General features: G+C 38.9%; 95 protein-coding genes, 5 tRNA genes and 1 riboswitch (2 of these 101 only partly in view). Of the genes, 44 read left to right on the forward strand and 56 right to left on the reverse strand.

Annotated elements, in window-relative coordinates; genetic code table 11:
- Together G7B18_RS04555 and G7B18_RS04560 are read right to left on the reverse strand one after the other, a co-directional pair.
- On the reverse strand, nt 1–449 hold the 5' portion of the coding sequence (locus tag G7B18_RS04555) for a S9 family peptidase (protein ID WP_164108143.1). It extends 1,678 nt beyond the left edge of the window; 449 of the gene's 2,127 nt are visible here — the first part of the coding sequence; its start codon is at nt 447–449; its stop codon lies off the left edge, out of view.
- Between the two features lie 199 nt (nt 450–648).
- Complete coding sequence (locus G7B18_RS04560) at nt 649–987, reverse strand: DUF3276 family protein (protein WP_164108142.1); 339 nt, start codon at nt 985–987, stop codon at nt 649–651.
- Nucleotides 988–1,234: 247 nt separating this feature from the next.
- Between G7B18_RS04560 and G7B18_RS04565 the strand changes: the two genes are divergently transcribed.
- From G7B18_RS04565 to purH, 6 genes are all read left to right on the forward strand, one after another.
- On the forward strand, nt 1,235–2,122 hold the full coding sequence (locus G7B18_RS04565) for a LiaF transmembrane domain-containing protein (protein ID WP_240452769.1): 888 nt from the start codon (nt 1,235–1,237) through the stop codon (nt 2,120–2,122).
- A 22-nt stretch (nt 2,123–2,144) separates the two neighbouring features.
- Nucleotides 2,145–3,179 (forward strand): sensor histidine kinase, encoded by a 1,035-nt coding sequence (locus G7B18_RS04570; RefSeq protein ID WP_164108141.1) that lies wholly within the window; start codon nt 2,145–2,147, stop codon nt 3,177–3,179.
- The gene (locus G7B18_RS04575) at nt 3,172–3,909 is read left to right on the forward strand and encodes a LytR/AlgR family response regulator transcription factor (RefSeq protein ID WP_164108140.1); all 738 of its coding nucleotides are present in this window, start codon (nt 3,172–3,174) and stop codon (nt 3,907–3,909) included. Before G7B18_RS04570 ends, G7B18_RS04575 begins: the two co-directional genes overlap by 8 nt.
- 25 nt (nt 3,910–3,934) lie before the next feature.
- Nucleotides 3,935–5,365: a serine hydrolase domain-containing protein gene (locus G7B18_RS04580; protein ID WP_164122131.1), complete on the forward strand. Its 1,431-nt coding sequence runs from the start codon at nt 3,935–3,937 to the stop codon at nt 5,363–5,365.
- Between the two features lie 134 nt (nt 5,366–5,499).
- Nucleotides 5,500–6,075, forward strand: a complete 576-nt coding sequence (gene purN / locus G7B18_RS04585) for a phosphoribosylglycinamide formyltransferase (RefSeq protein WP_164108138.1) — start codon at nt 5,500–5,502, stop codon at nt 6,073–6,075.
- A 230-nt stretch (nt 6,076–6,305) separates the two neighbouring features.
- A complete protein-coding gene (gene purH, locus G7B18_RS04590; protein ID WP_164108137.1) occupies nt 6,306–7,832 on the forward strand; it encodes a bifunctional phosphoribosylaminoimidazolecarboxamide formyltransferase/IMP cyclohydrolase in 1,527 nt (508 codons plus the stop codon).
- Nucleotides 7,833–7,885: 53 nt separating this feature from the next.
- Here purH and G7B18_RS04595 read toward each other — a convergent pair whose 3' ends face one another.
- The 4 genes from G7B18_RS04595 to recQ all read right to left on the reverse strand — a co-directional run bounded on the left by G7B18_RS04595 (nt 7,886) and on the right by recQ (nt 14,251).
- Nucleotides 7,886–9,229, reverse strand: a complete 1,344-nt coding sequence (locus G7B18_RS04595; RefSeq protein WP_164122132.1) for a Na+/H+ antiporter NhaC family protein — start codon at nt 9,227–9,229, stop codon at nt 7,886–7,888.
- A 341-nt stretch (nt 9,230–9,570) separates the two neighbouring features.
- Nucleotides 9,571–11,049 (reverse strand): alanine/glycine:cation symporter family protein, encoded by a 1,479-nt coding sequence (locus tag G7B18_RS04600; RefSeq protein ID WP_164122133.1) that lies wholly within the window; start codon nt 11,047–11,049, stop codon nt 9,571–9,573.
- A 181-nt stretch (nt 11,050–11,230) separates the two neighbouring features.
- Complete coding sequence (gene kdsA / locus G7B18_RS04605) at nt 11,231–12,046, reverse strand: 3-deoxy-8-phosphooctulonate synthase (protein ID WP_164108134.1); 816 nt, start codon at nt 12,044–12,046, stop codon at nt 11,231–11,233.
- Between the two features lie 15 nt (nt 12,047–12,061).
- Nucleotides 12,062–14,251: a DNA helicase RecQ gene (gene recQ / locus G7B18_RS04610; RefSeq protein ID WP_164108133.1), complete on the reverse strand. Its 2,190-nt coding sequence runs from the start codon at nt 14,249–14,251 to the stop codon at nt 12,062–12,064.
- Nucleotides 14,252–14,343: 92 nt separating this feature from the next.
- On the opposite strand from recQ, the gene G7B18_RS04615 reads away from it, so the two are divergent.
- From G7B18_RS04615 to G7B18_RS04625, 3 genes are all read left to right on the forward strand, one after another.
- Nucleotides 14,344–15,309 (forward strand): SIS domain-containing protein, encoded by a 966-nt coding sequence (locus tag G7B18_RS04615; RefSeq protein WP_164108132.1) that lies wholly within the window; start codon nt 14,344–14,346, stop codon nt 15,307–15,309.
- Nucleotides 15,310–15,557: 248 nt separating this feature from the next.
- Nucleotides 15,558–15,932, forward strand: coding sequence for a DUF1573 domain-containing protein (locus tag G7B18_RS04620; RefSeq protein ID WP_164108131.1), 375 nt, complete (start codon nt 15,558–15,560; stop codon nt 15,930–15,932).
- 116 nt (nt 15,933–16,048) lie between these two features.
- On the forward strand, nt 16,049–17,251 hold the full coding sequence (locus G7B18_RS04625; RefSeq protein WP_164108130.1) for a pyridoxal phosphate-dependent aminotransferase: 1,203 nt from the start codon (nt 16,049–16,051) through the stop codon (nt 17,249–17,251).
- Between the two features lie 49 nt (nt 17,252–17,300).
- Here G7B18_RS04625 and G7B18_RS04630 read toward each other — a convergent pair whose 3' ends face one another.
- Nucleotides 17,301–18,377 (reverse strand): SGNH/GDSL hydrolase family protein, encoded by a 1,077-nt coding sequence (locus G7B18_RS04630; protein ID WP_164108129.1) that lies wholly within the window; start codon nt 18,375–18,377, stop codon nt 17,301–17,303.
- A 60-nt stretch (nt 18,378–18,437) separates the two neighbouring features.
- Between G7B18_RS04630 and G7B18_RS04635 the strand changes: the two genes are divergently transcribed.
- Genes G7B18_RS04635 through G7B18_RS04645 form a run of 3 tightly spaced genes read left to right on the forward strand, consistent with a single transcriptional unit; the run spans nt 18,438 to nt 22,249 of the window.
- A complete protein-coding gene (locus G7B18_RS04635) occupies nt 18,438–19,805 on the forward strand; it encodes an exonuclease domain-containing protein (protein ID WP_164108128.1) in 1,368 nt (455 codons plus the stop codon).
- 52 nt (nt 19,806–19,857) lie between these two features.
- Nucleotides 19,858–20,583, forward strand: a complete 726-nt coding sequence (locus G7B18_RS04640; RefSeq protein WP_164122134.1) for an SIMPL domain-containing protein — start codon at nt 19,858–19,860, stop codon at nt 20,581–20,583.
- 34 nt (nt 20,584–20,617) lie between these two features.
- Nucleotides 20,618–22,249: an ABC-F family ATP-binding cassette domain-containing protein gene (locus G7B18_RS04645; RefSeq protein WP_079641785.1), complete on the forward strand. Its 1,632-nt coding sequence runs from the start codon at nt 20,618–20,620 to the stop codon at nt 22,247–22,249.
- A gap of 31 nt (nt 22,250–22,280) precedes the next feature.
- Here G7B18_RS04645 and G7B18_RS04650 read toward each other — a convergent pair whose 3' ends face one another.
- From G7B18_RS04650 to dnaE, 3 genes are all read right to left on the reverse strand, one after another.
- A complete protein-coding gene (locus G7B18_RS04650; RefSeq protein WP_164108126.1) occupies nt 22,281–23,144 on the reverse strand; it encodes a pirin family protein in 864 nt (287 codons plus the stop codon).
- A gap of 137 nt (nt 23,145–23,281) precedes the next feature.
- Nucleotides 23,282–23,599, reverse strand: coding sequence for a thioredoxin (gene trxA / locus G7B18_RS04655; RefSeq protein ID WP_079641789.1), 318 nt, complete (start codon nt 23,597–23,599; stop codon nt 23,282–23,284).
- Between the two features lie 90 nt (nt 23,600–23,689).
- A complete protein-coding gene (dnaE, locus tag G7B18_RS04660; RefSeq protein WP_164108125.1) occupies nt 23,690–28,108 on the reverse strand; it encodes a DNA polymerase III subunit alpha in 4,419 nt (1,472 codons plus the stop codon).
- A gap of 165 nt (nt 28,109–28,273) precedes the next feature.
- Between dnaE and G7B18_RS04665 the strand changes: the two genes are divergently transcribed.
- A complete protein-coding gene (locus G7B18_RS04665; RefSeq protein WP_164108124.1) occupies nt 28,274–28,525 on the forward strand; it encodes a PLDc N-terminal domain-containing protein in 252 nt (83 codons plus the stop codon).
- Between the two features lie 47 nt (nt 28,526–28,572).
- Here the strand turns inward: G7B18_RS04665 and G7B18_RS04670 are convergent, their stop codons facing one another.
- Nucleotides 28,573–29,085 (reverse strand): OmpA family protein, encoded by a 513-nt coding sequence (locus G7B18_RS04670; RefSeq protein WP_164108123.1) that lies wholly within the window; start codon nt 29,083–29,085, stop codon nt 28,573–28,575.
- 58 nt (nt 29,086–29,143) lie between these two features.
- Nucleotides 29,144–31,351: a glucoamylase family protein gene (locus G7B18_RS04675; protein WP_164108122.1), complete on the reverse strand. Its 2,208-nt coding sequence runs from the start codon at nt 31,349–31,351 to the stop codon at nt 29,144–29,146.
- A gap of 275 nt (nt 31,352–31,626) precedes the next feature.
- Here G7B18_RS04675 and G7B18_RS04680 point away from each other — a divergent pair.
- The 3 genes from G7B18_RS04680 (at nt 31,627) to G7B18_RS04690 (ending at nt 32,319) form a co-directional block, all read left to right on the forward strand.
- Nucleotides 31,627–31,699 (forward strand) — tRNA-Gly (locus tag G7B18_RS04680).
- A gap of 5 nt (nt 31,700–31,704) precedes the next feature.
- A tRNA-Leu gene (locus G7B18_RS04685) sits at nt 31,705–31,789 on the forward strand.
- 329 nt (nt 31,790–32,118) lie between these two features.
- Nucleotides 32,119–32,319, forward strand: a complete 201-nt coding sequence (locus G7B18_RS04690) for a hypothetical protein (RefSeq protein WP_164108121.1) — start codon at nt 32,119–32,121, stop codon at nt 32,317–32,319.
- Here the strand turns inward: G7B18_RS04690 and G7B18_RS04695 are convergent.
- Together G7B18_RS04695 and eno are read right to left on the reverse strand one after the other, a co-directional pair.
- A complete protein-coding gene (locus G7B18_RS04695; RefSeq protein ID WP_164108120.1) occupies nt 32,309–32,608 on the reverse strand; it encodes an FtsB family cell division protein in 300 nt (99 codons plus the stop codon). The two genes, G7B18_RS04690 and G7B18_RS04695, sit on opposite strands and share 11 nt — an antisense overlap.
- 110 nt (nt 32,609–32,718) lie before the next feature.
- Nucleotides 32,719–34,017 (reverse strand): phosphopyruvate hydratase, encoded by a 1,299-nt coding sequence (eno, locus tag G7B18_RS04700; RefSeq protein WP_164108119.1) that lies wholly within the window; start codon nt 34,015–34,017, stop codon nt 32,719–32,721.
- A 315-nt stretch (nt 34,018–34,332) separates the two neighbouring features.
- Here eno and G7B18_RS04705 point away from each other — a divergent pair, with 315 nt between their 5' ends.
- Nucleotides 34,333–35,637, forward strand: a complete 1,305-nt coding sequence (locus tag G7B18_RS04705; protein WP_164108118.1) for a DEAD/DEAH box helicase — start codon at nt 34,333–34,335, stop codon at nt 35,635–35,637.
- Here the strand turns inward: G7B18_RS04705 and coaD are convergent.
- Genes coaD through G7B18_RS04720 form a run of 3 tightly spaced genes read right to left on the reverse strand, consistent with a single transcriptional unit; the run spans nt 35,627 to nt 37,427 of the window.
- Nucleotides 35,627–36,100 carry a pantetheine-phosphate adenylyltransferase gene (gene coaD / locus G7B18_RS04710; RefSeq protein ID WP_164122135.1) on the reverse strand — a complete coding sequence of 158 codons (474 nt, stop codon included), beginning with the start codon at nt 36,098–36,100 and terminating at the stop codon, nt 35,627–35,629. The genes G7B18_RS04705 and coaD overlap by 11 nt on opposite strands.
- Before the next feature lie 5 nt (nt 36,101–36,105).
- Nucleotides 36,106–36,642 (reverse strand): RsmD family RNA methyltransferase, encoded by a 537-nt coding sequence (locus G7B18_RS04715; RefSeq protein ID WP_164108116.1) that lies wholly within the window; start codon nt 36,640–36,642, stop codon nt 36,106–36,108.
- Nucleotides 36,633–37,427 carry a DUF3822 family protein gene (locus tag G7B18_RS04720; RefSeq protein WP_164108115.1) on the reverse strand — a complete coding sequence of 265 codons (795 nt, stop codon included), beginning with the start codon at nt 37,425–37,427 and terminating at the stop codon, nt 36,633–36,635. Before G7B18_RS04720 ends, G7B18_RS04715 begins: the two co-directional genes overlap by 10 nt.
- Nucleotides 37,428–37,519: 92 nt before the next feature.
- On the opposite strand from G7B18_RS04720, the gene G7B18_RS04725 reads away from it, so the two are divergent.
- The 3 genes from G7B18_RS04725 to G7B18_RS04735 all read left to right on the forward strand — a co-directional run bounded on the left by G7B18_RS04725 (nt 37,520) and on the right by G7B18_RS04735 (nt 42,067).
- Nucleotides 37,520–38,938 carry an ATP-dependent RecD-like DNA helicase gene (locus G7B18_RS04725; RefSeq protein ID WP_164108114.1) on the forward strand — a complete coding sequence of 473 codons (1,419 nt, stop codon included), beginning with the start codon at nt 37,520–37,522 and terminating at the stop codon, nt 38,936–38,938.
- Between the two features lie 86 nt (nt 38,939–39,024).
- Nucleotides 39,025–41,511, forward strand: a complete 2,487-nt coding sequence (locus tag G7B18_RS04730; protein ID WP_164108113.1) for a S9 family peptidase — start codon at nt 39,025–39,027, stop codon at nt 41,509–41,511.
- A 4-nt stretch (nt 41,512–41,515) separates the two neighbouring features.
- Nucleotides 41,516–42,067 (forward strand): hypothetical protein, encoded by a 552-nt coding sequence (locus tag G7B18_RS04735; RefSeq protein ID WP_164108112.1) that lies wholly within the window; start codon nt 41,516–41,518, stop codon nt 42,065–42,067.
- Nucleotides 42,068–42,142: 75 nt separating this feature from the next.
- On the opposite strand, the gene G7B18_RS04740 is transcribed toward G7B18_RS04735, so the two are convergent.
- The 13 genes from G7B18_RS04740 to G7B18_RS04800 all read right to left on the reverse strand — a co-directional run bounded on the left by G7B18_RS04740 (nt 42,143) and on the right by G7B18_RS04800 (nt 57,194).
- The gene (locus G7B18_RS04740) at nt 42,143–42,928 is read right to left on the reverse strand and encodes a hypothetical protein (RefSeq protein ID WP_164122136.1); all 786 of its coding nucleotides are present in this window, start codon (nt 42,926–42,928) and stop codon (nt 42,143–42,145) included.
- Between the two features lie 21 nt (nt 42,929–42,949).
- The gene (gene ruvB / locus G7B18_RS04745) at nt 42,950–43,972 is read right to left on the reverse strand and encodes a Holliday junction branch migration DNA helicase RuvB (RefSeq protein ID WP_164108110.1); all 1,023 of its coding nucleotides are present in this window, start codon (nt 43,970–43,972) and stop codon (nt 42,950–42,952) included.
- Complete coding sequence (locus tag G7B18_RS04750) at nt 43,972–44,697, reverse strand: polyprenol monophosphomannose synthase (protein WP_164108109.1); 726 nt, start codon at nt 44,695–44,697, stop codon at nt 43,972–43,974. Before G7B18_RS04750 ends, ruvB begins: the two co-directional genes overlap by 1 nt.
- 64 nt (nt 44,698–44,761) lie before the next feature.
- The gene (locus tag G7B18_RS04755) at nt 44,762–46,294 is read right to left on the reverse strand and encodes a peptide MFS transporter (RefSeq protein WP_164108108.1); all 1,533 of its coding nucleotides are present in this window, start codon (nt 46,292–46,294) and stop codon (nt 44,762–44,764) included.
- Nucleotides 46,295–46,348: 54 nt separating this feature from the next.
- The gene (locus G7B18_RS04760; protein ID WP_164108107.1) at nt 46,349–48,142 is read right to left on the reverse strand and encodes a peptide MFS transporter; all 1,794 of its coding nucleotides are present in this window, start codon (nt 48,140–48,142) and stop codon (nt 46,349–46,351) included.
- Between the two features lie 129 nt (nt 48,143–48,271).
- Nucleotides 48,272–49,834: a peptide MFS transporter gene (locus G7B18_RS04765; RefSeq protein ID WP_164108106.1), complete on the reverse strand. Its 1,563-nt coding sequence runs from the start codon at nt 49,832–49,834 to the stop codon at nt 48,272–48,274.
- Nucleotides 49,835–49,927: 93 nt separating this feature from the next.
- A complete protein-coding gene (locus G7B18_RS04770) occupies nt 49,928–50,809 on the reverse strand; it encodes a hypothetical protein (RefSeq protein WP_164108105.1) in 882 nt (293 codons plus the stop codon).
- Nucleotides 50,810–50,812: 3 nt separating this feature from the next.
- The gene (locus G7B18_RS04775) at nt 50,813–51,691 is read right to left on the reverse strand and encodes a sugar phosphate isomerase/epimerase family protein (RefSeq protein ID WP_164122137.1); all 879 of its coding nucleotides are present in this window, start codon (nt 51,689–51,691) and stop codon (nt 50,813–50,815) included.
- A 30-nt stretch (nt 51,692–51,721) separates the two neighbouring features.
- Nucleotides 51,722–52,456, reverse strand: coding sequence for a (Fe-S)-binding protein (locus G7B18_RS04780; protein WP_164122138.1), 735 nt, complete (start codon nt 52,454–52,456; stop codon nt 51,722–51,724).
- Nucleotides 52,449–53,771 (reverse strand): MFS transporter, encoded by a 1,323-nt coding sequence (locus G7B18_RS04785; RefSeq protein ID WP_164108102.1) that lies wholly within the window; start codon nt 53,769–53,771, stop codon nt 52,449–52,451. Before G7B18_RS04785 ends, G7B18_RS04780 begins: the two co-directional genes overlap by 8 nt.
- 42 nt (nt 53,772–53,813) lie before the next feature.
- A complete protein-coding gene (locus tag G7B18_RS04790; protein WP_164108101.1) occupies nt 53,814–55,133 on the reverse strand; it encodes a D-alanyl-D-alanine carboxypeptidase in 1,320 nt (439 codons plus the stop codon).
- A gap of 120 nt (nt 55,134–55,253) precedes the next feature.
- A complete protein-coding gene (locus tag G7B18_RS04795; protein ID WP_164108100.1) occupies nt 55,254–56,696 on the reverse strand; it encodes a dicarboxylate/amino acid:cation symporter in 1,443 nt (480 codons plus the stop codon).
- Nucleotides 56,697–56,843: 147 nt separating this feature from the next.
- Nucleotides 56,844–57,194, reverse strand: a complete 351-nt coding sequence (locus G7B18_RS04800) for a 4Fe-4S dicluster domain-containing protein (RefSeq protein WP_164108099.1) — start codon at nt 57,192–57,194, stop codon at nt 56,844–56,846.
- A gap of 165 nt (nt 57,195–57,359) precedes the next feature.
- Between G7B18_RS04800 and G7B18_RS04805 the strand changes: the two genes are divergently transcribed.
- From G7B18_RS04805 to dnaJ, 5 genes are all read left to right on the forward strand, one after another.
- The gene (locus G7B18_RS04805; RefSeq protein WP_164108098.1) at nt 57,360–58,373 is read left to right on the forward strand and encodes an acyl-CoA reductase; all 1,014 of its coding nucleotides are present in this window, start codon (nt 57,360–57,362) and stop codon (nt 58,371–58,373) included.
- A 36-nt stretch (nt 58,374–58,409) separates the two neighbouring features.
- Nucleotides 58,410–58,613: a fructose-6-phosphate aldolase gene (locus tag G7B18_RS04810; RefSeq protein ID WP_079641839.1), complete on the forward strand. Its 204-nt coding sequence runs from the start codon at nt 58,410–58,412 to the stop codon at nt 58,611–58,613.
- 2 nt (nt 58,614–58,615) lie between these two features.
- Nucleotides 58,616–59,296 carry a cell division ATP-binding protein FtsE gene (locus G7B18_RS04815; RefSeq protein ID WP_079641841.1) on the forward strand — a complete coding sequence of 227 codons (681 nt, stop codon included), beginning with the start codon at nt 58,616–58,618 and terminating at the stop codon, nt 59,294–59,296.
- 138 nt (nt 59,297–59,434) lie between these two features.
- Nucleotides 59,435–59,962, forward strand: coding sequence for a nucleotide exchange factor GrpE (locus G7B18_RS04820; protein WP_370626275.1), 528 nt, complete (start codon nt 59,435–59,437; stop codon nt 59,960–59,962).
- Nucleotides 59,963–59,977: 15 nt separating this feature from the next.
- A complete protein-coding gene (gene dnaJ, locus G7B18_RS04825; RefSeq protein WP_164108097.1) occupies nt 59,978–61,120 on the forward strand; it encodes a molecular chaperone DnaJ in 1,143 nt (380 codons plus the stop codon).
- A gap of 33 nt (nt 61,121–61,153) precedes the next feature.
- Here the strand turns inward: dnaJ and G7B18_RS04830 are convergent, their stop codons facing one another.
- From G7B18_RS04830 to pdxH, 4 genes are all read right to left on the reverse strand, one after another.
- Complete coding sequence (locus G7B18_RS04830) at nt 61,154–62,533, reverse strand: PDZ domain-containing protein (protein ID WP_164122139.1); 1,380 nt, start codon at nt 62,531–62,533, stop codon at nt 61,154–61,156.
- Nucleotides 62,534–62,722: 189 nt separating this feature from the next.
- Nucleotides 62,723–63,916 (reverse strand): NADH-quinone oxidoreductase subunit D, encoded by a 1,194-nt coding sequence (locus G7B18_RS04835; protein WP_164108095.1) that lies wholly within the window; start codon nt 63,914–63,916, stop codon nt 62,723–62,725.
- A 5-nt stretch (nt 63,917–63,921) separates the two neighbouring features.
- On the reverse strand, nt 63,922–64,413 hold the full coding sequence (locus G7B18_RS04840; protein WP_164122140.1) for an NADH-quinone oxidoreductase subunit C: 492 nt from the start codon (nt 64,411–64,413) through the stop codon (nt 63,922–63,924).
- Nucleotides 64,410–65,063, reverse strand: a complete 654-nt coding sequence (gene pdxH / locus G7B18_RS04845; RefSeq protein ID WP_164122141.1) for a pyridoxamine 5'-phosphate oxidase — start codon at nt 65,061–65,063, stop codon at nt 64,410–64,412. Before pdxH ends, G7B18_RS04840 begins: the two co-directional genes overlap by 4 nt.
- 217 nt (nt 65,064–65,280) lie before the next feature.
- Here pdxH and G7B18_RS04850 point away from each other — a divergent pair, with 217 nt between their 5' ends.
- A complete protein-coding gene (locus tag G7B18_RS04850; RefSeq protein ID WP_164108092.1) occupies nt 65,281–65,844 on the forward strand; it encodes a YqgE/AlgH family protein in 564 nt (187 codons plus the stop codon).
- A gap of 53 nt (nt 65,845–65,897) precedes the next feature.
- Here the strand turns inward: G7B18_RS04850 and G7B18_RS04855 are convergent.
- Together G7B18_RS04855 and htpG are read right to left on the reverse strand one after the other, a co-directional pair.
- Nucleotides 65,898–65,971: transfer RNA gene (locus tag G7B18_RS04855), tRNA-His, on the reverse strand.
- 114 nt (nt 65,972–66,085) lie between these two features.
- Nucleotides 66,086–67,972: a molecular chaperone HtpG gene (gene htpG, locus G7B18_RS04860; protein ID WP_164108091.1), complete on the reverse strand. Its 1,887-nt coding sequence runs from the start codon at nt 67,970–67,972 to the stop codon at nt 66,086–66,088.
- Between the two features lie 407 nt (nt 67,973–68,379).
- Nucleotides 68,380–68,473, forward strand: a riboswitch (SAM-I-IV-variant riboswitch).
- A gap of 67 nt (nt 68,474–68,540) precedes the next feature.
- Here htpG and G7B18_RS04865 point away from each other — a divergent pair.
- Entirely contained in the window at nt 68,541–68,819 is a 279-nt protein-coding gene (locus G7B18_RS04865) for a 5-oxoprolinase (protein ID WP_164108090.1), read from the forward strand.
- A 34-nt stretch (nt 68,820–68,853) separates the two neighbouring features.
- On the opposite strand, the gene G7B18_RS04870 is transcribed toward G7B18_RS04865, so the two are convergent.
- A complete protein-coding gene (locus tag G7B18_RS04870; RefSeq protein ID WP_164108089.1) occupies nt 68,854–69,972 on the reverse strand; it encodes a DUF2891 domain-containing protein in 1,119 nt (372 codons plus the stop codon).
- Between the two features lie 67 nt (nt 69,973–70,039).
- Here G7B18_RS04870 and G7B18_RS04875 point away from each other — a divergent pair, with 67 nt between their 5' ends.
- Both G7B18_RS04875 and G7B18_RS04880 read left to right on the forward strand, forming a co-directional pair.
- The gene (locus G7B18_RS04875; RefSeq protein ID WP_164122142.1) at nt 70,040–70,711 is read left to right on the forward strand and encodes a DUF937 domain-containing protein; all 672 of its coding nucleotides are present in this window, start codon (nt 70,040–70,042) and stop codon (nt 70,709–70,711) included.
- Between the two features lie 187 nt (nt 70,712–70,898).
- Nucleotides 70,899–72,107 carry an MFS transporter gene (locus G7B18_RS04880; protein WP_240452770.1) on the forward strand — a complete coding sequence of 403 codons (1,209 nt, stop codon included), beginning with the start codon at nt 70,899–70,901 and terminating at the stop codon, nt 72,105–72,107.
- 64 nt (nt 72,108–72,171) lie between these two features.
- On the opposite strand, the gene G7B18_RS04885 is transcribed toward G7B18_RS04880, so the two are convergent.
- The 8 genes from G7B18_RS04885 to G7B18_RS04920 all read right to left on the reverse strand — a co-directional run bounded on the left by G7B18_RS04885 (nt 72,172) and on the right by G7B18_RS04920 (nt 81,461).
- Complete coding sequence (locus G7B18_RS04885; RefSeq protein ID WP_164122143.1) at nt 72,172–73,350, reverse strand: NAD(P)/FAD-dependent oxidoreductase; 1,179 nt, start codon at nt 73,348–73,350, stop codon at nt 72,172–72,174.
- Nucleotides 73,351–73,364: 14 nt separating this feature from the next.
- On the reverse strand, nt 73,365–74,867 hold the full coding sequence (locus tag G7B18_RS04890) for a M14 family zinc carboxypeptidase (RefSeq protein ID WP_240452771.1): 1,503 nt from the start codon (nt 74,865–74,867) through the stop codon (nt 73,365–73,367).
- Nucleotides 74,868–74,953: 86 nt separating this feature from the next.
- A complete protein-coding gene (locus tag G7B18_RS04895; RefSeq protein WP_164108086.1) occupies nt 74,954–76,000 on the reverse strand; it encodes an LD-carboxypeptidase in 1,047 nt (348 codons plus the stop codon).
- A 126-nt stretch (nt 76,001–76,126) separates the two neighbouring features.
- Nucleotides 76,127–77,461 (reverse strand): dihydroorotase, encoded by a 1,335-nt coding sequence (locus tag G7B18_RS04900; protein ID WP_164108085.1) that lies wholly within the window; start codon nt 77,459–77,461, stop codon nt 76,127–76,129.
- Nucleotides 77,462–77,526: 65 nt separating this feature from the next.
- Nucleotides 77,527–78,213, reverse strand: coding sequence for an ATP-binding cassette domain-containing protein (locus G7B18_RS04905; protein ID WP_164108084.1), 687 nt, complete (start codon nt 78,211–78,213; stop codon nt 77,527–77,529).
- Nucleotides 78,204–78,539 carry a hypothetical protein gene (locus G7B18_RS04910; protein ID WP_164108083.1) on the reverse strand — a complete coding sequence of 112 codons (336 nt, stop codon included), beginning with the start codon at nt 78,537–78,539 and terminating at the stop codon, nt 78,204–78,206. The genes G7B18_RS04905 and G7B18_RS04910 overlap by 10 nt, the downstream gene beginning before the upstream one ends.
- A gap of 74 nt (nt 78,540–78,613) precedes the next feature.
- Nucleotides 78,614–80,452: a UbiD family decarboxylase gene (locus G7B18_RS04915; protein WP_164122144.1), complete on the reverse strand. Its 1,839-nt coding sequence runs from the start codon at nt 80,450–80,452 to the stop codon at nt 78,614–78,616.
- Between the two features lie 148 nt (nt 80,453–80,600).
- A complete protein-coding gene (locus G7B18_RS04920; RefSeq protein WP_205601699.1) occupies nt 80,601–81,461 on the reverse strand; it encodes a hypothetical protein in 861 nt (286 codons plus the stop codon).
- Nucleotides 81,462–81,704: 243 nt separating this feature from the next.
- Between G7B18_RS04920 and G7B18_RS04925 the strand changes: the two genes are divergently transcribed.
- The 4 genes from G7B18_RS04925 to G7B18_RS04940 all read left to right on the forward strand — a co-directional run bounded on the left by G7B18_RS04925 (nt 81,705) and on the right by G7B18_RS04940 (nt 88,172).
- Nucleotides 81,705–82,892 (forward strand): deoxyribodipyrimidine photo-lyase, encoded by a 1,188-nt coding sequence (locus tag G7B18_RS04925; RefSeq protein ID WP_164122145.1) that lies wholly within the window; start codon nt 81,705–81,707, stop codon nt 82,890–82,892.
- Between the two features lie 152 nt (nt 82,893–83,044).
- Nucleotides 83,045–85,783 (forward strand): 2-oxoglutarate dehydrogenase E1 component, encoded by a 2,739-nt coding sequence (locus tag G7B18_RS04930; protein WP_164108079.1) that lies wholly within the window; start codon nt 83,045–83,047, stop codon nt 85,781–85,783.
- A 68-nt stretch (nt 85,784–85,851) separates the two neighbouring features.
- Entirely contained in the window at nt 85,852–87,084 is a 1,233-nt protein-coding gene (odhB, locus tag G7B18_RS04935) for a 2-oxoglutarate dehydrogenase complex dihydrolipoyllysine-residue succinyltransferase (RefSeq protein WP_164108078.1), read from the forward strand.
- Between the two features lie 68 nt (nt 87,085–87,152).
- Nucleotides 87,153–88,172, forward strand: a complete 1,020-nt coding sequence (locus tag G7B18_RS04940) for a hypothetical protein (protein WP_240452772.1) — start codon at nt 87,153–87,155, stop codon at nt 88,170–88,172.
- Nucleotides 88,173–88,414: 242 nt separating this feature from the next.
- On the opposite strand, the gene G7B18_RS04945 is transcribed toward G7B18_RS04940, so the two are convergent.
- Both G7B18_RS04945 and G7B18_RS04950 read right to left on the reverse strand, forming a co-directional pair.
- Nucleotides 88,415–90,349, reverse strand: coding sequence for an LTA synthase family protein (locus G7B18_RS04945; RefSeq protein ID WP_164108077.1), 1,935 nt, complete (start codon nt 90,347–90,349; stop codon nt 88,415–88,417).
- 10 nt (nt 90,350–90,359) lie between these two features.
- Complete coding sequence (locus G7B18_RS04950) at nt 90,360–92,240, reverse strand: LTA synthase family protein (protein WP_164108076.1); 1,881 nt, start codon at nt 92,238–92,240, stop codon at nt 90,360–90,362.
- Nucleotides 92,241–92,412: 172 nt separating this feature from the next.
- On the opposite strand from G7B18_RS04950, the gene G7B18_RS04955 reads away from it, so the two are divergent.
- The 4 genes from G7B18_RS04955 (at nt 92,413) to G7B18_RS04970 (ending at nt 99,714) form a co-directional block, all read left to right on the forward strand.
- Entirely contained in the window at nt 92,413–95,031 is a 2,619-nt protein-coding gene (locus G7B18_RS04955; RefSeq protein ID WP_164122146.1) for a valine--tRNA ligase, read from the forward strand.
- 122 nt (nt 95,032–95,153) lie between these two features.
- Nucleotides 95,154–96,035, forward strand: coding sequence for a hypothetical protein (locus G7B18_RS04960; protein ID WP_164108074.1), 882 nt, complete (start codon nt 95,154–95,156; stop codon nt 96,033–96,035).
- Between the two features lie 63 nt (nt 96,036–96,098).
- Nucleotides 96,099–96,848, forward strand: a complete 750-nt coding sequence (locus G7B18_RS04965) for an isocitrate lyase/phosphoenolpyruvate mutase family protein (RefSeq protein WP_164122147.1) — start codon at nt 96,099–96,101, stop codon at nt 96,846–96,848.
- A 310-nt stretch (nt 96,849–97,158) separates the two neighbouring features.
- Nucleotides 97,159–99,714 carry a DUF5686 and carboxypeptidase-like regulatory domain-containing protein gene (locus G7B18_RS04970; protein WP_164108072.1) on the forward strand — a complete coding sequence of 852 codons (2,556 nt, stop codon included), beginning with the start codon at nt 97,159–97,161 and terminating at the stop codon, nt 99,712–99,714.
- Between the two features lie 39 nt (nt 99,715–99,753).
- On the opposite strand, the gene G7B18_RS04975 is transcribed toward G7B18_RS04970, so the two are convergent.
- The 4 genes from G7B18_RS04975 to G7B18_RS04990 form a co-directional block, all read right to left on the reverse strand.
- Complete coding sequence (locus tag G7B18_RS04975) at nt 99,754–100,020, reverse strand: hypothetical protein (protein ID WP_164108071.1); 267 nt, start codon at nt 100,018–100,020, stop codon at nt 99,754–99,756.
- Between the two features lie 109 nt (nt 100,021–100,129).
- Nucleotides 100,130–100,741 carry a hypothetical protein gene (locus tag G7B18_RS04980; RefSeq protein WP_164108070.1) on the reverse strand — a complete coding sequence of 204 codons (612 nt, stop codon included), beginning with the start codon at nt 100,739–100,741 and terminating at the stop codon, nt 100,130–100,132.
- 6 nt (nt 100,742–100,747) lie between these two features.
- Complete coding sequence (locus G7B18_RS04985) at nt 100,748–101,344, reverse strand: DUF502 domain-containing protein (RefSeq protein WP_164108069.1); 597 nt, start codon at nt 101,342–101,344, stop codon at nt 100,748–100,750.
- Nucleotides 101,345–101,346: 2 nt separating this feature from the next.
- A complete protein-coding gene (locus G7B18_RS04990) occupies nt 101,347–103,779 on the reverse strand; it encodes a bifunctional UDP-N-acetylmuramoyl-tripeptide:D-alanyl-D-alanine ligase/alanine racemase (protein WP_164108068.1) in 2,433 nt (810 codons plus the stop codon).
- Between the two features lie 128 nt (nt 103,780–103,907).
- On the opposite strand from G7B18_RS04990, the gene G7B18_RS04995 reads away from it, so the two are divergent.
- From G7B18_RS04995 to G7B18_RS05005, 3 genes are all read left to right on the forward strand, one after another.
- On the forward strand, nt 103,908–104,384 hold the full coding sequence (locus G7B18_RS04995) for a regulatory protein RecX (protein WP_164122148.1): 477 nt from the start codon (nt 103,908–103,910) through the stop codon (nt 104,382–104,384).
- A 71-nt stretch (nt 104,385–104,455) separates the two neighbouring features.
- Nucleotides 104,456–104,528: transfer RNA gene (locus G7B18_RS05000), tRNA-Gly, on the forward strand.
- A gap of 5 nt (nt 104,529–104,533) precedes the next feature.
- Nucleotides 104,534–104,618 (forward strand) — tRNA-Leu (locus G7B18_RS05005).
- Between the two features lie 109 nt (nt 104,619–104,727).
- Here G7B18_RS05005 and G7B18_RS05010 read toward each other — a convergent pair.
- From G7B18_RS05010 to G7B18_RS05025, 4 genes are all read right to left on the reverse strand, one after another.
- The gene (locus G7B18_RS05010) at nt 104,728–105,357 is read right to left on the reverse strand and encodes a YceI family protein (RefSeq protein WP_164108066.1); all 630 of its coding nucleotides are present in this window, start codon (nt 105,355–105,357) and stop codon (nt 104,728–104,730) included.
- A 103-nt stretch (nt 105,358–105,460) separates the two neighbouring features.
- Nucleotides 105,461–106,786, reverse strand: coding sequence for a UDP-N-acetylglucosamine 1-carboxyvinyltransferase (gene murA / locus G7B18_RS05015; RefSeq protein WP_164108065.1), 1,326 nt, complete (start codon nt 106,784–106,786; stop codon nt 105,461–105,463).
- A gap of 264 nt (nt 106,787–107,050) precedes the next feature.
- Complete coding sequence (locus G7B18_RS05020) at nt 107,051–107,809, reverse strand: DUF4290 domain-containing protein (protein WP_164122149.1); 759 nt, start codon at nt 107,807–107,809, stop codon at nt 107,051–107,053.
- A 57-nt stretch (nt 107,810–107,866) separates the two neighbouring features.
- On the reverse strand, nt 107,867–110,137 hold the full coding sequence (locus G7B18_RS05025) for an ATP-dependent helicase (RefSeq protein WP_164122150.1): 2,271 nt from the start codon (nt 110,135–110,137) through the stop codon (nt 107,867–107,869).
- Between the two features lie 123 nt (nt 110,138–110,260).
- Here G7B18_RS05025 and G7B18_RS05030 point away from each other — a divergent pair, with 123 nt between their 5' ends.
- Entirely contained in the window at nt 110,261–110,944 is a 684-nt protein-coding gene (locus G7B18_RS05030) for a M15 family metallopeptidase (RefSeq protein WP_164122151.1), read from the forward strand.
- Between the two features lie 9 nt (nt 110,945–110,953).
- On the opposite strand, the gene dnaB is transcribed toward G7B18_RS05030, so the two are convergent.
- Nucleotides 110,954–112,543, reverse strand: a complete 1,590-nt coding sequence (gene dnaB, locus G7B18_RS05035) for a replicative DNA helicase (protein ID WP_164108062.1) — start codon at nt 112,541–112,543, stop codon at nt 110,954–110,956.
- Nucleotides 112,544–113,104: 561 nt separating this feature from the next.
- Here dnaB and ubiE point away from each other — a divergent pair.
- The 3 genes in view from ubiE to G7B18_RS05050 are tightly spaced (at most 52 nt apart) and all read left to right on the forward strand, a layout consistent with a single transcriptional unit that may run on beyond the window.
- Complete coding sequence (gene ubiE / locus G7B18_RS05040) at nt 113,105–113,845, forward strand: bifunctional demethylmenaquinone methyltransferase/2-methoxy-6-polyprenyl-1,4-benzoquinol methylase UbiE (protein WP_164108061.1); 741 nt, start codon at nt 113,105–113,107, stop codon at nt 113,843–113,845.
- A gap of 11 nt (nt 113,846–113,856) precedes the next feature.
- Complete coding sequence (locus tag G7B18_RS05045) at nt 113,857–114,726, forward strand: PorT (RefSeq protein ID WP_164108060.1); 870 nt, start codon at nt 113,857–113,859, stop codon at nt 114,724–114,726.
- Between the two features lie 52 nt (nt 114,727–114,778).
- Nucleotides 114,779–115,343, forward strand: partial view of an SDR family NAD(P)-dependent oxidoreductase gene (locus G7B18_RS05050; protein ID WP_164108059.1) — the 5' portion only. The gene runs 197 nt beyond the window's last position; 565 of the gene's 762 nt are visible here — the first part of the coding sequence; the start codon lies at nt 114,779–114,781; the stop codon falls past the right edge of the window.

The raw sequence follows: 115,343 nt of genomic DNA on the forward strand, positions 1-115,343 counted from the left end.
TTGGTGTATTGAAGCTCCTTGCCATCTTCAACACTGACACTAAACAGGTTGCTGGCTCTGGTAAACGCAATACGTTTACCATCTGGTGATAACGTTGGATTTTGTTCTTCTTTATCAGGCGAATTAGTTATCCTTTTTGCTTCTTCCTGACCATATTTAATATAAATATCCTTTTCTTTCACAAAAACCTGTATATCGCTACTGGGTAGCGGCGTATATAACTCCCTTTTGCCAGACTTAACATTCACCTTATAAGTTTTTCTGTCAGACTGATCCAACTCGAGATAGTTTTCTTTATCAGCCCAACCGATATAACCATTAATAGCTTTGGTAACCGTATACCCTCGTCCCCAAGACTCATCGAAACTCAAACGCTTGGTCTGTCCTTCGACTGGTTGTTGTAGAACCAAAAAAGACAAAGCAAAAAAAACACTAAACAACTTGTTCATAACTTATTTAAAAAAATATTCACGAAAATATAAAAAGACCTATTTGCTTCCGTAAAGATTATTGCAACATATTTACCACGAATATACACTATTCAGTAGCGAACATAGAAAATCCACCTATCTTTTTCATCGTGCATATAATACAGAAAAAAGCCACTTTCATTAAAGTGGCTCACTATAACCTTTGAAAAGCTTTTGATTAGAATGAGTAATTATTCTTCTCTACAAACTCTTCATTACCTTCGTATGCAGAATCATCTTGACTAGGCTCGTATCTCTTCTCAACAACTTCTTGATTTGATTTGATGTACTCTACAACATCCGTAAGTCCTTCTGCAAATTTCTCAAAATCTTCTTTATATAAGAATATCTTGTGCTTGATAAACTGACCATCTTCAAAACGCTTCTTGCTCTCAGTGATAGTCACATAGTAATCATTTGATCGCGTAGCCTTTACATCAAAAAAATAAGTACGTTTTCCAGCTCTCACCTTTTTTGAAAATACTTCTTCACGCTCTTTGTTTTCAAAATCTCCCATTAGTCTAGTTAAGTATTTAAGTTTAAATCCTATTTTTTAATTCCATAAATATATAATAATTAATTTTAAACATCCAAATTTTATTGAAAAAATATGTATTTTTCACACATTATTTTAATTCCCGTAAGAAGTGTGTTATTTTCACCGACTAAATGAAGCCATTTACCGAACAAGAGAAATCATATACCTAATAGCAATACAGCTATATGTATGAAGTGAGTACTTTTGGGATATAAATAATATTGAAATGGAAACAACAGACAACATGAAACAGAAGCCAGTACTACCACCAAATAATAATAAAAGTTCAACTACAGTTGGGGCCATAATCATATTGTTCGGTCTCTTTCTTCTATTGAAAAACTTAGACTTCGGCTATCTATTCCCTAGATGGATATTTGGGTGGCAAATGATCTTGATTATTATTGGGCTTGTAATAGGTGTGAATTCGAAGTTTCAAAAAAAATCCTCTCTTATTCTTATCACCATCGGTGGAGTATTCCTGCTGAGAGAAATGCTAGATTTTAATCCAGGAAAAATATTGATTCCTGCCGTAGCAATAATACTAGGTGTTTACATAATTAATAGAAATCGTAAAGTTCCTGAGATACCAATGACTCCTCCTGACAACACACCTCAACATCCCACAGATGAATTTGATTGGGACAAAAGAGTTATTGACGTTATAGAACAACATTCTTCTCATGAAACGCCACATGCCAATACGCAGAATTTCAATGACGAAAACACATATCATGATCAAAGGGCCCCTAAAGGGAGTGCCTTTTACTACGCGGAGAATTATTTAAAAATAGACTCTATATTTGGAAGTGCAAAAAAAATAGTACTGTCAAAAAACTTTCTAGGGGGTACGATGACAAATATTTTCGGCAGTACCGAAGTTAATTTGCTACAGGCAGATCTCAATCAGCCTGCGGTCATTGATGTCTTTCAATTGTTTGGTAGCACTAAAATTATTGTTCCTCCGCACTGGACTGTATCGCCTTCCGTCTCATCTATTATGGGCGAAAGTGATGATAGACGTGTGATCATCAACCATCCGTTTGATGAAAATAAAAAACTTTTCATTACCGGTACTTCTATATTCGGAAGTTTAACAATAAAAAATAGCTAAACGCTAATCTATGTCCTCAACTATGTTTAAACTAAAGTCAAAAAACATGCTGATGCACATCAGTGCCTGGACTATTTTTGTACTCTACTTTCTAGCGTCTTACTTTCTGTTGTGGTGGGAGTTTCATCCCCTTAAAGTCAATCCTGTAGAACCTGCCATCGGAGCTTTATCCATCACAGCATGCTGCTATTTGATATTCAGCTCCATGCAGTTTTACATGCCAAAAAAAAACCAATATATTAAGATTACAGTTATCTGTATTATATTGACTATATTGAGTTTAGGTATATCGCTTTTTTCATCAACCCGATTTTTTGACAACCCGTCTATCAATCACTATTACGAACGTCTTCCCTACCGTTTTATAATAAACTTCCTTCTATTAATGTGTGTGATGATCATAAATATTTTTTGGAATATTCAAGAAGAGTATCATGAAAACAAAAAAAGAAAGGAAGAATCTGAAAAACTGGTACGGGACGCTGAATTATACAATTTGAGACAACAGCTTCAACCTCATTTTCTTTTCAACAGTTTGAACTCAATTATTGCATTGATTACTGTAAAACCTGATCTGGCAAAAAAGATGACATTCCAACTATCTGATTTCTTAAGAGGAACTTTGAGAAAAGACGACAAACAGCTTATACAATTGACTGATGAGATCAAACATCTGGAACTCTATCTAGAAATTGAAAAAGTAAGATTTGGTCATCGACTCAATACGACTTTTATATATCCAGAAGAAGTATTAACAGCCAAGGTACCAAGTATGATTGTTCAACCACTAATGGAGAATGCTATCAAACATGGATTATACAATGTGACAGGAGATGTTTTAATAGAAACAATTATCAGTATGGAACCGCACATGTTGACCATTGAAATTACAAATCCATACGATTCCGACCAATTTTATAATTCAAAAGGAACAGGCTTCGGCCTAACCAGTATACAACGACGACTGTTCTTAATTTATGGTAGAACAGACTTATTAAGCATTAGAAAAAAAGAAAACCAATTTACAGCAACCATTAAAATACCTCAACATGATTAAAGCAATTGTAATTGATGACGAACCTCTAGCACGCATGATCGTGCAAGGATATTTAGAAAACGAAGGTGATATTCAGGTTGTAGCAGAATGCGGCGATGGCTTTGAAGGAGCCAAAGCAATACACCAACACAAACCCGACCTGGTTTTTCTGGATATTCAAATGCCCAAATTGACGGGATTCGAAATGCTAGAGATTGTAGATGACATGCCACATGTTGTATTCACCACTGCTTTTGAAGAGTTTGCCATAAAAGCCTTTGAGAAATCTGCAGTCGACTATTTACTGAAACCTATATCCGAAGATAGATTTAAACAGGCTATACAAAAATTCAGAAATATTCACGGATCAAATCAAGCACAAAAAGCAATAAAAAATCTCCAAGAAGAAGTCGAAGAAGATGTGTTGGAGCGCATAGTAGTAAAAAATGGAACACAAATCAAGTTGATCCCTGTTCAACAGGTAATATATCTGGAAGCCTATGACGATTACGTCAAAATCCACACTAAAGAAGGTATGTTCTTAAAGAACAAAACAATGTCTTCCTTCGAAAAACAATTGGACGCGAAACAATTTGTGCGAGTACACCGATCTTTCATTATCAAAGTAGATCAGTTAGCTAAGATTGAACCGATGGAAAAAGAAAGCTATAGAGGTATGCTCTTAAATGGGGACAAAGTTAACATCAGTAAATCAGGCTACGCACGCTTAAAACAAACAATTGGATTATAACTTCCTGTTTTTGTAGATTTGTAGCATGATCAAAAATGCAATATACGCGCTTATTACTTTATTCTATGTATCTTCTGTATATCCCCAGTCTCCTGTAGAAAAGAGTAATAGACTAGTGTACAATAGAATAGAATATTTCTTTAACACGCAGCAAACTGATTCTATCTATGCGATGGCTAGTCTTGATTTTAAAAAAAATATTCCAGTTAAAGATCTGGAAATAGCACTACAATACTTTTACAGTTTTGGACAGATCAAAGAAGTAATTCCAGCAACATTTAACAATGGTATAGCCGGTTATAATCTGACTATAGGCAAAAAGAAAGCCTCTCTCTTTCTAAAAACAGATAGTACGTTCCATTTTGACCTATTTAAGATTCAGGATCAAGAGATAGTGATAGAAAAAAAGGAAAATGTAAAATCAATTGTCCTTAAAACGAATCCACTGGATGAGTTTATTGATTCAATAGCGAAAACATATATTGAACAAAAAAATGCCCAGGCACTAGCTATTGGTATAATCCACAGGGGAAAAATCAACACCTTTTACTATGGTGAGACTGTTAAAGGTGACTCCCTTTCTATCCCTAAAGAGAATACACTCTTCGAAATAGGTTCGATTACAAAAGTCTTCACCGCATCACTATTGGCTAATCTGGTGGAAAATCAGGTCATAACACTAGACGACAGCATTACCAAATTCCTGCCAGACTCTTTAACGCAAAACCCTAACCTACATAAGATTACCTTTAAACACCTGGCTAATCACACTTCAGGACTTCCTAGATTAGCAGCGAATCTGGATAAAACGCCAAAATTCTCGATGCTCGATCCTTATGCGAGCTATGGCCGTAAAGAGCTATTTTCCTATTTAAAAAATATAAAACCCGAAAGCGATCCAGGTGATAAATTTGAGTATAGTAATACGGGCTTTGCGCTACTGGGTGAATTGATTTCCTTGATTACAAAAAAGACCTATAGTCAATACTTAACAGAAATCATCACGCAACCATTGGGAATGGCCAATACAGTGGAAAAGGTGAATTTGAAAACGCAGCATGCGGCCAAAGTTTACAACAGCACAGGTGTTGAAGTGCCTATGTGGCAATGGCAGGCTTATGCCTCAACAGGGGCTTTAAAATCAACAATCACCGATATGTTGCGTTTTGCTCAGGCACAATTCAAAATGCCGGAAAGCAAACTAGAACAAGCTCTTGCTCTTACCAGACAATTCACCTATTATCTGCCTCCTTCAACAGATATTGGGTTGGCTTGGCATATGAATATGACAAATGATGTGATACAATACTGGCACAACGGGGGAACAGGAGGTAGCTCATCATTCTTTGCGCTAATCCCAGATGAGAAATCTGCAGTTATTGTTTTGTCCAATTCAGCTCTTTCTGTGGATCAGATAAGTGCACAGATTATAAGTAAAGTGATAAACACAAAATAGTCTTGCTTTTTATATGTTTTTACCCCTGTTATATCCAGTTTTTTAAAGGCAAGAATCGTAAAGACCAAGATTTTTAGCTAAGTTTGGGGTATTACAAAATAAGAGCTCCATTACGTAAAAGAACAATTTATTCAATGAAAAAGAGAATAGCTATTTTTGCTTCCGGTTCAGGTTCTAATGCGCAAAAAATCATGGAACACTTCAAGTATTCTGATGATGCGGAAGTCGCGTTAGTATTAAGTAACAATCCTGATGCCTATGTATTGCAGCGGGCGGACAACTTTGAAATCCCATCACATGTTTTTGACAGACATGACTTTTATCAAACCGATGAAGTTGTTTCTCTCCTAAAAAGATTAGAGATCGACTTGGTGGTATTAGCTGGATTTTTATGGTTGATTCCCCAAAATCTTCTAAGTGCCTTTCCCAACAAAATTATCAATATACACCCAAGTCTCCTTCCTAAACATGGAGGAAAGGGGATGTATGGTGATCGTGTTCACAATGCTGTCCTCCTATCCGGAGATGATGAACATGGTATCACAATACATTTTGTGAATGAAAATTTTGATGAAGGGGAAATTATTTATCAAGGCCGTTTCAAGGTTGAAAAGGGGGATACACTAGAGATTCTGAAATTTAACGGACAACAACTCGAACATCTCCACTACCCTAAAGTAATAGAAAACCTTATAAAAAAGTACAATTAAAACTAATCGGGCCAAGCTTTCTCTAGTGAAGAAGTTTGGCCCGATTAGCTTTCATACGTATTGTTAAGACAACAGTTTTCGTTTTTACACGAATTTAAAACATAGCAATAGGGATTAAATACAGAATTTTGTAACTTTGCAACTTTAAATAAAAACTTTCATACACCACTTAGGAACAGGCAAAAAAGTTCTTGATGGCAATAAAACACTGACACTTTCAGAAAAAAATAATGAATCATCCTGTTAAGATTAAAAATGCATTGGTTTCAGTCTATTACAAAGACAACCTTGCCCCCCTTATCCAACTTTTAAACAAATACGGAGTTACTTTCTACTCTACAGGCGGTACGGAAGCCTTTATCCGTGATTTAGGAATTGGAGTAGAACGTGTTGAAGATTTAACGAGCTACCCTTCTATACTTGGAGGCCGAGTTAAGACATTACATCCAAAAATATTTGGTGGTATCTTATCCCGCCGTCCATTAGAAGATGACAAGAAACAACTCGAACAATTCGAAATTCCCGAAATCGACTTGGTAATTGTCGATTTATACCCTTTTGAAGAAACGGTAGCTTCAGGTGCAGCTGATGAAGATATTATCGAAAAAATCGATATTGGGGGAATATCTCTAATTCGCGCTGCAGCAAAAAATTTCAACGATGTTGTCATCATCTCCTCCAAAAATGACTATAAAGAATTAGAAGATATTTTAGCAAATCAAGAAGGGACAACTACACTAGAACAACGCAAATCATTTGCTAAGCGTGCCTTTAATACATCTTCGCATTATGACACGGCAATATTCAACTATTTCAACCAAACTGAACCTCTAGAAGTATTCAAGCAGTCTGAGCAAAAGGCTCAAGTATTACGTTACGGAGAGAATCCTCATCAAAAAGGCGTATTCTTTGGTAATCTTGATGCCATGTTTGACAAATTGAACGGGAAAGAGCTTTCTTATAACAATTTGGTTGACGTTGATGCGGCTGTCGCGATCATCGATGAATTTCAAGAACCTACATTTGCTATTTTAAAGCACACAAATGCGTGTGGAGTTGCTTCCCGTCCCACAGTGAAACAGGCGTGGATCGCTGCTTTGGCCTGTGATCCGGTATCAGCTTTTGGTGGCGTATTGATTACAAACGGTACAGTTGATGGCGAAACAGCGAAAGAAATAAACAACTTGTTTTTCGAAGTGCTCATCGCTCCTTCGTATACAGAAGAAGCTATAGCAATACTAACAGAAAAGAAAAACCGCATCATCTTAGTACGTAAACAGGTTGAATTACCAACACAACAGTTCAAAACTTTGCTAAATGGAGTAATCCAGCAAGATAAAGACAACACTGTCGAAGGTCCAGGACAAATGACAGCTGTTACGACTGTTGTACCTACATCAACTCAATTAGAGGATCTGTTTTTTGCTAACAAAATTGTAAAGCATACTAAATCAAATACGATAGTCTTTGCCAAAAATGGCACATTAATAACTTCAGGGGTTGGACAGACTTCTCGTGTTGACGCATTAAAACAAGCCATCGAAAAAGCTAATGCTTTTGGATTTGACTTAAAAGGTTCATCTATGGCATCCGATGCTTTCTTCCCTTTTCCGGATTGCGTAGAAATAGCGTCGGAAGCGGGCATTGTAGCCGTATTGCAACCAGGCGGATCAATCAAAGATCAACTATCTATTGACATGGCTAATGAAAAAGGAATAGCAATGGTAACCACTGGTGTTAGACATTTCAAACATTAATCATCAAGATATAGAATTCATAAAAAAGGAGCTTATAAGCTCCTTTTTTACGTTTAATTGGCGATATCACCTTTTGTTCGTTTAGAAAAAATAATAAATAGCAGTGTTGCAATGCCTGTGAAAAATGGGTAGTATAAATATTGAATCAGTTCAAACGGTGACAAAGCAGTTTTTCCAGTACCGACTTCAAAAACAGCTGCTGAAGCAGCTAATGCTGCAAGTATCTGTGCTCCATAAGGAATTATTCCTTGTATAAAGCATGAGGTCGTATCTAGAATACTGGCAACCCTCTTAGGGTTTAAGGAAAATTTATTAGATATTTCTTTTGCAAGAGGCCCTACAATCACAATGGTAATCGTATTATTAGCAAGAGCTAGATTCACAAGTGCAGTTAATACACTAATCCCCATTTCTGCTCCTTTAGCTGTCTTAATTTTTCCAAGGATTGTATTTAGCAAATAATTGATTCCTCCGTTAAATCGGATCACACCGACCACTCCTCCTATAACTAAACAGAGTAAACTAAGTTCAAACATACTAGCAAATCCTTGGTTGATAGCAGCAACACTATTTAGAAAACTAATATCTCCACTCAGTAAACCAATCCCTAATGCGACCAAAACACCTATACTCAAGGTCCAAATAACCTGCAATCCAAATATTGCTAAAAGAAAAACAACAAGATACGGGACTATCTTTATCAATTCATAATCAGCAACACTTACCGAATTTATCTTCTGCTCGAACTGCGCTCCTAAAAAATAATATATCACGGAGACCAATACCGCCACGGGAAAAACAATGGCAAAATTCACTTTAAATTTATCCCTCATGCCAATATTTTGTGTGCGCGTAGCAGCAATAGTTGTATCAGATATAAAGGACAGGTTGTCCCCAAACATTGCCCCTCCTACAACAGCAGCTAAGGCTAGCGCCATTATTCCCGGGACATGTGATTCAAATCCTACTGCTATTGGTGCTAGAGCAACTATGGTCCCCACAGAAGTCCCTAATGAAATAGAAATAAAACAAGATATCAAAAAGATTCCTGAAATAATAAAACTAGGTGATACATAAGTTAAAGCAAAATTAACGGTAGATGAAATTGCGCCTATTGAATTAGATAGACTACCGAAAGCGCCTGCTAACAGGAAAATAAGAATCATTACCAATATATTTTCATCACCCGAACCCAAAGAAAAGTGTTTTAATTTATCCGAGAACGATTTCTTTGGATATTGAATAAAAGCTATAAATAAGCACAGGACAAAAACCACAAGTACTGGTACCGCGTAAAAGTCGTTAAGGTATAAAGAAGCTGAAAAATAGATTAATACAAATGCGATTAACGGTAATAGAGCCCAGGCTTTACTCCTTTCCTTGTGTTTATTGTTCATATGTAAATAATTATCTTCGCTGAGCTCGGAAGCTCGGATATTTTCATCCGAGTGTGTGCAGTTCCGTTATATGGATATTTCATTTTATATAAATCACTAAATTGCACACAAAACTAAAATTTATATACGATATTTTATACACATAAATGATAAGACAACCTGTGGCACACTATTTGCAATTATACCTTCACTATTTAAACAAACTTAATATTATGAGAAAGCTCTCTTATACCACTTTCTTAATGCTACTCTTTATTGCATTTGTCTTAATATTTGCTACAACATGTATTGGTGGGATTAATTAGGAAATAGGAAAAGGAGTAGTAAAAATTACCTTTTTCCTATTTTTCCCAGAAATCTGCATTTTTAATACCAAGTTCATTAGGATCAAACTCAGGGTCTTCAATTCCACGTTTTCGTTTTGATACATAGTCTTTCCACACCTTCATTGCGGTCTTACTCATTAAGACAATAGCAATTAAGTTAACCCAAGCCATCAAGCCTACACCAATATCTCCTAGATCCCAAGCCAGCTTTGCTGTCTTGATTGTACCAAAATAAGTTGAAAATAAGAAGACAATCCGCAATCCCCAGATAACAGTCTTTTTATTCTTACCCTTCACGATATAAGCCACGTTAGTTTCGGCATAATAATAGTAAGCCATGATCGTCGTGAAAGCAAAGAAGAACAAAGCGATAGCTACAAACTGATTACCAAATTCCGGAAAATGATGTGAGATTGCAGCCTGTGTAAATCCATCAGCAGCAACCCCTGTAATATTTTCCTTTAATAAAGATACAACATGGCCAGACTGATCAAATCTGTTAGCAACGTTGTACATACCGGTAAACAATATCATCAAGGCAGTCGCTGTACAGACGAAGAGCGTATCTACATATACTGAAAAAGCCTGCACCAATCCCTGTTGAGCAGGATGACGTACATCGGCCGCAGCTGCGGCATGAGGAGCTGTTCCTTGCCCTGCTTCATTTGAATAGATACCTCGCTTAACTCCCCAAGCGATTGCCATTCCAACCACCCCTCCAAAAGTTGCATCCAAGCTAAACGCCGAAGTAAAGATAAGTTTGAAAATTGCTGGAATCTGCATAAAATTCATACCGATAACAATCAAAGCCATTAAAATATAAGCCCCAGCCATAAATGGTACAATAAACTCAGAGGCTTGTCCCAATCGCTTCACTCCACCTATAATAATAACTATAAGTAATAGTACGACTACAATTCCCACCCAACTTACAGTCATATCAAAACTACCTAAAGAAATCACAGTGTTGGAATATTCAAATGCATTTGTTATCGTACTGTTAATTGCATTACTCTGAACCCCAGGGAGTAGAAATCCGGTACTCAAAATAGTTATTACTGCAAACAAAGCTGCATACCACTTTAGCCCCAATCCCTTTTCTATATAATAAGCCGGCCCACCTCTAAACTCTCCACCCTCTTTTTGTTTATAAACCTGCGCTAGAGTCGATTCTACAAAAGCAGAGGCAGATCCCAAAAACGCTATGATCCACATCCAAAAGACAGCACCGGGCCCTCCCATAAATATGGCTGTAGCAACACCAACGATGTTACCTGTACCTACACGTCCAGAGATTGCCAACGCAAAAGCTTGAAACGAAGATATTCCCTCTTTCGACTTCTTCTTCTTAAAAAGAAGGTGAACCATCTCTTTTAAGTAACGAATTTGAAGAAATCCTGTCCGCAAAGAGAAATAAAGGCCTATCGACAAACAGAAGTAAATAAAAAAATCGCTCCAAACATAACTTGAAATAGTCGAAATAAGATGTTCCATTAATTAAGGATAGCTGTTATAATTGTCATTTATTCTGTAAATAAAAGTATTTTTTAGGAGAAACTTAAAAAATATTCTAAAAAATCCGAAAATAAATTAAACAGTAAAGGCGTTCCTAAAAAACGCCTTTACTGTTTAAAATTTCAACAACAAACCGAAAACATCATCTTGCTATTTTCTCCTACATGACCGCCTCACGTAAACGTACCAGTTTTTGCATCAGTCCCTCAAGCAAATCCAAATGTAGCATATTTGCACCATCAGACTTTGCATTTGCAGGGTCAGGATGTGTTTCAATAAAAAGACCATCGGCTCCCACTGCAATAGCAGCTTTAGCAATGGTCTCAATCAAAGCGGGCTTCCCTCCAGTTACTCCCGTTGTTTGGTTAGGTTGTTGCAAAGAATGTGTACAATCCATTACGGTGGGTACTTGAAAAGAACGCATCGTCGGGATACCTCTAAAATCTACTATCAAATCCTGATAACCAAATGAGTTTCCTCTATCCGTCAAGATCACCTTATCATTTCCAGAATCTTTAACTTTATCAACAGCAAATGCCATTGACTCAGCAGATAAAAACTGTCCTTTCTTAATGTTAACCACTTTCCCTGTTTCTGCTGCTGCAGCTAACAATTCTGTCTGTCTACATAAAAATGCTGGAATCTGTAAAACATCAACATAGGCTGCTGCCATTGCAGCTTCATGACTTTCATGGATATCTGTTACCGTAGGTATCCCAAATTCACGTCCCACCTTTTCTAAAATCTTAAGTGCTTTTTCGTCGCCTATCCCTGTGAAAGAATCAATCCTTGAACGATTTGCCTTTCTATAAGACCCTTTGAAAATAAAGGGAATACCCAACGAATCTGTGATACGAATAATCCGCTCCGCTATTCGAAACGCAATTTCTTCCCCTTCAATTGCACAAGGTCCAGCCATCAAAAAGAACTGCTTGGAACCGCCATTTTTGATCTCTGGCAAATATTTATCAATCATCTTTTTCCTAATTTCCTAATTTCCTAATTCTGATATAAATTTGATCCGCATAAGTTGAATATCCTCATACGTGTAGTCTACCTCTCCTAACTCAGCCAAAGCTTCTTTGATAGAGTCAACCTCCGCTGATTTAAAATAATCATACACTTCGTCCTGCCTATCTTGATCAATCATTTCATCAACAAAATAACTAATATTGAGTTTCGTTCCGGAATACACAATAGACTCGACTTCCTTCAGCAAATCTTCATAGGTGATTCCTTTAGATGAAGCAATATCTTCTAAACCTATTTTTCGGTCAATATTCTGAATAATACTTACTTTCAACGCAGATTTGTTTGCCGTACTTTTGACAATTAAATCTTGGGGTCTATCGATTCCTTTTTCTTCCACATAACCCTTAATTAATTCCACAAAGGAAGCTCCAAACTTCACCGCTTTACCAGCACCTACTCCATGCACTTGTTTCATCTCCTCCATTGTTATCGGATATAGGGTACACATCTCTTCCAACGAAGGGTCCTGAAAAATGACAAATGGAGGCAAAGACTTCTGTTTGGCAATTTTCTTACGTAGATCTTTCAACATCCCCAACAGTTCGGTATCAAGAGCTCCTGAGGATTGCTTTGGTTCCTCGGCCCCATCCTCATCAGCAGCCTCCATAGGTTTATTAAGGATAAACTTAATAGCATATGGATTATTGAGATAACGTTTACCGTCTTCTGTCAGGGCGAGTAGCCCATAATGGTCGATATCTTTCTTTATAAAATCTGCGAGTTCCGCTTGTCGAATTAGGGAATTCCAATAGTTTACCCCCTGTTCCTTGCCAGAACCGAATAACTTATGATCGTCGTGTTTATAAGAAGAAATCGGTTGGTTATTCTGTCCCAAAAACACATTGATAATATGATGGTCATCAAATTTATCCCCTTCTTCTTTGATAAAACTCAACATTTTTATAAGATCCTCTTCCGCATCGAAATACATCTTTTGTGCACGACAGTTGTCACACATACTATTACAACCCGTTTCATCAAATTTTTCTCCAAAATAGTGTAATATTTGTTTTCGGCGACAAACAGACGACTCCGAGTAATCAATAACTTCTTTAAGAATTTGCGTACCTATCTCACGTTCAGAGACAGGTTTATCTTTCATGAATTTCGTCAGCTTCTCAACATCCTTCTTGGAATAAAACGATACACAGACTCCTTCACCTCCGTCACGACCAGCACGTCCCGTTTCTTGGTAATATCCCTCCATAGACTTTGGAATATCGTGATGTATAACATAACGTACATCCGGCTTATCAATCCCCATTCCAAAAGCTATTGTAGCGACTATTACTTCAACATCTTCCATAAGGAATTTATCTTGCGTATCAGCACGGGTTTTAGCATCCAACCCAGCATGGTATGGAAGAGCCTTAATTCCATTAATATTTAACACCTCCGCAATTTCCTCAACCTTCTTCCGACTCAAACAGTATATTATCCCAGTCTTACCAGCGTTTCCACGAATAAACTTAACGATCTCCTTCACAACATTCTTTTTACTTCTAACCTCATAAAATAAATTAGAACGATTGAATGACGACTTAAACAATGTAGCATCATTCATCTGTAGATTCTTTCGGATATCAGACTGTACTTTTGGAGTAGCGGTAGCTGTCAGCGCAATAATTGGGATATCCTCGCCTATTCCATTAATAATCGAACGTATCTTGCGATACTCCGGGCGAAAATCATGTCCCCACTCCGAAATACAATGGGCTTCATCTACAGCAACGAAGGAAACCTTTATATTTTTCAAAAACTGTACATTATCTTCTTTCGACAAGGATTCAGGAGCGACATAAAGTAACTTTGTCTTGCCTTCAGTAACATCACTTTTTACTTTGGTAATTTCACCTTTTGTAAGCGAAGAATTCAAAAAGTGTGCAATACTATCTGTTCCCCCAAAAGCACGTAATTGATCCACCTGATTTTTCATTAAGGCTATCAAAGGCGATATTACTATAGCTGTACCATTGCTCATCAATGCGGGCAATTGATAGCAAATTGACTTGCCCCCTCCCGTGGGCATGATAACAAAGGTATCTTTTTTATTTAAAATGTTAGTAATAATGGCTTCTTGATCCCCTTTAAATGTATCAAAACCAAAGAACTCTTGGAGATTGTCGTACAAAGATTTTTCTATTTCCATCTGCGCAGCTACAAAATTAGAAGGTGGTCACCTATCTAAAATTTAAATAACTTATTTTTGTGAATTGTATTATAAAAATAAGGAGATTTTCCGTGAAAAGCAATTCAGAAATAAAAAAAGAGGCCATCGCAGTACTGGAGCTTGAAGCTCAAGCCCTACTAAATTTAGCAACCAAAATTAATGATGATTTTGTGCAGGTTATACACCTTATTCTAAACCTTCGCGGAAGAGTAATCCTAACCGGCATCGGAAAAAGTGCCATCATTGCTCAGAAAATTGTTGCAACCCTAAACTCTACGGGTACACCCTCCATCTTTATGCATGCTGCTGACGCTATACATGGGGACTTGGGAATAATACAGAAAGATGACTTAATCATCGCAATCTCTAAAAGCGGAAATACCCCCGAGATAAAAGTTTTAATTCCTTTTCTCAAACAAACACAAAATAAGCTTATCGGTCTTGTAGGGAACACAAAATCTTATCTAGCAGAACAATCTGACTATGTGCTAGATACTACGGTAGAAAAAGAAGCTTGCCCCAATAACCTAGCTCCTACGACAAGTACGACCGCACAACTAGCAATGGGCGATGCATTAGCAGTATGCTTACAGACCGCAAGACAATTTACAGACCAGGACTTTGCCAAATTCCATCCAGGCGGAGCGCTTGGTAAGCAACTTTATCTCAAGGTAGGTGATGTCTCCAACCTCAATGCGAAACCCTTTGTACACAAAGAGGATTCCATAAAACAACTGATAATAACTATTACAAAGCATCGTCTAGGCGCCACAGCAGTCATTGACAACGAACAGATTGTAGGTATTATTACAGATGGTGATATCCGGAGAATGCTAGAAAAATATGACGATATTTCCGGATTAAGGGCTGCTGACATCATGTCTAAAAAACCAAAGGAAATTGAGGTAAGCGAACTTGCTGCAAATGCTTTACATAAAATGAGAGAAAATAACATTTCTCAATTATTAATTACGCAAAATGGTGATTACTCCGGCATAATACATATCCAAGATCTGCTAAAAGAAGGTATAATTTAAATTACAAGTCATATATTCTAGTCCAATAGACAAACAATTAATGTAAAAATATTGTTGTTAAAGACTGCCGTCAAAGTATGTTCAAATAAAACAATTACTTTTGGCATATCTATTGAAGAGAGTTAAGTATACAATTTATAGATACAAAAACTAGTTAATTACAAAATATGAATTACTCATGTAAAGCGCGAAGACCGAACAATCATGTGTATTCCATATGACAGATAAAAATATAATACAAAACACATATGAAAAATTTATTAAATATAGCAACAGTATTAATTGCTTTCATCTCATTATCTGCGATGGCTGTCGCAGTTGGAGAATTCAAATTTGAGAAAGAAACCCACGATTTTGGCACTATACCTTTTAACAAGCCTGCGAGCTATGAATTCGTATTCACTAATGGTGGAGATGCTCCTATTATTGTTTCTGAAGTCGCTCCATCCTGCGGGTGTTCTGTTGCTGATTTTTCAAAAGCTCCAATTAAACCAGGTGATTCCGGTAAAATTAAAGTAACATACAATGCAGCAACTAAAGGCCCTTTCACAAAATCGTTTACTGTTAAGTCAAACACTAAGACTCCTGTAAAGACATTGACCGTAAAAGGTAACGTTGAATAAAACAACAACCCAAAAAGCATATAAAAAGCCGTAACCGATCAAAACTGTTACGGCTTTTTTATACCCTCTCTTTTCGTATCTTTGTACACTATTTTAACACATTAAACTATAGTTATATGCCAAAGATATCACAAAAAGGCATGGATATGCCAGCTTCTCCAATACGAAAACTTACTCCTTTTGCAGATCATGCGAAAAAGGAAGGAAAGAAAATATATCATTTAAACATTGGACAGCCTGATATCCAAACACCGGAGATAATGTTAAACGCTTTAAAAAACATAGACTTTAAAGTGTGGGCCTATACTCCTTCTGAGGGAACCGCCTCCTATCGTAATAAACTAGCAGAATATTACAATAAACTAGAATACGATATACAACCTACCGATATTTTGGTTACAAATGGTGGTTCCGAAGCTATCACAATAGCCATGCAATCCTGTCTTAACCCAGGTGAAGAAATCATCATTCCAGAACCCTTTTACGCAAACTACAACGGATTTGCCTGTTCTTCAGATATAATAATAAAACCGATAGTATCTCATATAGAAAATGGCTTTGCATTGCCCTCTATCGCTGATTTCGAAAAGGTTATTACCGAAAAAACAAAAGCTATTGCGATATGCAATCCAAACAATCCAACAGGGTATCTTTATTCACGTGAAGAATTAGAAGCGTTAAAGGCCATCTGTATCAAGCACGATTTATACCTTTTCTCCGACGAAGCTTATCGAGAATTCTGCTACGACGGTCGTGAATTTATTTCTCCTATGCACTTAGAGGGACTTGAAAACAATGTTGTTGTTTTAGACACCGTATCAAAGCGTTACTCTGCCTGCGGAGCCCGAATCGGTTGCTTGATAACTAAAAACAAAGGTCTTTATCAAACTGCTTTAAAATTTGCCCAAGCACGCCTAAGCCCATCATTAGAAGGGCAAATTGCAGGCGAAGCCGCCGTAGACACGCCTGATTCCTATTTTGAAGCGGTTTCAAAAGAATATACAGCCCGTAGAAATACATTAGTAAAAGGGTTAAATAAAATTGATGGCGTATTCTGCCCTAACCCCGGGGGGGCATTTTATGTTGTAGCAAAATTACCAATTGACAACGCAGATAAATTTTGCCAATGGATGTTGGAAAAATTCTCTTACGAAAACGAAACGGTCATGATGGCGCCAGCAACAGGTTTCTACAGTACTGTTGGGCTAGGATTAAATGAAGTTCGTCTAGCCTATGTCCTAAATCAAGAAGATTTGAAACGTGCTTTAATCTGCTTAGAAAGAGCACTTCTAGAATATCCCGGTAGAAAAGAGTTCTAATACTCTTCTGAAAGAAAAGGTCTAAGTAATTACTTAGACCTTTTCTTTATTAATTGATCTGGTGCTTCTTGATAACATCGAGTACGAAAGGTTCAATTTCCGCTACCATCCGCATGAAACCTAAATCGCTGGGATGTGTACCATCGGTAGTCGCCTCATGATCATCCCCCAATAAACGGTCAGTATCCAGATAATAAAGCGATTTCATACCTTTCGCAAGGAGCTTATCGTATTCCGCTTTCCAATTGTCATTTTGCTGCGTGTTACGCTTACCCCAGCTCTGATTAAAATGACTAAGTTCCCTTACTACTGACGGAATCATAATGATCGGTGTATTCGGATGTTTATCGCGCAAGTAAGACACCAAATAGGATGTCCGTTCCGTAACTTGTTCGGGTGAAGAATTAGGCACACAATCCAAAATAAATAAATCAGGATTGGTATCTCCCAACATGTGCACAACTCCCTTCTCCATTTTCGCACTACCGCTCACCCCAAAATTCAAAAAATTAAACCCTGTACGTCTCGACAGAATCGCAGGATACGCCATACCTGGACGACTAGCTGAAGCCCCATGAACAATACTAGACCCGTACACAACGATATTACCTTTAAAAGGATTAGACAAAGGGGCAAAACTAGATCCATTTTGCACTCCAATCTCTAAAGATTTAGTTTCATCGTATAGCGGAAGATAAATTAAAAACTCCTTATCCGTATTATCAAGGTCCTCTAAAATCAAGGATTCTTCACAAGAGTTAATCGTCCCCTTAGAACCAGCATATTGCCACATTCCTTTTCCATTTCTGATATAGACGTCTAATCCCTTATTTGCTATAGCAGTGAGGTTAAGTCCTACTTTTTTATCTGTGGTACACCACTTTGCATATAATTGTGGAGAGTTAGATCTAAAAGTAACAAATAGCCCTGCACTATTCGTATACAGCTTTTTCACGCCAGTAGGCATATCTCCATATTTTACAGTATCAACACGATGAAACTGCTCCGTTGTTTCAAAATACTTACCATACACTGGCAGTTTGTAAAAGCTTTTGCCTTGACCTTGAGCAAAAAGGCTACCCAAAAATAGGCCTCCGACAATTAAGAATATTAAGCGTTTTTTCATTACAATAAAATTAATAAAAATCTGCTCACTACCAACTAATATAATTAGTATTTTTGGAATATGGAATATGCAATAGTGGATATAGAGACTACAGGCTCTTATGCAGGGGATAATGGAATTACAGAAATCGCTATTATAGTACACAATGGAGAACATGTCTTAGAGAAATTCGAAACACTCGTCAACCCTGGAACCATCATTCCTTATCATATTCAATCACTCACTGGAATCAATAACGATATGGTTGCTCATGCTCCATCATTCAGTGATATTGCAAAAAAAGTCTACAGCATATTACAGAAGCGTGTATTCGTTGCACACAACGTTAATTTCGACTACTCTTTTATAAATCAAGAACTCAAGAAAGCGGGTTATGACTGGAAGGCGCCAAAACTTTGTACAGTTCGCCTATCCCGCAAAATCTTCCCTAATCTAGCTTCCTATAGTCTTGGCAAATTATGTCAAAATCTAGAGATACCGATTCATCACCGTCATCGCGCTATGGGCGACGTAGAGGCTACGGTCACACTATTCGAAAGACTTCTAAAAAACGATACCGAGTCAATTATTGGGACAACACTAAAAAACACCAAAGAGCATAGATTACCTACTCACATCAATCAAGAAGACTTTTTGCAATTGCCAGAGTCTGCTGGCATTTATTTTTTCAAGAATAAAAGCGACAAAATAGTCTATATAGGGAAGGCGGTGAACATAAAAAAGAGAGTATTAAGTCACTTTAGTGGAAATAATAGCTCTCAAAAAAGGCAATTATTCATTAACGAAATTCACCGCATTGACTATCAAGAGAGTGGTACCGAATTAATGGCACTTCTCATGGAGTGTAAAATGATAAAGCAACATTGGCCGATACACAATCAAGCGTTAAAAAAGTTTGAACCTAAGTTCGGTCTCTTTGAATACGAGGACCAACGAGGCTACAAACGTTTATTGGTTTCAACATTCAACAAGCAAGCCAAAGCGATACAGTATTTTGAACGTGCAATAGAAGCGAATCAGCTCCTTCTAAAATTAATGGATGAATATGAACTCTCACCAAAATTATGTTATTTTTACTCCGTACGTCCAGAACATAAAATAGCTGTAGATTACAACAACATTGCTGCTGTAAAAGATTATAATGACCAAGTAAACCAAGCATTAGATTCAGTAATTAGACAACGCAGTACTTTTCTAATTATGGATCAAGGGAGGTGTTTAGATGAAAAATCTTACATTTATTTTAAGGATGATCAGTTAGCTGCATTTGGTTTTATCCATGTAGAGAATCAAAACACCCAAATTGAAGATCTTATTTCTGAAGCAGATAAATGTATAAGTAACTTCTACATGAACACGTTGGTTTTACAATATGCGGAGCGATTCCCCAGCAAAGTGCACAAAAAAAACATCGGGTATAATCTGTAAAATTATTTATGGAAATTATTGCCTAGTTTCATCCTTATTTAAATATAAAATTATGGCAAAACAATTCAAATCACTTCCCCTTTTGATTACATGTATTTTTGCAACTGCTACATTTATTTCCTGTAGTAACAGTAATACGGAAAATCAGAACCGTATCCGAGTCAGTGGCGAAGGAAAAATCCGCGTAATGCCCGATCAAGTTACATTAACCATCAACGCTAGTTTTTCAAAACCAAAAATGGTGGATGCCGTTCGAGAGACACAAGCGACTGTAGATACAGTAATGCGTATACTTGAAAGTTTTGGAAATAAAGAACAGGATATCAAGACCAGTAGTATATCGGCCAACAAAGACTACCAATATGTGGGTAGCAATTACAAATTTGTAGGATTTCAAGCTCAACAAACTATAGATTTCGTCCTTCATGATTTGAATAAGTTCACGGAGCTAACCGCGAAATTATTAGACACAAAAATAAGTAGCATCGCTCAGATTCAATTTAATCACTCTAAGGCTGACAGCATCCTTAGAGAAGCCGACCTGATCGCCTATGACGATGCATTAAAATCTGCGAATAAAATTGCCGATAGAGCCGATGTCAGACTAGGAAAACTTCTATTCCTATCCAATGACGGATCAGGTACCGATGCCACAGGTTACAGTAGTGGCGAACGCATAGATACGTACAACAAAGGTTTTGGAGGACAAGGGTTTAAAATCGCGCCCGAAGTGATCGAATTCAAGAGAACCATCACTACCGAATTTGCCATAAAATAGGGTTGGTAAATAAAATAAACCTTATCTTTGCGCCATGATTAATGTATCCAATCTATCCCTTCGTTTTGGCAAACGTGTGCTATTCGAGGATGTCAATTTAAAATTCACTCCTGGAAACTGTTACGGCATTATTGGTGCTAACGGTGCGGGTAAATCCACGTTTTTAAAGATCATCTCTGGAGAGGTGGATCAAACTACAGGATCTGTTTCTTTCACTCCTGGAGATAGAATGTCGGTCTTAAGTCAAGATCACTATGCTTTCGACGAATTTACAGTTTTAGAAACTGTAATGATGGGAAATCAAGAGCTGTACAAAATCATGAAAGAGAAAGACGCTATCTACATGAAAGAAGACTTCTCTGATGCAGATGGTGAGCGTGCAGGAGAACTAGAGAGCTTATTTGCTGAAATGGACGGATGGAACGCGGAGTCCAATGCCGCTACCCTTTTAAGCAGTTTAGGTATTAAAGAAGAATTCCATTATAAGTTAGTCTCAGAAATAGATGGTAATCAAAAAGTTCGTGTCTTATTGGCACAAGCCTTATTTGGAAAACCTGACATTTTAATTCTCGATGAGCCTACCAACGACCTGGACATTAAGACTATTGCTTGGTTAGAAGACTTTTTAGCTTCTTACGAAGCGATCGTACTAGTCGTTTCCCATGACCGTCACTTCTTGGATGCTGTATGTACACATACTGTTGATATAGATTTTGGAAAGATGACGATCTATACTGGTGCTTACTCTTTTTGGTACGAATCTTCACAACTAGCCTTAAAACAACGAGCAGATCAGAATAAGAAAACAGAAGATAAGGTAAAAGAACTTCAAGAATTTATTCGTCGCTTCTCAGCAAATGCCTCAAAATCAAAACAAGCTACATCACGTAAAAAGGCCTTAGATAAAATCAATATTGATGAAATCCAACCTTCGAATCGTAAATATCCTGCTATCATGTTCAACACGATGAACAGAGAACCTGGAGATCAAACGTTGCATGTAGAAGGATTGAGCAAGACAGTAAATGGCGAAGTTTTCTTCAAAGACATTACTTTCATGATCAATAAAGGTGATAAAATAGCTGTATTAGGAGCCAATTCCTTGGTTACTTCGGCATTCTATGATATTATCTCCGGTCGTGATACAGATTACCAAGGGGATATCAAATGGGGAATTACCATCACTCCTGCAGATATGCCGATGGACAACTCATCCTATTTTGACGGTGTATCTGACAATCTTGTAGATTGGTTAAGAGGCTACACATCCAATCCAGATGCAGATGAGCAGTTTATACGCGGTTTCTTAGGTAAAATGCTATTTTCTGGCGAAGAGGTTATGAAAAAAGTATCTGTTCTATCTGGTGGAGAAAAGATGCGTTGTATGTTTTCCAAAATGATGTTACAAGGTGCAAACTTTTTAATCTTCGATGAACCGACAAACCACTTGGATCTCGAATCCATTACAGCATTAAACAACGGCATGAAAGATTTCAAAGGCTCAATGTTGTTTACATCTCGAGATCATGAATTAACGGAAACAGTCGCAAATCGTATTATTGAATTAACACCCAATGGAATCATAGACAAGCTGATGACCTATGACGAATACATCAATTCAGAAGCTGTACAAGCACAGCGTGAAGAAATGTATAAGGTAAAATAAAAAAGAGCGGGTATACCGCTCTTTTTTTTATTTATTCCAAATTTCCAAATTTGCCTGTATTGAAGTCTTCAAAGGCCTGCTGTATTTCTTCCATTGTATTCATTACAAACGGACCGTAGGATGCAATTGGTTCATCAATAGGCTCCCCACTTAACACCAGAACTATAGCATCATCATCCGCATTAACAGTGAATTTATCCCCATCGTTATAAAATAGAACCATTTTATCCGTAGCAGCTTTAAATGTATCATTCACAGTAACATTCCCTGAGATAACCAATAATGCTGTATTGAAATGGGCTGGAAAATCAAATTCGACAACAGCTCCTTTGTTAAGCTTAGCGTTCATCATGTGCAAAGGCGTAAAGGTAGACGCCCCTCCTTTAATACCATTATATTCTCCTGATATCACTTCAATTATCCCTGCATTTTTTTCCAATTCTACCTTAGGTATATCTGCATGCACCAACGCCTGGTATTTAGGCGCACTCATTTTGTCTTTAGCTGGTAAATTTACCCAAAGCTGTACCATCTGAAAATCCCCCCCTGTTTTACTCCATTCTGTTTCGTGAAATTCCTTATGCAATACACCAGAGGCCGCTGTCATCCACTGTACGTCCCCTTCACCTATTACACCTCCTCCTCCAGAACTATCACCATGCTCTACACGTCCTTTGTAGGCTATAGTCACCGTTTCAAAACCTCTATGTGGATGCACACCTACACCTTTAGGGATGGCACTTGGTGGAAAATTATATGTTGAATTATAATCCAACATAATAAATGGACTCATCCTTGACATCGGAGCATAACTCGGAATAAAATTATGAACTCTAAATCCATCTCCTACGAAATGGGCTGGCTTTGGGTTAAAAATATTTTCTACAGTTTTCATTTATATTACCTCCTTAAGTTTACACTACAAAGATAATACGGTTGTCATTCCCAAAACTTAATGTAGGTTAAGAAAGTATAGAACACAAAAAAGCACTCATTTCTGAGTGCTTTTCCTAAATATATTTTTAAATAATTTTATAATTGCTTATCCAATTTTTCAGCCAGTACTGATTTTGGAACTGCACCAACCTGCTTATCTACAATTTCACCATTTTTAAAATACAATAATGCAGGAATATTTCTGATACCAAAACGAACCGATATCTCTGGGTTATTGTCTACGTTTACTTTACCAACAACAGCCTTACCGTCGTATTCTTTTGCGATCTCATCTACGATCGGACCTACCATACGACAAGGACCACACCACTCTGCCCAAAAATCAATTAATACAGGTTTATCCGCTTTCAAAACAAGCTCTTCAAAGTTGCTATCTGTAATTTCTAATGCCATAATAATATCCTCTTTTTATAATTTAATACAAATATAATCAATTGCCCACAATTGTAATCTAATCGGATTGTAATAAATATCTATACCTTATCAATTTAATTTATACTTGACACCCTCCATTTTATCCAACTCATCTATCAACTCATTAGTCAACTTTATTTTAGTTGTTTTAGCCGGCATCTCGACAAGAAATCCTTCCTGCAAATCCATGACTGTAAATTTTAAACTACAATTGGGTAACTCTCCCTCTTCAACTGTCGCATTGACCAGCCCATCAATCGCGCGGATCATCTCTTCGTTAAGCTGCTGCAAAGCGATCTGTATCGTAAAACTCTTTGCTAGTTTATCACGTAGATCAGACAGTAATTGAATACTCTTGATCTCAAAACCCCAATTCCCCACCTGCTTAAAACGCTCCTGTACCAATCCTCGAATCTGGACAAAATAACCATCCTGCAAATAGCCTTTAAACTTAACATAGTCCTCTCCAAAAACAGCTATCTCATAAGAATCGGAATAATCTTCTATCACAAAAGAACCAAAAGGCTTACCATTTTTAGAAACCCGATGAGCAGCATTGGCTATTATACCACCAACAACAGCCTCCTTATTTTTGATTCTATTGAAATCCAATAATACATCTTCTTCTACCTCAGAGGCTTTGACTTTATTTATCAATTGTAGATCCCTCACCGTATTACTACAAAAATACTGGATCTCAAACTTGTAGTTATCAAGCGGATGACTCGTAAGATAGATTCCAATTACATCCTTTTCGTATTTCAACTTTTCAATCAGTCCCCATGGTGTACACGGCGCTAGGACAGGTTCTGGCAAATCGGCAGCCGCCCCTCCGCCAAATAGACTAGCCTGGGCCGATTGTTCATTTTCCTTAAAACGTTGGCCAAACTTAATAGCCTTTTCTATCCCAGTACTATTGTCACCATCTTTATAAAAATACTGTGCACGATGTGTATCCGTAAAACTATCAAAACCGCCAGCATGCACCAAACTTTCAAAAGCTTTCTTATTGGCCGAACGTAAATCGATTCGCTTTGCGAAATCAAATATCGATTTATAGGGTCCTTCACTACGTGTCTGCACAATCGTATCTACAGCTCCTGCACCAACACCTTTCACAGCTCCTATACCAAAGCGAATAGCTCCTTTCTCATTTACAGTAAACTTATAATGCGATTCATTGACATCCGGGCCTAAAACGAGCAATCCCATTCGTTTACATTCTTCCATAAAGAAGGTAACCTGCTTGATATCATTCATATTATTAGAGAGTACAGCAGCCATATATTCTGCAGGATAATTCGCTTTTAAATAAGCTGTCTGATAAGCCACCCACGCATAACATGTGGAGTGGGATTTGTTGAATGCATAACTTGCAAAAGCCTCCCAGTCCGTCCAAATCTTCTCAAGCACTTTGGCACTATGGCCTTTTTCTACCGCTTGTTCGACAAACTTAGGTTTCATTTTATCAAGTACTGCCTTCTGCTTCTTACCCATTGCCTTACGCAGTACGTCGGCATCACCTTTGGAGAACCCAGCCAACTTTTGCGACAAAAGCATCACCTGCTCCTGATAAACCGTAATCCCGTACGTCTCTTTCAAATACTCTTCACAAGCATCCAAATCATAGACAATGGGCTCAATTCCGTGCTTCCGCTTAATAAAAGAAGGGATATATTCCATTGGACCAGGTCTATATAACGCGTTCATGGCAATCAAATCCGCAAAAACAGTAGGCTTCAGCTCCTTCATGTATTTCTGCATACCAGGAGATTCATACTGGAACACCCCAATAGTCTCTCCACGCTGGAACAGCTCATATGTCAACTCATCATCAATAGGAAATTCATCTGGATCCAATTCTACACCATGTCTCAATTTCACATTCGCGACCGTATCCTTTATCAGCGTTAATGTCTTTAACCCCAAAAAGTCCATTTTGAGCAGTCCAGCACTCTCTACTACCGAGTTATCAAACTGGGTGACATACAAGTCAGAGTCTTTCGCTAAGGAAACAGGAACGAAATTGGTAATATCATCCGGCGTAATAATAACACCACAAGCATGGATTCCTGTATTACGCATAGAGCCCTCAAGCACCCTCGCCTGTTTGATTGTCTCAGCCTCCAGTCCTGCGCCATCGGCCAAAGATTTCAGACGATTGACCGCATCTAATTCCTCCGTACGCAACACTTCTTTGAGTGCCTTTTCTTCCAAATTGAAAATCTTGCTTAGTTTCAAGTTTGGAATTAATTTAGCAATCTCATTGGCATCCGAAAGAGGTAGATCCAAAACACGAGCAGTATCTTTGATCGAAGATTTTGCGGCCATCGTCCCGTAGGTAATAATCTGCGCAACCTGTGATGCTCCATACTTGTCAATTACATATTGCATGACACGACCGCGTCCCTCATCATCAAAATCGATATCAATATCCGGCATGGATACACGGTCAGGATTTAAAAACCGTTCAAATAGTAAATCATACTGAATAGGATCTAGGTTCGTAATACCTAGACAATAGGCTACGGCAGACCCCGCAGCAGATCCGCGCCCTGGTCCTACAGAAACCCCCATTTTACGAGCCTCTGCAATAAAATCCTGTACGATCAAAAAGTAACCTGGATATCCTGTACGTTCGATAGTAGCCAATTCAAAATCCAAACGTTCAGTTACCACCTCATCAATTTCCTTATACCTTTTGCTGGCCCCAACATAAGTTAAATGTCTCAACAGCGCATTTTCACCTCGCTTACCTCCATCCACTTCATCTTCTGCATGCTGAAATTCTGCAGGTATTTCAAATTTAGGCAAGAGGACATCCCGATTGAGCGAAAATATTTCGACTTTATCCAAAATTTCCTGAATTGTCAAAATAGCTTCAGGCAAATTAGTAAAAGCCTTCTTCATTTCTTCAGAAGATTTAAAGTAGTATTCTTGATTCGGCATACCAAAACGGAACCCTCTTCCCCTGCCTTTTGGAGTGGAAAGTTTTTCTCCGTCTTTTACACACAGTAAAATATCATGCGCATGGGCATCAACCTTATTCACATAATAGGTATTATTACTCGCCACTAATTTCACCTCATGCTTACGCGACAAACGGATTAAAGTCTCATTAACACGCTCCTCATCTTCTTGGCCATGGCGCATCACCTCAATATAAAAATCATCGCCAAATTGTTGCTTCCACCATATCAAGGCCTCTTCAGCTTGGTTCTCTCCCACGTTTAGCACTTTACTCGGCACCTCCCCCTGAAGGTTTCCTGAAAGAACTATTAGATCTTCCTTATATTTCTCTACAATGCTCTTATCAATCCGCGGAACATAATAAAAACCTTCTGTATAAGCCGCTGATGCCATCTTGGCCAGGTTATGATAACCATTTTTATTCTTGGCTAGAAATACAATCTGATACCCGTTGTCTTTTCTAGTTTTATCTTTCCTATCCTCACACACAAAAAATTCACAGCCCACAATAGGCTTAATAAGCTGCCCTGTAGGAGCTAAGCCAGCTTCAATTTCTTCTTTCTGTTTTATTTCGATATCTTTATTATGAGCGAGGACCTTACTCACAAAATGAAAAGCGCCCATCATATTACCATGATCCGTCAGTGCAACAGCAGGCATATTATATTTTGCCGCAGCCGATACTAGATCTCCAATAGAAATCGTAGACTGTAAAACTGAAAACTGAGAATGGTTATGCAGGTGTGCGAACGCGGCATTCTTTAGCGCCTCCAGACTTTCTTCATCAATAACAATATCTTGTCCAGATTTATCTCGTGCACGGATAGCATCAGACGCAGCTTTAAGATTAATATGTTTAAGTCCGACCGTAGAAATTGCCGAAGGATTATGCTGTTTAAAGTCAACAAAATATCCGGTATCAACTTGTAAGTCTTCCGCCGTAAAAACCTCTTGGCGTACTAACTCAAAGAAACATCGAGTGGTAGCCTCTACGTCGGCCGTTGCATTATGTGCTTCGGCAAATGGTACCCCAAATAGATAAGAATGGAGCTCAGTTAGGTTAGGTAACTTAAAACGTCCACCCCGTCCACCAGGAAGCTTAAGTAGATTCGCCGTCACCTCAGTACATGTATCTAAGACAGGCATACCACTCATAGGAGACTCTACATTATACCTGTAAAACTCCGACCCCATAATATTAATATCGAACCCGATATTTTGGCCTACAACAAACTTAGCTTTTGAGAGTGCTTCATTAAACTTAACAAGAACATCCTGTAAGGGTACACCATTTTCAGTGGCCAAAGCTGTAGAAATTCCGTGTATTTTCTCGGAATCGAAAGGAATATCGAATCCATCCGGTTTTATGAGATAGTCCTGATGCTCAATCAAATTCCCTAATTCATCATGCAATTGCCAAGCAATTTGAATGCATCTAGGCCAATTGTCCGTATCGGTAATCGGAGCATCCCATCTTTTCGGCAAACCCGTTGTTTCGGTATCAAATATAATATACATAGTCTATCCCCCTTAATCAAAACAAAAATAGGCAAATAAGACTAGATATTATCGACATTATTTCCACACTCATTTCTTTATTAATACAAAAAACCAATAAATATTTGATTGTATTTTATTCAAAAAACATTAAATTTGAAAACCAATTAGAAAACCCTAAGAATCATGCATATTTTACTTTTTTTAAATATAGGTACACAAGAAATGATACTTCTTGCGGTATTTGCTATTGCTGGTCTAGCCCCTTTGATTTTTGCCGTACTAGCGTTGATTGATATATTCAAAAGAGATTTCGCTCAAAAATCGACAGATCGTATCCTATTAATCTTACTTGTGCTTCTTCTTCCCATTTTCGGATCAATTATATATTTTGTAGGATTGAGAGATAGCTATCCCTTAAATAGAAAGGTTGTATAAATCAATATACAACCTTTCTATTATCTTCACCTTATAACAGCTAGCTGTTACTGCAGAATCGTAACTTCGACTCTTCTATTTTTTTGTCTACCTTCAGGAGTCTTGTTATCCCCCACAGGTTTAGATGGACCAAATCCCTTTGTACTGATTCGCCCGCCAGACACACCAGCTTCCTCTAAATATTTCTTTACAGAAGCCGCTCTCTTATCGGACAGCCAAACATTATATTCCTCTGTACCTGTCGCGTCCGTATAACCATCTACCCTTATTTTTTTAGTCTTATCTTCCTTCATCAACTTCGACAATTTGGTAAGCTCTACTTTTGCTTTATCGGTCAAATACGACGAATTAGTGGGAAACAACAAATCAGATGACAATGTAAACTTAATACCTTCGGAGGTTCTTGACGCGTCCTCAAACTCGCTTTTTACATTTTTCAAGCCATCGTCTGTACCGTCCTTCGAAACTACTGCACCAGGATTAACAACTATTTGCTGTTGCTTACATGATGCAAAAAACAACACCGTGGCACTTACTGAAAACAAAAAGATCTTCTTCATATAATAACAATCTATCTAAAAATACAATTCTTCAAAGTATAAACTAATATAGCAAAATTTAGTCATTCTGCTCTTCGCCTTTTAAAAACAATTCTCTTCGGGCCTTCTTCAATTCAGGAATTTCTTTATATAACTGCCAAATAAATCCTGATTTTGCATTTTCCAACATTACTGCAATTGCCCCTTGATTCAGCGCTAAATATTCATCAGAGACATCATTATTCCGCAAATCCAACCATGACCGAAAACCGTACTCTGTAAACAGTATATGTCCATACTGTCCATACAATGCTAATACGGACGCTATCCCTAGCTCTGGATCAGCAATAATAGACGAAGGTGCTATTGCAGGATTTATCCTGTAGTTACCTACACTGTCTCTATGTTGATAAAAGCCCCAAATATCACTATCAGTAGTTCCAACTCCCAATTCATTATCCCGTCGCTTTACATAATGAACATACGACGCCAAAACTTCATCCCAATTTATCACGGAGTCGCTTAGGATCTTGGGTTGAATCGTAAGGAAAGGTTTGTATAAATCCATTAAACTCCCCGCTAGCTCCCCCATAGGAAGATAAACACCAAATTTTGTAGAAGGCTGTAAAACGGAAAATCTCGTGACTGAATCAACCTGAACAATCTCTGTTAATCCAGCTGACAAATCTTCATGAACTAAACTATCAGCATATATGTCTGTATCCAATTCCTCTAACGCTTCATACCGATAGGCATTAAAAGTATTATAAACAGCATTTGTATAAACAGATGCCGGCAGAGGATACCTCGAAGCACCAATTGCCAGTAAATAAGTATTGATTGCATCATTTGTACCGGACAACAATGTCATACTATTCGAAGCTCCGGATTTTTCATCTTCCATCAAGCTTAATTTCGACCGAAGGATATTACTTCGGTCATCAACTACCAGCTTCTGCCAATCAATTCTATCGTACAAGGCAGTTATCCTACTTCGAAGATCTTTCTCAGATTCATTTTCATCTGAAAAATACTGTCGCGCGATCAACAAAGCCTCTATAAGCGAGGCCGTTCCATTAACGTCATAGGAAGAAAATCCCCTCCTATATTCTGGAACACCTTTTCGTCCATCAAAATACGCTGGAAACACACCGTATTTATTTTGAGATCTCAACAAAAAGTAAGCAATCTTAGAAACACGGTTTAAAACGACCTGTTTAGGGATAAACTTCCGTTCGACACCAATAAGTAAAGCCAAAATAGCGCTTGCTGTCTCCTTTGTTGAAACCACCGCCTTATCCTTAGACCTATACGGCATATACATACCACTATTAATATCGAAATTTTCAAAAAAATAATTGACATGGGCCATCTGAATAAGATCTAGGATATCACTATTATCTAACTTTTTTGTGGAAGCCTCTTTTATTGTGGAAAATAATGATTCTCCGTAATTATAATCCATCCAGGTAATCTTGTAGAAATACTTTTGTCCGACCACCGGAACGACATCAAGACTAGACTGCATTTGCACCGGTCTCATCCCTATCGGCTTAAATACCTGACCATCTTCAGACCGATAAATTTTGATGTAGCGTATACTTGGAGTTAAAGGGAGTTGCCATTTCAGATGAACAATCCTGTCATAAGCAACAGCATCCGTCAACACCGCTTTCGAACTCAATTTCACTTCAGAATATTTTTGAGGCAAAAACTCAATCTGATCTATAAAGACATGATGAATATCCTTGGATGTTGCATGCTGTATAAAATGTATACCATTAATTGGTTCGTCTGTATTGAGTATCTTAAAATCCTTTGTTGGTATTTTTATCTGTACCCATTTACCTATTTCAAAATCATCTATATATTTACTTACGTCTAATGTATCAGAAACTGTATTTTTTTGGCTGACATATAGTCGAGGTAAATCCTTCACATCTGTGAATTTAGACTTAACGTATATACGAATACTCAAGAAATCAGTATTTGAAAAGCGATAATGATATTTCTGCCTACTATAACGTATATTAACCTCCCAGTGCCCTTCAATTTCCGAAAGATATCGAAGAGATAAAGCATTACCTGGTGTAAAAAACAACGTATCAGAGACTAATAAATGTCCATTCACATTTTCCACCCAGCTTGCACCTGCATATTGCACACTGCTTTTAGCGTAACTTCCTTTAACCAGACTATTATCAAATACTACCTCTGGGTATGTATCAGACCATACAGATGAAGAAAGACAAAAGAGAAAAACAATCAGTAAACCGAATTCTTTCATATATATTTAATTTGCTTTTTAATCATCATACGGAATATCCAAAGTAATCTCACCCGTGTCTGTGCGGTTCTGCTACATGGATATTTCATATCCTTTTTATTGTTTTAGTCCTCAAAATTAAGCAAAAACCTTGCATAAACAGCCTACAACAAGTAAAATCTTCATTTCATTAAAAATTAATTCACACAGATTGAGCATTTTATAAGAAACCTCGACCAATATGAAATAAAAAATTTCACATTTTCAATTTTCTATCTATCTTTGCAGCACGTCAAGCGAAAGTAGCTCAGTTGGTAGAGCACAACCTTGCCAAGGTTGGGGTCGCGAGTTCGAATCTCGTCTTTCGCTCAGTTGCCTAGGTGGTGGAACTGGTAGACACGCAGGACTTAAAATCCTGTTCCCGTTAAGGGAGTGCGGGTTCGATTCCCGCCCTAGGTACGATAAAAGACCAATCTTTCGATTGGTCTTTTTTTATGCCTCATATTTTTTAAGAATGCGCCCGCATCCAACTGTCCTTCATATAAAAGTCCGTTAAACTCCGCTCAAGTCCGCCCTAACTTTAGTATAACAAGACTATCCCCTATGCCATACACGCCAGTTTCCGCTATTCAAAAACTAAATATCAGTACGTAAAATCAAAAGCTCTTTACCGAGCGAAGCCCTCCTTTCACCGAAAAGTTTATAGTGCTCATCTAAAACATAGATCTGATCCTGCAAATTCGAATTACTTTTAACAGAAACAAATAACACTCGAAACAAATAAAATCATGAAAAATCTGATTGCATGGATAGTCACCTCATTGTTCCTGTTACTATCCACTTTATCAAAAGGTGCGAATGCATATGAACTACAGGCCGAGAAAGACACAAGCAAGGAGGATTACTTTATGCTACCCAAAGAAAAAGAGAATCTGCAAAATTGGGGATTAATCAAAAAAAGGGAAAAGAATCAACTGATCAATCCTTAGGATCGATTTCAGTGATTACATACACATCCTCATTCGCCTTCTTCATTTTATATTTTTCACGGGCGATACGCTGGATTTCACTAGGATTATACTGAGCATCTTTAATCGCTTTTTCGATATTTTCAGTCTCTGACGAATAGAAAGCTTTCTCTTGCTCCAACTTATTTCGTTCCTGTTGATAACCTATCTGCGTCGCTACATCGTATCTATCAAAGAAAAACATCCATATTAAAAAAGCAACACCAGATATAAGGAACCGGTTTTTAACTAACGAAACTATTCTTTCCATGACACAAAAATAACACTATGATTCGACTTTACCTTTAAACTTATAAAATTTGATTGTAAAAACAAAAGGAGGCTTAAGCCTCCTTTTGTTTTTACAATCAAAATACATTATTATTTCTTGATCGCGTATTTAAAATTCTTGCCGATAAATCTCGCATTTGCACCGAGTTCTTCTTCGATACGCAACAATTGATTGTATTTTGCCATACGATCAGAACGTGAAGCAGAACCTGTTTTAATCTGACCACAGTTCAACGCTACCGCTAAATCTGCGATTGTAAAATCCTCCGTTTCTCCCGAACGGTGAGACATTACCGAAGTATAACCACTGTTTTGTGCAAGTGTCACCGCATTAATCGTTTCTGTCAACGATCCGATTTGATTTACTTTAACCAATATTGAATTTGCAGTACCCGTATCGATACCCTGTTGCAAACGTTTTGTATTTGTAACAAATAAATCGTCACCTACCAACTGAACACGTCCACCAATTTTTTCGGTCAGCAACTTCCATCCAGCCCAATCATCTTCCTGCATACCATCTTCAATCGAAATGATCGGATATTTCTCAGACAATTCTGCTAAATAAGCAGCTTGCTCTTCGGAGCTGCGAATCGCGCCTTTTTCGCCTTCAAATTTCGTATAATCGTATTTACCGTTTACATAAAACTCAGATGCTGCACAATCCAATGCTAAACAGATATCAGAGCCAGGGATATAACCAGCTGATTCAATAGCTTTCAATACAGTCTCAATAGCATCTTCAGTCCCATCAAAGGTCGGCGCAAAACCTCCTTCGTCACCTACTGCAGTAGATAAACCTCGGTCGTGTAAGATTTTCTTCAAATTATGAAACACTTCTGTTCCCCAACGTAACGCTTCAGAGAATGAAGGTGCGCCAACTGGCATAATCATAAACTCTTGGAAAGCGATAGGCGCATCAGAATGCGAACCACCGTTGATAATGTTCATCATTGGGATAGGTAGTGTATTTGCATTAACCCCACCTATATAACGGTACAATGGTTGACGAGATTCCTGTGCAGCTGCTTTAGCAACAGCCAAAGAAACACCTAGAATAGCATTAGCACCCAACTTACCTTTATTTTCAGTACCATCAAGATCAATCATGATCTTGTCAATTGCATTCTGTTCAAAAACATCAACACCTTCCAAAGCTTGCGCTATTGTCGTATTAACATTTTCTACAGCTTTCAAAACACCTTTACCCAAGTATTTCTTTTTATCACCATCACGCAATTCTACAGCTTCATGAACACCTGTAGAAGCTCCAGAAGGAACAGCAGCTCTGCCCACAAAACCATTTTGTGTAGTAACATCAACTTCAATTGTTGGATTCCCGCGCGAATCTAAAATCTGGCGCGCATGTACATCGATAATTAAACTCATTTTCTTTTATAAGGTTATGACTTAAACACAGCTAACACTTAGTGTATTAATAACACTAATATACAACACATATTCTATAATTCAAAAATAGAAATTATATATGAAATATCCATGGTGTACAAATCTGCTAAAGCAAATAAAACTTTCAGAAAAAAAAGCCTTCAATCGGGGAGATTGAAGGCTTTTTAACTAACCAATTATTAACCTAAATTATGAATACTAAGTACTTATCAAAACTTATGCCAAAAAAGTTTTTACATCACAACTATAAAACGCTTTCTCAGAAAAACACTTAGAAAAAAGTATCTTTGCAGCATGGAATTAATAACACTTTTAAAAAGACTACAGATTGAAGATCTGAACAAAATGCAAAAAGAGACATTGTCTCAATTTAGCTCAGAAAGAGATTTTATACTTCTCTCCCCGACTGGATCTGGAAAGACATTGGCTTTTAGTCTGTTGATAGAACAGTTAATTCTAAACAAAAAGAATCAGGTACAGGTATTATTAATTGTCCCCACCAGAGAGCTAGCCCTACAGATTGAATCTGTTGTTAAAACAGTCATCAAAGGACATAAAATATTATGTTGTTACGGGGGGCACGACACCAAGATAGAAAGAAATGCACTAAAAGAAGCTCCCGCAATATTAATCGGAACCCCAGGTCGGATAATATATCATCTAGAACGCTTTCATTTTTCGACAGATGGTATCCATACGCTGGTTTTAGATGAATTTGATAAGTCTTTAGAGTTAGGCTTTCAGGATCAGCTCGCAACCATTACAACAGCAACACATGCTATTGAACGAAAAATTTTAACCTCAGCCACTGATCTGGATCAATTTCCAAATATTCTTTCATTGCATAACCCGGTCAAACTTGACTTTTTGGCGGATGCAGAAAACAAACCCGCAATACATTTCAAAAAAACAGTATCTCCAGCTCAACATAAACTAAAAACACTATTCCGACTGCTATGTAGTCTTGGCAACCAAAAGATCCTTATCTTTTGTAACCACCGGGAAGCTGTCGATCATATTAGTGAGCTACTAGAAGATAGAGAATTGATTCACGATATGTTTCATGGCGGATTAGAACAACGAGATCGCGAATTAGCCATCCTAAAATTCAGAAATAATAGCAATAGGATACTCCTTACGACCGACTTAGCAGCCAGAGGTTTGGATATTCCTGAGATCGACACAATCATACACTATCAATTACCAAACAAGGAAGATGCTTTCGTTCACAGAAATGGGCGAACAGCCCGAATGAACAATACGGGAGAGGTAGTCATTATGTTAAAACCGGATGACAATTTTGCTTACCTTCCGGAAGATACACAAGAAATTATACTAGAAGACGAGTATCCTCTGCCCGAGAACACACCGTATTCTACTCTATACATTCCCTTCGGAAAAAAAGATAAAGTGAACAAGATTGATATCGTGGGCTATATCCTTCAAATCGAAGGTTTAAAAAAAGATGATATAGGTCTAATTGAAGTAAAAGACAGAGAGTCCTATATCGCGGTAAAAAGAAATATTGCCTCACTAATCATCAAGAACGGCGGAAATGGAAAAATAAAAGGTAACAAAATAAAATTTTTCAGGACTTAGTATCCAAAAAAGCTCTTACTTCAGGAGGAACCAAGCTATCGACTGGACCTCCATTTTTTAATATATCACGTACTATAGTCGAAGATATGTGACCAGTACCACTACGGCTTAGCAAAAAATAGGTTTCTATCTCTGGCGCCAATATGAGATTATTCTGAGCTATTGCATCTTCATATTCCAAATCCTTAGAATTTCGCAATCCCCTAAGGATAAATTTAGCACCTATACGTCTGCAATAATCAACTGTAAGACCTGAAAACAGATCAACAACGACTCTTTCTTCATTTTTATAAAGCGCTTGTATAGCTTTCTTTCGTCGTTCAAAATCCATCAATCCACTTTTTGCAGCATTAACACCGACCGCAATATGTACCTTATCAAATAAAGTTAATGAGCGATCTACCAAATCTTTGTGAGCGAACGTGAATGGATCGAACGATCCTGGAAAAAGAGCTATTTTCATGACTGCTATGGTTTTTTATAAAAACTAAAAGAGGAATTACCATATTTCCTGGTTTCTACGTGTAAAGGGTGATCTGCCAACTTACGCATAGAAGGATGCTCAACAACCAAAACACCACCTGATTTCAAAAGATTATTCGACAGTATCAATTCGGGCAACTGGGGCAATTGACCAATATCGTAAGGCGGATCTGCAAAAATAAAATCAAAGGAGTCTTTACAACTTTGAATAAATTTAAACACATCAGCTTTCCGTGTACGGATCATTTTTAAGTCATGCTTTTTGGCAACATCTTGAACATACAACAAGCACTTACTGTGGATATCTACAGACTGTACTCCTAAAGCCCCTCTTGAGGCCAATTCAAAAGAAATATTTCCCGTCCCACAGAAGAGATCCAAACATTCTACAGTATCCCATTCCACATACTGTTGCAATATATTAAATAAAGCCTCTTTGGCGATATCCGTAGTTGGTCGTACGGGCAAATTTGTTGGTGGGTTCAGCCGAATCCCTCCTAAAGTACCACTTATTATACGCATAGGACACTATCCGTTAAAGCATTTAACTCTTCCAGCTGACGCTCGACATCCAGATTAAGTACCGACCACTTCTCTTTCGGTCTAATCATTTCGATATGATCTGTATATCTGCTCAATCGAACAAACCACTCCGAATCCTTGTTCGTACCACTCAACACAATTTTTGGCACTTTACTTTTTATAGCAAAGTTTTTGAATACATTAAGCACAAAATAACTCAAATCATCTGAAGTAGCTACCTCAAATGTATTGTAGAGTTTCAGCTCCCCATTCATAAATAAAAAAATGTCTGCCTGATCATCGTAAAGATGAACGCCTAGTACATCTCCCTGAATAGGTATATTAGACTGAACCTGACGTATTACTACTTCAAAATTTGGGATGAAACTAGCATCCGCAAATAAATTTTTCCAACGACTATACAACAACTGATCATATTGATACAGCGCCACTACCTCTAAGCCAGCAATCTCTTTAGACATAATGCGGTTCACCTCCGAGTCGACAAAATAATTCGTATACAACTCTTTCTCTGACTCATGGTAGACTTCCGAAGGAACCCACACTAAGTTCTGATGTGGAAGGCCGACAATTACGTTCTGAAATGGCATACTCAATATCCGCACCGCCTCAGCTGAAGGGCTGACATTATCGTAAGTCATGTAAACCAGAACTTGCTTTTCTTCATCCAACACGACGAGGTGATCATTTTGAAAATCGCTCTGAATACAAAGCGTGTATGTGGCCAGATAGTGGAGATGAAAATCGTCTGCTATATATATCATTCGTCAAAAAAATAAAGTAAAGGTAATACTCCTAATCAAACAAAATTAGCTTTTACAATTGAAATGACAAACCTTTTTAGATAACTTTGAGCGTGTTCATAAACAATATTCTTTTACAACAATTCTCATGGCGCCCCACCGTCCAACAAAAGGAAGTCTTTTCCTTATTGGCTGAATTTATACATACCTTCTCCAATGATTCCTGCTTCATATTAAAGGGCTATGCAGGTACCGGAAAAACCACAATAATCAGCGCTTTAGTCAAGAGCCTTCCGGCTATCCGAAAAAAGACAGTCCTATTGGCTCCTACCGGACGAGCTGCAAAAGTTATGGGGGCTTATTCAGGAAGAAACGCATTAACAATCCACAAAAAGATATATAGAAAACGAAGCATAACTTCGCTTCAGATGGACTTTGAGTTGGCTGAAAACCTACATGAAGACACATTATTTATTATCGATGAAGCCTCAATGATAACAACAGAAGGATTTACGTTGTTTTCGAATGGTTTATTCTGTGATCTAGTATCCTATGTTCAATCGGGAAAAAATTGCTGCTTAATGCTAGTTGGCGATAGTGCACAGCTTCCACCCGTAGGGCTAGCCAAAAGCCCTGCTTTAGACCCCGAATTTGTCCAATCAGAGTTCAATCTGCATACCTATACCTATGAATTAACCGATGTCGTACGTCAAGACAAAAGCTCTGGTATCTTATTCAATGCGACCAAAATCAGAAATGAAATTCGTTTCGACGAAGAGTCGCCACAATATACCTTTCCAAAATTTATCACTACACCTTTTAAAGATATCTATAGGATGAATGGTGACCGTCTTATCGAAGCATTGCATTACGCCTATGACAAGTACGATCCCGAAAACTGCATGGTGATATGCCGTTCAAACAAATCGGCAAACTTATACAACAAACACATACGAAACCAGATACTTTTTCGCGAAGAAGAAATAACCGGCGGTGACCGAATCATGGTTGTCAAGAATAACTATTACTGGTTACAACAACACGATGAAAGCCATACCGGCTTTATTGCCAATGGAGATATAGCGGTTATCAAAAAAGTAAGCAATCTACATGAAATGCATGGATTTCGATTTGCAGACTTATACCTTGAATTTATGGACAACAATGAAGGAGACGCAATACGTTGCCGTGTAAATCTAGATAGTCTACATGTTGATGCTCCCTCACTACCCTACGAGCAGCAACAACACCTCTACGAGTCCATCGCCAAAGATTACGAAGACATTCCACAGAAAAAAAATCGAATGGAAGCGATCAAAAAAGATCCTTATTACAATGCTTTACAATTAAAATTTGCTTACGCAATCACATGCCATAAAGCTCAAGGGGGACAATGGCCATTGGTATTTGTTGATCAGGGGTACATGACTGATGAAATGCTCAATACGGAGTTTCTCAGATGGTTATACACAGGGATCACCCGTGCTACCAAAGAGCTCTTTTTAGTTAATTTCAACGAAAAGTTCTATTAACTATCAAAAATATTACAGCTATCCATCGTTTCTGGCTAAATAAAAGGATATTTTAGCCCCCTAAATTATTAACATTTTCATTTGGTATGAAGTACTATTTATTAAGCTTACTCGCATTATGCTTTAGCTTGAGTCAAGCTCAAGAAGTAAAAAATGTAGTAAAGCCCAACTATCAGCTAGCAGCTAAGTTTGCTCCAAGCAAATTAAGAAGTTTAATCTTTTCAACAGACATAAAGCCAAACTGGATTAACTATGGCGACAAATTTTGGTATGAATACACTACGTCATCGGGCAAAAACTGGTATTTGGTAGAGCCTGCGGCAAGAAAAAAGACCAATCTTTTTGATAACTCAGAAATGGCGGCTAAAGTAACTTCTATTGTTAAAAACCCCTTTGATGCGCAACACCTATCCTTGCAAAATCTTCGCTTCATGGACGACGAAAATTTGATTCGTTTTGAAGTACAAAGCACCAAAGATACCGTAAAAAGCAAAGAAGAAATAAAAAAGCAAACCAACAAAAAAGATACTATCAAGAAAAAAACTTTTCATTTTGAGTACAACATCATCTCTAAACAACTCAAAGAGATTAGCGATACGACCAAAGAAAAGTCAAAGCCTAATTGGGCCTCCTTCAATCCAGATACTAGTCGCGTTTATTTTGCGAAAAACTATAACCTCTACTGGATGGATTATGCAAACTATTTGAAGGCGTCAAAAGACGAAAAGGATTCGACTATTGTAGAGCATCAGATTACCACAGATGGTGTTCAATATTACGCTTGGGGAGGTGATCAGTACAGCACGACGACTGCCGATAAAAAGACAAACGAAGAAGAACTTAAAAAACGGAAGGGGGTACGTCTCAACTGGTCTCCAAACGGAAAGTACTTCGTTGCTTCCAAAAAAGATAGTCGTGACATCTCCGATTTGTGGGTTATCAATAATGTTGGAGGAAAACGCCCGACTTTAGAAACTTACAAATACCTGATGCCAGGAGAAAATGACTCAACAGAGTCTGAACTGTTTGTTTTTGATACCAGTACACATAAAGGTAAACAGATCAATATAGCTGCTTTCAAAAACCAGACATTGAGTCTGTGGAGCAAAGATCCAAGCAAAGCCAATTTTAAAGGTAAACATTACATCAACTATTGGTTAGGAAACGACCAAGAGTTCTACATAGCACGCTCTAGTCGAGATCTTAAAAAGATTGACATCGTTGCCGTGAATGTTGATGGAACTACACGTACTTTAGTTGAAGAACGTTCCAACGTATACCTTGACATTAAATCACCAAAATTAGTCAACAATGGCAAGCAATTTATCCATTGGTCTCAACGCGACGGGTGGGGGCACTTCTACCTATACGATATTCAGGGCAATCTTTTGCACCAGATCACGAAAGGCGATTTCCATTGCGATGAGCTAACTGCATACCAAGAATCGACAGGCACCCTATTTTTCAAAGCCAATGGCAAAGAAAAAAATATAGACCCATATTATACCTTCTACTATAGTGTAAGTAAGAACGGTGGTTCGATAAAGTTAATCACTCCTGGGGATTTTGATCATCAAGTCGAAGTCAGTGAAAGCGGAAATTACCTCGTAGACAACTTCTCGCGTGTCAATACTAAACCTGTCAGCAATTTGTATAGCGCTACCGGACAACTAATCATGAAATTAGAAGAGGCAGACCTATCACAACTGTTTGCAGCCGGATACAAATTCCCGGAGCCCTTCAAAGTAAAAGCAGGAGACGGCATCACCGATATATACGGGGTCATGTACAAACCTTTTGACTTTGACTCTACGAAAACTTATCCTATTGTGCAGTACGTATATCCAGGACCACAGACTGAAGCCGTTAACAAAAGCTTCGGAAGAGGAATGGATCGTATAGACCGTCTCGCACAAATGGGATTCATTGTTGTATCTGTGGGAAATCGCGGGGGACACCCATCCCGTTCGAAGTGGTACCACACCTACGGTTACGGAAACTTGAGAGACTACGGATTAGAAGACAAAAAAGTAGCTGCAGAACAACTTGCTAATAAATATCCATTCATTGATATCAATAAAGTAGGAATCACGGGGCACTCAGGTGGTGGATTCATGTCTACAGCAGCGATGTTAGTGTATCCTGATTTCTTTAAAGTAGCCGTATCCGGAGCGGGAAACCACGAAAACAACATTTATAACAGATGGTGGTCCGAACGCCATCACGGCGTTAAAGAAGAAGTCTCAGCAAAAGGAGACACTTCATTCAACTACCAAATTGAAAAGAACTCCGAATTGGCTAAAAATCTAAAGGGAAAATTACTCATCGTGACTGGTGACATAGATAACAATGTCCACCCAGCGAACTCTATCCGAATGGTAGATGCCCTTATCAAAGCAAATAAACGATTTGATTTTGTGCTATTGCCAGGCCAAAGACATGCGTTTGGTGATATGACCGAATACTTCTTCTGGAAAATGGCGGACTATTTCAGCGAACATTTATTAGGCTCATCCAACATGAATGAAGTAGACATGACAGAAATCAACAAAGAACGTCCTTTAAGACGCTAATTCCATGGATTCAATCCGATTCAATACTATTTCAGAAGCACTGTATTCCTACGGTGCTTCTGATCTTAATGAGCAAATCTTAAAAACAATATCGCTCGAGGAACTATTTGTACTCTGCACCTCTACAACACACAGCAGGACCTCATTTCGTGCAGCTTGGGCTTTAGAACATATTTTGATCAACAATAGGCCCCTTCTCCTTCAAAACAAGAACATAACTCTTTGTAGCTATGCAACAGTTACCAATTGGAGTGTATTAAGAAGTCTATCCAAACTAGTGATTGAGCTCACTAAAGAGCTTAAAAAAAACAGTAATTTCCTCGATCAAGAAGAAGAAAGTTTATTAGAAAAGACATTTCATATTTTAAGTAACATAGACTGCCCCATTGCGGTACGCTGCAATGCATATGATATACTCATGGCACTCGTACCCAAACACGAATGGCTAGCAAATGAGTTGTGTATCCAAATTCAATTTGACCTAGAGCGGAATAGTACCCCAGCATTATCCAGCAGAGGTATGCGGATTTTAAAGAAATTAAAAGTCAGAAGCTAAAAAAACAGAGACTAGAAAGTTGAGATTAGAACCGAACTAATCACTAGTCTCTAACTCCTGATTATTAGTCACTATCTAGAACGAATACCTCGCTCCTAACGAATACATAGAAAACATATCATTCTTCGTACCTATACGATTGAAATCAGCATCGTAAGGCATGTATCCGTCTAATAAATCATTATTAGCAAAGTTAAGTTGCACATTAACCAAAGCAGACCAATAACTACCAGATTTAGAGTAGCGTCTATTGATAGGAACTGCAAGCCCTACATTGACAGAAGGTCTTGTGTAAGAATTAATTTTTTTCTTGAAGACAGGTATACCTTTATCATTATAACTTTCTACTGGACCATAGTTTTCAGGAGGCACAGGCCCTACATAACCAACTTCTCCGTAATTTTCGTCCCTATGCACAAGCTTATAGTTATTTATAATACCTAGCACCCCAACACCAACATAGAATGCATCCATGATCACATGCGTCAAAGATTGACTAGAGGCATTACGAGCAATAAAAAATTCGAAGGGATGAAATGTTATATTAATTCCTCCCGCAAGATAATTATTGGTTATCTCCCGACGATCCAAGATAGAAGGAGTCGCTTCCAAAGAACCATATTGTCCTTCGATACCGGCATACAATCCACGTTTTATCTGATAGTCACCCTTAATAAAAAAGGCTCTACCTAACGTACTCGGTTGAGCGATATCGCCATACAATCGAGTCATTCCTACTCCACCAGCAACATGGTATCTTTTCAATTCGTTCTGTACACCAAATGGAGTTGGACAGCCTTGTTGGGCATTTGCACCAAAAAAAACTAAGATTAAAACAAGTGAAAATATACCTCTTATCATATGTATACCGTATTTGTCGAACTAAAATAAGGTATTTCCCTTATTAAAGTGAATTTTTCCTAAATGTTTGTAAGCACTCTCCGTACATTCCCGACCACGGGATGTACGCATAATATATCCTTCCTGTATCAAAAAAGGCTCGTACACCTCTTCAATAGTCCCTTCATCCTCTCCAACAGCTGTTGCTATAGTCTTAAGACCTACTGGGCCACCTTTAAATTTATCAATAATAGTAGAAAGAATTCGATTATCCATCTCATCCAAACCATGTTCATCCACGTTAAGTGCATTTAACGCATACTGAGCAATTGCTTTATCGATATCTCCATTACCCTTTATCTGTGCAAAATCCCTGGTTCTTCGCAACAAAGCATTGGCAATACGAGGTGTACCCCGACTACGTCGCGCTATCTCATAAGCCCCCTCCTCACTTATTGCAGCATTCAATATACTTGCCGAACGTTGAACGATAGTCGTCAAGAGTTTAGCATCATAATACTGTAAGCGAGAATTGATACCAAATCGAGCCCGTAAAGGGGCCGTCAACAGACCTGATCGAGTAGTTGCGCCTACCAATGTAAATGGATTTAACGATATTTGTACAGAACGTGCATTGGGTCCCGTCTCCAACATAATATCTATCTTAAAATCCTCCATTGCAGAATATAAATACTCCTCCACAACCGGGGACAAACGATGTATTTCATCGATAAATAAAATATCTCCTTCGTCCAGATTTGTCAATAGACCAGCAAGATCCCCTGGTTTGTCTAAGACAGGACCTGAAGTGATCTTGATCCCTACCCCCATTTCATTTGCAATGATATGTGATAGCGTGGTCTTTCCCAGTCCTGGGGGCCCATGCAACAACACATGATCCAAAGCTTCACCTCTTAACTTAGCAGCTTGCACAAAAATAGATAGATTTTCAAGAATTTTAGCCTGTCCAGTAAAGTCATCAAATGCCTGCGGACGCAAGACCCGCTCCATCTCCTTGTCGGTAGGATTCATTTTTTCAGGATTCGGATCTAGATTTTCATTCATCACTTATACGGTTTAAAAATACTCTCTAATTTGAGCTGTATGACACCAAAAAAAGCTTCTCTAAAGATTTTGGTACTCATCTTTGATACCCCCAATGTTCGATCTGTAAAGATAATAGGAACTTCCACCACATTAAAGCCAAATTGTATAGCCTTAAATTTCATTTCTATCTGAAAAGCATAACCTACAAACTTAATTTGATTAAGGTCTAGTCGTTCAAGCACTTTACGATTGAAGCAAACAAATCCTGCAGTAGCATCCTGAATATTAATACGTGTGATCAAACGTACATATACCGAGGCGAAATAAGACATCAGAACCCTACTCATGGGCCAATTGACTACATTTACGCCACGCACGTACCGCGATCCGATCACCATATCCGCTCCGTTCAACGCTGCTTCGCGCAGACGGATCAAATCTTCCGGATTATGGCTAAAATCGGCATCCATTTCAAAAATATAAGTATAACTCCGTTCCAAGGACCATCTAAATCCGTGGATATATGCAGTTCCTAATCCAAGTTTACCGCGTCTCTCCTCGATAAACAACTTTCCAGAAAACTCCGTCATCATTCTCTTGACAACATCTGCTGTACCATCTGGAGATCCATCATCCACCACTAAAACATGAAAATTGACTTCAAGTGAGAACACCTTACGGATGATTTTCTCTATATTTTCAATTTCATTGTAAGTAGGAATTATTACGACACTGTCAGCCACTATATAATACAAGTATAAAACACAAAAATAACAAATTTAACCTCAAAATACGATTGTGGATTATCTAATTGACCCCGTGCATCAAACGTTTGATATAAGGTGATAATAAAATTAAAACAGCTCCTGCGATCAAGGAATATAGTCCCAATTGTTTATAGCCTTCCGTATAGGTAATCAGCTTATCCATCAAAGAATCTCCTTCCTTAGCTTCGGCCATATTAGCCCCTATAAGTCCAGCAACATATTGTCCATAGGCACTAGCCAAAAACCACATTCCCATCATAATGCCTTGCAATCTTGACGGCGATAGCTTGGTCATGATAGACAATCCAATAGGCGACAAACACAACTCGCCAACAGTAATCACCAACAAAGCGAGTGTAAACACATCTAATGAAGTAATCCCTTCAATAGCAAAAAAACGAGTGATATACAATACGTAAAATCCAAGTCCTAAAAAGACAAACCCTAAACCGAATTTGATGATAGTATTAGGTTCCAATTTCCTTTTAGATAGCCAGATCCACATCAGGCCGAAGAGCGGGGCCAGAAGAATAATAAAAAATGCTCCTCCAGAATTGTTAACGCCATTTGGATCCAGTTTAATCATACCTCCTAGCGCCACGTCATTTAGATTCTTGGCTGCAAAAATACTTAGTGAACCGCCGCTTTGCTCGTAGATGCCCCAAAAGACAATAGAAAACAAAATAAAAATAAGTGCAGCTATCAATTTGTGACGTTCTACCTTCTCCACCTTAGTCATTTCGTAGAATAGATAAATCAACGTCAATGGACCGATCACGTACATGAAGTAATCGGTATACTCCGTCTTAGACACCATCACTTGGATCAAAGGCACCAATAGTAATGTACCGATATACACCGCATATTCAGCCCATTTAGGTAGAGCCTTGGTCTTAACAATTGCATCAGGATGTCCAGGTTGCAAACCTATCGGCCCCAAATGTCTTTTTGCGAACTGAAAATTAATTAAACTGATCAACATTCCTACAGCCGCCAAACCAAAAGCCACATTCCAACGATGTGCCTCGTCTATCACAGAACTCAACATATAGCCTTTACCTATCGCAACACAGATATAACCGCCCAAAAATGCACCTAGATTGATCCCGGCATAAAACAAAGAAAAACCAGCATCACGACGATTATCATTGTCCTTATAGAGCTCCCCTACCATAGTAGATATATTTGGTTTAAAGAATCCCGTACCTATAATAATAAAGGCTAATCCAAAAAAGAAAAACTGATGCGTATCAATCGAAAGTAAAACGCTCCCTACGATCATTAACAAACCGCCCCAAAACAAGGACTTTCTAAAACCTAATATTTTGTCGGCAAACAAGCCTCCTATAAATGTGAAAGCGTAAACAAACGCCTGAGTAGCTCCATATTGCAAATTAGCTTCCTTTTCACCAAAATTCAATTGGGTGATCATAAAGAATACCAACATACCCCGCATTCCATAAAAACAGAATCGCTCCCACATCTCCGAGAAGAACAAACTCCATATCTGTTTTGGATATTTACCTTCAAAATTCTGAACTTCTTCTAATGTTTTTTGTGTCTCTGTTGACATGATTTTTATAGCTGATTGTAAAAAATGCCCTCCAAACTGGAAGGCATCTTCGTATTATTTTACGCCGTGCATTAATCTTTTCAGAATCGGATGTAACATCATTACAAGCAATCCTGCTACAATCGGAACAATTGTAAATATCAAGAAAAATGTACTCAACGAGTATTCCTTGGTAATATTTTCAATTTCTCCTCCCAATATCGCAGCTAGTTTATTTCCTATGGCTATCGCTAGGTACCACATTCCAAACATGAAAGCAATCATACGGGCTGGTACCAATTTGGATACATAAGATAGTCCTACCGGTGATAAGCACAATTCGCCAAGGGTGTGGAATAGATAAGCTAAAACCAACCAAACCATAGATACTTTTACCCCTTCTTGAATACCGTGTGCACCGAAAGCCAATAAACCAAAACCGATTGCCATCACAATAAGTCCAAGTCCATACTTAACTGCTGCCGGAGGATTGAATTTTGAATCCCATATTTTAGAAATTGAATTCGCAAAGGTAATAATAAAGAAAGAGTTCAAAATAGAAAACCAAGAGACCGTAATCTCCGATGCATCGGCCGTGAATTCTCTGTACAACATCCAGATCGCAATTCCCCAAATACCAGCAAAACAAACTGCTTGTACCACATTAGAAAGTGGCGCTTTGCCGTAAGTCTGTTTTGTCAACTTAGCTACCACATAGGTGATTAAAGCCAAAGGAACGATCGTCAACAACATGTTTACGATATTAAAGATCGTTAATGAGCTTCCTTCCAATGAACGGTCCACATTATCGCGGGCAAATATTACCAAAGACGAAGCTCCTTGTTCGAAAGACATCCAAAAGAAAATAACGAAAAAAGCAAATATGATAACGGCAATCATTCGTTGCCTTACTACTTTAGTATAACGTGTCAAACGTGATATAACGACAAAGAAAAATAAAACCAATGCTGAAATAATAGCAACGTTTTGACCCGCTAAAGCTCCCATTTGAAGCCCCGAAAGAATATCAATCCCCGCGATCTTAGAAAGCGGATCATTGAAGGCGTAGGCCAATCCTAATAACGTCATAGCAACTATTAAGATAGTATCCAATGTAGTGAATGGATTCGGCTTATCGTCAGGGTTTGCATTTGTGTTATAAGCCTCTTTAGTAGCCTCTTTCTGCTCTGCACTAGGAGGATCCCCAACTTTTCCAAAGATTGGTTTAGCAAACCAGAATTGCAACGTCCCCAAAAACATAAAGACACCGGCAAGACCAAAGCCCCAGTGCCAGCCTACTTTTTCTGCTAGGTACCCACAAAGCATCATTCCGAAGAATGCACCTGCATTAACCCCCATATAGAAAATGGTATAAGCGCCATCCTTTTTCTGAGGAAACTTTTTGTACATCTCCGACAAAATAGAAGTCATATTCGGCTTGAAAAAACCGGTACCGATTACCAAAGCCGCCAATCCTAAATAGAGAAACAAAGGCGTATCAAAGGCCATAAACAAGTGCCCTAATGTCATAATAGCAGCACCAATCACTACGGCAAATCGATAACCCAAAAACTTATCGGCCAAGATACCTCCAAAGATCGGCGTGATATACAATAACATGGCATAAGTACCATACAACGCACCTGCTTGCACAGGATCCCATCCCCATCCCGAAAAAGGACTACCCGATATAATAGCTGTCGTTAAAAAGTTTATCAATAAAACGCGCATTCCATAAAAGGAAAAACGTTCCCACATCTCTGTAAAAAACAAAACAAACAATCCCGATGGATGCCCCAACACTAGGCTACCGTCTATCCCCTGCTTTTCTAATTCTTCCGAAAAAGAAGCTTCCGAAACTTGACTCATACGTTATAAACTTACTTATTTAAATTAAAAACTACCAAAAATACAATTTCAGCCCAAATAATAGGTAACTAAAACGCAAAAGGTTCAGAAAACATATTCACTGAACCTTTTGCAACTTATCTCAATTCATTAATTTATTCCATGCATTTTCCTTTTCAACATAGGATTTAACAATAATAAAATTAATGCTACAACGATCGGCAAAGCTGCTATAAGTAGAAAAAAGACAGACATCGAATACTCTTGCGATATTTTATCGATCATACCTCCCATCGATGCCCCGATTTTGTTGGCAATAGCCGAAGCAAGGAACCAAAATCCAAAAATCAATCCTAACAGCTTCTTAGGGGACAGCTTACTCACATACGACAAGCCTACAGGAGATAAACACAGTTCACCCATTGTATGGAAAAAATATGCCAAAACCAACCAAATCATACTCACCGCAGCTGTCTCAGCCCCTTTAGGTATAGAACTACTACCGTACGCTAAAGCTATAAAACCGACGCCAACCAAGATTAATCCCATTGCAAATTTGACTGGACCAGATGGGTTCCATACTTTTTCCCATAGCTTACTGAACAAAGAAGCAAAAGTGACAATAAAGAAAGCATTCAAAATCTGAAACCACGCCACCGTAACCTCTGTTTCTACCGCTGTAAACTCTCTATATACTTTCCATATCCCTAATGCACCAATGGAAGCAAACGACAGCAAAGTAAAAATAATCGTTAATGGATACTTACCAAAAATCTTTGCAGACAGTTTAAACAAAACAAAAGTGACTGCCGCAATTGGTATGATTGTTAATAGTGCATCCAACCATTTAAAAGTAATCGCTTGAGTTCCTTCTAATATACGTTGCGTATAGTTTTTAGCGAAAATAGTCATGGATCCACCAGCTTGCTCAAATGCTAAAAAGAAAAAGATACTCGCAATCATCAATATAGCTACGACAAACAAACGATCACGGACTACATTTTTTGGAACTTCTTCTTCCTCGACTACTTTATTGTCCTTCTTCGGTTGTTCGCCTATGACACCGAATATTTTTTGTGCCATAAAAAACTGCAACATGCCGAAGAACATAAATATCCCTGCTAATCCGAAACCATAATGCCAACCTATCTTCTCACCTAAGTAACCACACAATAGAGATCCTAAAAATGCTCCTGCGTTGATTCCCATATAGAAAATGGTATAACCAGCGTCTTTCTTAGTACTGGTATTAGGATAAAGCTGCCCAACCATCGATGAAATGTTTGGTTTGAACATTCCATTGCCCAAAATCATAAGGCCTAAACCCAGAAAGAAAAAATTCTTTTCAAACCCTTCCAGAGCCATAGATGCATGGCCCAATGTCATTAACAATGCACCAATCAGGATAGCTTTTCTTTGTCCGGTCAGTTTATCTGCAATATATCCACCGATTATTGGCGTAGCATACACCAACATGGTGTACCAGCCGTAGAGACTCATAGCACTCTCATTAGTCCATCCCCACCCGCCTTTAGCAATTTCCGTTATCAAAAACGTCGTCAGCAAAGCACGCATACCGTAGTAGCTAAAGCGTTCCCACATTTCTGTAAAGAATAAGACAAATAAGCCAGCGGGGTGCCCCATAACCATTTTATCACCTACTCCCCTATCGGCCAGATGCTTTACCAATACCTCATCTTTCTGTTCAATCATAATCTTAGATCAATATCAATATTTTAGTTATAATAAGTAACAAAGAAAACATAATTTCTTAATAAACTCTCATATCCCAATAAAATAGTTACATTACTCCTGCAAACCGCTCTTAAATTTTCTACTGGGTTTGTTGGGGTCAATATATTTATCTTCATCTCCCCTTTCCGGGTTCTGAATCTTAATATCCGTTTTTAAATACAATTTTCCATTAGCTATAGCATAGGCATCATATGTCAGATCTGGCCCGTAATACTTAAAGTTACCCTTTAAACTAGGGTCTGCAGGCACGATATGATCAAATTCGACACGACCTTGAGTGGCATCAAATTTCAAATACATGGAAGCCTGTTTCGTATAGGAAAATATTCTTCTGGAGATTTTGGTATCATCCGAGAATACGGGTGCACCAAAAGTCACCTCTCCATTTGGAGAAAAATTTAATACGTCAATTACCTTCTTGGTATAGTCTGCATGGTGTCCCTTCCACCCCAACAACACATACTGACTCTTAGAAAGCGGGACAATTTGATAATACTGTGCACCGTACCACTCCTTATTCGATATTACATCTTGATCTGGATTACCGATCTGAAATGTTTTGTCAAGCAATGGGGTGAGCTTGATTGTTCCCGATTTGTACTGAATAGTACCATAGTAAAGATAGGAACCATCCTGCAGTGCAAGATTCCAGGTCATGATTCTAAAAGAATTATCCGGAGAATTGAGAATAGAAACCATCTTCAATTTCTCAAAATTAAAATAAAAAGAGTTAGGCTCTTTAAGTGCAGACACCAAGGTCTTCACAAACGTAAAATTGCTTTCTATACGTTCAGTTTCTGCAACTGTTCCGACTATTTTCGTAGCAAGATGTGATAGACTATCCTGCCAGGCATTCATTTTCAAGTTATTCTGTCCATATGAAATGGAACAAACAAACAGTAAACCTATCGATAGAAAGCAATTTCGTAACATATCTTATTGGAAACGCTCTAACAAGGCCTTTGTAGCGATAATACCATCGATCTCATTCAATCGGCTTCCTTCATATTCAATCCCTACATATCCTTTGTAACCCGCCTTCTTCACAATACCCATCATTTTAGCATAATCAATTCCTTTTTCGTTGCCATTATCATCAAAGTCATGAGACTTAGCACTCACCCCTTTCGCGTAAGGCATCAAGTCAATGACGCCTTGATAACGATCGTACTCGTAAAAGTTTCCAAAGTCAGGCAATGCACCACAGTTTTTCTTTCCAACAGTCTTCAATACATCGGACAACCAATCTCCCAGGGAAGAAACACCCCCATGATTTTCGACAACCACGTTAATTTTAGCTTTCTTACCATAATCAGCCAAGGTAGATAAACTTTCGACCATACGGCCTTTCATTTCTTCTTTAGATCCTTTTCCAGCTGCATTGACACGCACAGAGGTACATCCCAAAAAGTGAGCAGCATCGATCCATTTGTAGTGATTTTCCACGGCTTGCTTACGTTTATTCTCATCAGCGCCAGCCAATTCGCCCTCTCCGTCAATCATAATCAATACATTCTTGACACCGTTACTTTTGGCGCGATCGTTAAGATCCTTTAAGTAAGTCATATCATTAGCTTTATCCTTAAAGAACTGGTTCACGTATTCAACCCCATAGATATTAAACTTTTTGGCTGCAAACTCAGGAAAGTCAATGTTTTTCAACTCGCCTTTATTGATAGTACGGTGCAAAGACCATTCGGCTAGAGAAATGTCAAACCATTTCTTCTTAGCTGCAAAAACGTCTAAATTGGGTGCTATAGCTAATCCTGCTGTGGCTAACCCCAAAGTTCTAAGGAAATCTCTTCTTGAATTCATTTTTTTATTTGTTTAGATTGGAAATGTTAATTATATGTTTGCCCATCCCGAGGTAAGTACATCAACCAGATGCATTGTTTTTATCGGAATATGGTGTTTATCAATATAGGCCTGTAACTGTAACAGACATGATGCATCTGTCGATATAATATAGTCAGCATTTACAGCTTGTGCATTTTGCACCTTTTGTTCAGCCATAGCCGACGAGATACCTTCAAATTTGACAGCAAAAGTCCCTCCAAACCCACAACAAGTTTCTTGGTCTCGCATCTCTACCATTTCCAATCCTCCTACCTGAGCCAACAGTTTCCGAGGCTCCTCTTTAATTCCACATTCCCGTAGCGCCGAACAAGAGTCGTGATACACAGCGGTCCCGACCAACTCTGCTCCAAAATAATCCCTTTTTAGTACATTAACTAAGAAATCCGAAATTTCGTATACATGACGTTGAATATTTCTACAGCGATTATGTTCAATAGAATTCGTAAACAAGTCATTATACCCTCCTTTTAGCATACCTACACAAGAAGCCGAGGGTGCTACAATGTAGTTCTCTTCCGAAAATTTCTTAAGAAAAGAACTCCCTACCTCCTTAGCCTCATCCCAGAAACCAGCATTATAGGCCGGTTGTCCGCAGCAGGTCTGTTCAGGATTATAAATCACTTCACAACCAGCCCGTTCTAACAACTGTACCGTACTGAAAGCAGTATCAGGATACAATTGATCTATAAAACAAGGAATAAACAATTCTACTTTCTTACCCATTAGACACTTGTCTTAAAAATGTATTGTATTTTAATGCCCGGATTAATAACAGAAATCCCAGCACAAAGAAGACTGATAACGACAAAGCCGAGTACCGGATATTGTGCGTCACCTGTTCTATAAAACCAAAAATAAACAACCCCACTACAATAGCCAATTTTTCAGTAATATCATAGAAACTAAAAAATGACGTCGTATCCTCCATATCCTGGGGCAGTAGCTTTGAATAGGTCGATCTTGATAAAGATTGAATCCCTCCCATCAAAAGCCCCACCATACAAGCCATACCATAAAATTGCGCCGCATTACTTAAATAATACGATGCCATACAAATCCCCGCCCATAGTAAAGTAACCAGCATCAATACCTTAATATTACCAAAAAGCTTCGCTAGATTAGACATTAAATAAGCCCCTACGATAGCAATCAATTGAATAAGAATAATTGTAATAATCAACGATTCCTGTGCTAGATCCAGTTCCTTTTGACCAAACATGGTAGCCACCACCATTATCGTCTGCACACCAACAGAATTAAAAAAATAAGCAGGCAAAAAACGTCGGATTCCCTTATTCCCTGTTATCTGTTGCCATACACTTGCAAATTCTGTCCGTACCCGTGTAACTAGCCCCTTTCCTGAGGCATGTTCCGAAGGGTGATTGTTAGGTAGTCGTCGAAAAGGAATCATTGAAAAACCAAGCCACCACAGTCCGACCAATAAAAAAGACAAACGGGCAGGAAACGATTTATCCACTATGCCAAACCACTCCGGTTTAAGGACGAATACAAAACAAATCACCTGAATAGTGACACAGCCCACATATCCATAGGCAAATCCCTTTGCACTGACCGCATCCTGTTGATCGGGAGTTGCGATGACCGGAAGATAAGAGTTGTTAATAGCCACACCTCCTATATATCCCATAGCGGCCAACGTAAAACAGATGATGCCCAACTCCAACGTATCCAGTTTAAAAAAGAACAAGCCCATACATGCCATTGCCCCCAAATATGTAAAAGTCTTCATCACCTGCATTTTTCGTCCATTTGCGTCTGCATGAGCGGACAGAAAAGGAAGAGCCAATACCATGGTAAGATAGGCAAATGCCAATGCATAGTTGGATAAAACAGTATTAATCACCTCAAATCCAAAAAAATTAACCCAATCATCTTCTCCCGATTTAGAGCTTGTGATAGCGATATAGTAAATCGGAAATATAGTAGATGTAATAACAAGATTATAAGCCGAATTGGCCCAATCAAACATTGCCCAGGAACGAATTAACTTCTTATCATTCTTTTTATAATCTTGCATATTAAAAATTGATTAGCGAATATACCAATTGTTAAGACATTATTAATAATTCTGTCGGATAAAGGTCATAATACGCACCATCTCTTTACGAATGGTAGAAGTCGCTGTCATAAAATTATTATTCAGAAAAGAAAATGCATAGTGGCGTCCCGTTCTGGTCACGATGTACCCCGATTGGCAGTGCACAGCATGTATAGTCCCGGTTTTAGCCCACACAAAAGGTACACCTTGATCCAGTGAATAGGCATTTCTTAATGTGCCATCTACGCCTCCTGCCGGAAAAAAGAGATACCGTTGGTTTTCATCGGGAATCAAATCCTTAATCCGTAACAGCACCTCAATCATACCCCGGGGTGACACCCGGTTATAAGTAGACAATCCACTCCCATCCCTTAGCTCGATGCTATCTAAGAATGCACTGTAATATTCTTTCTGTACCTCAGCACGTAACGAATCCGTGTAAAAGCCTTTAAAACGAATATCCGAAGCTACCATAGTAAGATGTTCCGCTAGAAAATTATCACTAGGCAGCATCATCTCCCGCAAGACCACATTACGAGGAGCAGAATACAACGTCTTAACGGCCTCAGGTTTTTTATAATCGACCAAAGTCTGAACCTCCCTATGCAAGGTATCCTGCAAAAGCGTTACTAGTAGGCTATCCGACCAGATAAAGGGTTTACTGGAGCGATAACCCGACGGAACATTCAGATTAGTTATATCAAATTCGTTCGAATGAAGTGATCGCTTCACCGCAAAATACTTGCTTGGCTTATCACTTACTCCAATCAATCTTTCAAAATATTTCGGACTTGCCACAACCCCTTTACCACTGGATTTAAACCGGGCCAAATTGCCATATATCGGAAATGTAGACACCTCAGGTTGATAATCATAAGCATAATCCTCCACAGACCAGCCCTCTCTATAAGCTGGTTCTGATGCGTATTGCGGAACATAAAATAACCTTTTATCCGAAAACCGTAAGAAATCATAAACTTTTCTAGTATCCAGTTTTGGATGCAAAAACGTAGGATCACCTGTCCCCCAGAAAATAAGCGAATCTCCTCGTTCAACATATTGTATACCGGGAATGGAATCGCCTATGGTCTTCAACGAAGTAAAAAGCGTGAACACTTTCGTATTCGAAGCTGGTATGAAGTGTTGATCTTCTTGCTTACCAAAAACAAACTTATTACTATCTAGATCATAAAGGCTAAATCCAAAATGATGCTTCGGTAATACAGATGAATTCGCAAACTGTTCTTCTAAAATGGAAAAATCCTGTGCATGAACAAGACTTAACGAAAATACGGATAAGACAATGAGTTGGATGATAAAACGACACACACGAGTTTTCATTGGAGAAAGATATAAAAAAAACCCTTATGTATCGCAATAATATCTCTTAGAAAAGCGCTACATAAGGGTGATTATTTCAAAATTGATACCCTCAGCAGGGTATATTATATTCAATTATTCTTATTCCACTTCTAGAAAATTTGTTTTTTTTGAAGCTTCTTCATCAAATTCGCCTTCCCATTTTGCCACAACGACAGTTGCAAGACAATTTCCGATTACATTAACAGAGGTTCTTGCCATGTCCATTAACTCGTCAATACCGAGAATAGCTGCAATGACAAATGTTGGAAGACCAAACTGATCTGCCGTAGCGATCAATACAATCAGCGACGCACGAGGTACTGCCGCCACACCTTTAGAAGTAATCATCAATGTGAATGCGATGAGAAGCTGTTGTCCAAAACTCAAATCAATTCCAGCTGCCTGTGCGACAAAGATAGAAGCTAGCGAAAGGTATAACGAGGTTCCGTCCAAATTGAAGCTATATCCTGTAGGGATCACAAAAGACACAATTTTACGTGGAACACCGAATTTTTCCATATTTTCCATAGCCTTAGGCAGGGCCGCATCCGAACTCGTCGTTGCAAATGCAATAGAAACAGGCTCCTTAATCGCATTGATAAACTGCTTGACAGGCACTTTCAAATACAACGCGATAGGGAATAAAACAAGTAATATAAACACGATCAACGCTATATACAGACTGATCAGCAGCATGAAGAGATTTTTCAAAATATCCACACCAAGATGGCCCACTGTGTATGCCATAGCTGCCCCCACACCTATCGGCGCAAAAAGCATTACCAGATTGGTAAATTTAAACATTGCCTCCGCCAGACTTTCCGTAAAGTCCACCAAGGGCTTCCGCTTCTTTTCACTCACCATAGCTAGACCTATCCCGAATAGTACACCGAAAATTACAATCTGTAGCACCTTATTTTCATAAACAGATTTCACGATATTCTCCGGAAAAGTATCACGAATAAATGCATTAAACTTATACACCCCATGCACATTGTCTGAGATATGATCCAATACCTTTTGATCCGCAGCCGCCACAGCAGATGTCGTCGGTAGCTCCTCATGCGGCATATGTTCAATATCCACACCGACCCCTGCCTTGGTGATATTTATTACTGCCAGACCAATAAAAATAGCACAGGTCGTAGCACAGAAAAAGTATAACATCGATTTCCATGCCATACGTCCCACCGATTTGAGATCGGAGTGACCTGCTATACCAAACACCAGCGTAGCAAACAATATAGGCCCCACGATTGTCTTCACTAGTTTAATAAAGCCCTGACTCAGGGGGTGCATCGCTATCGCTAGATTTGGAAAATCCAACCCTACAAATACACCTAATATTAAACAGGTCAATATCCAAGTTGTCAAGTTCTTACGAACTATCGCATTTAAGGTCAACACTGATGCTGTAACCCAGCGAACACCAACCATCACAGAAGGCGAAATAACAAATAAATCAAATTCGTAAAAAAAGGTGATAATTATTGCTATAGTGACTGTAACTAGCGTTACAAAACCTACATTCTTTTTTGACATCTATATTTTTTTAAGATTACATAATTTATGAATGCAACAAAAATATAAAAATAGCTAGGTTTACCAAACATATTTCAGCAGAAAACCAACAAAAAAGGTACAGCCAAAATAGCTGTACCCTTCATTATACTTATTCTTTAAAGTCTACTATTCAGCATGTAACCATGCTTTTTTAGCTAATAATTCCTCTTCTGCCTCTACAACATCCTCATCTTCAACACAACAATCTACCGGACACACCGCCGCACATTGAGGCTCATCGTGAAACCCTACACATTCCGTACATTTATCAGATACGATATAATACACTTCATCAGAAATCGCGTCTTGAGAAGCACCAGCATCTATCGTAACACCATCACCAAAGTCAATCAAGCCTTCAAGTGCTGTACCATCCGAAAATTTCCACGGCACACCTGCATCATATATAGCATTATTTGGGCACTCTGGTTCACATGCGCCACAGTTAATGCATTCATCTGTAATTTTTATCGCCATTTATAACCTCACAATTATAATAAATAAACTAATTTTGTATGTCAAAGGTAAATATTGGATTAATAACTAACACTAAAAAAGTATATAAATATAGTAGTTTATCCAATTATTTGACATTACAAAGATAAAGTAAATATTGAACAGAACGATTCTAAATAATATATTTTGACAAAACAAGAAAGGATAGCAGCCTTTGCTAAACTAGGAGAATGGTTGATCCATCCCGATGAAGAAACTAGATACTTTATAGCGCAGTTATACGCTAAAAACGCATGGTATACGACGGATAATGTTATTCGTCAAATGCATACAATAGGAAACAACCTGACGCAAGAAAAATTAACAACATGGATCAGTGCTTACCAGGCCGAAGATTCATCCAAGGCAATAGGACTTGTCCTTGCTGGCAATTTGCCTCTAGTAGGATTTCACGACATTTTATGCGGTCTACTCATGGGATTTAACGTACAATTAAAAGCTTCTTCCGACGATGCTGGTTTAACCCCTTATGTCGTCAACAAGTTGATTCAGATATCCCCCTCATTCGCACAAAAAATAGCTATCGTAGACAAACTCTCCGACTTCGATCTCGTTATAGCCACAGGTTCAAATAACTCCGCAAGATACTTTGAATATTACTTCGGACACAAACCGAATATTATACGTAAAAACAGAAATTCAGTAGCCATCCTTACCGGAGAAGAGAGCCAAGAACAAATAGCAGCTTTGGGCAACGATATCTTCGATTATTTTGGTTTGGGTTGCAGATCTGTATCCAAAATATACGTACCAAAAGGTTATTCCATAGCTACATTTTTTGAAGGAATTGAGCACTTCAGTGGTATAAAAGATCACTTTAAATACAACAACAATTACGACTACAACAAGTCAATCTATTTAATCAATAAAGACAAACATTATGACAATGGCTTCTTATTGTTGAAAGAGGACAGTAACCTTTCGTCACCGCTTGCAGTCGTATTTTATGAAGAGTATAACGATATCAAAGAATTAGAGGAGCTACTTAAGCAACAGCAAGAAAATATTCAATGCGTTGTGTCCCAACACAAATTAGACATTCCGTCACCCCTTTTTCAATTGGGCCAAGGTCAATATCCGGCACTAGATGATTATGCAGACGGTATTGACACCTTAGATTTTTTGGCTCAACACCAATAATTCTTTAAATTGAAAAAAAAAATTAACTTTGTTTTTATGTATGTAATTAAAGTAAAAGGTGTCGCTAAAATCCCCGACTATGTCCAATTGCGAGACGATTCGTTTACTTTATTGGCATATTTCAGAGTGGACAGACCAGACAAATCTCTTGACAAAATCGGACTAGGTGACAAAGCCGAAGAGATCATGAAAATTGTCAACGAACTACCTTTTGGTCAAATTAAGGAAATAGAATTTTGATAATGACACAAAATACAGTAATCAAATTAAGAAATGTAGACATCTACCAGCAAAAGCATCTGGTGTTGTCCAATGTCAACTTAGAAATTGCACAAGGAGAGTTTCTTTATTTAATAGGTCAGTCAGGTACAGGAAAAAGTAGTTTACTAAAGATTATCTATGGTGATCTTTATATCTCCAATGGAGAAGGGTTGGTAGCAGGTTTTGATCTGAAAAAACTACGGGAACAAGAAGTTCCTTACTTGAGGCGAAAATTAGGCATCGTATTTCAGGATTTCCATCTACTTAATGACCGTACGATAGAAAAAAATCTAGAATTTGCCTTAAAAGCGACAGGCTGGACAGACAAAGGCCTTATCCAAAACCGCATGCTTGATGTATTGGAAAAAGTAGGTCTCCGTTCCAAGTTAAAGAAAATGCCGCACGAACTATCCGGTGGAGAGCAACAACGTGTAGTTATTGCACGCGCCTTATTGAATGATCCTGAGATCATCCTTGCCGATGAGCCTACCGGCAATTTAGATCCTGCTACGTCTGAAGAGATTGTACTTTTATTACGTGATATTGCATCCTCGGGCACAGCCGTATTGATGGCTACCCACGATTACCAGATTATCCGTAACATGCCAGCGCGCATTATCAAGACAGAAGATGGTGCCATGCATGACAACGTAAGCATTTAAGAAGACTGACAAAAACAAACATAATCCGACACTTTGGACGTATTTATCTCAAAATACTGACAAGGTGTCGGATATTTTATAATGGCAAAATTTTTGAATATTATACGCAAGCTATTGAAGCAAATAAAAACTAGGGTGATGATGAACGAACAAGAACATATTCAAGACGAAAACTTAGCACAAGACAATACAGCCCAAAATGAAGCTGAAGAAGTATCTATTGAAGAATCGCTAACCAACCAACTCGCAGAGGCTAACGACAAGTATGCCCGCTTATTTGCCGAGTTTGACAACTATAAAAAGAGAACCTCTAAAGAACGTGTAGAACTGATCCAAACAGCTGGTCAAGGGGTTATTTCGAAGCTTTTACCCGTGTTAGATGATTTTGATAGAGCGCTTGCAGCAATGGCTACGGCACAAGATGTCGAAGGGATAAAACAAGGTATTGATTTAGTAAATAATAAATTCAGAAAGCTCCTTGAAAACGAAGGTCTTAAAGAAATGGAAACCACAGGGCAACCTTTCGATCCAGACTTCCAAGAGGCTATTACCAGTATCCCTGCACCATCAGAAGATCTTAAGAATAAAGTGATAGACACGGTAGAAAAGGGATACTTTCTGAATGATAAAGTAATCCGTTTTGCTAAAGTGGTCATAGGACAATAAGAAATAAGAAGAGGAATGTCGAAGAGAGATTATTATGATATACTCGGTGTATCTCGTCAAGCAGATGCAGCAGAGATAAAATCAGCTTACCGCAAACTAGCAATTAAATTTCACCCGGATAAAAATCCTGGAGATAAAGAGGCAGAAGAAAATTTTAAAGAGGCAGCCGAGGCCTATGAAATATTAAGCAATCAGGAGAAAAAAGCACGTTATGACCAATTTGGTCATGCCGGTAATTCTGGAGGCTTTGGTGGTGGTGGCATGAATATGGATGACATATTCAGCCAATTTGGAGATATTTTCGGCGGAGGTCATCCATTCGAGAGCTTCTTTGGCGGAGGATCCCGCTCAGGAGGTCGTCGTGTCCAAAAAGGGAGCAACCTACGTATCAAAGTAAAGTTAACACTTGAAGAAGTAGCAAAAGGTACCGAGAAAAAAGTTAAAGTTAATAAACAGATTGTATGTAATACCTGTGATGGATCCGGTGCTAAAGACAAATCTTCTTTCCATACCTGTAACACATGTGGCGGTTCCGGATCAGTAAGACGTGTTACTAACACCATCTTAGGCCAGATGCAAACGACCAGCACCTGTCCGACCTGTAATGGTGAAGGTGTTGAAATCACTGCCAAATGTACCACCTGTAAAGGCGAGGGATTAGAACGTGGTGAAGAAACCATCACAATAAATATTCCCGCAGGAGTCAGCGAAGGTATGCAACTCTCGATGACAGGTAAAGGTAATGCTGCGCCAAGAGGAGGAATAGCAGGAGATCTGATCATCCTTGTAGAAGAAGTTCCACATGAATCTCTCAAACGCGATGGAATCAATGTCATCTATGATTTATATATCAACTTTGCGGATGCAGCATTGGGAACAAGCGTAGAAGTACCTACCATAGATGGTAAAGCTAAAATAAAGATTGATCCAGGAACGCAAGGTGGAAAAATACTAAGACTTAAAGGAAAAGGTATTCCTGAAGTCAATTCGTACCATAAAGGAGATCAATTAATATATATTAATATCTGGACACCGAAAGCTGTGTCTTCAGAAGAACGTGAACTTTTAGAAAGACTTAAAGGTTCGGCAAACTTCAAACCTCAACCAGGTAAAAGTGAAAAATCGTTCTTTGAGCGGATAAAAGAATACTTCGAATAAAATTAAATAAGGGCTGTAAAAAACAGCCCTTATTTAATTTAAAGGGATTGGATCTATAAGTTTAAATCTAAATTTGACAATCTCCTCTCCTCGCTTTACTTCTAGACTTACAGCGTATTGATCTCGAGCTTGAAGCTTCTCCTTAATCTCTTCCAAAGTCATCTTACCTGCATATTTGCCATTAATCTTATGCACCATATCGCCCGTCTTGACCCCCGCCAAGAAAGCAGGAGACCCTACTCGTACATGATGTATGACGTAGGCTGGCACTAATTCAATTTGATACATCACATCATTGCCCAAATTGATCGTGGTCCCCTGATCCGATGCGCTCGTTAAAGGCTTATTCACCGTCCTACTTTTCAACCAGGAAAACCCCGCATGTCTAACCTCGAGTCCACTCATGTCAATATTAAAAGGATCTGAATACGTCTTGTTTTTGCGGAGATACATCACACTATCCGCATAATCAAAAACAACATCAAATCGCGCCATAATCTGATTGCCGACCGAACCTACCCTTCGCTCGATCAACCTGCGTCCACTGTAAGAACTGGTATCTGGATAAGATACAAATAATCTTCTAAACTGCCATTCAGCTATAGTGACTCCTTCGATTCGATTTCGCTTGCCATAAATATTACCGTTAAACCCCTGCCCTAAAAACTCGTAAACATAAGGCGGTGTCACCACATAACCATCTAGTACAGAAGGAAAAATCATCAAAGGATCAGAATTTCCCAGATCAACTAACATTCTTGTTGCCTCAAACCTCTTACCCCCAGCCTGTATGCCCACATCTATAAATGGTCGATCCTTCACAATATCAAGCTTAACAGGAACATACTTGCGCAGCAATCTTTCCATTCCCTCCGTCGATTTAAAGACATGCAGTCTCTTCTTGATATAATCAATACGCACTACGTGATTCTGAAAAAAATTACTCCCAAGAATACCGTGAATAGGAACCCCGATATTTTTTGAAAGATTAAGGGTACTATCTACGATGACATACAGATCATGTGCAGGATCAACAAGGGCAGAATCGCCCACAACCAATACGTTATCCAAAGACAACAACCCCTCTATTCCTCTATCGACTCCTAATCCCTGGAAATTATAAGAAGATACGTTTTTCAATATAATAGAATCTACTGCACCAAATAGCATCGTCTCCTTGACCCCGGTATCCAGAATAAAAGTCAACTCTTCCCCATTTAAGTGTACAGGTAGCATGATAATATGGTTTACGATATCAATAGGAATCACAATACTGCTTGCATCCCTTTTAAAAATCCAATGCTGTGCAGCAAGCTCCGTAAATGATTGCGATAAGATCAGTAACGATCCTACAAAAAATCGAATGAAACAAAAATTAGCCCAAGAAAAAGGAAAATTCAAGCTTATACGCATTGGTTCTTATTTTATACTTAAACTTAGGTAAAAAGCGGCATTCAAAAAAGTCATACACAAAAAAAGCCTGCATCCGGGCGGATGCAGACTTCCTATTAACCAATTATAAACTTAAATTATGAGAACACAAATATAAGGACTTATGTTTAAACTCCAAATATATTTTGCATTTTTATGCATTTTCTTTCGTTATCTATCGACCTCTCCAAGCACAATATCAATAGAACCGAGAATAGCAATCAGATCCGTAATCAGAACGCCCTTTCCGAGTTCCGGTAAAACAGAAAGATTATTAAAACTCGGCCCTCTAGCCTTTAAACGCAAAGGAATATCTGTTTTTTCTTTAGTTTCAAAATAAAATCCAAGTTCACCTTTTGGGTTTTCGGCTCGAACATAATAATTCTGCGCCTTTAAATTCACTTTTTTTGGAACCATAGCTCGGGGGTCGAACTCAGCCAAACGCGCAAAGTCTGACATTAAACGTGCAAGACATTGCTCAATGATCTTCACAGACTCGTAGATTTCATCTACACGCACTTTATACCTATCCCACGAATCTCCAACTCGCCCCATAACTCCTTCACCTACAGGAATATCAAAATCCAGCTCAGGATAGACCGAATAACCATCCACCCGTCTAAGATCCCATTTTATTCCACTAGCGCGCAACATCGGTCCCGAACAACCATAATTAATAGCCACATCCGCCGGAAGCACTCCTATATTAGCGGTGCGAGAGATAAAAATCTGATTGGTAGACAACAATTCATCCAACTCCATTAATTTCGGTCTGAAATAATCAATGAATTCTTTGCACCGTTGCTCAAAACCCACAGGTAGATCGTAAAACAGGCCTCCTATCCAGATATAATTATACAACATCCGTGATCCTGAAGCCCATTCAAGCATATTCATAATATGCTCTCTATCTCTAAAACACCACATAAAAGGAGTGAATGCTCCAATATCAATTCCGTAGGTACCGATAGCGATCAAGTGAGACGCGATTCGATTCAATTCGCAAACTAGTACACGGATATATTCCACCCTTTTCGGAATCTTATCATCAATCCCCAACATACGTTCTACACCCATTACAAACGCATGGCTATTGTTCATAGAAGCCAAATAGTCCAATCGATCGGTAAAAGGGATACTTTTACCATAATTCATCGACTCCGCATGCTTGTCAAAACAGCGGTGCAGATATCCCAAATGTGGGATCACCTCTTTGACAAGCTCCCCATCGGTAACAAGCTCCAAACGCAACACCCCATGTGTAGAGGGGTGCTGAGGTCCCATATTAATAATCATCTCCGTCGAGCCGATCTGTTGTACTCTTTCCAAATACCTTTCGTATCCTTGATTATACTTGATATGCATGTGATCTAATTCTTAATGGAAATACCGTGATAGCTTTCCGGATCCTCATAATCCTTACGTAATGGAAATCCCTCCCAATCATCCGGCAATAAAATACGTCTTAAATCGGGGTGATCCGAAAAATAAATCCCCATAAGATCAAAAGCCTCACGTTCGTGCCAGTTCGCTGTACGCCATATAGAACTCACCGAAGGAATCTCCGGTAGGTCGTCCACATTGCGACTATGCGCTACCTCCACACGTAATGTCAACTGCAATTGAAATGGAATAGAACTTAGATTGTAAACTACCCCAAATTTGGATTCCGGAAAATAATCGATCGCTGTAATATTAGCCAAAAAGTCAAAATAAAACTTAGGGTGATCTCTCAACCAGAGACACACCTCCTGCAGTTTTTCACATTTTACAATTAGTGTATCCTGAAGTCCTGTTTCCATTACTTGGACAACATCTTGACCAAATAGCTGATCTGCCTCTTCTTTGATTTGCAAGGTCATGGTGCCAACCTGTTTATAACCCAATTATTTTCCTCTAAAAAATAAACTATGCGATCATGCAATCTAGAACTTCGTCCCTGCCAAAACTCTATCCGCACTGGCTTGACAAGATATCCTCCCCAGAAGAGAGGTCGATCTACCTTTTCAGATTGCGCAAACTGCTGTTCATAAAAGTGCACACGTTGTTCTAAAAAATCCCGATCAGGTATGATTTGACTCTGTGGAGATGCCCAGGCCCCTATCCGGCTTCCCTTTGGGCGCGAAGCAAAATATTCATCCGAATCCTCTTCACATAGACGCTCGACCACACCTTCTATCCGCACCTGTCGTTGCAGCTCGGGCCAAAAGAACAACAGACTGACATTTGCACAATGTGACATATCCAAGCCTTTCTGACTTTCATAATTTGTAAAAAAGCTGAAGCCATCAGCCTTAATATCTTTCAACAACACGATTCTAGATGAAGGAAATCCCCCTTCACTAATTGTAGATAGTGTCATTGCGTTCGGTTCTATTGCATTGGCATGCATAGCTTGTTCAAACCACTGGGTAAATTGAAGCAGCGGATCAGCACTAACCTGTTTTTCGGAAAGAGAGTCCTTGACATAATCTTCACGAATCGCTGCAATTTTTTTATGATCGATTGCCATAGGTTGTATTTTGTTTCTTTGACAAACTTACTAAATGCGACACAAAAGATTGTCATCTTTCCTCCCTTTTTAACCTCAACACTTTAAGATGTCGACCTTTTTTATAGATTTTATCCAAACAGCCACCAATTAACATGCAATAGAAACCGTCGGTTAACTTCAATTGTATATAAAGACAAATTTGTCTAAGTTTATAGTAGAATAATTACGATATAACATGTTCAATCAAAATGCCCCCCAACAAGGAAGTCTATTGATTTCAGAACCATTCATACTCGATCCTAATTTCGAACGTTCTGTCGTTGTCCTATGTGAACACAACCAAGAAGGAACTTTAGGTCTGGTACTAAATCATCTTTCCAATGTATTATTATCGGATATCATAGCAGAGATAACATGTAAAGATTTCCCTGTTTATATCGGAGGCCCTGTACAAAATGATGCTTTATTTTTTCTGCATTGTACGCCACAAAAAATCAGCGGAGGTACGCCAATCGGCACAGATCTCTTTTGGGGAGGCGACTTAGAACAGGTTTTAGAATTAATCGATAACCATCTTATTTATCCACAGGAAATAAAATTTTTCTTAGGGTATTCCGGTTGGTCTGTAGGCCAATTGGAAGAAGAAATAAAACAAAATTCCTGGGCGGTGCATAATTCGTTTGAACCAGAACTCACATTTCTAACAGATGGAGAGACCCTATGGAAACAAGCATTAATCAGTCTCGGTCCCAAATACGCTCATGTTGCCAATTTCCCGAAAAGTCCTTATCTAAATTAAGCAAAGAGCATACAAAAAAAAAGCCTCTCATTACTGAGAAGCCTTTAGAAGCGGGTAAGTAATCGGGCTCGAACCGACGACCCCTAGAACCACAATCTAGTGCTCTAACCAACTGAGCTATACCTACCGTGTTTGTGATACAAAAGTAGGTTTTTAATTCATATAGTGCAAATATTTTTAACAAAAAATCCTCATTGCATAATAACACAATGAGGATTAAGTAATTATTTTTTTAGAATGATTAAATCATCTCTACACTTCGCTTCACAAACGAAGTCAAATCAGCGCCAGTAAGCAATCCTCGCGATAATAAAGCCAAATCAAAAGCCTGTTTAGCCAATTTTTCACCTTCTTCTTCACCACTTTCTATGATACGCTTTACCAACGGATGGTTACCATTTACGCTAACTTTATAGTTGTCCGGAATACTACCATAGAATCCCATTCCACCACCCGTCTTCGCCATATCTTTCATGCGACGCATAAACTCATCTAACGTTACAGAGACAGGCAACTCATCCGCTTTCAATGCTTCGATCTGTACATTCATATCCTGACGGTTGATCGCCTTCTGGAACAGGTCAGTAGCCTTCTTACTCTCTTCCTCGTTCAACACCAATTCAATTTTCTCGTCTTTCTGGATCAACTTATCGATGACATCCGAATCAACGCGTTTTAGCTGAACTTTTTCGCCACCTTTTTGCTCCAAATACGAAGTAATATGCGTATCCAAAGGTCCATCCAGCACCAATACATCATATCCCTTAGCAGCAGCCGTGGTGATAAAACCATCTTGTTGGGCGACATCTGAGCTGTATAGGTATACAATATTACCATCCTTATCTACCTGAATATCCTTTACTTTTTCATAATATTCTTTCAGGGTATAACTTTCGTTGGATGTGTTCTTTAATAAACAGAAATCATTTGCTTTATCTGCAAATTTTTCATCACTCAGCATACCGTACTTAATGAAAAGACCGATATCTGTCCATTTTTCTTCAAATCCTTTACGATCCGATTTGAATATTTCCTGCAGTTTATCCGCAACCTTCTTCGTGATATAGTTATTAATTTTCTTCACATTACCATCTGCCTGTAGAAATGAACGTGATACGTTTAATGGAATATCCGGAGAGTCAATAACACCGTGCAATAACATCAAAAACTCAGGAACGATATCCTTCACCTCATCTGTAATAAATACCTGACGCGAGTAAAGCTTAATCTTATTACGCTGAATTTCTAGCTCGTTCTTTATTTTCGGGAAATAAAGGATACCTGTCAGGTTGAATGGATAATCGACATTCAGATGGATCCAGAATAAAGGTTCATCCATTGACTGCGGATACAACTCGCGGTAAAAAGAAAGATAATCTTCATCTGTCAGTTCCGAAGGAGACTTCGTCCAAGCTGGATTTGTATTGTTAATAAAGTTATCAACTTCAATCGATTTGTATTTAGGTTTACCCTCTTCGTCTTCACCATCTGGCTCCGATGTAGTTTTTGTACCGAAACGAATAGGAACAGGCAAGAACTTGGCATACTTATCCAGGATCTGCTGCAACTTAAACTTATTTAAGAATTCCTCGGAATCCGCATTGATATGTAGAATAATGTCTGTTCCACGTGTCGTACGCGTACCTTCCGAAATCTCGTATGAAGTACTACCATCACAGGTCCAGTGTGCTGGTTCAGCGCCATCTTGGTAAGACAAAGAGTCAATCTCCACCTTATCTGCAACCATAAATGCCGAATAGAAACCTAAACCAAAACGCCCAATGATTTCATTCGCATCGTTGGCCTCTTTAAATTTCTCCATGAACTCAGTAGCACCTGAAAATGCAATCTGGTTGATGTATTTTTTGATCTCTTCCGCAGTCATACCAATACCGTTGTCCGATATCGTAATAGTTTTAGCTGCTTCATCAAATTTCACATCAACAACTAGCTCACCTACTTCACCATTGAACTGACCTAGCGAAGATAACCGTTTAATTTTCTGAGAGGCATCCACAGCATTAGACACCAATTCTCTTAAGAAAATCTCGTTATCAGAATATAAAAACTTTTTGATCACCGGAAAAATATTCTCGGTGTGGATCGAGATACTACCTTTTTCTTGCATATGTATTTTACTATTTAACTTTTTATTATCACAATAAACTTATCAAGGCCTGTTCCAAAGTTGACTTTAAGACAGAATGTCAGAATAACATAAGAAAAGCACTAAAATTCTGTCACTCTTATCTCTTTCAATTATACATTATCACCTCCTTATATATAGGTTTAAGACAACGGTATATCTCCTTCTGTCCAATTAGGTATTTAACTGAGATGAAATAGAGGGTTTATAGAGATTTACCTCTATTAACCCTCTACAAACCCTCTATTATAGCTCTATAAAACCACAGTAAAGTTAGAAGAATACACGGCTAAAGTAACTACTAATATCCTATGACGAAACATTGGTATAAAAACAAAAGCAGAAAATGAAAGGTTCTCTTTGTTTTTATCAAAAAGTCTACTAAATTTGTAGCGTATTCAGAATTGCAAAAGCAATACCAACCGAGTGTAGTCACCGCGGTGGTAAAATAATACGGGTTTACAACCAAAATAAACGTCTTAAAAACGCTTATTTTTCCTACCGATTTCTGGATACAATTTATGGTTTAACAAATAAATTTTTAAATTGTATGGCAACATCAATATCATTCTATCAACACTTATTAGAGAAGTTTGCACACTACTCCACCGAAGAGCTTATCCATCTCAATAATGAAACTATAAAAAGTCAAGGCTGGGGTTCTTCAAGAGCGACATTCCGTACGGCCATCATATCGGCTTTCTCCAAAAAAGGAGTTGATTTGTCCCACATCGTGACCAAAAACGATGGCTTTACCAGTATTCTATCGGTACCGGTAAAGCTTGTCGAAAACACATTGATCCCGATCAGTTGCGATTCTAAATCGTAATTGATCGGGATCAATGTGTTTTCACCCTTGGGGACTAATGGGCATGTGCTATAGCGTACAGCGCAAAAGTACCCAACCAGTGCGACCCCATATAATCATCTTGTGCAGACAGATTGGGCAACGAAAAGGCGATGTGCTCATTTGCTATTTTATTCAAATGCGACACTTGAGGAATAGCCTTGGCAATTCCGTACAGACAAGCGGCACGGCTGTAGTTCAATCCATCCAGGTGGACGAGCTTGCCGTCTGTACGATCTTTAACTACAGCTGCAGACAGGCTGAATCCCGGCTCAAATAGACTAGGCATAAATTTTTTAAGCCAACCGCTATACGATTGCTCATCTAGGATCTTACTCATTAAATATGCTTCCTCTAGACAAGGTGATAAGAAGTCATAACCACTCGGCTCATAGGCTAGATTACAATTCACGTCATTTAGAAAAAGCCGTGTGCCATGCTCTTTCAATACCGATTCAAAAGCTTTATCCCCTACCGAACGGGCATAATCCAATGACAGTGACAATCCAAAAGCCGAGTTATCATGCTGTCCGGCACGGATAGGATAGACCAATTTAGGCAGGTACTCTTTGTACCTATCGACCAATAGGTCTACCAAAGGCTGTAAATTTGATTTCCATCGCTGCGCGTCGGTATTCTCTTTCCATTGCGACAGGCTTTCCTGGAGTTTAAACAACCAAGCCCATCCATATGTACGTTCGAAACTGGTATTGTTTTTATCCTTAAAAAAAGCCAATTCCACGGCTACATTTTCCGGAGTGATATGTTGATTCAAAATAGAACGGATTTTTCCGTCCTTATCCAGATCTGGGTATTTTTGCAGGAGCTCCACAATAGACCAATAGCCATGTACCGACGAATGCCAGTCAAAACAGCCATAAAATATTGGACGCAGCTGCTTAGGCGATTTTAAGTCGTCGCTAGACCCCAATACCTGTCCTAGCTTATTCGGGTACTCCACTTCAAGACAGTGGATAGGCAATAAAAAAATTTGAGCAGCCTGTTCTTTCGTCAGGCTAATGTGTGCTGCCTCCTCCTTCGTATCCATTGGTTCCTTCCTTGCAGAATTATTACTACAATTCGAAAAAGAAATACTGCAGACAAGAGCCAAAGGCATCCATAGTTTGATTTTCATTTCGTATTTTTATTTAGCTTTAATAGATTGTTCTAAAATTATCATAATTACATTAAACTATCAAGTCATGAACATAACAGACTTAGTCACAGGAGGCATCGGCTCGAAAGCCATTTCTTCAATCGCAAATTTATTGAATATTGAAGAAAGCAAGGCAAAATGGCTCGTCGCTGCTGCCGTACCTTTAATGATTGCTGCATTAAACTATAATGCAAAAAAAGACCCTTCCAAAGAAGCGGGAATCAATAAAGCATTAGATCAACATAGTGGAGATATACTGGACCAACTGGGTGGATTGCTCGGACAAGAACCTTCTGATGATGACAATAAAATTGTCAACCATATGTTTGGTAATAATACCGAAATGGTAAAGGACAACCTTGCCGCTAAGACAGGGATATCAACGGACAAAATCGGCAATGTGCTGGCCATCTTGGCTCCTATTGTCATGGGCTATCTGGGCAAGCAAAAACAAGAACAATTCTCTGGAGGAGGCCTTGGTGATCTATTGGGAGGGCTGATTGGTGGCCAATCAAGCAGTTCCTCAGGTGGTGGAATCTTAGGCAGTATCTTAGGATCAGTACTTGGTGGGGGTTCTGGAAAGGAAGACAACACACAACAAGGATCTGCAAGCTTCGGCGGATTAGGTGATCTAGCAGGCGAATTCTTCAATAAGGATAAAGGCAATGACCAGAAAGGATCAGTACTGGATTCCTTAGCCAGCATGTTTGGCAAGTAAAAAACCTCACCAGAATGATAAACTTTTGACACGGTAAAACCGTAAGACTATTTTTCCAATCTTACGGTTTTACATTTTTACTTTTTCATTATATATAAAACCTTATTTTTGTAGCCTTGAACCTCCTTCTCCGGAGGTATCAAAGTATTCATCATATAGATGAGTTCTTTTCCTAAACAGGTTTTAAATGTCTATAAATAAAGGGTTAGTTGCTTTAGCTTTTGGTGGTCTCGCCATCGGAATGACTGAATTTACGATGATGGGTATATTACCTGACATCGCCTCAGATATTAATATCGATATTCCTACAGCCAGCAATTTGATAGGATTATACGCCTTGGGGGTAGTTGTCGGTGCTCCCACATTAGTTGCTGCCACATCCAAGTACCCTGCAAAAAAAGTACTTCTCTTCTTAATGTTGCTTTTCTTTGTCTTCAATGCGCTTTTTACCATAGCTCCCAATCATTGGAGTCTCTTCATCTCACGTTTTATATCAGGTCTGCCCCATGGAGCATTTTTTGGAATAGGTTCCGTTGTAGCCGCTAAGCTCGCTAAGCCTGGTAAGGAAGCACAGGCCATCTCCATGATGTTTACAGGTATGACAATTGCCAATCTTGCAGGTGTACCATTAGGCACCTATATTGGACACCATTATTCATGGCGGATAACCTATGCTGTTATATCTCTTTTAGGGTTAATTACGTTTCTAGCTATTTACTTTTGGATGCCTATTATCCCAGCCAATAAGAACAATAACGTCATTCAACAAATAAGCTATTTCAAACGCTGGGATGCATGGCTAATGGTAGCTGTTATCGCGATCGGGACAGGAGGTCTCTTTGCATGGATCAGCTATATTTCAAAACTAGTTACTACCGTATCTGGTCTATCTCCGGACCAGGTATCTATCATTATGGTGCTCATCGGTGCAGGTATGTTTGTCGGAAATATTGTCGGGGGCAGATTAGCAGACCGCATCTCTCCTAGCAAAGCTGCTATTGCAAGTTTTTCTGCAATGGCATGCTGTCTACTGATTCTCTTCTTTATCGCGCATATTACCGTATTAGCTTACCCTATGGCTTTCATCACCGGAATGATAGCATTCAGTATTGGCTCTCCACTACAGATGATGCTGATCAATAACGCAAAAGGAGCAGAAACCTTCGCTGCCGCAGGTGGACAGGCCTCGTTTAACATTGGTAACTCACTAGGAGCCTATTTTGGTGCTGTCCCCATAGCTTATGGCCTAACTTACAACTACCCTTCTTTAATCGGGGTGGTTATGGCTTCAACTGGCGCAGTACTAGCCCTACTATTCTATCTAAAAGTAGAGAAAAAGCAAACCGTTCGAGGTAAAAAATTCGAGAACTTAGAGGAGTTAATGAAAAGCCATTAGACTAAGAATTAAAGAGGGGACATCTCTATCCTAACCTGCTTTTTTAGAATCTTACATTTATGTTCTATAGAGCATCATGAGGGCAGGATATTGCTTTGGCTACCCATGCTCCGGTACTAAAACAGCCTTGCAACAAATAGCCCCCCGTTGGCGCTTCCCAATCAATCATCTCCCCTACACAGTGAACTTTCGGAAATCTATATAAAGCGAGATTCTCGTCAAGCTCTTCAAAAGAAACCCCGCCTGCGGTAGAGATTACTTCTTCAATAGGCCTTAAGCCTGTAACATGAATCGGGTATCGCTTGATCGCCATAGCGAGTGACCTGGAATCTATAAACACATCTTTGTCCAATCTTTTCAAAAGGGCAATAGCTGTTTTCGACAGCTTTACTTTGGTTTTCAATAGAGATACCACACTTCCGACTCCTGTAAGCTTGTCCATGATACTATCTACCGACATATTGGGCTTTAGATCAATCTCCAACTCTAAGGGGAAAATATCTTTTCTGGTAAATCTATTCATGTGATAAAGAGGCCCCCCTTCTACTCCATAACTTGTAAATACAATTTCACCAAGCTTAGTATAGCTTTTATAGCGAATTTGTATGTTCTTCAACGCCTGCCCTTCGATATCACTCCAATCTTCTTCTGTGTTATACCCCGAATTAGCCGATTCGAGGGGTGTTACATTAATTCCCTTTTGCTCCAACATCGACACCCAAGAGGCATCAGACCCAGTCTTTTTCCAAGAAGCACCTCCTAATCCCAAAATAAGCTTTTCATACTTAAAGGCTAAAATTTCGCCTTTATGACGCAGATATACATTGTTCACATCAAAATCTACCAGTTGAAATTGATAGAACACGGATACCTCCAATTCTTTAAGGTAGACGAGCCAAGCCTGCAATACCTGAATAGGCTTGATGTGCCTTTCAGGAAATATTTTACCCGAGCTCCCCACGTAGGTAGGAATACCTATTTTAGAAAGCCAGGTTACAGTTGCTTTATTATCGAAAGACCTAACGATGTCTCGAACAAAAGCTGTAGCATATTTCTCTACAAAGGCATCTATAGGTTCGCTATGTGTAAGGTTAAAACCGCCATCTCCTGCTACCAAAAACTTTCGTGCCGCCGCTTTGTTCTGTTCATAGACATGTACTTTATAGCCTTGGATCGCCAACTGTTGAGCCGCCATCAGTCCTGCGGGCCCTGCACCAATAATGATAATGGGATTACGACTCATCGAAACTTCTGCTATTAGTGTACTCTACTTTTAAATAGTTTGCCCTTAATATCCTTGGATAGGTCTATCAGGTAACCATTAAATACAGCATAGTGCAGCTTTCCTGTCGCATCGCCTATATAAAAATTGGCAGTACCTCCTAGATCCATGCTCGTAGTGGGGAAAAATTGCTTCTGTGTAAAGAAATGAATCGGGTAGTTATGCAGACTACTCGCCTTACTACTTCCGATCGTCTTGACAGGGACTGCCATGATTCCTTTTTTCAGCAAATCAAAGGCATCTTTCTGAGAAAGCACAGAGGCGCTATCCAATACCAAAGTCGAAGACTTGGCCGGGATAAACTGCAAACCTTTGACATCGACTTCATCGTAACCAAAAGATTCCTGGAGATCGCCTATGTCTTCGATACGACCACGCACAAAATAATCCCGATCGACCGTTGTCTCTCCTCTACGGATAGCTATATCTGTCCGAAATTCTGTAGAGTCTGTGTTTATAGATAAATTACGAATGACGACATCGTGTAGTTGCGAAGCATTAAAGGGTATCTTTTCGTAGTCTTGGACTTCATATTGTCCATATGAACCTTCCGCAATTTGAACTAAGGCATTGAGAATAATGATAAAATTCAACTTTCGTATTTCTTGCTTTTCAACGTCATCTTTACGCCCACCAGATTCAATCAGAACTGTACTTGCCCCCCAGGACTGAAAATTGTCTCCAAAACCTCTTGGCGTATGTGCGTCATCGTATTTGGCTACAGCATCAGGTATATACTGTTGAAGTAGACTATTCATCCCAACAATTATTTTCATAGCATCTCCCCTCACCTCGTTGATTTCCCTTTCGTAATTATATGCAGGAGCCAACAAAGAGATCTGTACTGGATTGCTTTTTTCCGGAACATTATAGTAAATATTTTGGTCATGTAGGTTAAAACCGTACCTCGGTTTCACAATCTTAGCCCGTTCTTTTAGTAAAGCGCCCTCTACCGTCTGCCCTGCACGGGCATCTCTGTTCATATCGATACTTTGGGCAGTGCGTCGGGTAAACCGTTCGGCACCATCTGGATTTAACATCGGGATAAAGTGAAGATTCAACTTTGTTTTTAACAAGTCTCGGACTGCATCTTGTCCATCTGCTTTCCCTTCCAGGAAATTAAACAAATCAAACAAGGCCATTGTCGCAGTGGGTTCATCTCCGTGCATCTGCGACCAAAGCATGACGACTTTATCTCCAACACCGTATTGCAGCTCATAAATAGCTCTTCCTTCAAAGGATTTGCCGATAAGAGTAACTTCCAGCACAGCTCTTTCTTTATGTTTTTGTACTAAGGAGTCTACATCTGCATGCTTGAAACGACGATGCTGTAAAACAGACTCTTTATAGGTATTATGTAGGGTATTGTAAGTGGTGGTATCCAAATTCATAGCTGAAGAATAATCCGAAGCAGGTGTTTTTGTGCCTTCACAGGTTGTAATGGCACCGATAGTTAAAATTAGGGCAAAAAGCTTCATATGTAATTCATTTGATTTTCATCTGTCATATGGAATATCCTAACTGCAGTTATCCCTGTTTGTACAGCTTATGCTATATGGATATTTCATAACAATGATTTCTCTAAATATTCAATCTTTCCTAAACTAGCATCCATACGGGCCAGTACGCCTACAGGCATAAGGAATTGATCGGAGATATGACCAATCATCGCGCCAGAATATGCAGGAATCCCCAAGGGTTTGATATAATCGTTGAGCATCTGCTCGACAGTAAGCGCTCCATATCCACCAGAGGGGCCACAATTGGTACATTTGCCGAATATAAATCCTGTGATTTGCGACAGAATACCCGCATTCATCAATTGACAAAACATCCGATCTAAACGATCCGATTTTTCATCAATCTCCTCTACAAACAATATCTTATCCTTAAAATCAGGTAAATAAGGACTACCACATAACCCTGCTAACAATGTGAGATTGCCACCGATAATAGTTCCTTCTACAATACCAGGAGTAATAGTCTGAATACGATCTTTATATTGTATGATCTGTGTATCGGATTTCTTAGGATTTTCAAAGCAGGCTAATTTGTTATCGAAAAACTGGTCTTTGAACAGCTGCGCAACATAATTACTCCAAGTACTGATACCTACCACGCCATGGAATGAAACTAGTCCTACCTTAGTGTAAAATGCCAGTAGTAACGCTGTCACATCGCTATAACCCAACAATATTTTTGGATTGCGCGCGACCAAATCATAGTCTATACGGCTTAATAGTCGTGATGTGCCATTTCCCCCCCGTATACAGACAATAGCCTGCACCGACTCATCTGCAAACATCTTATGCAGATCTTCTAACCGCTGTTCGTCTGTCCCCGCGAGATTGCCGTAACGTGCACGAATATTTTTCCCTTCTTTGACCGAAAAACCAAAGTAGGTAAATACTTCTTTGGCCATTGTTATTGATTCTTCATCTTCAACAGCACCTGCCGGCGCGATAAGCCCAATGGTATCTCCTTCTTTCAGCACATTCCCTTTTAATAGGGTCTTGGCACTAGAAAAATAAGGACCTGCCTTGGTAAACTTTGACAAGGTAAGTGCACCCGCGCCAAGCCCCAGACTTTTTAAAAAATCTCTTTTGTTCATTCTATTATCCTGTTATCGAGTGAACTTGTTATCGTGTTATCGAGTAAACTTTTTATCCTGTTATCCTGCTATCGATTGAACTGGATAACTAGATAACTTGTTAACTACATAACTTTATAACCTCCTTTACCTATTAAACAGCAACCGATGTCCGGATCCTACCTCAATAATCTTGCCTTCACTGTATGCCAGATTTCCGGAAACAAGGGTATGCACGATACTAGAAGAAAAAGTATGTCCTTCATAAGGTGACCAGCCACATTTGGAAAGAACATTGTCTTTAGTGACTGTGTATCCCTTATTCAGATCTACTAAAACTAAATCTGCCCAATAACCTTCACGAATAAACCCACGCTGCTCAATTTCAAAACAAATAGCAGTATTATGTGCAGTCTTTTGAACCAGTTGTTCAAGCGTCATCTTTTCTTGTTTTACAAGGTCCAACAGTGCTTGCAATGCGTGCTGTACCAAAGGTCCTCCGGAAGGAGCCTGAAGATAAGGTTGTTCTTTTTCTTCGATCGTATGTGGCGCATGATCCGTAGCGATTACATCAATATGTCCATCCAAAACTGCAGCTAAAATCTGATCTCTATCCGTAGCAGTTTTCACTGCGGGATTCCATTTGATATAGTTACCCTTTGTCTTGTAATCCGCATCTGAAAACCAAAGATGGTGAATACAGGCTTCGGCAGTGATTCGCTTTTGTTTCAAAGGAATGTTATTCGTAAACAAAGCTGTTTCTTTACCTGTGGAAATGTGTAAAATATGGAGTCTTGTATTATTCTTTTTTGCAAGTTCAACGGCTTTGGAGGAGGACAGATAACAAGCTTCTTCCGAACGGATCAAAGGATGCATATCAATAGTGATACCTTCACCATACAATTCTTTATAATGTGCTAAATTTGATTTAATCGTGGCTTCATCCTCGCAGTGTGTCGCAATTAGTGTCGGTGCATTTTTAAAAATCTGCTCTAAGGCTATTTCATTATCGACTAACATATTCCCTGTAGAAGAGCCCATAAATACCTTGATACCACAGACATCACGCGGATTAGTTTTAAGAACCTCACTCAGATTGTCATTACCTGCTCCCATAAAGAAGGAATAATTGGCCAACGAGCTATCTTGTCCGATGTCGTATTTATCCTGCAATAAACGTTGGGTAAGGGTATTAGGTACGGTATTGGGCATCTCCATAAAGGACGTGGTACCTCCGGCTACTGCTGCTCGACTCTCTGTAAAAATATTCGCTTTATAGGTTAATCCCGGTTCGCGGAAATGCACTTGATCATCGATCAAACCCGGTAAAAGGTGTAATCCTTCGGCATTGATCTCGCGATCGGCCGGCAGATCAATTTGCTTACCTATCTTTTCGATTCGACCGTTTTTTACAAACAGATCCAGTGCTTCAATTTTTCCTTCGTTGACTACCTGTGCATTTTTTATTAAAAGAGATGACATATCGTGATTGTGAGTAAGATTAAAATGAAACACAAACTTACTAAACAAAACGTTCTACACCTATTTTAATCATCAAAAGTTCCTTCGGGAACATAAAAATATTCCAGGTCTTTTTTATTCTCGATAGACCTACATCCTCCATTTTGAAGCAATAGAATCCGCGTACTGATATCCAATACAGAGTTATAATGGTGATCTGAAATCACAAAACCTTTGCAATGCTTGTATTGGAGGATTACTTCCTGTATCCGCTCTTTAAGATAAGGAGATACCCCTGAGAAAGGTTCATCCAATAGGTAATAGGTCGCTGGCTGATGTATGAGCAACAGCAATTCAAGATAACGCTGCTCACCCACCGACAGCTCGGCTACTTTTTGATGGAGAACTTTTGCTATTACCTCGTCCTTTTGGATCGACTCAACAGTTTCTGCGCTTGCAATCATGAGTTTAATGGCATTCCTGACAGAAATATAGGTGGGCAAATAATGCTGCTGCGGAAGGTAACAAACTTTATTCGTCTTGAAAACGGCCTCCATCCGTACTCCATCCAATTTGATATACGCATTTTTAGCACGCAAAGCTCCGAAGATAATTTTCATCAAGGTGGTCTTACCACAACCATTCCGTCCTAATAGCGCTACGACCTCCCCCACTTTACAACTAAGGTATACGCCACTCAACAGTTGGTAATTAGAGTTATAGGAAAACTCTATGGAATCGGCATAAAGCTCCCCTTCGACTGTCATATCCATACAAGAGGGAATAAGAGTAAAGTGAAAATGATATTAATCAGAAAAGCGACTGCAACAACCTTTCTTTTCGAAAAACCTAGATTATAATATAGGTAGTTGGTGTGCTTACTAAAGAACATATCCACACCTACTGCAATAAGAAAACCAACGGTAGCAAAAACAAAGGGTAGCTTTCTGATCCCCTCGATCGTAGACTCTACTGTAAATACTGGCGTTACAGCCATCATATTGCCCAGTTCCATTTTCAACGGGATTACACTCAGCACAAGGGATATCCCCAAATTCGCCAGAAAGATTTGCTTATAATAGAACCAATAAACCTTCATTATTTAGATTTTCAGTTCTAAGATAGCAATTAACCACCCGCTACTCCTAGTATTTAATAGTTTTTAACATATTATTAAATAACACCGTACAAAGATCCTCCTTTTGCCCCCAATCGATCGATATGACGTTCTACCGTTTCGTCTTTAATCAGATCTGGGGCATGGTGCGGCTTACGGCGCGCATCGATAATAACCGGCCCTTCGCAACCCCAATGTTTAAACTTGGTAAATGAACGGATGCCATAAATATCGTAAGCGGGGTTGGACTTGGTAAATGTAACCCAGACAAAGTTGTTGATGCTATCGGCGGTAAATCCTGCATCATCTGCGATGACCAACATCGGAATACCCTCGAAATCTACCTCTTTAGCAGCTTCACACCAAGACGCTAAAATAGCCTGTTCCTCTTCGTAAGACGTGAATGTGGCCCCATCCAAAATGAGCACCCCTGGCAAAGCCAATTTGGCATTATTAAAAGGTCTTGGCAAATCCATATTTGCTGGCATCTGTGTGATTAGCGTACGTTTCTTGGATCCTGCCGCTGCAAACACCACCTTAGAACCTGCATTCAGGCCATCACCGGAATAATCTAATGTATCTATTGTAGTATTGGTATGAAAGTGCAAATCGCGCGTTGGGTCTATACGCTCAAGAAGATGGCTTAAATAACCTGGAATATCATGGATATCGAGCTGAGGATTGTCCTCATCGGCTGTAATAAATAAGTATTTAGCGAGACTCAATTGATTTTTACCTAAGATCTGATTGGCAATAGTTAAGATCTCTTGAGGACGATCAACCTTCTGATAGGGGGTATAACTCTCTCGACCGATAGCGAATAGCAAAGGATGTACACCCGCTGGATCGACTGCATGAACGGCTTTTAATCCTGCTATTTCTTTAGGAATAGCACTCCCTGTAATCTCATGGATCAATGCTCCAAAACTAGTATCTTCTTGTGGTGGCCGCCCTACTACAGTAAATGACCAAATAGGGTCTTTTTTATGGTATACATTATGTACGCGCATCAATGGGAAGGGATGGGTCAAACTGTAGTAACCGATATGATCACCAAATGGACCTTCAGGTTTGTTTTCATTCGGATAGACGGTACCTGTGATCACAAAATCAGCATCGGCAGAAATACAAAAACCTTCATCATCATAGAAATATCTAAACCTACGATTACCTAACGCTCCGGCAAATATCATCTCTGACAGCCCTTCTGGTAACGGCATGACTGCCGACAAGGGATGCGAAGGAGGACCTCCGACGAATATACTCACTTTTAAAGGCTTGCCTAACGCATTGGCCTTTTGCTGATGTACACCGATACCGCGATGCAGCTGGTAATGAAGCCCGATTTCTTGATCCTGAATATAATCATTGCCTGAAAGTTGAATGCGGTACATTCCCAGATTGGCCTTCATAATGCCAGGCTGTGCAATGTCTTCGGTATATACCTGCGGCATAGTCACAAAGGCACCACCATCCATAGGCCAGTTTACGATCTGTGGCAGTTTGCTGATTTGGGTTTTACCATAGCTGATGGGAGCATTTGATTTTTTTTTCCAGGGCAAAGCACCTAAAGCCACTGCAGAGGAACCAATGTACTGAAAGGGATTTCTCAGTACAGCTGAAGGATCCATCTTGACATCTACAAGCTTCTTGATATGTGTCAACGTGTCCCGAAACATGAACTTGGATCGATCCAATGTACCGAACAAATTGGACACAGCCGGGAACTTGGATCCCTTTACATTTTCAAATAGCAATGCTGGCCCCTCTACATCAAAAACACGCATATGAATAGCGGCCATTTCCAAATATGGATCAACTTCTTCCTTTATCCGTACTAAATGTCCATGCTGTTCCAAATCGGCAACACAAGCCGCTAAACTAGGGTATCCCATATCTTTTTATAAGTTGAATAGCAAAAATAATAGAATATTTCTGCTAAAAAAACTTTCATAGCATCAGGATTACTTTGACAATCGTAAAAGTTCCTCATGTTCATAGTAAACAGTTTCTTGTAGAAAAAAGTCAGTTTGACATTGCGTCTTATAGTCCGCGCTCTATAGGTATGGTTGCAAAGTCTACTTGTTCCTTCCAAAGGGTATTATCGGTAATCTGGGCTCCAATCATCCCCAACAGATAATCATCGTACAACTGGCTATCTATGCCATACAACAATTTATTAAACCATACTGCAAGCTTCTTACTGGGCAGAGAAAACACTCTATAACCCATCTGAACACCGCGTTGAGTGATATAACACTGTACTAGCTCATTCATATCCATAATTCGCTCACCACCAAACTCGATCCATTGACAAATAAAGCTATCTTGCCAGTTCACCTTTTTTATAAAAGAAAAAAGATCAGACAACAGTATAGGTTTGAATTTTATATTCCCCAATTCGGAATAAAGATAGATCAACCTGTTTTTCAACATCTCGTCCATAAGCCGTTCAAAAGAACTACCACTTCCAACAGCGAGATCTTTTAATAGAATAGTATACTGTACACCCAACTCTTGAAAGAGATCTTCGACCGCCATCAGGCACCCAGTATCATAGGCTCTCGCTACATATACAACACGGTTGCATCCTGCGCGCTTTGAAAGAAAAATAAAATTACGTAATGACAAAAGCTCATACTGTATACCGAGTCCATCTTTTTGATTTTTTCTCTGCGCAAAATAAATAGACAAATCCAATGATTCTATGTGAAAATCATCAAAGGATTTTCCTTTTTTTATAAGATCCACTGGAAAAATTGTAACATTGAGATCAGCGCTCATCTTTCGTTTTAAAAGATCGACATCTCTAACTATACCAAAAACTTTATGCGCCGAATCAGGTAAAAAAGACAAAGCAGCACGGCCAAGATAGGAATTCAACCCACACAATAATAAATTCATCACGCTATACTTATTTTAGCTTTCATACCTACAATAAGTGTACTTACCATTAATTTGTTTTCGCAAAAGTAACGGTTTATTCATTTTATCTAAAAAATAAGTAGGAAATTAACACATTTTGACTTATTAAAGATGATTTGTTTAAATATTGTAAATATTCAATATCTCGCACGGCATAATACCTTAAATGTAATATCTTTACACCACTTGAAATTAATCTAAATAATAGTACGTGGTAGGTAAATGAGCAAAAAGGTTATTTTAGTTTGGTTTAGGAATGATCTTCGTACCCATGACAATGAGGTACTCCAGAATGCTGTTCTGAAAGCAGATTTTATTATTCCGGTTTATATTTTCGACCCTCGTTATTATGAAGAAAACAAATTCGGTTTTCAAAACACCGGGAAATCCCGAGCAGATTACATTGCCCAAACCGTACTTTCCTTAAAAGACAAGCTAGAATCACTTGGTGGTGATTTATTGACGTATCAAGGATATCCCGAAGAGATTATCCTGCAATTGGTACAAAAATACGATGTCGACGAGGTATATCACCATCGTGAAGTAGCACAACGAGAAACAACCATTTCGGAACTTGTAGAGGAGTCATTATGGAAAGTAAAACGTAACCTTCGCCATTTTATCGGCCACACCTTATACCACAAAGAAGACCTGGCCTTCCCTATCAGAGACATTCCCAATGATTTCAATACATTCCGTAAAAAGGTTGTCAAAGAGAGTTTCGTGAGGGAGTGTGTAGCGGATATACAAAAGGTGAGTACCCCTCCGCATCTTGAGAAAACTAATTTTCCTTTTAAACTAAGTTCAACAAAACCCACCGATCAATTTGGTGAATCTGCTGCTTTTGACGCTTTGACAAGACTGGTCAAAGACACGGAGATAAACATGGAAAGTTATACGGATCTATCTCCCTACCTCGCCTTGGGGGTACTATCCCCTGCATTTACCTTTCATTATTTGAACAAAAACATCAATTCGAAGAACAAAAAGGGGATGAATGCCTTTATAGAGAGCTTAATGATGCGGGACTATTTTCGCTTTATGTTAAAAAAATACCCTAATTGCTATTTTAAAAATAAACAAGAACCCTCGGAAAATAATAGTCTTTCGCTATGGACTCAAGGCCTTACGGATAGTCAAACGGTAAACAATTTAATGTTAAAATTGAATAAAACAGGTAGATTAACACGTAAGGAGAGGGAGATAACAGCCTTATATCTCATCTACGAACTTAATGAAAACTGGCTTGCAGGTGCTGCATGGTTCGAGCAACAGCTTATTGATTATGCTCCAGCAACGATTTATGGTTTTTGGGCGCACATGGCCAACCAAGGAACTAGTCTTAAAAACAACAGAAGTATAGCCGACTGGTACAAGGTGAAAAATGACGTTTTAAGGGAAGTAATTTAAACTCTTACAAGGCTTTATTTATCCAAATATGCCATTTAAATTTTTAGTGTTAAAATTGACACTATTTAACTGCAAAAACTTAAACTTCAATACTCGAAACTCCTATTTAATTCCTAAATTTGGCAAATTCTTATTGATTATATCAAAAGTAAATGGATAAATTGACATATTTGAGTAACGCCGATTCGAGCTATATCGATGGGTTATATCAAGCGTACAAGCAAGATCCAAATTCGGTAGATTTTGGATGGCAAAAATTTTTTGAAGGTTTTGAATTTGGTCAAGGTGCTGAAGGTGTCAGTATCGACACTGAAAATGTTTCAGAGCATGCGCTGAAAGAAATTAATGTATTGAACATGATTCACGGCTATAGAGATCGTGGTCATTTGTTTACACACACCAATCCGGTCCGTGAACGTCGCAAATACTATCCGGGTAAAGAGTTGGAGACTTTCGGTCTTTCTGAAGCTGACATGGACACTGTATTCAATGCAGGTGTTGAAATCGGCCTAGGTCCTGCTAAGCTACGTGACATCCGTCAACTTATCGAAGACACTTACTGTCGTTCTATAGGCGCTGAATTTAAATATATACGTAATCCGGAAAAAATAAAATGGTTGCAAGACCGTATGGAAGCGGATCGTAACATGCCCAAATACACGACAGAGCAAAAGAAACGCATTTTACAAAAAATTAATAGAGCTGTAGTTTTCGAAAGCTTCTTGGGGACAAAGTTTTTGGGTCAAAAGCGTTTTTCTCTAGAAGGTGCTGAAAGTTTAATAGCGGCTCTGGATTCTGTAATGGAGAAAGGTGCTGATCTGGGCATACAGGAATTTATGATCGGTATGGCACACCGCGGTCGTCTTAATGTATTGGCCAATATCATGGGTAAACCGTACAAAACTATCCTTTCGGAATTCGAGGGTAAGATGTACAAAGAGGAAGATCCTGAATTGCAATTTGGTGGTGACGTAAAATACCACTTAGGCTATTCATCAGATATCACAACAGACAAAGGTAAACATATCCACCTGTCTCTAGCACCCAATCCATCACATCTTGAGACGGTAGACCCTATTGTCGAAGGTATGGTACGTTCAAAAATAGACATGAAATATGACGGCGATTCATCGAAGATCGCTCCGATTTTAATCCATGGAGATGCAGCTATCGCTGGACAAGGGGTCGTTTTTGAAGTAACTCAAATGTCCAAGTTGGATGGTTACAAAACCGGCGGTACAATCCATATCGTGATCAATAACCAAGTAGGTTTCACGACAAACTATAAAGATGCACGTTCGGGTACATACTGTACGGATGTCGCAAAAATCACTTCTTCACCTGTATTCCATGTAAATGGGGACGACGCTGAGGCTGTAGTCTACGCGATCAATCTAGCAGTTGAATACCGTCAAAAATATAAAACTGATGTTTTCATCGATTTGTTATGCTACCGTCGTTACGGACACAACGAAGCTGATGAACCTAAGTTTACACAACCTTTGTTGTACAAATTGATAGAAAAGCATGCTAATCCAAAAGAGGTGTATGCAAAAAAACTAATAGACGAAGGTTCTATCGAGGCTTCTTATGCTAAAGAAGTAGAGAAAGAATTCAAGGACTATCTACAAACTCAACTCGATGCTTCGAAAGCAGTAGAAAGCTTAGAAGAAGAGGTACCTATGTTTGGTGGTGCGTGGAAAGGTTTACGCCCAGCTAAGCGCGCGGATATCTTCCAACCTACAGAGACTAAGGTTTCGACGAAAACGTTTAAAGAGTTGGCTACGCAGATTACAACATTGCCTAAAGACAAGAAATTCTTCCGTAAAATATCTAAGCTATTTGAAGATCGTGCTTCTATGATTGACAAAGATGCTTACGATTGGGCGATGGGCGAATTGATGGCATACGCGACTTTACTAAATGAAGGAAAGCGTGTCCGTATCTCTGGGCAGGATGTACAACGTGGTACATTTTCGCATCGTCATGCTGTATTGACATTAGAGGATTCGGAAGAGAAATACGTACCATTGGCCAATGTTAAAGGCGGCGATAAATTTAGCATATACAACTCCCTTCTTTCGGAATACGGTGTTTTAGGTTTTGAATATGGCTATGCTTCGGCAAATCCACAAGCCCTTACGATATGGGAAGCGCAGTTTGGTGATTTCTACAATGGTGCTCAGATCATTGTCGATCAGTACTTAAGTAGTGCCGAAACGAAATGGAAGCGTTCTAACGGTTTGGTTATGCTATTACCTCACGGTATGGAGGGACAGGGTCCAGAACACTCTTCCGGACGTATTGAAAGATTCTTGGAGTTGTGTGCAAATGATAACTTAATCGTTACCAACTGTACTACACCAGCAAACTACTTCCACTTACTACGTCGCCAATTGGTCCGCGATTTCCGTAAACCGCTGGTTGTATTTACACCTAAGAGTTTATTACGTCACCCAAAGGTTGTTTCTAAACTAGAAGATTTTACAAAAGTAAACTTCCAAGAGGTGATTGATGACAATGCCGTTAAAGCAGCTTCTGTAAAACGTGTACTTTTCTGTTCAGGTAAAGTATATTACGACTTATTGGAGAAACAGCAATCGGATAAGCATAATGATGTTGCTATCGTGCGTATCGAACAATTATACCCTGCACCGATAGACCAATTGTCGGCTATTCGTAAGAAATATAGTAAAGCTACGGAGTTCATATGGGTTCAGGAAGAAAACGAAAACATGGGCGCATGGCCATATTACTGCCGTAAATTCCGCAGGTCTGAAATTGAATTTACTGATGTAATCGCAAGGAAAGAGAGCGGAAGTCCGGCTACAGGCTATATGAAACAACATATCGCTCAACAAGAGGCAATCATTAATAAAGCATTCGCATAAACAATTTATAAAAGCTAAACGTTGTATATAATAAGATATATACAACGTTGGTTTTAAAAAGAACACATATGAGCTTAGAAATCAAAGTCCCTACGGTTGGTGAATCAATTACCGAAGTAACCTTAGCACAATGGCTAAAAGAAGATGGCGACTACGTCGAAATGGACGAAAACATTGCCGAACTGGAATCAGACAAAGCTACATTTGAATTACCTGCCGAAAAAGCCGGTATTCTTCGCATCATCGCACAAGAAGGCGATACTTTAGAGATAGGTGCAGTAGTATGTACTATCGAAGATGGTGACGCGCCTGCAGCGGATAAAAAAGCTGACGCACCTGCAGCTCAAGCATCAGCACCTGTAGCACAAGCTACTGAAGCATCTGAGAATCCAGATTCATATGCAGCTGGTACGGCTTCACCGGCAGCGGCTAAAATATTGAGAGAAAAAGGAATAGACCCTTCGACGATAAAAGGTACAGGAAAAGATGGTCGTATCACAAAAGAAGATGCTGAAAAAGCGCAAGCTAAACCAGCAGCTCCTAAGGCTGAATCTAAGCCAGCCGCAGCAGTTTCTACTCCTGCTCCTGTAATAACTGGTGCTCGCAATGAGCGTCGTGAAAAAATGAGTTCTCTTCGTAAAACTATTGCCAAACGTCTGGTAACTGTTAAAAATGAGACAGCTATGTTGACGACCTTCAACGAGGTAAACATGCAGCCGATCATGGACTTAAGAGCTAAATACAAAGACATGTTTAAAGAAAAACATGGTGTAGGTCTTGGTTTTATGTCTTTCTTTACAAAAGCAGTAACTACAGCGTTAAAAGAATGGCCTGCAGTAAATGCACGTATCGAAGAAAATGAAATCGTTTATTCTGATTTTGCGGACATATCTATCGCGGTATCTGCTCCAAAAGGACTGGTTGTCCCTGTTATCAGAAATGCAGAGTCAATGAGCTTATACCAAGTAGAAAAAGAAGTGATCAACTTAGCTACTAAAGCTAGAGATGGCAAATTGACAATAGAAGAAATGACTGGTGGCACATTTACAATCACAAACGGCGGTGTATTTGGGTCAATGATGTCTACTCCTATCATCAACGCACCGCAGTCTGCGATCTTGGGTATGCACAATATCGTACAACGTCCTATCGCAGAAAATGGTCAAGTTGTTATCCGCCCTATGATGTATGTGGCTCTTTCTTATGACCACCGTATCATTGACGGACGAGAATCGGTAAGTTTCTTAGTTCGCGTAAAACAATTATTGGAAGATCCAGCCCGTCTATTATTAGAAGTATAATCTAAAATAAACATATCATTAAAAGGTCGTCTTTAGTAGGCGACCTTTTCTATTCTAAAAAAATTACCATGCATCATTTGCTTTCACCTATTACATGTTTATTTCTAGCTTTATTTTTTGTGGGCTGCCAATGTGTACGTGCTCAGGAAGTGGGATTCAAATTAGATTTTTTCGGGTATGCCGATAACCGAGAGTTTGGAGCCAGTTATACAGAGCCAAAAACTATTTTTGGGACGATCGTCTCTCCTCAAATTTATTTTAAAATCGATGGTGGACACCGCCTATATGGAGGAATTCATTACAACCAGGATTTTGGAAAGCATCCGGAAAACAAACAACGACTTAATCCAATCGCTTATTACAATTACAACTCATCTACCATTGATTTTGCGATAGGCTTTATCCCTCGTTATGAACGTCTTAAGGATATACCACGATTGGTCATGGCAGATACATTGATGTATGATCGTCCAAATCTCGAAGGCATGTATTTTCAATACAGTAAAGGTCGATTTAAACAACGTATTTTTATAGATTGGCTGAGTAAACAAAGTTACAATTATCGCGAGCAGTTTGTCGCGGGTATATCAGGTGGCTACCAACAAGGCTTATTTTATATCGAGCATGCAGGCATATTATATCACAATGCATTGACCAGTAATGATGCGATCGAAGAACATATACAAGATAATGCGGTGATAACTGCAAAAGTGGGGCTGGACTTCAGCCATAGAACCGTGTTTGATTCGTTGACTCTTGATGCAGGAGGAGTTATTGGCTTTGATCGTGTACGTACCGAATATGAAATGCGTACGGCCAAGGGTTTGATTTCGACACAACACATCGGTTATAAAAACTTTGCCTTGACCAATACCATTTATATCGGCGAAGCACAAAACCTACCTAACGGGGATTCATTTTATCACCGTGCCCAATATGATCGTTTAGATTTGGGATGGAGTCCTTTCAAAACCGGTGCTATTGAAGGCAAATTGACCGCTTCGTTTCACTTTTCAAAGGGACGGGTGGATAACCAACAAGCTTTTACATTACGTTATAATTTTGAGCAACCCTTATGGCGTAAATAATGCTCACGCAAATAGATATATATAATTTCAAGTACCAATTTCATAAAATATTCCCTGATATATTTACGCCAAATTGCGCCGATATCTAATTGCTATCCTATTTTTGCACGAACGCTGCCTCCATTGATGCGCAAGACAATGAGTTGCTGATTCCATGAAATAAAAGTAAACTTCGAACAAGTTGGCCCATTAACATGCAAACAGCAATTTAAAATAGAACAATTATTGATTGTGTATTTTTTTTAATCTGCAGTCAACTTATTGTGGATCATACCATAGTTGTATTGCTGAATAAAGGCTCGAACTTTTCGTTGTAAACTGTCTTTGACAACAGGATAGCGATCGACCAGATTATCTTTAAGCATAGCATCTTTCTTAACATTGTACAAGGAGGTAGGCTTTTCCCCATCATAAGTCATAAAATAATCATCTTTAAAAAGATTGTATGTTTCACCGATCGTATTCACGACAAAATTATCCTGTTTCTTATCAAAAGCATCGAAACCGAAGGCAAAATAGGGTTTTGGGTATTGTAAATAATTCAATACTGTAGGCATAATATCTATCTGCTGTATCAGCTTGTCTGATGTCCCTTTCAAATTACCTCCCGGATAATAAAACACAATAGGAATCGCAAAGCTATTTGGTAGGGTCTGATATTCTGGCAGGTGACTCAGGCTAGTATGATCTGCACACAATACGAATAACGTATTATTGTACCAATTGGTCTTTGATGCAGTATTAAAAAATTGACGTAATGCATTGTCTGCATAGCCTATAGGCTCATGCAATGCAAGCGGTCCTTTTGGGAATACATCCTTATACAGCTCCGGTACTTTAAAAGGGTGATGCGAAGAGAGTGAAAAAAAGCCTGCAAAAAAAGGTTGTCGCATGGCGTTCATTTTTTTTACCATGAACTGCATAAAAGGCTCATCCCATATCCCCCATATGCCATCAAAATCAGTATCGTTATTGTACTCGTTTTTGCCGTAATAGTTTTTGATTCCAGCCAATTGTGTATAAGCTGAAAACCCCATACTACCATTTGGTGCTCCATGAAAAAAGGCTGTTTCATAGCCCTCATCTCCCAATAGCTTGGCTATACTTGTCGTTTTATTACCGGAATATATGGACAAAACAAAGGGTTCACCTACGGAAGGAACTCCCGTGATAACTGAAGGTAATGCGTCTATGGATTTCCGTCCATTGGCATAGGAACGATTGAAGGTAAATGAATTGCCGATTAAAGAGTCTAGAAATGGCGTATAACCTTTGTAATTTCCATTATCTATATGCTTGTTTAAAGCACCGATATACTCTTTACCAAAACTCTCCATGATCAAGAAGACCACATTCAGCTTACGAAATCCGGTTGAAGAATCGGGCCGATGGATTACGGGATATACAGTATTTAATTCTTGTTCAGAAAAGTAATGCTGTTCTTTCAGCTGTATTGCTTTGAGTGTTTTCAAGATACTAAAAGGAGTATTCAATACGATACTCATCTCCTCAGGGTTCTTCACGTAATCTCCAGCATTACTTAGGGTAATCGGTCTTGTGCTATGCGCCCAACCGCCACGCACTCCGCCAACAAATAGAAATATGATCGCAAGGAAAGACAAAGATTGGATCATATAAAAAGCCCACCCCGTCCTTACCGGGCGTTGAATTCGAATCCGATCATAACAATAAGCCAACAAAAGAACTAATCCTACAAAGACAAAAACTAAGTACCAATAATCCATCATAAAATCAACACTGAGTTTACCGAGATTTTGTTCGTTGGAAAATTGGCTGAATACTGTTCCGGTAGTACGCTTTAATGTAAACGGATAATAGGCGTAATCTATCAAACTCAATGCTGCGGCCAGACTGTTCGTAAGCACAAAGATCCATTTGCATACCTTTTGGTACACGATATTATACTTGAATGGAAAAGGTATCACCTGCAATAAAATAAAAAGAATATTGACATACAGAATAGCCACAATATCAAATTTGACACCGCCAACTAACATAGTCATCAAAGAAAAGCTATCGACATGTGGAAACAATGAACTATTGACCATGTAGAAACCCAATCGCAATAAGGCATACATAAAAAGTAAAAAAAGAAAAACAACAAGGAGCAATAAAAGTGTGTTCCAATTTCCCTTTACAGTTAATGCTTTCTTCATACGATGTAAATTAATACGCTAAAAATTCGTTATACACGCCTTGATAATAGGCTTTTGCTATATCCAGCAAGCTATCTGTCTTGACCTTTGGATAGTCGAGATTAGCCTGATAATTGATCGATTTACCTACATTTTCAAAAGATACAGTCTGTTGAGGAGTAATAATGCCAAAAGCATCTTTCGAATTATAGAATGCCACATCAGTAGTTGCAGAATTAAAAAGATCCCTACTCCAAGGATATCTCACCGTAGAAATTCCTAATTGATGCAATAAGGTCGCAGCAAGATCGGTCTGATTACCAATTCTTGATATTACTTTTCCTCGAAACTCTTTTTTAATGACATCTCCAAAAAACACCAATGGTATATGGAATCGCTTGGGATGTGACAGGTCCCATTTTTCAGTGGGAAAGCGATGTCCATGATCGGCAACCAATACAAACAGGGTATTTTCATACCAATCTTCCTTCTTGGCCTTTTCTATAAAGTCGAAAATAACGGAATCGGTATAATATGCTGTGCTTCTAAATTTATTTGGATTACTGTCTTTGCCGAACTTGTATTCGCCTTTAAGTTCAAAGGGCTCATGATTAATCAAGGTAAACATAGTCGAGAAAAATGGCTGTTTTTCCTTTTTAAAATCTTTCAGCATCTGACTAAAAATCACATGATCGTATACACCCCATGAGGCTCTATCTTCATGAAGCCCAAAATTGGCCTGATCAACGACTTTGTCGACACCATGTGTCAACATATAGGATTTGAAGTTGTAAAACTCGCTCTGACCGCCATGATAAAATGAATTACTGTATCCATTTTGATCCAGATCCTCACCTATTGCCGGTATATTTTCATGTTTGGGAATATACTTAATAATACTTTCTGGACCTTGTGCTGGAAAACCACTCAATACGCCAATCATTCCTTTGTCGGAACGATCTGACGCCGCATAGATATGGTCAAAAAGAACTCCCTCCTGAATTAACTTCTCCAAATTGGGTGTGACTCCTTTTTCGCCGCCCAAAGAAGCTATTAAATCACCAACGAAGCTTTCCATCATAATCAACACTACATTAGGTCGGTTCATCGTCAAAATCTGCACGCTAGAATCTGGATTATTGGTAAAAACGGGTTCTAGTTTAGATTTGAGAAGCGTGTCATTATCATAAAATGCATAAGGATTACGTAATAAGGTACTCCGTGTGAAATAATCCCGCAGCAAGGACCATTGGGTATTCACGGCAGCGTGATTGTAAAACGTATTTTCTGAGAAATAAGCTTTACTGGGATTAAGTGGAGCCCTACCATAACCTCCACGGATGAAAGTAAACAGAATAAAAATCCCTAGAAGTAACTTTAAACTATTGGCTAACGGCTTTTTGATATTAAAAAACCAAACGGATTTGAAAAGATACCTATAGAGATAATACCCCAGAACGATTCCTGCAATAATCCCCACAATCGGAACAAATATAGGTGTAGATTCAGCAGAAGCTACTGCTCCCGAAGGTGAAGCCCAAAATGCATCTATTGCCCGCTTTGATATCTTGTCGCCCCATTCTCGGTAGATATTGATATTGATGAAAGATACTCCAAAATACAGCAGCAGGACGACTAGGGTATAAACATCTAAAACCTTACGCTTAAACTTAACCTCTGAAAAAAAGCTCAATACACTATAAAGTAGAAAAGGAATTACACAAATATACGCAACGGCCGAAAAGTCTAAAAACAATCCATGGTAAAAAATGTTTAATACATCGGTTAGCGGCTTATCTTTAACTTTTTCAAAAAAAGAAATTATAAAGATAAAGCGGTCAATAAAACATACAACCAACCAAAATAAAAAATAACGAGCTAATGCCTTTAACTCATTAACAAAGTTCTGCATCCTATTTCCATCTAAAAACGAGCAAATTTACACTTAATTATCAATCTCTTAATTAGATATTAACATATATTTAACAGTATGTATATCTTCTTGTCTTTATTTGATATAAGAAAGTGGGATTTGACAGCTTAAATCCTTATTTTTGTACACTTTTTACGCCATATTAATAGCAATGAGCATAGCAAAAACTTATAATCCGAAAGAAGCAGAAGATAAATGGTATTCCTATTGGATGGAAAATGGTTTTTTCCGTTCAACACCAGACGAACGTGAACCCTACACAATCGTAATGCCTCCGCCAAACGTCACTGGCGTATTGCACATGGGGCATATGTTGAATAATACAATTCAGGATGTATTGATTCGTCGTGCACGCATGCAAGGTAAAAACGCGTGTTGGGTACCGGGTACTGATCACGCATCCATCGCTACTGAGGCTAAAGTCGTCGCTATGTTAAAAGAGCAGGGTATTGATAAGAAATCCTTGACACGTGAGGTTTTCTTGACGCATGCCTGGGAATGGAAAGAAAAATACGGAGGTATTATTCTAAAACAGTTGGAGAAACTGGGGGCTTCTTGTGACTGGGACCGTACCAAATTTACCATGGATCCTGATCTTTCAGAATCTGTTATAGACACCTTCATCAAGTTTTACAAAGAAGGTTATATCTACCGTGGTGTGCGCATGGTCAACTGGGATCCGCAAGGTAAAACAGCCTTATCGGATGAAGAAGTAATACGGAAAGAAGTCAATCAAAAATTATACTATATCCGCTATAATGTAAAAGATAGCGACGAATATGTTATTATAGCGACAACTAGGCCAGAGACGATCATGGCCGACTCTGCGGTGTGTATCAACCCAAATGATGAACGATATACACATCTAAAAGGGAAAACGCTATTAGTGCCCTTAGTAAACCGAGAAATCCCCATCATTGAAGATGAATATGTGGACATTGAATTTGGTACGGGTTGTCTTAAGGTGACACCTGCCCATGATTTAAATGATTACCAACTGGGACAAAAGCATAACTTGCCTGTAATCGACATCTTAAATGATGATGGTACCCTTAATGACAAAGCGGAAATTTTAATCGGAGAAGACCGCTTTATCGCCCGTAAGAAAATAGCGAAGCTTTTAGAAGAGGTCGAACAGATCGAAAAAATTGAAGACTACAAATCTCAAGTAGGTTTTTCGGAGCGTACTGATGCTGTTATCGAACCTAAGCTTTCTATGCAGTGGTGGTGTAAGATGGAGGAACTGTCTAAACCAGCTTTGGAATATGTAGAGAACGGCACGATTAAATTGATCCCAGAAAAATTCTTTGCTTCGTATAAGCACTGGATGGAAAATGTGAAAGATTGGTGTATCTCCCGTCAATTATGGTGGGGACAACGCATTCCTGCTTGGTACAACGACAAAAACGAATGGGTCGTCGCTAAGTCTGAAATGGATGCGATCAAAGAATTTGAAGCACAGGGTAAATCAGCTGCTGGTATTTGCCAAGAGGAGGATGTTTTGGATACTTGGTTCTCTTCGGGACTATGGCCTATGTCTGTTTTCGATGGTGTACGCAATCCTGAAAATGAGGAGTTCAACTACTACTACCCGACCAATGATCTAGTGACAGCACCGGAAATTCTTTTCTTCTGGGTAGCCCGTATGATCATCATGGGACACGACTACACGCAAAAACCTCCTTTCCGAAATGTATACCTGACTGGTATCGTACGTGATAAATTGGGCCGAAAAATGTCTAAATCTTTAGGTAACTCACCGGATCCTATTGAATTAATGGCTCAATATGGTACGGATGGTGTCCGTGTAGGTATGTTATTGTCTTCTCCTGCAGGAAATGATCTAATGTTTGATGTTTCTTACTGTGAACAAGGACGTAATTTTGCGAATAAGATATGGAATGCCTTTCGACTAGTAAAAGGTTTAGAAACTACGGATTCGCCAGCAACAGATGCACAAAAAACAGCAGCCTTTTGGTTTGAAAACCGTTTTAATCAAGCACTAGCAGAGATTGACGAGCATTTTGCAAACTATAGATTGTCGGATGCATTGATGACAACGTATAAATTGATCTGGGATGATTTTTGTGCTTGGTACCTTGAACTGATCAAACCTGCGTATCAAACTCCTATTGAGGCTGAAACTTTGGAAACGGTAAAATCATTGTTTCAAAAGGTACTTACGCTAGCACATCCATTCATGCCGTTTTTGACAGAAGAATTGTGGCACGACGAGCTATTCGGCGTACGCGATGCCAAAGACTGTGTTATAGTAGCTGAATTTCCAAAGATAACGGCTTTTGATGAACAGATCATTAAAGAATTTGCAGCTGTACAGCAAATAATATCTGAAGTACGTAATATACGTAATTCGAAAGGGATGTCACCTAAAACGGCATTGCCTTTGGCCATCAATGCTTCTGATATGGATTTTTCTAAATATCAGGATAGCATTATTAAGCTAGCAAATATCTCTAAACTGACTTTTGTACAGGAAAAGGTAACAGGGGCATTGAGTTTCCTTGCCGGAAAAAGCGAGTGTTATGTAAAATTGGCGGCTGATAATATTGATGTAGAAGCTGAGAAGGAACGTATCAGTAAGGAAATCGAATACCTTAAAGGTTTCTTGGTTTCAGTAGACAAAAAACTATCGAATGAACGGTTTGTACAAAATGCGAAACCAGAGATCATCCAGAATGAAAGAAATAAAAAAACTGATGCTGAAGCTAAAATTCAAATCCTAGAAGAGAGTTTGGCTAGTTTAGGATAAGTTTTTAACCCCTTACCGAAAGCCCCTTTTGGGGCTTTTTGCATTATCCCTATTTTCAGTGATTGTGTATTCACTTATTTTTACGGTATTTAGCAGTAAATAATAAAACAGAGAATAATAAAATGAGAACTTTACTTTTTAGCTTGATGATGCTGGTGTGTGCCGCTCCGTTGTATGCACAGGAAGATGCTGCTGCTTATATCGCTGAGGATGATTATGGTTTCTGGCAAAAACAAGTGGGTGATACGGCCTATGTTTTTGCAGACGTTGCCTATATCAGAGACTATCCAAGTACACGTGGCCGTCTATTAGACTCTTTGCCTCAGGAGACAGCTCTTCTCATTAAATCGGAAAGTTATAATAACGCTATGGCCAGAGGGTTTGAGGCCCCTTGGCGCAGAGTTTCCTATTTTAAGGACGGTCAACGTAAAGAGGGCTTTATTTGGTCTGGATTACTGGCTTTGGGACGACTGGTTAGCGAAGAAGGCAATATATTCAGTTTTGGCTTTTTAAGGTACGAAAAAGAAACATCCTACAGCCCCGCGGCCTATATGCTACAAGTCAAATGCTTTGATAGGAACAGGAATCTTAAAAGTAAGGACTACTACCCTGCTGAATTAGACGAGCAACGCTACTCAGAGTATAAGCTCTTGCCTAGTATGGGATTATCTGGCTTGCAAAATATCTTTCGAATCGGCTTTTTGGGCGAAGCCTGTGGTGTACCGAGTTATTACTATTATTTCAGCTGGAACGGACGAGAAATCCTCCCAATGTTTAGCCGATATACAGTGGGCGATGCTGGAATCTATTATTATGAAGAAAAAATTCTCTTCCCATCGGAGCATAACCTAGATCCAAATCTAATCATCAAGGATATTGAGGAAGGAGAAGTGATCGACGAAAATGCCGAAGAATACCAGTACAAGAAAAAACGTAAACGCGAGAAATATATTTGGGATGGAAAGGTCGCTTCTCAGTTGATGGAAATGAGAGCAATAAATTAGTAGGCAAAAAATCAAACAAATATTCCTCTCTATTGTTCTACCAATAAAACAATAGAGAGGAATATGTCATATACAAAATTCAAGAAACTACACCAGCAGGATCGTATATTAATATTGGGTAATGTATGGGATGCGCAATCTGCTAAAATCGCGCAAGATTCCGGTTTTCAGGCACTTGGAACATCCAGTCATGCCATGGCAAATCTACTAGGCTATGCCGATGGAGAAAAAATATCTGTAGATGAAATACTATTCATGGTCGAACGAATCGTCAAGTCTGTCTCTATTCCAGTGTCAGTTGATTTTGAATCGGGATACTCAGATAATCCACAGGAAGTCGCGAATAACGTAAAGCGTCTGATTGATGCGGGCGTTGTAGGTATCAATCTCGAAGATGGAAAAGTCGTAAAGGGTAGTAGAAAACTCGGTAAGCAAGAGCTTTTGGTTGAAAAAATTCAAGCTATCAAATCGATCCATAAAAGCATCTTTATCAATGCAAGAGCTGACACCTACACGACGGGACATCCTACTGCATTGGATGAATCTGTCAAGCGCGCAAAAGCTTATCAAGAAGCTGGAGCGGATGGTCTGTTTATCCCACTTGCTGAAAAGAAATCAGATATCTTAACCTTAGTAAGCGGGAGTAAATTGCCGTTAAATTTATTTTTGACGCCTAAGCTGGCAAGCATCGATGATCTATCCCAATGGGGTGTAAAACGTCTGAGTCACGGGGCCAAAATTTACGAATGGTTGGTAAATCAAAATAAAAAGACTTTTGAAAAGTTCATTAATAATCCGGCATTACCAAAATAAAAATAGCTAAACACAGGAGAGTTCGAATATCGGGATATATTAATAATTCCTTCAATCGGACTCTCTTTCTCTACCAAGCCTATCTCTCCTCATCAAGCTCAACTCGCTAAGAACAAATAAAGTCTCAACTGCGGTACATAAACAAGCATAGCTTTTTCGTAGTGCAAAAGTTAGTCAATTAGACTTTTATCATAAAAAGGTCAAACTCATTTGCAATACTTTCAAATATGAAAAATATGCTCGTAATTTGCATCACAACTTTTGAATTAAAAGGTATTAAAGTCAAAAGTAAAAACATAGATGTTTAGACATGAAGGCGCTAATCAATAAAGGTATATCCCTCCTTATCACAAGTATTTTTTTTATCAGCTTAGGGTATGCTCAGGAATTCCAAATACGTGGACGTATTTTGGATAAACAATCCAAAGAGCCAATTTCTTTTGCTACCGTTGCAGTGATAGCCGGGAAACAAAAAACATATTCAGATGATAACGGTATTTTTAATCTTACACTCCCTAGCCGGGAGGTTAAGGTACGGATTTCTTATGTAGGTTATCACGATCATTTACTCGATTTAAGTAATAATCAAACAAATTTTGATATTCTGCTTGATCCTGAAAATCTCATCGATGAGGTCGTCGTGAAAAGACCCAAATTAAAGTATTCCAACAAGAATAATCCTGCTGTCGAATTGATTCGTCAGGTAATCGCACATAGGGATCAGAATAGAATGATTGGGCAAGAATTTGTTGAATATGAACAGTATGAAAAAATATCTCTGGGACTGAGTAACCTCTCCCCAAAATTTGTTAACAAAAAGGTTTTCAAAAACTATCAGTTCCTTTTCCAAAAAGATGATTCGACCGCCACGGACCGTTATGTCCTTCCGGCTTTTATAGAGGAGAAGGTCTCCAAAGTATATTATAGAAACGATCCTAAGAAAACGAAGCAATATATCATCGCTGAACAAAAAGCCGAATTCGATCCTAAATTTATAGATAACGAAGGACTTTCTAACTACTTCAACAAACTCTATGAAAAGGTAGACATCTACGACAGTAATATCAGTTTGCTAACGAATCAGTTTTTAAGTCCCATAGCAAATAGCTCACCTACATTTTACCGTTTTTACATTACGGATACGATCAAATCGGATCAGCCTTGGCTTGTTGAATTAAGTTTTTTCCCGAGAAACAAAAGTGATTTTTTATTTCAAGGTAAACTATATATCACTTTGGATGGACAATATGCGGTACGGGGGGCTAAGATGAAAGTGAGTGATGATATTAATCTCAACTTCGTGCGGGATCTGAATATTGAATTAGCTTTTGAAAAAGACAATAGAAATAAATATTTCTTGAATAAAAGTAGCTTGGGAATTGATTTTGCCTTGACAGAGAAAGGTAAAGGTATCCGGGGCAACAGAATTGTATACTACAAGGACTTTGTGAATGGTAGAGAACAACCGGATAGTATTTATGCTGGCGATGACGTAGTGCGGGTGCCTGCGCCACCACAGACGGAAAAAGTAAGAGAAAGCTATTGGGCTGGTTTACGTCATGAACCCCTGAGCAATTCGGAAATGAACATATACCACAATATCGATAGCCTGCAGCTAATGTCTTCCTTCCGACGAATAATGGATATTGGGGCGTTGCTATTGTCTGGTTATAAACAGGCAGGGCCCGTTGAGATAGGTCCGGTGAATACTTTTTACAGCTACAATCCCGTAGAAGGATTAAGGTTACGTGTAGGAGGCCGAACAACCGAGAGTCTAAGTACCCGCTTTTATTCGGAGGCATATGCAGCTTATGGTTTTAACGATAAAAAATGGAAATATTTTGTCAGTGGAACATATTCTTTAAATAATAAATCGGTATACAAGTTTCCGCAACATTATATTCGCGCTTCGGTGCAGCACGACACCAAAATCCCGGGACAAAACCTAGAGTTTATCCAAGAAGATAATGTATTGTTATCTTTTAAACGTGGTGAGAATGAGAGCTACCTTTATAATGATATCTATCGGCTGGACTATAAAGCCGAATTTCAGAATAATTTTTCGATCACAGCAGGCTTAAGTAAATGGAAACAACAGCCAGCAGGTGTGATCCGGTACGAAATGCGCCCTGAACAAGGAGATCCTTATTTAATCAATGAATTAAACACTACCGAAGTGTCCGTAGGAATCCGTTGGGCACCAAATGAACAATATTATCAAGGTAAATTGTACCGTACACCTATTTTCAACAAGTATCCTATTTTTACTCTAAATTATACAGCTGGTATAAAAGGATTACTGGACGGGGAGTACAATTATCACAATTTTACCGCTACTGCATTCAAACGACTATACCTATCCCAGCTTGGCTATGCCGATGTAACGTTGGACGGAGGATATACACTGGGCAAAGATATTCCTTACCCGCTACTGACAATACACCGTGCCAACCAGACTTACGCGTACCAATTGCAGTCATACAACTTAATGAACTTTATGGAATTTATATCGGATCACCATGCCGCCATGAATGTTCAGTACTATATGAATGGGTTTATCTTGAATAAAATACCTCTAATAAAACGACTTCAATTACGTGAAGTATTTAGTTTTAAAGCCCTATATGGTGGATTGAGAGATGAAAATAATCCGACTTTAAATAACAAAGTATACGCTTGGCAAACCAATTCTAATGGCGAAATCTCGTCTTTCACTTTTGGCTCCAAACCTTATATGGAGGCGAGTGTGGGACTCTCAAATATCTTCAAGATATTACGGGTAGATCTTGTCAAAAGATTAAACTATTTAGACCAACCCTATGTATCGAAATGGGGAGTCCGAGCCCGAATTAAATTTGACTTTTAATACAAAAATAAAGTCCAACTGATGTTGGACTTTTTAATTTTAATATTCGACAGATATAATAGCTGATAATGGTATCAGTACGCCACTTTTGATCTGTATGTATTTTTCTGTAAGGGACCACACAGTAGTTTCGATACGCATAGGTCCTTCTTCTGTATTAAATGCAATGGTCACTTTAGACTTAAACTCATTCCCCAAACGTTGTGCATCATTCAATTTACGACATAACTCTTCAACTTTATTTCCCTCTGCAGCAATAATCTTGTAGTTGCTGATGCTTTCCTTTTCTATTAATGTACCTATCATTTTTTACGTATTTAAATCCGACAACTAGTTATTAAAAAACTCCCACATAAATATAGCGAAATGAGATTTTAAAAATCAATTGTTATAAAATAATTACATTAACACAACTTTACGTCTTTACACACTCTAGTTTCAACCGGAGTGTAGCTTTAAAGGTATGACTGTTGCTGTTCAAGATAAGATCGTACTGATTCGGATACTCATAATCTAACCGTGATCTGAAAAATTGAATCAATTCAGTTTGACTTTGATCCGTGATGTTGTGGTTAACCCGATTGCTCACTTCGAGCACCAAGGTGTCTGCTATTATTTTCCCTTTTATACGAACCGGATATTTTTTTGCGGCGTGATAACCGTAATGAAAAGCATTCTGAACCAATGGAAGCAGAAGGAAAATTGGAATTAGCAGATCATTCGGTTTCACGGGAAAATCGAAAGAAACCAAGATCTCACTTCCTACATAAGTTTCAAAAAGTTTAACGTATTTTTCTAAAAGCAAACACTCTTCATCCAGCGATATCCTCCCCCTATCTGCACAGGACAATGCTTCTTGCATAAATAGATTCAGCTCCGTGGGTGATTCTGTACTTTGCTGTAGGCTGACCGATAGTAACTTTCTATCCGCACGGCTATACTCGAAGGAGAGTCTCGCCTCTGCTGCTAAATGAGTGGTATCGATTGACTTTTCTTTGTGAAAGAAACGTGTTATAATTTTATACATTTCATTTTACTCAATACCTGATACGCCTCCCGAAACAACGAGCTTCATCGCGTCTGTGGCACTCATATTTAATTTAGTAACCCGTGAGGACTTGACGACAACCACCTGCCCTGCAAAAGAGTAGGAGTAAGGAAAGTATACAATGACTTCATCAGGAAGGCCCAGCTTACTCAGATCTTTCTGGGTGAGAAAACCTATTTTCTTTAATCCTGTCTCATTAACTTCTACTAATACAGGTTCGTTAAATTTTTTGGCATCCCCCACAAATGCTTCTGTAAAATCCTTGATCGAAGAATACAACGTATTAAACAAAGGAATTCTATTAACAGTCCGGTTAAGCCATTGTTTAATGGGTTCTGTAACCAAGGATGTGAAGATAAGGCCCACGATAATCAGCAGTAATATCACCGTGAGGATACCTATACCTGGAATATACAAGGGATGTCCGTGTTCATCCTGCAAAAAATGTTGCGTGATATTCAGCGCATTGTCCAACGAAGCAACAATCCACACAATCAGGAAAATAGCACCGGCAACCGGCACAATAACCAATGTACCTTTGATAAGGTAATATAATAGCCGTTGAAAAATTTTCTTTATCATATTTACTCGTAAAAATACACTCTTTTTACTCGAGATGAAATACCTGTCAACAATTCATATGGGATCGTCCCTATATTTTTTGCTATCTGGCTGAGATCTGGAAAAACCAATACCTCATCCCCTTCGCTTGCGTTAATATCGGTAATATCTAACATACACATATCCATACAAATATTGCCGATGGTAGAAACTATGTTGCCATTGATTGACATCTTCCCCACCCCATTTCCCAAACGTCGGTCATATCCATCGGCATAACCGATCTTAACTGTTGCAATGGTGGAATCCCGCTGCAACACTCCTTTACGATCGTACCCTACTGTCTCAGTCTTGAATAAGTTCTTTATCTGTGTAATTGTCGTTTTCAAAGTACCGACTTCTTCCAAATCCAACGTATTGGGGGCCATATCAAATCCGTACAAACCTATTCCCAACCGTACCATATCCATATGCGCTTCTGGATGATATACGATTCCAGAAGTATTACAAATATGCTTTATAACCGAATAACCTATACTAAGTTCGATCTGAGATACCATCTGCTTAAAGAGCTGTATCTGTTGAATTGAAAACGGCTCTAATTCTTTACTCCCCGCTCCCACCAAATGAGAGAATACTGTAACTATTTTAACTTGTGGGCTCACACGGATGATATCCAATGCTGCTCCGATTTCATCTGGCATAAAGCCAAGACGATGCATACCTGTATCTAATTTAAGATGTACAGGGTACGAGGTAATGGCTCGCATCTTTAAGAAAGCTATAAATGCATTCAAGATGCGAATCGAGTATATCTCAGGCTCCAGATCGTACAGTAATATATCCTCGAAGGTGCCTTCATGTGGACTAAGTACCATAATAGGGATAGTGATACCGGCACGACGGAGCTCAGCGCCTTCATCCACAAAAGCCACCGTGAGGTAATCCAATTTATTAAATTGCAAGACATTTGCTACCTCAAAGCTTCCGCTACCATAAGAAAACGCTTTTACCATAGCCATCATTCGGACGCCTTTGGACAGGCAAGAACGATATTGTGAAAGATTATTTTCTATTGCCTTAAGATTGATTTCGAGAATTGTGTCATGCGACTGCGCTACTAATAACCGCCCGACTCTTTCTAATTCAAATTTACGTGCTCCTTTTAAAAGCAGAACGCTGTTCTTCCATCCAAGATCCGCAAAAGCTATCAACAATTCATCTGTAGAATTAAACAGTAAAGAGGGCATCTCCAAATGACTTCGTAATGCTTCCATCCGCTCACCGACGAGTATCACCTCGGTTAAAGACTGCATATTAAGTAACTGCGCAAATTTACGAATGGTTTTGGGCGTCCATTCCTCACCTTCCAAATCACTCAGGATTAACTTCTTACTGGCACTTTGATTCTGTTGTCCTAGAAAGTCTAATGCAATCTGTAGGGATGCCAAATCATTGGAGTAGGTGTCATCGATGATACTGTTATTATTTTTTCCCTTTTTCAGTTGCAGCCTCATTTCGAGCGGACGTAATAAACCTATTCTTTTCCCGATCGTATCGACACTATATTCCATAGTCAGCATCACTAAGATACAGGTCATAACATTATCTAAAGAGGCTTTGTCGACAAACGGAGCGCGTATCACGAAGGATTCTTCTTTATATCGCAGCTGTAAAATTGTATGATCCTTTTCCGGGCTTAATCCCAATAGTTGTAGCTTATTCGCTGGCTCACGGCCCCAGGTAATACAATTGAAGGACGAAGAGTACACATCAGGGATTGCAGATGAAGGTGCTATAATGGGAGATACATCTACAAATAGCTTCCACTTTTCGGCCAACTTCTGCTCTTTGGATTCAAAACCTTCTCGATGTGCTGTTCCCAAGCTGGTGAATATACCAAACGTGGGACGTATCATCTGCCGTAGGGAATCCATCTCGCCTACCTTGCTGACACCGGCCTCGATAATAGCAAGGTTGTGTTCGGCGGTGAGGTTCCATAATGACAGCGCTACACCAAGCTGTGAATTATAACTCTTCGGGCTTTGATAACAATTGTACTCTGGAGTGAGTAATTGATGCAACCAAGACTTGACGATAGTCTTCCCATTGCTTCCGGTAATGCCTATAACTGGTATTGAAAAACGACTCCTATGATAAGCTGCTAGCTGTTGTATGGCCCGCATGCTATCATCTACCCAAACAAAGTTTGCGTCTATATAGTTTGTTGTATCAAAATCTAGATCGGATACGACAAAGGAGCGAACACCTTTCTGGTAGGCTTCCGAAATATAACGATGTCCATCACGTTGCTGTACTAAGGCAAAAAAAAGACAGTCCCCCCCAACTCTGATCTTACGCGTATCGTAAGCTAATACGGAGAAACTAGCTTTGGGATAGGGCAACAAACTCTTATGATAATCAATATGAGAAAGGATGGTATCTAATGTGTACATAGCTAAGAATTAAAACTGACAAAAGGACGCTAATGCAGCTTTTGGATAGGCACAAATTTCATCATTATTTTCAACAAGTAAAAGGGATTTACTCTTTAATATATAGCGGTTTTCTATAAGTTTGTATTATGGAGGAGTACCAAGAAAGAAAAAAGACACTGACACCTAATCAGGCGAAGTTAAGAGTTGAGGCTTACTGTGCCTATCAAGAACGCTCCCAACAGGAAGTTAGGGATAAATTGCATAACTGGGGTTTGCACATAGAAGATGTTGAACAGATAATCAGTGATCTTATTTCAACGAACTTCTTGAATGAGGAGCGCTTTGCGAAGGCTTTTACCCAGGGAAAGTTTAGGATTAAAGGTTGGGGGAAAATCAAAATACAACAACATTTAAAGGTTAAACGTGTATCTGCCCCGCTGATCAAAATAGCCCTCCAACAAATTGACCTGGATGACTATGAACAAAAGTTGACAGACCTTATCCAAAGAAAGGTAGGCGACAATCTAAGTCAACTATCTCTAGCTGAAAGGGCTAAGTTGGTACGCTACCTGCAAAGTAAGGGATACGAGAATTCGCTCATTTTTGAAAAGATAAAAGAATAGCTCTTACAAAGCATTTTTTTTACTTTTATTTTGCAGAATAGTATTATTACGCTATCTTTGCAGCACGTCAAGCGAAAGTAGCTCAGTTGGTAGAGCACAACCTTGCCAAGGTTGGGGTCGCGAGTTCGAATCTCGTCTTTCGCTCAGTTGCCTAGGTGGTGGAACTGGTAGACACGCAGGACTTAAAATCCTGTTCCCGTTAAGGGAGTGCGGGTTCGATTCCCGCCCTAGGTACGATAAAAGATCAATCTTTCGATTGGTCTTTTTTTTGTGCCATAACTCCTTATGTACAAAAAAACGCCAGCAGTAAATGCTAGCGTTTTCAATGGATTATAAGATCCTCTTATTTCTTCGCTACGATACTAACGCGAAAGTTAATTTCTTTAGAAATCAAATCATCTTTTTTCCCCTCATAACTTACCCCCCAATCTTCACGCAAGATGTTAAAGTCAGCAGAAGCTTTTAAAGTGGTATCTGTAATCTCCTCTACTTTCGAGTCAAACGTAATATTTTTAGAAGTACCTTTTATAACCAGATTACCAGAAATTTTAACATCGTTTGGAGTAGCACCTGCTTTAACCTCAGTGATTGTAAAAGAAGCTTCAGGATGTGTAGCTACACCAAAGAAATCGTCAGCTTTTAAGTGACTATCTAGCTTATCTTTATACTCGCCCTCCAAATCTGTAGCAGAAATTGTGTTCATATCCAAGGTAAAGTGTCCTCCGGTGATAGCACCACTATCTACATTTAACGTTCCTGATTTCACGCTTACAACACCTTCGTGGAATCCGGAAACTTTCGTTCCTTTCCACATAACCTTGCTTGCTGCAGTATCCACAGTATAAGCTGTGCCTACGACTTGGTCAACTGCTGCCACTGAATCTTTTGTTTCAGCTTTTTTTCCTTCTGGATTACCAGCGCAAGAAGCAAGAACCATTGCTGCTGCTGCTGAAAATAAAACTAGTTTTTTCATTTTCTAATAATATATGTTTAAACGTTGATGTTTCACAAATATTAAAATAGCATTTTGAAAAACAAAGCCAATTTTAATTTATTAACACTATTCAGACAATTTATTAATGCCCTAGTGGCTGCGCTTCAACACGTTTTATATCAGCACCTAAGGCTTTCAGACGCTCTTCTATATCCTGATACCCTCTTTCAATCTGTTCGATATTGAAGATTGTTGACTTACCTTGCGCGGACAAGGCTGCAATCAACAAAGAGACCCCTGCACGGATATCTGGAGAAGACATTTGTATACCTCTAAGCTTGGTTTGCTTGTTCAGCCCCATCACTACGGCACGGTGCGGATCACATAAGATAATCTGTGCGCCCATATCAATTAATTTATCAACGAAGAATAATCTACTCTCGAACATCTTTTGATGAATCAAAACATTCCCTTTAGCCTGAATAGCCGTGACAAGGACTATACTCAAAAGATCCGGAGTAAACCCAGGCCAAGGTGCATCCGCGATTGTCAAAATAGACCCATCAATGAATGTCTCTATTTCGTAATTATCCTGCGCAGGAATAAAAATATCGTCCCCTCTAAGTTCCAATTTTATTCCTAAGCGGGCAAATACCGAAGGAATAACACCTAATTCACTATAAGCCACATCTTTAATTGTAATTTCCGAACCGGTCATAGCAGCCAAACCGATGAAAGAACCGATTTCAATCATATCTGGCAACATACGATGCTCTGTACCACCCAACATGTTCACTCCCTCAATAGTCAACAGATTGGAGCCTATACCTGAAATCTTAGCTCCCATACGGTTCAACATCTTACACAACTGCTGTAAATAAGGTTCACATGCCGCATTATAGATCGTCGTAGTACCTTTTGCTAATACGGCAGCCATGACAATATTAGCTGTACCCGTTACCGATGCTTCATCCAATAAGATATTTGCTCCTTTTAGTTCCGTAGCATCAACATTGAAAAAATGGTTTTCAGCATCATAGATAAACTTTGCACCTAATTTTTCGAAGCCTAGAAAGTGTGTATCCAATCTTCTACGCCCTATTTTATCACCACCTGGCTTAGGAATTGCCGCCTTACCAAAGCGGGCCAATAAAGGCCCAACAATCATAATCGACCCTCTTAATCCACCTCCTTTTTGTTTAAATTCTTCTGAAGTAAAGTAATCTATATCAATATCTTTAGCCTGAAACTCGTACGTATCTTTATTCAACTGGTTAACAGACACCCCCAAAGAACCTAGCAGATCAATCAGCTTGTTTACATCTTTAATATCGGGAATATTACTGATTGTTATTTTTTCTGCTGTTAATAAAACTGCTGATAAAATCTGCAAGGCCTCATTTTTAGCTCCCTGAGGTATAATTTCTCCTTTTAACGGTTTCCCACCGTGAATTTCAAATGCGTTCATATACTAACTTATTATAAAATAGATTGTAGTCAATTATAAAACCTTAAAAACTATACTTACATTATCCGCAATATATACTCCTTACAGGCTTTTAGTTATTGTAGGTCGCTTCTAAAATAGCTGATATTCCAAAATAAAATAAGAGGATGTCTCATACGGAAATACGCTTTAAAATACGCAGGTTCCTTAATGCCCCCACAATATTGTATTTGTATTTCGAAATTTCAGACAGCCTCTTACCTCGAAGCAGACAAACAATTTCTATTACTTCTTGTAATTATTACTGTTGTTGTTACTTTGGTATGGTCTCTTCCCTCCTGTATTACTACTCTGTCTTTTGCGACCACCATTGTTATTATTGTTGTTATTCTGGTATGTTTTCTTGTTGTTATTATTCGAACTAGAAGACTGCTTATGATTGTTATTTCCTACGGAGGTCTGTGATTTTACACGGTTACCCGGAGGCGGGGTACGAAAATCTAACTTGGTCAATACGGTGTCTTCTGGTAAGGTTAAAACAAAACCGGACAATTCCTTTAGGTCCTGAATAATCTGCTGATCATTTACGGAATCTTTATTCCAAGTGATGTAAGCCATTTTCATAAAGTTGGCAATACCTAGTGTCATTTTTTGTCTTGTCTCTTCGTGCGGCACCGCCATAGCCTTTTCAATCATAGACTCAACGATATGGCCATAATGTTTGAAACGGATCCGATGTTGTGGATAAGGTAGCGGTTGAGGCTTGTGACGGATCTCTTCTTTGGAAGGGATGGGATAGGGTGAATCCACATCTATCTTAAAATCTGAAATGATATACAAATGATCCCAAAGTTTATGTTTGAAATCCGAAACGTCACGTAAGTGCGGATTTAACACTCCCATCATATCGATAACGACCTGCGCTAATCTGTTGCGTTCTTCTTTAGAAGGCACCGTACAAATATGGTCTACCATATTTTGTACATTCCTTCCATATTCGGCTAAGATTAGCTTAGAACGTGTACTGTTATAATCAAAATTCATATAGTGAAATTAAACGTAATGATAACGTTATTTTTTATTTATTATTCTGTCCAACTGCTATTGGACAATTCTTAATTTTGCAAATTTAAGCAACAATTGTTTCTGCCCCAACTCTTTGAAAAAAATAGTTGCTTTCAAATCGGGCTTATTCCCTTCCAGATTGACAACCTTTCCAAATCCAAATCTTTCGTGTTCAACGTCCATACCTACCTGTAGTCCCGAAGTATCTGAAGGAGCAAACCCTTCTGTAGGTACGTGGGCTTTGGGTAGAATCGAAGTAGTCTTTACTACTTTTGGCTTGGGTTTAGAAAAAGAATCCTTTTGCTGCCACGCAACTTTATCTGTCTTCATGCCCGAATCACCGCTTAAGCTCCCCATTCTTGGCTTGAAGTCTAAATCTAGACAAGTAGGATTTAATTCATCTAGAAAACGACTCGGTTCGCAGTTATTCAATGTACCCCACCGATATCTTGATGTAGCGTATGAAATGTGGAGTTTTGTTTCAGCACGGGTCACCGCTACGTAAAATAGTCGCCTTTCTTCTTCTAATTCTGTACGTGAATTTACAGATAATTGCGAAGGAAACAAATTTTCTTCTAAACCAACAATAAATACATTACGAAACTCAAGCCCTTTGGACGAGTGTATCGTCATTAAAGACACTGTATCGGCATTTGGATCTTTGTCATTATCATCATTGGTAAGTAACGCTACATCCTGTAAAAAGACATCTAAGCTTTTCTCTTCAATATCTTCCCGTTCAGAAAACTCTTTAATACCATTCAACAACTCCTGTATATTTTCATAACGACTCAAACCTTCTACAGATTTGTCTTCGTAGAGATCTTTCAATATTCCCGAATGCTGCGCTATATGCATCGCCGTATCAAAAGCATTGCCCTGATTGCCTATTGCTTGAAAACTTTGTATCATAGTTCCGAAAGTAGAAACAGCTGTCGCACTACGACCATCCAAAAACATCTGCGCATTGGATACAATATCCCATAATCTATATTGATGCTTATCTGCCGCAACAATAATCTTATCTATCGTCGTATCACCAATTCCTCTACGTGGATAGTTGATGACTCTTTTTAAGGCTTCTTCATCATTAGGGTTGTATGTCAATCGAAAATAAGCGATCAGATCCTTTATTTCCTTGCGTTGGTAAAAAGAGGTCCCTCCATATATTTTATACGGAATATTCAGCTTACGCAGGGATTCCTCCATCGCCCGAGACTGTGCATTGGTACGGTATAAAATAGCGAAGTCCTTAAATTGTAAGGAGTCCAAGGATTTATCTTGCAAAATCGCCTCGGCAACAATTTTCCCTTCTTCATTGTCCGAAAATGCCCGTGCTACCTTTATTTTATCCCCGTCTTCATTATCGGAAAAAACATTTTTTTCCAACTGATTCTTATTGTTCGCTATAATACTATTTGCAGCATTGACGATCATTTTTGTGGACCGATAGTTCTGCTCCAATTTGAAGACACTCACATCTGGATAATCCTTTTGGAAATTTAGGATGTTTTGAATGTTAGCTCCACGAAATGCATAAATACTCTGCGCATCGTCCCCAACTACACATATGTTCTCATTGACAGCAGCTAATCGCTTAACGATTAGATACTGGGAAAAATTCGTATCCTGATACTCATCGACCATGAGGTAACGAAACTGATGCTGATATTTATGTAGAGTCTCCGGATGTTTATTCAACAAAACATTGGTTTTGAACAATAAATCATCAAAGTCCATAGCTCCGGCTCGGTAACAGCGCTGGGCATAGGTAAAATATACCTGTCCCATCTGCGGCCGACCATTCTCTCTGTCCTCGGCAAGGATTACCTCATTTTTGTTGTATTCCTGTGGAGAAATGAGGTTATTCTTCGCTGATGATATACGTCCATATACTTGATTGACGTTATACAACTTATCATCCAGATTCATTTCTTTCAAAATAGATCTCAAAAGACTTTTTGTATCGTCAGTATCATAAATAGTAAAGTTTTTGGGGTAACCAATCAATTCGGCTTCCACCCTTAAAATCCGGGCAAAAATAGAGTGAAAAGTCCCCATCCAAATATTTTTGGCTTCTGATCCTACCACTTTCATGATACGTTCCCGCATTTCCTTTGCCGCTTTATTGGTAAAGGTAAGTACCAAAATATTGAAAGGGTCTACGCCTTTACGAATAAGATGTGCTACTCGATAGGTAATAACACGAGTTTTTCCAGAGCCTGCACCCGCCACTATCATCACTGGACCTTCTGTCTGCTCTACGGCCGCCCGCTGCGTGGAATTTAATCCTGCTAAATAATCCAAAATAAAAAGAGTTTTTCCGTTAGAAATAGATTGTAAAGTTACTAAATTACTGTCAAATACGACCTGCACACACCGCTATTTATTACGAGAAATAGCTACCTTTACACGATAAAAGGCCTCATTATGATAAAATTCGTATTTCTTGCTTCGCTATCCTTTATTCCGTCCCTCGCTCCTATCCAACAAGCAAAGAGTCAACTGCCCAATGGTTTCGTATATGTGAAGGATATCATACCACACCTAGAAGTAGACTTACGATACTGTGGTCATCACAATTTTATTGGAAAACCTATACAAGGTTATTTGGAACCTAAAACCATTCTTACAAAAAAAGCTGCAGAAGCATTGGCAAAGGTAGAGAAAGAGCTAAACAAAAACAATATGGCCTTAAAAATATTCGATGCATACCGTCCTCAAACAGCGGTAAATCATTTTATCCGTTGGACAAAAGACAGCAGAGACACCTTAGGAAAGCTCGAATTTTATCCAACGGAAGATAAAAGACTCTTATTCGAGAAAGGTTATATTGCCTCGAAATCAGGCCATAGCAGAGGTAGTACCGTCGACCTCACAATCATCAACATAACTAACAAACAAGAATTGGATATGGGTAGCGCTTTTGACTTCCTAGGAGAAATTTCAGCGCATGCATACACCAAACTCAATGCTGACCAACAGAGGAATAGAAACTTACTTAAGTCAGTAATGGAGAAATATGGGTTTCGAGCGTACGATAAAGAATGGTGGCACTACACCTTAAAAGAAGAACCTTTTAAGGACAAGTACTTCGACTTCCCCGTGCAATAAAAATGCTCCCTAAAAAGGAGCATCGTCTGGCATATCATTCATACGTGAAGGCATTGTGATTCCTCCTCCACCAAAATCATCAAACGAGGGTGAAGGCATCATTGCAGAAGCACCAAAGGGAGCATCACCACCACCTCCAAATGAATCACCTCCCATACCCGAAAAGTCATCCTCTAAGTCGACAAACTTCACAAATTTTCCGACAAACTTCAATGGTACAATACCCGTTTCACCGTTACGGTGTTTCGCAATAATAACCTCTCCAACACCTGCAGTAGGTCGCCCTTCTTCATCTTCCGTAAGACCATAATATTCTGGGCGGTACAAGAACAATACCATATCGGCATCTTGTTCAATAGAACCCGACTCACGTAAATCGGATAACATGGGACGTTTAGCGTTACCAGGACGGGACTCTACCGCACGACTCAGCTGAGATAATGCCAATACAGGGATATTGAGCTCCTTTGCAACGGATTTAAGCGCTCTCGAAATACTACCAATCTCCTGCTCGCGGTTACCACCTCCTTTACCTTCAGACTTACCATGCATCAATTGAAGATAATCGACAATAACCATCTGTATATCATGCTGTGCCTTAAGACGCCTACACTTCGCTCGGAACTCAAAAACATTCAACGCTGGTGTGTCATCAATAATAAGCGGAGCCTCAGTCAATCTACCTATCCGCGAATGTAACTGCTGCCATTCATGATCCGCTAAATTTCCTTTTTTTAGCTTTTCTTGTTCAATTTCTGTTTCTCCAGCAATAAGACGGTTGACCAACTGTACAGATGACATCTCCAGCGAGAATACCGCTACAGCTTTTTGGTGATCTACAGCAGCATTACGTGCTACGGACAAGACGAAAGCCGTCTTTCCCATCGCAGGACGTGCTGCGATAATCACCAAATCCGAAGGTTGCCAACCGGAAGTCATCCGATCTAATGCTGTCAATCCGGATGGAACTCCAGTCAAACCGTCCGTACGGTCTCGCAACAACTCCAGATTACTGATCGCCTCACGCATAATATCATCCATCTTTCGGGAATCCCTACGCAAGTTGTTCTGCGCAATATCAAAAAGACTCTTTTCAGCGTGATCTAATAAGTCAAAGATATCACTGGTCTCATCGTATGACGAATTAATAATTTCCGAAGAAACTTTAATTAATTCGCGCTGAATATATTTTTGAGAAATAATGCGGGCATGATACTCGATATTGGCTGCTGAAACAACACGGTCCGTGAGTTGTGTGATGTAAAATGCCCCACCTACCATCTCCAACGCCCCCATCTGCCTCAACTCTGTAGTAACTGTTAGAATATCAATCGGAGAAGTTTTTTGAAATAAGCTAAAAATTGCCTCAAAAATCTTCTGGTGAGCTTCTTTATAAAAAGACTCTGCTTTAAGAATATCAATTACTTCACTCAGCGCATTTTTTTCCAACATTAGCGCTCCTAACACAGCTTCCTCTAGATCCAACGCCTGTGGAGGTAGCTTGCCAAGTCCACTTACAAGATTATTTAATCCTGTCCGCTTTTTACTAAACCCTGTCCGACCTGCATTTGATGACTGTCCTGTGTTTTCTTGATCCATTTTTTGATTAATCTTACCGTTCAACAATATAAAAGATAATACCCCATCAATACCTAAAAATATCGTTAAACAAAGGTAACAAAAATACTTGCTCTCCACTTTTTTAGTTCTACACATCCAAAAAATATCGCCCTAGCAAGTATTACACCTTACCTATCACACAGACTGTTGTTATTAACAATGGTTGTTAATAATTTGTTAATAAAAAACTTCAAACACTCACTATCAAAAACTTAACAACATGTGGATAACTTTTTATATTGTTAAGAACCTATCGCAGCTGTCTTCATAAAGCGTTCAATAAGCTACATAGCATTAAAATTTCATTTTCAGCCGATTAACAAATAGCACCAGCATAACCACTCCGAAAAAAGCGATTAAATTTCACTCGAGATAATTATACTATAATAAAATATCCAAGTAGCTATAACTACACAAAATAACCACACAAATGTATACAGTTTTAGATCTGCCGTCTGGCGGATGACCATTAAGAATCACATTATTTGCAGATAAAAATCAAATCAAATACATATGAAAATATTATAGTATCTTTGCTCTATGTCAAATGGAGCATCCACATTAAAACCCTACAAATCGAAAGACGGCGGCAAGAAAGAACAGGTCGCAGACATGTTTAATAACATATCGCACAAATATGATTTGTTGAACCGAATAATGACCATGCGTATCGACGTAATCTGGCGCAAAAAAGCAATACGCTCTTTGCAGCCCATTCGACCACAACTGATTTTAGATGTTGCTACAGGAACAGGAGATTTTGCAATCGAATCCCTTCGCATACTGAAACCGAAAAAAATCATTGGTATTGACATATCTCAGGGTATGTTGAATGTAGCCAAAGAAAAAATAGCTAAAAAAGGTCTAGCGAACCAGTTGGAAGTAAAACTGGCTGACTCGGAAAACCTCCCTTTTGAGGACAACACCTTTGACGCGGTCACCGTAGCTTTTGGTGTGCGTAATTTCGAAAACCTGGACCAAGGTCTTGCTGAAATAAATCGTGTACTTAAACCAGGTGGTAAAGCCGTAATATTGGAACTATCTAATCCTACAATGTTTCCGATAAAACAGTTTTATCAACTGTATTTCCACAAGTTCATCCCTGCAATAGGTAGATTAATTTCTAAAGATTCCAGTGCGTACTCTTACCTACCAGAATCCGTTTCAAAATTTCCGGATGGGGAGCGATTTGCAGCTATAACAGCCAAAGTTGGTTTTAAAGAGACCAAGGTAAGCCCGCAGACATTTGGATTCTGTACTATATACGAGGCTATAAAGTAAAAGCTACTCGCATGAAAAACACTGTACTTGTAATAGCAGGTTTTCTTTTTTGTCTAAACAGTTTTGGGCAACGAAAATTTTCGTTACCGTTTTCTTCTGCCTATAATGAAGATGCAATGGTTCTTCTTGGTATACAGTACAACATGGTAAGCCAAAGCTATCAATTGCAATTAGAAAAGGACTGGCAAAAGCACAACATCTATTTTAGCCCCGATGATGACAATAACCTCGGGGAGTTAAAGGGAATACAATCTAAACCGAGTATAGGTTTTTCTGTGGGGATTCCGATAGATATACGTGCTAATGAAAACCTGTATTTCACCTTCAACCCTTCCTTTTTGTTTTTCAACGGATTAGACATAGAATATATGCCAGTAGACCCCAATGAATTCCCTAAGGTTGAAAATGGAATTTTACTCCCTAAAACACACCTCTCTAGACGCCAAAGACATGTCAAGGGAAGTAGTGATGGATCTAATTTCAATGCTTTTGAATTTCCATTATCCATCAAATTTCGTTCGGACGAAAAAACACTGAAGAACAAATTTAATAGATATAGAGGCTACCTAATAGGAGGTGCACGCTACACGAGATGGATTGGCATCAATGGGGAATACGACGGGCTGCAAGCGCTCAACACAAGTTTAGTCAATAATGCTCCCCATTCCTTGATTATGAAACCGGGTTATTTATCTTGGGAAGTAGGCTTTGGTGCTGACATTTTCTTCGCGTATTTTAAAATGTCCCCCGAAATAAAATTCAATCAAAGTTTTAGTAATGTATTTGACTCCAGCCATCCCTTAGCGAACGACAATAAATTCATGGCTCCTATAGACAGGGGGCTGATACGTAATATATATGTGAGTCTGATCTTCCAATAAAAGTTTTTTGCCTAATACGGACAATCGGAACAAACTTGCAAAACTATAAAAAATGAGAACAGTATTAATAACAGGAGCAAGCTCAGGCATTGGTGCGGCATGTGCTCAAGTATTGGCCAAGGAAGGTAACTATAGACTGATTTTATGTGCCCGTAGGACAGACCGGCTAGAAGCACTTCGTAACGAAATCCAAGCACAGCACCCAACTATCGACACACACATTTTCATGCTGGATGTACGTGACAATGCAAAAGTCAAGGAAGCTATAACCGCCCTTCCACCAGAATGGCAGAATATAGACATCTTAATTAACAATGCTGGGCTAAGTCAAGGCCTTGACGCGTTACAAGATGGTGATACCAACGACTGGGACCGCATGATCGATACGAATGTAAAGGGTCTTCTATATGTCAGCAAGGCCGTAATTCCTTTATTAAAACAAAGTACACACGCACATATCATTAACATAGGGTCGATTGCTGGAAAGGAAGTCTACCCCAATGGTAATGTATACTGCGCCACGAAACATGCTGTAGACGCCTTAAACAAAGCAATGCGGATAGACTTATTACCCTTCGGCATCAAAGTAACGGCTATAAACCCAGGGATGGTTGAAA

Source organism: Sphingobacterium sp. xlx-130 (genome assembly GCF_011007405.1).
Taxonomy (GTDB): Bacteria; Bacteroidota; Bacteroidia; order Sphingobacteriales; family Sphingobacteriaceae; genus Sphingobacterium; species Sphingobacterium luzhongxinii.

Coding starts and splice junctions, on each gene's coding strand:
- G7B18_RS05010 (WP_164108066.1), bottom strand. CDS start 105,357: ATGAAAAAACTAGTTTTATTTTCAGCAGCAGCAGCAATGGTTCTTGCT.
- G7B18_RS04715 (WP_164108116.1), bottom strand. CDS start 36,642: ATGCGTATAATAAGTGGTACTTTAGGAGGGATTCGGCTGAACCCACCA.
- G7B18_RS04675 (WP_164108122.1), bottom strand. CDS start 31,351: ATGAAAGAATTCGGTTTACTGATTGTTTTTCTCTTTTGTCTTTCTTCA.
- G7B18_RS04625 (WP_164108130.1), top strand. CDS start 16,049: ATGCCAAAGATATCACAAAAAGGCATGGATATGCCAGCTTCTCCAATA.
- purH (WP_164108137.1), top strand. CDS start 6,306: ATGAATCATCCTGTTAAGATTAAAAATGCATTGGTTTCAGTCTATTAC.
- G7B18_RS04930 (WP_164108079.1), top strand. CDS start 83,045: ATGGATAAATTGACATATTTGAGTAACGCCGATTCGAGCTATATCGAT.
- dnaJ (WP_164108097.1), top strand. CDS start 59,978: ATGTCGAAGAGAGATTATTATGATATACTCGGTGTATCTCGTCAAGCA.
- G7B18_RS04695 (WP_164108120.1), bottom strand. CDS start 32,608: ATGGAAAGAATAGTTTCGTTAGTTAAAAACCGGTTCCTTATATCTGGT.
- G7B18_RS04580 (WP_164122131.1), top strand. CDS start 3,935: ATGATCAAAAATGCAATATACGCGCTTATTACTTTATTCTATGTATCT.
- G7B18_RS04970 (WP_164108072.1), top strand. CDS start 97,159: ATGAAGGCGCTAATCAATAAAGGTATATCCCTCCTTATCACAAGTATT.
- G7B18_RS04765 (WP_164108106.1), bottom strand. CDS start 49,834: ATGATTGAACAGAAAGATGAGGTATTGGTAAAGCATCTGGCCGATAGG.
- G7B18_RS04630 (WP_164108129.1), bottom strand. CDS start 18,377: ATGAAAAAACGCTTAATATTCTTAATTGTCGGAGGCCTATTTTTGGGT.
- G7B18_RS04875 (WP_164122142.1), top strand. CDS start 70,040: ATGAACATAACAGACTTAGTCACAGGAGGCATCGGCTCGAAAGCCATT.
- eno (WP_164108119.1), bottom strand. CDS start 34,017: ATGAGTTTAATTATCGATGTACATGCGCGCCAGATTTTAGATTCGCGC.
- G7B18_RS04900 (WP_164108085.1), bottom strand. CDS start 77,461: ATGTCATCTCTTTTAATAAAAAATGCACAGGTAGTCAACGAAGGAAAA.
- G7B18_RS04950 (WP_164108076.1), bottom strand. CDS start 92,240: ATGCAGAACTTTGTTAATGAGTTAAAGGCATTAGCTCGTTATTTTTTA.
- G7B18_RS04755 (WP_164108108.1), bottom strand. CDS start 46,294: ATGTCAACAGAGACACAAAAAACATTAGAAGAAGTTCAGAATTTTGAA.
- G7B18_RS04800 (WP_164108099.1), bottom strand. CDS start 57,194: ATGGCGATAAAAATTACAGATGAATGCATTAACTGTGGCGCATGTGAA.
- G7B18_RS04640 (WP_164122134.1), top strand. CDS start 19,858: ATGGCAAAACAATTCAAATCACTTCCCCTTTTGATTACATGTATTTTT.
- G7B18_RS04635 (WP_164108128.1), top strand. CDS start 18,438: ATGGAATATGCAATAGTGGATATAGAGACTACAGGCTCTTATGCAGGG.
- kdsA (WP_164108134.1), bottom strand. CDS start 12,046: ATGATTGATAAATATTTGCCAGAGATCAAAAATGGCGGTTCCAAGCAG.
- G7B18_RS04575 (WP_164108140.1), top strand. CDS start 3,172: ATGATTAAAGCAATTGTAATTGATGACGAACCTCTAGCACGCATGATC.
- odhB (WP_164108078.1), top strand. CDS start 85,852: ATGAGCTTAGAAATCAAAGTCCCTACGGTTGGTGAATCAATTACCGAA.
- dnaB (WP_164108062.1), bottom strand. CDS start 112,543: ATGGATCAAGAAAACACAGGACAGTCATCAAATGCAGGTCGGACAGGG.
- G7B18_RS04560 (WP_164108142.1), bottom strand. CDS start 987: ATGGGAGATTTTGAAAACAAAGAGCGTGAAGAAGTATTTTCAAAAAAG.
- dnaE (WP_164108125.1), bottom strand. CDS start 28,108: ATGTATATTATATTTGATACCGAAACAACGGGTTTGCCGAAAAGATGG.
- G7B18_RS04665 (WP_164108124.1), top strand. CDS start 28,274: ATGCATATTTTACTTTTTTTAAATATAGGTACACAAGAAATGATACTT.
- G7B18_RS04820 (WP_370626275.1), top strand. CDS start 59,435: ATGATGAACGAACAAGAACATATTCAAGACGAAAACTTAGCACAAGAC.
- G7B18_RS04735 (WP_164108112.1), top strand. CDS start 41,516: ATGGATTCAATCCGATTCAATACTATTTCAGAAGCACTGTATTCCTAC.
- pdxH (WP_164122141.1), bottom strand. CDS start 65,063: ATGGCAATCGATCATAAAAAAATTGCAGCGATTCGTGAAGATTATGTC.
- ubiE (WP_164108061.1), top strand. CDS start 113,105: ATGTCAAATGGAGCATCCACATTAAAACCCTACAAATCGAAAGACGGC.
- G7B18_RS04980 (WP_164108070.1), bottom strand. CDS start 100,741: ATGTATAAAATTATAACACGTTTCTTTCACAAAGAAAAGTCAATCGAT.
- G7B18_RS04720 (WP_164108115.1), bottom strand. CDS start 37,427: ATGATATATATAGCAGACGATTTTCATCTCCACTATCTGGCCACATAC.
- G7B18_RS04595 (WP_164122132.1), bottom strand. CDS start 9,229: ATGAACAATAAACACAAGGAAAGGAGTAAAGCCTGGGCTCTATTACCG.
- G7B18_RS04945 (WP_164108077.1), bottom strand. CDS start 90,349: ATGAAGAAAGCATTAACTGTAAAGGGAAATTGGAACACACTTTTATTG.
- G7B18_RS04990 (WP_164108068.1), bottom strand. CDS start 103,779: ATGTACACATTAGATACCATCCTTTCTCATATTGATTATCATAAGAGT.
- trxA (WP_079641789.1), bottom strand. CDS start 23,599: ATGGCATTAGAAATTACAGATAGCAACTTTGAAGAGCTTGTTTTGAAA.
- G7B18_RS04895 (WP_164108086.1), bottom strand. CDS start 76,000: ATGAACAAAAGAGATTTTTTAAAAAGTCTGGGGCTTGGCGCGGGTGCA.
- G7B18_RS04795 (WP_164108100.1), bottom strand. CDS start 56,696: ATGTCAAAAAAGAATGTAGGTTTTGTAACGCTAGTTACAGTCACTATA.
- G7B18_RS04705 (WP_164108118.1), top strand. CDS start 34,333: ATGGAATTAATAACACTTTTAAAAAGACTACAGATTGAAGATCTGAAC.
- G7B18_RS05030 (WP_164122151.1), top strand. CDS start 110,261: ATGATAAAATTCGTATTTCTTGCTTCGCTATCCTTTATTCCGTCCCTC.
- G7B18_RS04775 (WP_164122137.1), bottom strand. CDS start 51,691: ATGAATTCAAGAAGAGATTTCCTTAGAACTTTGGGGTTAGCCACAGCA.
- G7B18_RS05045 (WP_164108060.1), top strand. CDS start 113,857: ATGAAAAACACTGTACTTGTAATAGCAGGTTTTCTTTTTTGTCTAAAC.
- G7B18_RS04920 (WP_205601699.1), bottom strand. CDS start 81,461: ATGAATTTATTATTGTGTGGGTTGAATTCCTATCTTGGCCGTGCTGCT.
- G7B18_RS04835 (WP_164108095.1), bottom strand. CDS start 63,916: ATGCATATCAAGTATAATCAAGGATACGAAAGGTATTTGGAAAGAGTA.
- purN (WP_164108138.1), top strand. CDS start 5,500: ATGAAAAAGAGAATAGCTATTTTTGCTTCCGGTTCAGGTTCTAATGCG.
- G7B18_RS04985 (WP_164108069.1), bottom strand. CDS start 101,344: ATGATAAAGAAAATTTTTCAACGGCTATTATATTACCTTATCAAAGGT.
- G7B18_RS04600 (WP_164122133.1), bottom strand. CDS start 11,049: ATGGAACATCTTATTTCGACTATTTCAAGTTATGTTTGGAGCGATTTT.
- G7B18_RS04850 (WP_164108092.1), top strand. CDS start 65,281: ATGTTCAATCAAAATGCCCCCCAACAAGGAAGTCTATTGATTTCAGAA.
- G7B18_RS04925 (WP_164122145.1), top strand. CDS start 81,705: ATGAGCAAAAAGGTTATTTTAGTTTGGTTTAGGAATGATCTTCGTACC.
- G7B18_RS04955 (WP_164122146.1), top strand. CDS start 92,413: ATGAGCATAGCAAAAACTTATAATCCGAAAGAAGCAGAAGATAAATGG.
- G7B18_RS04815 (WP_079641841.1), top strand. CDS start 58,616: ATGACACAAAATACAGTAATCAAATTAAGAAATGTAGACATCTACCAG.
- G7B18_RS04880 (WP_240452770.1), top strand. CDS start 70,899: ATGTCTATAAATAAAGGGTTAGTTGCTTTAGCTTTTGGTGGTCTCGCC.
- G7B18_RS04865 (WP_164108090.1), top strand. CDS start 68,541: ATGGCAACATCAATATCATTCTATCAACACTTATTAGAGAAGTTTGCA.
- G7B18_RS04565 (WP_240452769.1), top strand. CDS start 1,235: ATGGAAACAACAGACAACATGAAACAGAAGCCAGTACTACCACCAAAT.
- coaD (WP_164122135.1), bottom strand. CDS start 36,100: ATGAAAATAGCTCTTTTTCCAGGATCGTTCGATCCATTCACGTTCGCT.
- G7B18_RS04915 (WP_164122144.1), bottom strand. CDS start 80,452: ATGGGATACCCTAGTTTAGCGGCTTGTGTTGCCGATTTGGAACAGCAT.
- G7B18_RS04730 (WP_164108113.1), top strand. CDS start 39,025: ATGAAGTACTATTTATTAAGCTTACTCGCATTATGCTTTAGCTTGAGT.
- G7B18_RS04830 (WP_164122139.1), bottom strand. CDS start 62,533: ATGCGTATAAGCTTGAATTTTCCTTTTTCTTGGGCTAATTTTTGTTTC.
- G7B18_RS04760 (WP_164108107.1), bottom strand. CDS start 48,142: ATGAGTCAAGTTTCGGAAGCTTCTTTTTCGGAAGAATTAGAAAAGCAG.
- G7B18_RS04975 (WP_164108071.1), bottom strand. CDS start 100,020: ATGATAGGTACATTAATAGAAAAGGAAAGCATCAGCAACTACAAGATT.
- G7B18_RS04960 (WP_164108074.1), top strand. CDS start 95,154: ATGAGAACTTTACTTTTTAGCTTGATGATGCTGGTGTGTGCCGCTCCG.
- recQ (WP_164108133.1), bottom strand. CDS start 14,251: ATGGAAATAGAAAAATCTTTGTACGACAATCTCCAAGAGTTCTTTGGT.
- G7B18_RS04670 (WP_164108123.1), bottom strand. CDS start 29,085: ATGAAGAAGATCTTTTTGTTTTCAGTAAGTGCCACGGTGTTGTTTTTT.
- G7B18_RS05020 (WP_164122149.1), bottom strand. CDS start 107,809: ATGAATTTTGATTATAACAGTACACGTTCTAAGCTAATCTTAGCCGAA.
- murA (WP_164108065.1), bottom strand. CDS start 106,786: ATGAACGCATTTGAAATTCACGGTGGGAAACCGTTAAAAGGAGAAATT.
- G7B18_RS04740 (WP_164122136.1), bottom strand. CDS start 42,928: ATGATAAGAGGTATATTTTCACTTGTTTTAATCTTAGTTTTTTTTGGT.
- G7B18_RS04995 (WP_164122148.1), top strand. CDS start 103,908: ATGGAGGAGTACCAAGAAAGAAAAAAGACACTGACACCTAATCAGGCG.
- G7B18_RS04840 (WP_164122140.1), bottom strand. CDS start 64,413: ATGACCTTGCAAATCAAAGAAGAGGCAGATCAGCTATTTGGTCAAGAT.
- G7B18_RS04785 (WP_164108102.1), bottom strand. CDS start 53,771: ATGCAAGATTATAAAAAGAATGATAAGAAGTTAATTCGTTCCTGGGCA.
- G7B18_RS04570 (WP_164108141.1), top strand. CDS start 2,145: ATGTTTAAACTAAAGTCAAAAAACATGCTGATGCACATCAGTGCCTGG.
- G7B18_RS04690 (WP_164108121.1), top strand. CDS start 32,119: ATGAAAAATCTGATTGCATGGATAGTCACCTCATTGTTCCTGTTACTA.
- G7B18_RS04965 (WP_164122147.1), top strand. CDS start 96,099: ATGTCATATACAAAATTCAAGAAACTACACCAGCAGGATCGTATATTA.
- G7B18_RS04650 (WP_164108126.1), bottom strand. CDS start 23,144: ATGAAAACTGTAGAAAATATTTTTAACCCAAAGCCAGCCCATTTCGTA.
- G7B18_RS04905 (WP_164108084.1), bottom strand. CDS start 78,213: ATGGATATGACAGTCGAAGGGGAGCTTTATGCCGATTCCATAGAGTTT.
- G7B18_RS04890 (WP_240452771.1), bottom strand. CDS start 74,867: ATGAAGCTTTTTGCCCTAATTTTAACTATCGGTGCCATTACAACCTGT.
- G7B18_RS04885 (WP_164122143.1), bottom strand. CDS start 73,350: ATGAGTCGTAATCCCATTATCATTATTGGTGCAGGGCCCGCAGGACTG.
- G7B18_RS04910 (WP_164108083.1), bottom strand. CDS start 78,539: ATGAAGGTTTATTGGTTCTATTATAAGCAAATCTTTCTGGCGAATTTG.
- G7B18_RS04870 (WP_164108089.1), bottom strand. CDS start 69,972: ATGAAAATCAAACTATGGATGCCTTTGGCTCTTGTCTGCAGTATTTCT.
- htpG (WP_164108091.1), bottom strand. CDS start 67,972: ATGCAAGAAAAAGGTAGTATCTCGATCCACACCGAGAATATTTTTCCG.
- G7B18_RS04940 (WP_240452772.1), top strand. CDS start 87,153: ATGCATCATTTGCTTTCACCTATTACATGTTTATTTCTAGCTTTATTT.
- G7B18_RS04790 (WP_164108101.1), bottom strand. CDS start 55,133: ATGAAAACTCGTGTGTGTCGTTTTATCATCCAACTCATTGTCTTATCC.
- G7B18_RS04645 (WP_079641785.1), top strand. CDS start 20,618: ATGATTAATGTATCCAATCTATCCCTTCGTTTTGGCAAACGTGTGCTA.
- G7B18_RS04620 (WP_164108131.1), top strand. CDS start 15,558: ATGAAAAATTTATTAAATATAGCAACAGTATTAATTGCTTTCATCTCA.
- G7B18_RS04780 (WP_164122138.1), bottom strand. CDS start 52,456: ATGGGTAAGAAAGTAGAATTGTTTATTCCTTGTTTTATAGATCAATTG.
- G7B18_RS04770 (WP_164108105.1), bottom strand. CDS start 50,809: ATGTTACGAAATTGCTTTCTATCGATAGGTTTACTGTTTGTTTGTTCC.
- G7B18_RS04810 (WP_079641839.1), top strand. CDS start 58,410: ATGTATGTAATTAAAGTAAAAGGTGTCGCTAAAATCCCCGACTATGTC.
- ruvB (WP_164108110.1), bottom strand. CDS start 43,972: ATGAATGAAAATCTAGATCCGAATCCTGAAAAAATGAATCCTACCGAC.